This window comes from Mannheimia indoligenes (assembly GCF_036880405.1).
GTDB lineage: Bacteria > Pseudomonadota > Gammaproteobacteria > Enterobacterales > Pasteurellaceae > Mannheimia > Mannheimia indoligenes.
The window spans coordinates 56946-171490 of record NZ_JBAJJM010000001.1 but is presented as its reverse complement, the minus strand read 5'-3'; the positions used below and the strand labels follow the sequence as shown (position 1 = coordinate 171490).

Annotated in this window: 113 protein-coding genes, 8 tRNA genes, 2 other RNA genes and 1 other annotated feature (2 of these 124 cut by a window edge); of the genes, 43 read left to right on the top strand and 80 right to left on the bottom strand. The window is 40.3% G+C overall.

What is annotated here, in order from left to right:
* The 4 genes in view from rsgA to V6W77_RS00905 are tightly spaced (at most 12 nt apart) and all read left to right on the top strand, a layout consistent with a single transcriptional unit that may run on beyond the window.
* Positions 1-954: the 3' portion of a small ribosomal subunit biogenesis GTPase RsgA gene (gene rsgA, locus V6W77_RS00920; RefSeq protein ID WP_334253511.1), read on the top strand. 84 nt of this gene lie to the left of the window's left edge; 954 of the gene's 1038 nt are visible here — the last part of the coding sequence; the start codon falls outside the window, past its left edge; the stop codon is at positions 952-954.
* Positions 954-1553, top strand: a complete 600-nt coding sequence (gene rnhB / locus V6W77_RS00915) for a ribonuclease HII (RefSeq protein WP_334253604.1) — start codon at positions 954-956, stop codon at positions 1551-1553. The genes rsgA and rnhB overlap by 1 nt, the downstream gene beginning before the upstream one ends.
* 12 nt (positions 1554-1565) lie before the next feature.
* A complete protein-coding gene (gene hinT / locus V6W77_RS00910; protein ID WP_025236586.1) occupies positions 1566-1925 on the top strand; it encodes a purine nucleoside phosphoramidase in 360 nt (119 codons plus the stop codon).
* Between the two features lie 4 nt (positions 1926-1929).
* Positions 1930-2301, top strand: a complete 372-nt coding sequence (locus tag V6W77_RS00905; RefSeq protein WP_334253510.1) for a YcfL family putative periplasmic lipoprotein — start codon at positions 1930-1932, stop codon at positions 2299-2301.
* 35 nt (positions 2302-2336) lie between these two features.
* Here the strand turns inward: V6W77_RS00905 and V6W77_RS00900 are convergent, their stop codons facing one another.
* The 5 genes from V6W77_RS00900 to proQ all read right to left on the bottom strand — a co-directional run bounded on the left by V6W77_RS00900 (position 2337) and on the right by proQ (position 7954).
* Complete coding sequence (locus V6W77_RS00900) at positions 2337-2969, bottom strand: MBL fold metallo-hydrolase (protein ID WP_025236588.1); 633 nt, start codon at positions 2967-2969, stop codon at positions 2337-2339.
* Positions 2970-2985: 16 nt separating this feature from the next.
* Positions 2986-3540, bottom strand: coding sequence for a peptidoglycan L,D-endopeptidase MepK (mepK, locus tag V6W77_RS00895; protein WP_283386328.1), 555 nt, complete (start codon positions 3538-3540; stop codon positions 2986-2988).
* Between the two features lie 164 nt (positions 3541-3704).
* Entirely contained in the window at positions 3705-5234 is a 1530-nt protein-coding gene (locus V6W77_RS00890) for a L,D-transpeptidase family protein (RefSeq protein ID WP_487348995.1), read from the bottom strand.
* 93 nt (positions 5235-5327) lie between these two features.
* Entirely contained in the window at positions 5328-7340 is a 2013-nt protein-coding gene (prc, locus tag V6W77_RS00885) for a carboxy terminal-processing peptidase (protein ID WP_334253509.1), read from the bottom strand.
* 74 nt (positions 7341-7414) lie between these two features.
* Positions 7415-7954 carry an RNA chaperone ProQ gene (proQ, locus tag V6W77_RS00880; protein WP_025236592.1) on the bottom strand — a complete coding sequence of 180 codons (540 nt, stop codon included), beginning with the start codon at positions 7952-7954 and terminating at the stop codon, positions 7415-7417.
* Positions 7955-8279: 325 nt separating this feature from the next.
* Between proQ and V6W77_RS00875 the strand changes: the two genes are divergently transcribed.
* Positions 8280-8492, top strand: coding sequence for a cold-shock protein (locus tag V6W77_RS00875; RefSeq protein ID WP_025236593.1), 213 nt, complete (start codon positions 8280-8282; stop codon positions 8490-8492).
* 53 nt (positions 8493-8545) lie between these two features.
* On the opposite strand, the gene V6W77_RS00870 is transcribed toward V6W77_RS00875, so the two are convergent.
* Together V6W77_RS00870 and proC are read right to left on the bottom strand one after the other, a co-directional pair.
* Positions 8546-9703, bottom strand: a complete 1158-nt coding sequence (locus tag V6W77_RS00870; RefSeq protein WP_334253508.1) for a 3-phenylpropionate MFS transporter — start codon at positions 9701-9703, stop codon at positions 8546-8548.
* Positions 9700-10518, bottom strand: a complete 819-nt coding sequence (proC, locus tag V6W77_RS00865; protein ID WP_334253507.1) for a pyrroline-5-carboxylate reductase — start codon at positions 10516-10518, stop codon at positions 9700-9702. The genes V6W77_RS00870 and proC overlap by 4 nt, the downstream gene beginning before the upstream one ends.
* An 87-nt stretch (positions 10519-10605) precedes the next feature.
* Between proC and rdgC the strand changes: the two genes are divergently transcribed.
* Genes rdgC through argE form a run of 4 tightly spaced genes read left to right on the top strand, consistent with a single transcriptional unit; the run spans position 10606 to position 14119 of the window.
* Positions 10606-11514 (top strand): recombination-associated protein RdgC, encoded by a 909-nt coding sequence (rdgC, locus tag V6W77_RS00860; RefSeq protein ID WP_334253506.1) that lies wholly within the window; start codon positions 10606-10608, stop codon positions 11512-11514.
* A 21-nt stretch (positions 11515-11535) separates the two neighbouring features.
* Complete coding sequence (locus V6W77_RS00855; RefSeq protein WP_025236597.1) at positions 11536-12141, top strand: beta-phosphoglucomutase family hydrolase; 606 nt, start codon at positions 11536-11538, stop codon at positions 12139-12141.
* An 11-nt stretch (positions 12142-12152) separates the two neighbouring features.
* The gene (locus V6W77_RS00850; RefSeq protein ID WP_334253505.1) at positions 12153-12950 is read left to right on the top strand and encodes a DUF998 domain-containing protein; all 798 of its coding nucleotides are present in this window, start codon (positions 12153-12155) and stop codon (positions 12948-12950) included.
* A gap of 23 nt (positions 12951-12973) precedes the next feature.
* A complete protein-coding gene (argE, locus tag V6W77_RS00845; protein WP_334253504.1) occupies positions 12974-14119 on the top strand; it encodes an acetylornithine deacetylase in 1146 nt (381 codons plus the stop codon).
* Between the two features lie 77 nt (positions 14120-14196).
* On the opposite strand, the gene V6W77_RS00840 is transcribed toward argE, so the two are convergent.
* The 5 genes from V6W77_RS00840 to V6W77_RS00820 form a co-directional block, all read right to left on the bottom strand.
* Positions 14197-16791 carry an autotransporter outer membrane beta-barrel domain-containing protein gene (locus V6W77_RS00840; RefSeq protein WP_334253503.1) on the bottom strand — a complete coding sequence of 865 codons (2595 nt, stop codon included), beginning with the start codon at positions 16789-16791 and terminating at the stop codon, positions 14197-14199.
* Between the two features lie 99 nt (positions 16792-16890).
* Positions 16891-17481, bottom strand: a complete 591-nt coding sequence (gene dolP / locus V6W77_RS00835) for a division/outer membrane stress-associated lipid-binding lipoprotein (protein WP_334237021.1) — start codon at positions 17479-17481, stop codon at positions 16891-16893.
* Positions 17482-17490: 9 nt separating this feature from the next.
* Positions 17491-18075 carry a D-sedoheptulose-7-phosphate isomerase gene (locus V6W77_RS00830; RefSeq protein ID WP_283386338.1) on the bottom strand — a complete coding sequence of 195 codons (585 nt, stop codon included), beginning with the start codon at positions 18073-18075 and terminating at the stop codon, positions 17491-17493.
* A gap of 6 nt (positions 18076-18081) precedes the next feature.
* The gene (locus tag V6W77_RS00825; RefSeq protein ID WP_334253502.1) at positions 18082-18453 is read right to left on the bottom strand and encodes a YraN family protein; all 372 of its coding nucleotides are present in this window, start codon (positions 18451-18453) and stop codon (positions 18082-18084) included.
* Positions 18428-20149 (bottom strand): penicillin-binding protein activator, encoded by a 1722-nt coding sequence (locus V6W77_RS00820; RefSeq protein ID WP_334253501.1) that lies wholly within the window; start codon positions 20147-20149, stop codon positions 18428-18430. The genes V6W77_RS00825 and V6W77_RS00820 overlap by 26 nt, the downstream gene beginning before the upstream one ends.
* Before the next feature lie 74 nt (positions 20150-20223).
* Here V6W77_RS00820 and rsmI point away from each other — a divergent pair, with 74 nt between their 5' ends.
* On the top strand, positions 20224-21096 hold the full coding sequence (gene rsmI, locus V6W77_RS00815; RefSeq protein WP_025235360.1) for a 16S rRNA (cytidine(1402)-2'-O)-methyltransferase: 873 nt from the start codon (positions 20224-20226) through the stop codon (positions 21094-21096).
* Between the two features lie 63 nt (positions 21097-21159).
* Here rsmI and V6W77_RS00810 read toward each other — a convergent pair whose 3' ends face one another.
* Complete coding sequence (locus tag V6W77_RS00810; protein ID WP_334253500.1) at positions 21160-22569, bottom strand: cytochrome-c peroxidase; 1410 nt, start codon at positions 22567-22569, stop codon at positions 21160-21162.
* 170 nt (positions 22570-22739) lie between these two features.
* Positions 22740-23900 (bottom strand): MFS transporter, encoded by a 1161-nt coding sequence (locus V6W77_RS00805; protein ID WP_334253499.1) that lies wholly within the window; start codon positions 23898-23900, stop codon positions 22740-22742.
* Positions 23901-24107: 207 nt separating this feature from the next.
* Between V6W77_RS00805 and V6W77_RS00800 the strand changes: the two genes are divergently transcribed.
* On the top strand, positions 24108-25049 hold the full coding sequence (locus V6W77_RS00800; protein WP_334253498.1) for a lysozyme inhibitor LprI family protein: 942 nt from the start codon (positions 24108-24110) through the stop codon (positions 25047-25049).
* A 58-nt stretch (positions 25050-25107) separates the two neighbouring features.
* On the opposite strand, the gene putP is transcribed toward V6W77_RS00800, so the two are convergent.
* From putP to V6W77_RS00775, 5 genes are all read right to left on the bottom strand, one after another.
* The gene (putP, locus tag V6W77_RS00795) at positions 25108-26622 is read right to left on the bottom strand and encodes a sodium/proline symporter PutP (protein WP_334253497.1); all 1515 of its coding nucleotides are present in this window, start codon (positions 26620-26622) and stop codon (positions 25108-25110) included.
* 89 nt (positions 26623-26711) lie between these two features.
* The gene (locus V6W77_RS00790) at positions 26712-27500 is read right to left on the bottom strand and encodes an IclR family transcriptional regulator (RefSeq protein WP_138317395.1); all 789 of its coding nucleotides are present in this window, start codon (positions 27498-27500) and stop codon (positions 26712-26714) included.
* Positions 27497-28084, bottom strand: coding sequence for a 5-formyltetrahydrofolate cyclo-ligase (locus V6W77_RS00785; RefSeq protein WP_334253496.1), 588 nt, complete (start codon positions 28082-28084; stop codon positions 27497-27499). The genes V6W77_RS00790 and V6W77_RS00785 overlap by 4 nt, the downstream gene beginning before the upstream one ends.
* A 1-nt stretch (position 28085) precedes the next feature.
* A non-coding RNA gene (ssrS, locus tag V6W77_RS00780) (6S RNA) lies at positions 28086-28280 on the bottom strand.
* 104 nt (positions 28281-28384) lie between these two features.
* Positions 28385-28675 (bottom strand): cell division protein ZapA, encoded by a 291-nt coding sequence (locus tag V6W77_RS00775; RefSeq protein WP_188156822.1) that lies wholly within the window; start codon positions 28673-28675, stop codon positions 28385-28387.
* A gap of 77 nt (positions 28676-28752) precedes the next feature.
* On the opposite strand from V6W77_RS00775, the gene V6W77_RS00770 reads away from it, so the two are divergent.
* From V6W77_RS00770 to V6W77_RS00755, 4 genes are all read left to right on the top strand, one after another.
* A complete protein-coding gene (locus V6W77_RS00770) occupies positions 28753-29310 on the top strand; it encodes a UPF0149 family protein (RefSeq protein WP_334253495.1) in 558 nt (185 codons plus the stop codon).
* Between the two features lie 159 nt (positions 29311-29469).
* Positions 29470-30534, top strand: a complete 1065-nt coding sequence (gene hemE / locus V6W77_RS00765; protein WP_025235353.1) for a uroporphyrinogen decarboxylase — start codon at positions 29470-29472, stop codon at positions 30532-30534.
* A 95-nt stretch (positions 30535-30629) separates the two neighbouring features.
* A complete protein-coding gene (locus V6W77_RS00760) occupies positions 30630-31220 on the top strand; it encodes a YjaG family protein (protein WP_025235352.1) in 591 nt (196 codons plus the stop codon).
* Positions 31221-31336: 116 nt separating this feature from the next.
* The gene (locus tag V6W77_RS00755; protein ID WP_279611707.1) at positions 31337-31627 is read left to right on the top strand and encodes an HU family DNA-binding protein; all 291 of its coding nucleotides are present in this window, start codon (positions 31337-31339) and stop codon (positions 31625-31627) included.
* A gap of 52 nt (positions 31628-31679) precedes the next feature.
* Here the strand turns inward: V6W77_RS00755 and V6W77_RS00750 are convergent, their stop codons facing one another.
* Entirely contained in the window at positions 31680-32531 is an 852-nt protein-coding gene (locus V6W77_RS00750) for a thymidylate synthase (protein WP_025235350.1), read from the bottom strand.
* An 89-nt stretch (positions 32532-32620) separates the two neighbouring features.
* Here V6W77_RS00750 and V6W77_RS00745 point away from each other — a divergent pair, with 89 nt between their 5' ends.
* The 5 genes from V6W77_RS00745 to mltF all read left to right on the top strand — a co-directional run bounded on the left by V6W77_RS00745 (position 32621) and on the right by mltF (position 35335).
* Entirely contained in the window at positions 32621-33169 is a 549-nt protein-coding gene (locus tag V6W77_RS00745) for a hypothetical protein (protein WP_334228804.1), read from the top strand.
* Between the two features lie 208 nt (positions 33170-33377).
* Positions 33378-33472 (top strand) — tRNA-Ser (locus V6W77_RS00740).
* Between the two features lie 13 nt (positions 33473-33485).
* Positions 33486-33562 (top strand) — tRNA-Arg (locus V6W77_RS00735).
* Positions 33563-33627: 65 nt separating this feature from the next.
* A tRNA-Arg gene (locus tag V6W77_RS00730) sits at positions 33628-33704 on the top strand.
* 122 nt (positions 33705-33826) lie between these two features.
* Positions 33827-35335, top strand: a complete 1509-nt coding sequence (mltF, locus tag V6W77_RS00725; RefSeq protein ID WP_334237015.1) for a membrane-bound lytic murein transglycosylase MltF — start codon at positions 33827-33829, stop codon at positions 35333-35335.
* Positions 35336-35466: 131 nt separating this feature from the next.
* Here mltF and V6W77_RS00720 read toward each other — a convergent pair.
* The 4 genes from V6W77_RS00720 to V6W77_RS00705 all read right to left on the bottom strand — a co-directional run bounded on the left by V6W77_RS00720 (position 35467) and on the right by V6W77_RS00705 (position 35920).
* Positions 35467-35542 (bottom strand) — tRNA-Val (locus tag V6W77_RS00720).
* 48 nt (positions 35543-35590) lie between these two features.
* A tRNA-Val gene (locus V6W77_RS00715) sits at positions 35591-35666 on the bottom strand.
* 53 nt (positions 35667-35719) lie between these two features.
* A tRNA-Val gene (locus V6W77_RS00710) sits at positions 35720-35795 on the bottom strand.
* Positions 35796-35844: 49 nt separating this feature from the next.
* A tRNA-Val gene (locus V6W77_RS00705) sits at positions 35845-35920 on the bottom strand.
* A 176-nt stretch (positions 35921-36096) separates the two neighbouring features.
* Here V6W77_RS00705 and gltX point away from each other — a divergent pair.
* Together gltX and V6W77_RS00695 are read left to right on the top strand one after the other, a co-directional pair.
* Complete coding sequence (gene gltX, locus V6W77_RS00700; RefSeq protein WP_334253494.1) at positions 36097-37536, top strand: glutamate--tRNA ligase; 1440 nt, start codon at positions 36097-36099, stop codon at positions 37534-37536.
* A gap of 77 nt (positions 37537-37613) precedes the next feature.
* A tRNA-Ala gene (locus V6W77_RS00695) sits at positions 37614-37689 on the top strand.
* A 58-nt stretch (positions 37690-37747) separates the two neighbouring features.
* Here V6W77_RS00695 and recN read toward each other — a convergent pair.
* The 19 genes from recN to rnr all read right to left on the bottom strand — a co-directional run bounded on the left by recN (position 37748) and on the right by rnr (position 60971).
* On the bottom strand, positions 37748-39427 hold the full coding sequence (gene recN / locus V6W77_RS00690; protein ID WP_334253493.1) for a DNA repair protein RecN: 1680 nt from the start codon (positions 39425-39427) through the stop codon (positions 37748-37750).
* A gap of 176 nt (positions 39428-39603) precedes the next feature.
* Complete coding sequence (lpxC, locus tag V6W77_RS00685; protein WP_025235345.1) at positions 39604-40524, bottom strand: UDP-3-O-acyl-N-acetylglucosamine deacetylase; 921 nt, start codon at positions 40522-40524, stop codon at positions 39604-39606.
* Positions 40525-40554: 30 nt separating this feature from the next.
* Positions 40555-41790, bottom strand: coding sequence for a cell division protein FtsZ (gene ftsZ, locus V6W77_RS00680; RefSeq protein ID WP_025235344.1), 1236 nt, complete (start codon positions 41788-41790; stop codon positions 40555-40557).
* A gap of 30 nt (positions 41791-41820) precedes the next feature.
* Entirely contained in the window at positions 41821-43092 is a 1272-nt protein-coding gene (ftsA, locus tag V6W77_RS00675; protein ID WP_283386358.1) for a cell division protein FtsA, read from the bottom strand.
* A 23-nt stretch (positions 43093-43115) separates the two neighbouring features.
* Positions 43116-43907, bottom strand: coding sequence for a cell division protein FtsQ/DivIB (locus V6W77_RS00670; RefSeq protein WP_334234443.1), 792 nt, complete (start codon positions 43905-43907; stop codon positions 43116-43118).
* Entirely contained in the window at positions 43907-44818 is a 912-nt protein-coding gene (locus V6W77_RS00665; protein WP_283386360.1) for a D-alanine--D-alanine ligase, read from the bottom strand. The genes V6W77_RS00670 and V6W77_RS00665 overlap by 1 nt, the downstream gene beginning before the upstream one ends.
* Before the next feature lie 9 nt (positions 44819-44827).
* Positions 44828-46255, bottom strand: coding sequence for a UDP-N-acetylmuramate--L-alanine ligase (gene murC / locus V6W77_RS00660; RefSeq protein WP_334253492.1), 1428 nt, complete (start codon positions 46253-46255; stop codon positions 44828-44830).
* An 86-nt stretch (positions 46256-46341) separates the two neighbouring features.
* Positions 46342-47397: an undecaprenyldiphospho-muramoylpentapeptide beta-N-acetylglucosaminyltransferase gene (gene murG, locus V6W77_RS00655; protein WP_334253491.1), complete on the bottom strand. Its 1056-nt coding sequence runs from the start codon at positions 47395-47397 to the stop codon at positions 46342-46344.
* 117 nt (positions 47398-47514) lie between these two features.
* Complete coding sequence (gene ftsW / locus V6W77_RS00650; protein WP_025235338.1) at positions 47515-48693, bottom strand: putative lipid II flippase FtsW; 1179 nt, start codon at positions 48691-48693, stop codon at positions 47515-47517.
* The gene (gene murD / locus V6W77_RS00645; RefSeq protein WP_334236387.1) at positions 48693-49994 is read right to left on the bottom strand and encodes a UDP-N-acetylmuramoyl-L-alanine--D-glutamate ligase; all 1302 of its coding nucleotides are present in this window, start codon (positions 49992-49994) and stop codon (positions 48693-48695) included. Before murD ends, ftsW begins: the two co-directional genes overlap by 1 nt.
* Before the next feature lie 58 nt (positions 49995-50052).
* The gene (mraY, locus tag V6W77_RS00640; protein WP_188156840.1) at positions 50053-51135 is read right to left on the bottom strand and encodes a phospho-N-acetylmuramoyl-pentapeptide-transferase; all 1083 of its coding nucleotides are present in this window, start codon (positions 51133-51135) and stop codon (positions 50053-50055) included.
* Between the two features lie 25 nt (positions 51136-51160).
* Positions 51161-52555 carry a UDP-N-acetylmuramoyl-tripeptide--D-alanyl-D-alanine ligase gene (gene murF / locus V6W77_RS00635; protein ID WP_334253490.1) on the bottom strand — a complete coding sequence of 465 codons (1395 nt, stop codon included), beginning with the start codon at positions 52553-52555 and terminating at the stop codon, positions 51161-51163.
* A 261-nt stretch (positions 52556-52816) separates the two neighbouring features.
* Positions 52817-54316 carry a UDP-N-acetylmuramoyl-L-alanyl-D-glutamate--2,6-diaminopimelate ligase gene (gene murE, locus V6W77_RS00630; RefSeq protein WP_334253489.1) on the bottom strand — a complete coding sequence of 500 codons (1500 nt, stop codon included), beginning with the start codon at positions 54314-54316 and terminating at the stop codon, positions 52817-52819.
* An 8-nt stretch (positions 54317-54324) separates the two neighbouring features.
* Positions 54325-56379 (bottom strand): penicillin-binding transpeptidase domain-containing protein, encoded by a 2055-nt coding sequence (locus V6W77_RS00625; RefSeq protein ID WP_334253488.1) that lies wholly within the window; start codon positions 56377-56379, stop codon positions 54325-54327.
* Positions 56380-56382: 3 nt separating this feature from the next.
* Positions 56383-56694, bottom strand: a complete 312-nt coding sequence (gene ftsL / locus V6W77_RS00620; RefSeq protein ID WP_334253487.1) for a cell division protein FtsL — start codon at positions 56692-56694, stop codon at positions 56383-56385.
* A gap of 28 nt (positions 56695-56722) precedes the next feature.
* The gene (gene rsmH, locus V6W77_RS00615) at positions 56723-57661 is read right to left on the bottom strand and encodes a 16S rRNA (cytosine(1402)-N(4))-methyltransferase RsmH (RefSeq protein ID WP_334253486.1); all 939 of its coding nucleotides are present in this window, start codon (positions 57659-57661) and stop codon (positions 56723-56725) included.
* A gap of 15 nt (positions 57662-57676) precedes the next feature.
* Positions 57677-58135 (bottom strand): division/cell wall cluster transcriptional repressor MraZ, encoded by a 459-nt coding sequence (mraZ, locus tag V6W77_RS00610; protein WP_025235330.1) that lies wholly within the window; start codon positions 58133-58135, stop codon positions 57677-57679.
* Between the two features lie 202 nt (positions 58136-58337).
* Positions 58338-58604 carry a hypothetical protein gene (locus tag V6W77_RS00605; RefSeq protein ID WP_334228793.1) on the bottom strand — a complete coding sequence of 89 codons (267 nt, stop codon included), beginning with the start codon at positions 58602-58604 and terminating at the stop codon, positions 58338-58340.
* Positions 58605-58607: 3 nt separating this feature from the next.
* A complete protein-coding gene (gene rnr / locus V6W77_RS00600; RefSeq protein WP_334253485.1) occupies positions 58608-60971 on the bottom strand; it encodes a ribonuclease R in 2364 nt (787 codons plus the stop codon).
* 138 nt (positions 60972-61109) lie between these two features.
* On the opposite strand from rnr, the gene V6W77_RS00595 reads away from it, so the two are divergent.
* Together V6W77_RS00595 and V6W77_RS00590 are read left to right on the top strand one after the other, a co-directional pair.
* A complete protein-coding gene (locus tag V6W77_RS00595; protein ID WP_176671703.1) occupies positions 61110-61430 on the top strand; it encodes a zinc ribbon domain-containing protein YjdM in 321 nt (106 codons plus the stop codon).
* 73 nt (positions 61431-61503) lie between these two features.
* The gene (locus tag V6W77_RS00590; RefSeq protein ID WP_283386372.1) at positions 61504-62127 is read left to right on the top strand and encodes a hypothetical protein; all 624 of its coding nucleotides are present in this window, start codon (positions 61504-61506) and stop codon (positions 62125-62127) included.
* A 43-nt stretch (positions 62128-62170) separates the two neighbouring features.
* Here V6W77_RS00590 and znuA read toward each other — a convergent pair whose 3' ends face one another.
* Positions 62171-63127, bottom strand: coding sequence for a zinc ABC transporter substrate-binding protein ZnuA (gene znuA, locus V6W77_RS00585; protein ID WP_334253484.1), 957 nt, complete (start codon positions 63125-63127; stop codon positions 62171-62173).
* Between the two features lie 132 nt (positions 63128-63259).
* Between znuA and ubiD the strand changes: the two genes are divergently transcribed.
* The 5 genes from ubiD to V6W77_RS00560 all read left to right on the top strand — a co-directional run bounded on the left by ubiD (position 63260) and on the right by V6W77_RS00560 (position 69450).
* On the top strand, positions 63260-64723 hold the full coding sequence (ubiD, locus tag V6W77_RS00580; RefSeq protein WP_334253483.1) for a 4-hydroxy-3-polyprenylbenzoate decarboxylase: 1464 nt from the start codon (positions 63260-63262) through the stop codon (positions 64721-64723).
* A 79-nt stretch (positions 64724-64802) separates the two neighbouring features.
* Positions 64803-64982: a hypothetical protein gene (locus V6W77_RS00575; protein WP_334253482.1), complete on the top strand. Its 180-nt coding sequence runs from the start codon at positions 64803-64805 to the stop codon at positions 64980-64982.
* Positions 64975-65259 carry a type II toxin-antitoxin system RelE/ParE family toxin gene (locus V6W77_RS00570; protein ID WP_334236396.1) on the top strand — a complete coding sequence of 95 codons (285 nt, stop codon included), beginning with the start codon at positions 64975-64977 and terminating at the stop codon, positions 65257-65259. The genes V6W77_RS00575 and V6W77_RS00570 overlap by 8 nt, the downstream gene beginning before the upstream one ends.
* A gap of 394 nt (positions 65260-65653) precedes the next feature.
* Entirely contained in the window at positions 65654-68665 is a 3012-nt protein-coding gene (gene rne, locus V6W77_RS00565) for a ribonuclease E (RefSeq protein WP_334253481.1), read from the top strand.
* A 137-nt stretch (positions 68666-68802) separates the two neighbouring features.
* The gene (locus tag V6W77_RS00560; protein WP_334253480.1) at positions 68803-69450 is read left to right on the top strand and encodes a hypothetical protein; all 648 of its coding nucleotides are present in this window, start codon (positions 68803-68805) and stop codon (positions 69448-69450) included.
* Between the two features lie 92 nt (positions 69451-69542).
* Here the strand turns inward: V6W77_RS00560 and lysM are convergent, their stop codons facing one another.
* Positions 69543-69986, bottom strand: a complete 444-nt coding sequence (gene lysM / locus V6W77_RS00555; protein ID WP_283386378.1) for a peptidoglycan-binding protein LysM — start codon at positions 69984-69986, stop codon at positions 69543-69545.
* A gap of 244 nt (positions 69987-70230) precedes the next feature.
* Here lysM and V6W77_RS00550 point away from each other — a divergent pair, with 244 nt between their 5' ends.
* From V6W77_RS00550 to V6W77_RS00520, 7 genes are all read left to right on the top strand, one after another.
* Complete coding sequence (locus V6W77_RS00550) at positions 70231-70668, top strand: DNA polymerase III subunit chi (RefSeq protein WP_334228787.1); 438 nt, start codon at positions 70231-70233, stop codon at positions 70666-70668.
* Positions 70662-71108, top strand: a complete 447-nt coding sequence (locus tag V6W77_RS00545; RefSeq protein WP_334253479.1) for a GNAT family N-acetyltransferase — start codon at positions 70662-70664, stop codon at positions 71106-71108. The genes V6W77_RS00550 and V6W77_RS00545 overlap by 7 nt, the downstream gene beginning before the upstream one ends.
* 1 nt (position 71109) lies before the next feature.
* Positions 71110-71280, top strand: coding sequence for a hypothetical protein (locus V6W77_RS00540; protein ID WP_167325175.1), 171 nt, complete (start codon positions 71110-71112; stop codon positions 71278-71280).
* Positions 71270-71863: an ATPase gene (locus V6W77_RS00535; protein WP_334253478.1), complete on the top strand. Its 594-nt coding sequence runs from the start codon at positions 71270-71272 to the stop codon at positions 71861-71863. Before V6W77_RS00540 ends, V6W77_RS00535 begins: the two co-directional genes overlap by 11 nt.
* 294 nt (positions 71864-72157) lie before the next feature.
* Positions 72158-73276 (top strand): DUF4268 domain-containing protein, encoded by a 1119-nt coding sequence (locus tag V6W77_RS00530; protein ID WP_334236401.1) that lies wholly within the window; start codon positions 72158-72160, stop codon positions 73274-73276.
* 18 nt (positions 73277-73294) lie between these two features.
* Positions 73295-76159 carry a valine--tRNA ligase gene (locus tag V6W77_RS00525; protein ID WP_334253477.1) on the top strand — a complete coding sequence of 955 codons (2865 nt, stop codon included), beginning with the start codon at positions 73295-73297 and terminating at the stop codon, positions 76157-76159.
* A gap of 92 nt (positions 76160-76251) precedes the next feature.
* Positions 76252-76833, top strand: coding sequence for a hypothetical protein (locus V6W77_RS00520; RefSeq protein WP_334253476.1), 582 nt, complete (start codon positions 76252-76254; stop codon positions 76831-76833).
* Between the two features lie 119 nt (positions 76834-76952).
* Here the strand turns inward: V6W77_RS00520 and V6W77_RS00515 are convergent, their stop codons facing one another.
* The 8 genes from V6W77_RS00515 to nudE all read right to left on the bottom strand — a co-directional run bounded on the left by V6W77_RS00515 (position 76953) and on the right by nudE (position 83997).
* The gene (locus V6W77_RS00515; RefSeq protein WP_025235312.1) at positions 76953-77546 is read right to left on the bottom strand and encodes an SGNH/GDSL hydrolase family protein; all 594 of its coding nucleotides are present in this window, start codon (positions 77544-77546) and stop codon (positions 76953-76955) included.
* Positions 77547-77678: 132 nt separating this feature from the next.
* On the bottom strand, positions 77679-79133 hold the full coding sequence (gene gnd, locus V6W77_RS00510) for a decarboxylating NADP(+)-dependent phosphogluconate dehydrogenase (RefSeq protein WP_334228780.1): 1455 nt from the start codon (positions 79131-79133) through the stop codon (positions 77679-77681).
* A 107-nt stretch (positions 79134-79240) separates the two neighbouring features.
* Entirely contained in the window at positions 79241-79930 is a 690-nt protein-coding gene (locus V6W77_RS00505; RefSeq protein ID WP_334253475.1) for an aspartate/glutamate racemase family protein, read from the bottom strand.
* Positions 79927-80277: an avidin-fold protein gene (locus V6W77_RS00500; protein WP_334253474.1), complete on the bottom strand. Its 351-nt coding sequence runs from the start codon at positions 80275-80277 to the stop codon at positions 79927-79929. The genes V6W77_RS00505 and V6W77_RS00500 overlap by 4 nt, the downstream gene beginning before the upstream one ends.
* A gap of 14 nt (positions 80278-80291) precedes the next feature.
* Positions 80292-80990 carry a 6-phosphogluconolactonase gene (gene pgl, locus V6W77_RS00495; protein WP_334253473.1) on the bottom strand — a complete coding sequence of 233 codons (699 nt, stop codon included), beginning with the start codon at positions 80988-80990 and terminating at the stop codon, positions 80292-80294.
* A 50-nt stretch (positions 80991-81040) separates the two neighbouring features.
* Positions 81041-82528 (bottom strand): glucose-6-phosphate dehydrogenase, encoded by a 1488-nt coding sequence (gene zwf / locus V6W77_RS00490; RefSeq protein WP_334253472.1) that lies wholly within the window; start codon positions 82526-82528, stop codon positions 81041-81043.
* A 73-nt stretch (positions 82529-82601) separates the two neighbouring features.
* Positions 82602-83420 (bottom strand): 3'(2'),5'-bisphosphate nucleotidase CysQ, encoded by an 819-nt coding sequence (cysQ, locus tag V6W77_RS00485; RefSeq protein WP_334253471.1) that lies wholly within the window; start codon positions 83418-83420, stop codon positions 82602-82604.
* A gap of 25 nt (positions 83421-83445) precedes the next feature.
* The gene (nudE, locus tag V6W77_RS00480; RefSeq protein WP_334253470.1) at positions 83446-83997 is read right to left on the bottom strand and encodes an ADP compounds hydrolase NudE; all 552 of its coding nucleotides are present in this window, start codon (positions 83995-83997) and stop codon (positions 83446-83448) included.
* Positions 83998-84085: 88 nt separating this feature from the next.
* Here nudE and hslR point away from each other — a divergent pair, with 88 nt between their 5' ends.
* On the top strand, positions 84086-84502 hold the full coding sequence (hslR, locus tag V6W77_RS00475) for a ribosome-associated heat shock protein Hsp15 (protein WP_334234862.1): 417 nt from the start codon (positions 84086-84088) through the stop codon (positions 84500-84502).
* A 165-nt stretch (positions 84503-84667) separates the two neighbouring features.
* Positions 84668-85561: an Hsp33 family molecular chaperone HslO gene (gene hslO / locus V6W77_RS00470; RefSeq protein WP_334253469.1), complete on the top strand. Its 894-nt coding sequence runs from the start codon at positions 84668-84670 to the stop codon at positions 85559-85561.
* 72 nt (positions 85562-85633) lie between these two features.
* On the opposite strand, the gene hisIE is transcribed toward hslO, so the two are convergent.
* The 11 genes from hisIE to rsmC form a co-directional block, all read right to left on the bottom strand.
* Entirely contained in the window at positions 85634-86281 is a 648-nt protein-coding gene (gene hisIE / locus V6W77_RS00465; protein WP_334253468.1) for a bifunctional phosphoribosyl-AMP cyclohydrolase/phosphoribosyl-ATP diphosphatase HisIE, read from the bottom strand.
* Positions 86274-86918: a hypothetical protein gene (locus V6W77_RS00460; RefSeq protein ID WP_334253467.1), complete on the bottom strand. Its 645-nt coding sequence runs from the start codon at positions 86916-86918 to the stop codon at positions 86274-86276. The genes hisIE and V6W77_RS00460 overlap by 8 nt, the downstream gene beginning before the upstream one ends.
* 21 nt (positions 86919-86939) lie before the next feature.
* Complete coding sequence (hisF, locus tag V6W77_RS00455; RefSeq protein WP_334253466.1) at positions 86940-87719, bottom strand: imidazole glycerol phosphate synthase subunit HisF; 780 nt, start codon at positions 87717-87719, stop codon at positions 86940-86942.
* On the bottom strand, positions 87701-88450 hold the full coding sequence (hisA, locus tag V6W77_RS00450) for a 1-(5-phosphoribosyl)-5-[(5-phosphoribosylamino)methylideneamino]imidazole-4-carboxamide isomerase (RefSeq protein ID WP_334253465.1): 750 nt from the start codon (positions 88448-88450) through the stop codon (positions 87701-87703). Before hisA ends, hisF begins: the two co-directional genes overlap by 19 nt.
* 164 nt (positions 88451-88614) lie before the next feature.
* Positions 88615-89208 carry an imidazole glycerol phosphate synthase subunit HisH gene (hisH, locus tag V6W77_RS00445; protein WP_334253464.1) on the bottom strand — a complete coding sequence of 198 codons (594 nt, stop codon included), beginning with the start codon at positions 89206-89208 and terminating at the stop codon, positions 88615-88617.
* Positions 89209-89217: 9 nt separating this feature from the next.
* Positions 89218-89754 carry a hypothetical protein gene (locus tag V6W77_RS00440; RefSeq protein ID WP_334253463.1) on the bottom strand — a complete coding sequence of 179 codons (537 nt, stop codon included), beginning with the start codon at positions 89752-89754 and terminating at the stop codon, positions 89218-89220.
* Positions 89755-89850: 96 nt separating this feature from the next.
* Entirely contained in the window at positions 89851-90939 is a 1089-nt protein-coding gene (gene hisB / locus V6W77_RS00435; RefSeq protein ID WP_334253462.1) for a bifunctional histidinol-phosphatase/imidazoleglycerol-phosphate dehydratase HisB, read from the bottom strand.
* Between the two features lie 127 nt (positions 90940-91066).
* Positions 91067-91507 carry an IS200/IS605 family transposase gene (gene tnpA / locus V6W77_RS00430; RefSeq protein ID WP_025247172.1) on the bottom strand — a complete coding sequence of 147 codons (441 nt, stop codon included), beginning with the start codon at positions 91505-91507 and terminating at the stop codon, positions 91067-91069.
* A gap of 65 nt (positions 91508-91572) precedes the next feature.
* Positions 91573-92625 carry a histidinol-phosphate transaminase gene (hisC, locus tag V6W77_RS00425; RefSeq protein ID WP_334253461.1) on the bottom strand — a complete coding sequence of 351 codons (1053 nt, stop codon included), beginning with the start codon at positions 92623-92625 and terminating at the stop codon, positions 91573-91575.
* Between the two features lie 12 nt (positions 92626-92637).
* Complete coding sequence (locus V6W77_RS00420; protein ID WP_334253460.1) at positions 92638-93021, bottom strand: hypothetical protein; 384 nt, start codon at positions 93019-93021, stop codon at positions 92638-92640.
* Between the two features lie 22 nt (positions 93022-93043).
* Positions 93044-93166, bottom strand: a sequence feature (His leader region).
* 123 nt (positions 93167-93289) lie between these two features.
* The gene (gene rsmC, locus V6W77_RS00415; protein ID WP_334253459.1) at positions 93290-94276 is read right to left on the bottom strand and encodes a 16S rRNA (guanine(1207)-N(2))-methyltransferase RsmC; all 987 of its coding nucleotides are present in this window, start codon (positions 94274-94276) and stop codon (positions 93290-93292) included.
* 142 nt (positions 94277-94418) lie between these two features.
* On the opposite strand from rsmC, the gene V6W77_RS00410 reads away from it, so the two are divergent.
* Both V6W77_RS00410 and rimI read left to right on the top strand, forming a co-directional pair.
* The gene (locus V6W77_RS00410) at positions 94419-94841 is read left to right on the top strand and encodes a DNA polymerase III subunit psi (protein ID WP_334253458.1); all 423 of its coding nucleotides are present in this window, start codon (positions 94419-94421) and stop codon (positions 94839-94841) included.
* Entirely contained in the window at positions 94834-95271 is a 438-nt protein-coding gene (gene rimI, locus V6W77_RS00405; RefSeq protein ID WP_334253457.1) for a ribosomal protein S18-alanine N-acetyltransferase, read from the top strand. The genes V6W77_RS00410 and rimI overlap by 8 nt, the downstream gene beginning before the upstream one ends.
* Positions 95272-95326: 55 nt before the next feature.
* Here the strand turns inward: rimI and typA are convergent, their stop codons facing one another.
* The 3 genes from typA to V6W77_RS00390 form a co-directional block, all read right to left on the bottom strand.
* Positions 95327-97174, bottom strand: a complete 1848-nt coding sequence (gene typA, locus V6W77_RS00400) for a translational GTPase TypA (protein ID WP_334253456.1) — start codon at positions 97172-97174, stop codon at positions 95327-95329.
* A gap of 165 nt (positions 97175-97339) precedes the next feature.
* Complete coding sequence (locus tag V6W77_RS00395; RefSeq protein WP_334253455.1) at positions 97340-98785, bottom strand: surface lipoprotein assembly modifier; 1446 nt, start codon at positions 98783-98785, stop codon at positions 97340-97342.
* Positions 98786-98851: 66 nt separating this feature from the next.
* Entirely contained in the window at positions 98852-100363 is a 1512-nt protein-coding gene (locus V6W77_RS00390) for a hypothetical protein (protein WP_334253454.1), read from the bottom strand.
* Positions 100364-100378: 15 nt separating this feature from the next.
* Between V6W77_RS00390 and V6W77_RS00385 the strand changes: the two genes are divergently transcribed.
* Entirely contained in the window at positions 100379-100546 is a 168-nt protein-coding gene (locus tag V6W77_RS00385) for a hypothetical protein (RefSeq protein ID WP_334253453.1), read from the top strand.
* 89 nt (positions 100547-100635) lie between these two features.
* On the opposite strand, the gene V6W77_RS00380 is transcribed toward V6W77_RS00385, so the two are convergent.
* Positions 100636-101316: a YggS family pyridoxal phosphate-dependent enzyme gene (locus V6W77_RS00380; protein WP_334253452.1), complete on the bottom strand. Its 681-nt coding sequence runs from the start codon at positions 101314-101316 to the stop codon at positions 100636-100638.
* A gap of 69 nt (positions 101317-101385) precedes the next feature.
* On the opposite strand from V6W77_RS00380, the gene V6W77_RS00375 reads away from it, so the two are divergent.
* Complete coding sequence (locus V6W77_RS00375) at positions 101386-101925, top strand: KdsC family phosphatase (protein WP_334235099.1); 540 nt, start codon at positions 101386-101388, stop codon at positions 101923-101925.
* An 18-nt stretch (positions 101926-101943) separates the two neighbouring features.
* On the opposite strand, the gene V6W77_RS00370 is transcribed toward V6W77_RS00375, so the two are convergent.
* The 3 genes from V6W77_RS00370 to V6W77_RS00360 all read right to left on the bottom strand — a co-directional run bounded on the left by V6W77_RS00370 (position 101944) and on the right by V6W77_RS00360 (position 104860).
* Positions 101944-102273 (bottom strand): DUF3144 domain-containing protein, encoded by a 330-nt coding sequence (locus V6W77_RS00370; protein ID WP_283386411.1) that lies wholly within the window; start codon positions 102271-102273, stop codon positions 101944-101946.
* Between the two features lie 138 nt (positions 102274-102411).
* Complete coding sequence (gene rpoH / locus V6W77_RS00365; protein WP_334253451.1) at positions 102412-103368, bottom strand: RNA polymerase sigma factor RpoH; 957 nt, start codon at positions 103366-103368, stop codon at positions 102412-102414.
* A 154-nt stretch (positions 103369-103522) separates the two neighbouring features.
* Positions 103523-104860, bottom strand: coding sequence for an MFS transporter (locus V6W77_RS00360; RefSeq protein ID WP_334253450.1), 1338 nt, complete (start codon positions 104858-104860; stop codon positions 103523-103525).
* A 159-nt stretch (positions 104861-105019) separates the two neighbouring features.
* Between V6W77_RS00360 and ssrA the strand changes: the two genes are divergently transcribed.
* Positions 105020-105385: a transfer-messenger RNA gene (ssrA, locus tag V6W77_RS00355) on the top strand.
* 194 nt (positions 105386-105579) lie between these two features.
* Here ssrA and cysE read toward each other — a convergent pair.
* From cysE to rpsL, 9 genes are all read right to left on the bottom strand, one after another.
* Positions 105580-106401 (bottom strand): serine O-acetyltransferase, encoded by an 822-nt coding sequence (gene cysE / locus V6W77_RS00350; RefSeq protein ID WP_334253449.1) that lies wholly within the window; start codon positions 106399-106401, stop codon positions 105580-105582.
* 1 nt (position 106402) lies between these two features.
* Entirely contained in the window at positions 106403-107413 is a 1011-nt protein-coding gene (gpsA, locus tag V6W77_RS00345; protein ID WP_025235281.1) for an NAD(P)H-dependent glycerol-3-phosphate dehydrogenase, read from the bottom strand.
* 95 nt (positions 107414-107508) lie between these two features.
* Positions 107509-108012, bottom strand: coding sequence for a protein-export chaperone SecB (gene secB / locus V6W77_RS00340; protein WP_025235280.1), 504 nt, complete (start codon positions 108010-108012; stop codon positions 107509-107511).
* Between the two features lie 21 nt (positions 108013-108033).
* Positions 108034-108486, bottom strand: a complete 453-nt coding sequence (locus V6W77_RS00335) for a rhodanese-like domain-containing protein (RefSeq protein WP_334253448.1) — start codon at positions 108484-108486, stop codon at positions 108034-108036.
* 90 nt (positions 108487-108576) lie between these two features.
* Positions 108577-109875: a trigger factor gene (gene tig / locus V6W77_RS00330; protein WP_334253447.1), complete on the bottom strand. Its 1299-nt coding sequence runs from the start codon at positions 109873-109875 to the stop codon at positions 108577-108579.
* A 275-nt stretch (positions 109876-110150) separates the two neighbouring features.
* Positions 110151-111335, bottom strand: coding sequence for an elongation factor Tu (gene tuf / locus V6W77_RS00325; protein WP_334234190.1), 1185 nt, complete (start codon positions 111333-111335; stop codon positions 110151-110153).
* Positions 111336-111394: 59 nt separating this feature from the next.
* A complete protein-coding gene (gene fusA / locus V6W77_RS00320) occupies positions 111395-113497 on the bottom strand; it encodes an elongation factor G (RefSeq protein WP_025235275.1) in 2103 nt (700 codons plus the stop codon).
* 96 nt (positions 113498-113593) lie between these two features.
* Positions 113594-114064: a 30S ribosomal protein S7 gene (gene rpsG, locus V6W77_RS00315; RefSeq protein WP_025235274.1), complete on the bottom strand. Its 471-nt coding sequence runs from the start codon at positions 114062-114064 to the stop codon at positions 113594-113596.
* Positions 114065-114193: 129 nt separating this feature from the next.
* Positions 114194-114545, bottom strand: the 3' portion of a protein-coding gene (gene rpsL, locus V6W77_RS00310) for a 30S ribosomal protein S12 (protein ID WP_005708967.1). The gene runs 23 nt beyond the window's last position; only the last 352 of its 375 coding nucleotides appear in the window; the start codon falls outside the window, past its right edge; its stop codon occupies positions 114194-114196.

Here is a 114545-nt window from a genome sequence, read left to right as displayed (position 1 = left end):
TGGCAAGATGATATGCTGGGCGAAATGCAACAAGGCATTGTAGTAACTCGTCACGTTAAACACGCTGATGTCGAAACTGAAGCAGGTGAAATTTTCCGTTGTAATATCCGCCGTACATTAAAAAATGTAGTGGTGGGTGATCGTGTTTCTTGGCGTAAAGGCAGTGAACAGCTACAGGGCATAAGTGGCGTGATTGAAGCTGTATTCCCTCGTAAAAATGAGCTTACTCGCCCCGATTATTATGATGGTATTAAAGTAATGGCATCAAATATCGATCAAATCATCATCGTGTCAGCAGTTGTGCCTACGCTTTCACTCAATATTATTGATCGCTATTTAGTCATTTGCGAAACTGCCAATATCCCGGCTCTTATCGTGCTGAACAAAATTGATTTACTTGGTGAAACAGAACGAAAAGCCGTTCAAGAACAATTAAAAATTTACGAAGATATTGGCTATGAAACACTTTGCCTATCCGCCGATACCGGCGAGAATATGCACACTTTGCATCAATATCTTGCAAAAGGGACATCCATTTTCGTTGGTCAATCAGGTGTAGGAAAATCGAGCCTTATTAACCAGCTTCTGCCGGAAGTCAATGCACTCACAGGATCTGTAAGTGATAATTCAGGATTGGGGCAACATACTACTACCGCTTCACGTTTATACCATTTACCACAAGGAGGTCAATTAATTGACTCTCCGGGCATTCGTGAATTTGGATTATGGCATTTAGAGCCGGAACAAATTACGCTTGGTTATCGTGAATTTCAATCAGTGCTAGGTACTTGCAAATTCCGTGATTGCAAACATAAAAACGACCCTGGCTGTGAATTAAAACAAGCGGTCGAAAATGGTAAAATTTCTGCAATTCGGTTTGAAAATTACCACCGCTTAATTGAAAGCCTGTCTGAAACCAAAAGCCAACGCCATTTTAGAAAAGAAGAAGTATAATAATGAGTGAGTTTATCTATCCAAACGCCCAATTGATTGCAGGCGTTGATGAAGTCGGGCGAGGTCCGTTAGTTGGAGCAGTTGTAACCGCAGCAGTGATTTTAGATCCTAATAATCCGATTGAAGGGTTAATGGATTCTAAAAAACTATCGGAAAAGAAACGCTTAGCATTGGCAGAAGAAATCAAAGCAAAAGCTCTGAGCTGGTCGCTTGGTCGAGCTGAACCGGCTGAAATTGATGAATTAAATATTCTCCACGCTACAATGCTTGCAATGCAGCGTGCAGTAGCTGGGTTACATATTCAGCCTGATTTTATCTTAGTTGATGGCAATCGCCCACCACAATTCTCCGTGCCGACACAAGCAGTAGTTAAAGGTGATAGCTTAGTAGCTGAAATCAGTGCCGCATCGATTATTGCCAAAGTAGCTCGTGATCAAGAAATGGAGGAATTAGATAAACAATTTCCGCAATACGGTTTTGCCAAACACAAAGGCTATCCGACTAAGTTACATTTTGAAAAGTTAATTGAATTTGGGGAAACACCTTATCATCGCAAAAGTTTTGCCCCGGTGAAAAAAGTATTAGGCTTAATTGACTAGAAGGAACATTTTATGACTACAGAATACCAAGAAACGATTTTTACCAAAATCATTAACAAAGAAATTCCTGCCAATATTGTCTATCAAGACGAGCTTGTTACGGCATTTCGTGATATTTCTCCACAAGCCCCTACGCACATTCTGATTATTCCGAATAAATTTATTCCAACCGTTAATCACGTTACTGCCGAAGATGAATTAGCATTAGGGCGTTTATTTACCGTTGCAGCCAAAATTGCTAAAGAAGAAGGTATTGCCGAAGATGGCTATCGTTTAATTATGAATTGTAATAAAAACGCAGGGCAAGAAGTGTTCCACATTCATATGCACTTACTTGGTGGAGAGAAATTAGGTCCATTAGTGGCGAAGTAACATTATGCGTTTATCCTATTTTACTTTTGCAATTTTTTCACTTTTTTTGACCGCTTGTGCAAGCAAGCCGGTAAGCTATTTACCAACAGGTTCAAAGCCTATTGTTAATATTGAGGAAAATATTGCACAAAAAGTGGAACTCGATACCAATGGCAAAACCTTTAGTGCCACTAACTTAACAGATTTTCCACTTAATGTGATTTACAAGCTATTTTGGTACGATAAAGATGGTGTAACCCAATCACCAAATGGTATTTCAGAAAGTTCAGGCTGGCAACCGTTATGGCTACAGCCAAAGCAAAAACAGACCGTGGCATTAATTAAACCTACTGAAGAAAGCCATAATTACCGGCTTTATTTGCGAGGTGCAAGATAGTAAAAAAGCAGAGTGAAAACTCTGCTTTTTTATCTCTACGACTTCAAAAACGGATTACTCTGTTTTTCTCGCCCAATAGTGGTATGTGAGCCGTGCCCCGGCACAATGATGAAATCATCATCTAAATCAAACATTTTAGTACGAATAGTTTCTAAAAGCTGATCATAACTTCCCATATACAAATCAGTTCTTCCAATGCTGTCTTGGAATAAAACATCACCACTAAAAGCGATTTTATTCTCAAAATCAAAGAAACCAATATGTCCCGGTGCGTGTCCCGGCAAGTGGCGAATATGGTATTTTAACTCACCTACCTCAACCACATCGCCTTCTTCTAGCCAGTGATCCGGATAAAATCCTTCTACCGCTGGTAAGCCAAATTGTTGGCACATTTCAGGTAAATGTTCAAATAATGGTTTATCTGCTATCTGAGAACCAAACACTTCAACGTTAAAATGATCTCTAACAGCTTTAACAGCCATAATATGATCTAAATGTGCGTGAGTAATCAGCAATTTTTGCACGTTTAAATTTTGAGATTCTACAAATTGAATGATACGGTCTGCATCATCACCGGCATCAATAATAGCTGCATTTTTATTGTTATCCCATATCACAGTACAATTTTGCTGGAATGGGCTAACAGGAATAATTTGCAAATTAAACATAAAATATGACCGCTTGTTAGCCTCTCCAAGTACGAACAGGACCGGTATCAACGTGAACAAAATTACTACGAGGATAGTAACCAACCCCTCCATTGTTCAAACTTTCTGCTGCTTGCCTTACTTTATTTAAAGGCACTCCTGAAACTTGGAAATCTACTGCTTGACCAAGAATATGATAGCTATGATGTGCTACACCACGACTTCTACGACGCATTCTTGCATTAGTTTGTGCCGAGCGATAACCACTTAATACTAGAATTTCTGCATTATGGAAACCTAAACGACGCTGTAATTGGTTAAGTTTAACGAATAATTTTGGATCAATCGCTTTAACTTGATTGATATGACGATCTCGCATCAAATAATTTAATTGACCGAGATCTTTTTTATTTAAACCACCTGCACCAAATTTCGCTGTGTAGGTATCGCCTGTATTAATATTACGAAAACGTAATGCAGCAGGGGCAGGAGTAGAAAGAGCTGCCATTACTTGACCCGGCAGAAGGCTAGCCCCTAAAACAAGTCCGCCGAGTGATAACCACTTACGGCGTTGAACATCAATTTGTTTCATTTTTTCCTCATAGGTTAGCTAATAATTTAAAGAAAATCGCTTCGATAAACGAATTTCTGTAAATCTATAGTGTAATTTTTAATCATAGATTACAATTAGTAATCTAAATTATAAAAAAGTTCCAAGAAGATACCGGATCTTCTTGGAGCTTGTGATGTATTACGTTAAATCAAACTTTTAACTTTTCCCCAACTAATTGAATATTGTGGAATTTTCGCATCAAGGTTGTAAATATCCGGCAAAGTTTGTACCTTTCCACCTTCAACCCAAGCAGTTACATAATATAAATAAACCGGATTATCCGAGCGAATTTGTGCAGAAGTGGTTTTTTTACTACCTAATACTTGGTTCTTTTTATCCACGCTCCAACCTGATTCTTTAAGAAGGATTGTCGCTAAATCATCTGCTTTTTCTACACGCACACAACCTGAACTTAACGCTCTGTCTGTCTTACCAAATAATCCTCTGTTTGGCGTATCGTGTAAATAAATTGCATCTGAACTTGGCATATTAAATTTATAGCGACCTAATGCACTATCATCACCTGCTTGCTGGCGAATACGGTATGGTGTACTTTTTGCATTTAAATACTGCGACCAATTCACGCTACGCGGATTAATTTTATTACCGCTGCCATCTAAAATTTCAAAACTAGCACGATCTGCATAGCCTGGATCACGGGCAAGTTTTGGCACAATATCTTTTGTCATAATACTCGTTGGAACATTCCAAGGCGGATTTACTACAACATTACTTAATTTGCTGTACATTACAGGCGTTTTACGATCAGCTCGTCCAACAATCACTTTAGACTGCAAAGCCAATGCCCCATCACGGAAGTAATATAATTGATAACTTGGAATATTCACAAAAATACCGTTATTGAAACTTGGAATAATACGCAAGCGTTGAGCATTTAGTGCTAATTTATAGAAAGAACCGCCATTATTTACTACTTCTCCCCCCGCTACTTTACCTTTTTTAGATTTTGCTGAAGATGAACCACCTACCATTGCTAATACTCTTTCCGCAGTATCACGATATAAATGATTTCTTGGCACAAGATTAGTTACAAACTGACCTGATGAACCATCTTTTACCGCACTCGTCCATTTAGTAATTTGTTCCAGAGAAGGGGCTTTAGGTGAGTAGCTTCCTAAGTTATATAACCAGTTATTGGCATTTTTAAACACATTTTTGTTGTAATACAAATAATCTAAAAAGCCATCTGTTAATAAAATATCTCTACCTAAACCTTCCGGCTGATTTAAGATTTGTTGTAATGCTTTAGCAGATTTAGACGATACACCACTTGCAGCAAATAAAGCATATTCTTTTAAAAAAGCTTTTTCTGCGGCTTTGTCATTCCACATTGTGGCAAATTCATTGTCTAAATAAACTTTTGTTGTCGCTTGGTTTAGTAATAGGGCATTATTACCAATTTCTTGATTCACTCTCGCTTCTGCCTCTGCAAATTTTCTTGCTTGCTCTTGGCGAATTTGTTCTTGAGCTAACGCGTAATCTGCCTGTTTTACCAATTCTGCGGCACGAGCTTGTTGGGCTGCAAAACTTAACTGCGGTAAAATTGTATCTTGCACAACAGGTGCAGCTGTAGCCTGAGTAACTGTTGCCGTTTCAGCTAAAGCTAAACCTGAAAAAGCCATCATAATAGGTAATAATTTAAAGGTTTTCACCCACTCTTCCTCTTAATATCATTTGCAAATTTTTTCAAAAAATAGACCGCTTAGTAATCTAAGCGGCAATATTTGTGTATATTATAAACACATTTATGGTTTTTTACCAATATTCGACCAATCTACTACCATTTGTACAGTTTCTTTTAAGAAAAAGTCAGGTGCTTCATAATCTTTTGGTAAATCATCAATGCTTTTCAATGCTTTTTTACCTTCTCTTGCGAAACGGGCATTAATATCTTTCAAGCGTTTTACATCATCGGTTTTCTCTTCTTTCAAACGCTCTTCTAAATTTAACGATAAGAATTTACGCTCATCACGCTCTTTACGAATAGCGATATTTTCATTTAATACGATGAACTCCGGATGTTTCGCAATACGCTCTTCGTGTTTCGTTTTTAACTCTGAAACTGCATTGCGTGCATTACCCGCTTCTTGATACGTCGCTGCAGGCACTTTATCCCAAGGCAGAGCGTTGTCTTCAAAACTTTCGCCAGTTTTTTCCGCATTAATGATTTCAGGGAATTTAATATCCGCATCAACCCCTTTCAGCTGAGTACTACCACCATTAATACGATAGAATTTTTGAATTGTATATTGAATAAAACCTAATGGTTCTTTATCTAAATCATACACAAAATTCAATGAACGGCTTTGCTGCACTGTACCTTTACCAAAGGTTTGCTGACCAACAATAATCGCACGGTTATAGTCCTGCATTGCAGCTGCAAAAATCTCGGAAGCCGATGCACTATGGCGATTAATCATTACCATAATTTTACCGTCATAAACGATTTTTGATTCAGGATCTTCGTGTACTTTGATACGGTTAAAGGCATCTTGCACTTGAACTACCGGTCCACCTTTAATAAATAAACCCGTTAATTCAATCACTTCCGTTAATGAACCACCACCGTTCTCACGCAGATCGATGATTAAACCTTCCACATTTTGCTTACTCATATCCGCTAATAATTTACGCACATCTTCAGTTAAGCCAATATAGAAGGTTGGAATTTTAATTACCCCAACACTTTTTCCATCTACTTTCTCAAGAGTTAATTTAGCTGCACTATCTTCAATACGCACTTTATCACGCACAAGTGTGATGATCTTCGTTTTCCCGCCTTTTTCCGGCTCAATCTCTAGGCGAACTTTTGTGCCTTTTTTACCTTTAATCTTATCGACTACATCATCTAAACGCCAACCGATAACATCTTCAATTTCGCCTTTCTCACCTTGACCAACGCCGATAATTTTATCGCCAACCACAAGTTTCTTACTTTTCGCGGCTGGAGCACCCGGCACTAAAGACTTAATACTGGTTACATCATCTTCTTGAGTAAGTGTTGCCCCAATCCCTTCTAATGAAAGGTTCATACTCTCTTGGAAGGCTTTTGCCGCACGAGGCGATAAATAACTGGTATGAGGGTCAATCTCACGAGAAAATGAATTCAAGTAAGTTTGTAAAATATCATCTGCTTTCACTTGAGTTAAACGTTTAATTGCAAAATTATAACGTTTGACTAAAGTTTTCTTAATGTCAGCCCATTTTTTATCTTTCAAATATAAATTGATAATATCGTTTTTGACACGCTGCTCCCAAAGTGTATTCGCTTCTTCCACACTTGTTGGGAATGCCGCTTTTTCACGGTCTATCTCAATTTTATCGCTGCCTTTTAAATCCGGCTCTTTATCCAATAAAGACAATGCGTAGCTATAACGTTCATAACGGCGTTTAGACATCAGCTCATACATTGCAAATGCTGCATCTAATTTACCGGCGTATAAATCATCATCTAATAACATAGCATATTTGCTACGCATTTCATCAATATCCGATTGCAAGAAAGTATTATGCGATGGATCAAGCCAATCAACATAACGGTTAAAAATTTTCAATGCAAACTCATCATTTAGTTGGAATTTATGATAATGAGATTGAGTGAGACGAGCTGTAACACGTTTGGTTGATAAGCTGTGCTGTTCACTTGGTTTTGGAATAACAATGTTATTCTCTTTAATATCAGGTTGAACCGCAAAGACATTGCTAACCAATAAACCTAAAGTTAGTGCAACTATTTTGTTTAATTTTGTTAATTTCATTTTCTTTTCCAATCTACAAGCGGTCATAAAACGATAAAAATTTGCAAAGGGCGTTTATACGCCCACTATACATATTATTTACGACCAAATTTACTTGCTAAAGCTGCTAATTTTTCCTCTGATGCTTTAGGTAAATTATCTGCTACTTTTTTTGCTTTAGAAGCCACACGTTTTTTAGCATTTTCTTCACGTGCTTTTTGCTTAAAGAATTCTTTACGTTGCTCTTTACGTTCTTGTGCTTTACGCTCTGCAACAACTGCTTTGGCTGCTGCTAAGGTTTCTGCTGCGTGAGTTGCTTCTTCTTCTGTTACAAAGCCAACTTCTTCGCCTTGTAAACCGACACGAGCAGCATTCGGTTGGCTTGCAGCTAAATAACGCCAAGAGTTTGTATAGTTACGCAACACTTGACGTAATAAGGTTTTACTTACTTTTTCATCATCTTTTAACGCTTCTGCTAATTCTTGGAAAAGCCCCACTTTTAGCGGTTTAACTTCCCCTTCAACAGTGAAACAAAGCGGGAATTTTTCCGCTAAATACCCAATCACTTCCTTTGTGCTTGGGTTCGTTTTATTGTTAGTCTGTTCTGTTGTTTGCTCTACTTGTTGTTCCGACATAATAAGTTCCGTTAATAAAAAATTCGAGAATTTGCTAAGTTAAAATCTAACTTAATACTATATTTGATTTATAAAGCTTCGTCCATATAAATCGCATATTCGTTTTACAAAAAACAGACTATTTTTTTAGATAAATGTTCACAAAAGCGTAAAAATCATTTGCTTAAAAAATGAATAAATGCTCTAATGGTAAAAGCTGTTCGTGTGTTAATTAGTAGTTGAATCTTTTTAGTTATTTTCCTAAAAGGTAAGTGATTGATAGATGCGTCTGTAATATCCCGTCTAGCTATCTTTTATCACTTTTTATATTTATAAGGAAAATCCTATGTCAGCAGTTACTGGTACAGTAAAATGGTTCAATTCAACTAAAGGTTTTGGTTTCATCACTCCAGACCAAGGCGGAAAAGATGTATTCGTTCACTTCTCTGCAATCGAAGCAAACGGTGGCTACCGTACTTTAGAAGATGGTGCAAAAGTACAATTTGAAATCCAAGATTCAGATCGTGGTGCATCAGCAGTAAACGTGAAAAAAATCTAATTTTTAACGATTTTTAAAAATAAATGCCGACATAATGTCGGCATTTTTTATGCTTATTTCAAAATCTGTACCTCAAATTTTTTCGGTACAATAAACATCGCCGGTACAACAAAAGCAGCCATTAACCAGAAGGTTAAACTTGGTGAATATTGATAGATCATTCCCGCTACAAAGGTAAATACCGCCATAAACGCACAGCTTGCCAAACCGAAATATAAGCCTTGTAACTTCGTAATATTTTCTGCCGATTGCATTGAAATATAGCGAATCATTGCAATATGAGAAGCCCCAAAGGTAACTGAGTGTAACATTTGTGCAAAAATCATTAATGCAATCTCTGTTGTACTCCCCATAATCCCCCAGCGGATAAAAGCAAATACCGCAGATAAAATCATCAAATGACTAATTTTCCACGACTTAAACAACTGTTTAGAGACTAAAAAGAACAAAATCTCCGATACCACCGCTAATCCCCAAAATAAACTGGTGATTTCCGTTGAAATGCCTGCATTTGACCAATGAATGGTGCTATAGGTGTAATAAGTTGCGTGAGACGCTGAAATTAACGATACCGCAATTAACATTCGTAAGGTGGTAGGTTCTTTTAATAAGGCTAAGTAAGTTACATTAGAGCCATTAGTTACCACATTCTTATCTTCAAAACCAACTGTTGGTCTAGCGAATTGCCCAATGCCAAACAAGACTAGAAAGCCAATAATAACCCAAACTACAATATCTTCGCCTAGCTGCCCGATAAAATAGCCACCGCAAAGCGAACCAACCACAAATGCGATTGAGCCAAAAAGTCTGGCTTTACCGTAATCCAAACCGACTTGTCGTTGCCAAATGGAAGCTATACTATCTGCAATCGGCATCGCCCCTGAATTAAACATTTGAAACAGCATTAAGACAGGAAAGACCAACCAAATAGAATCGCCTGAAAATGCCAGCACAACGGCAACTGCAATATTTAGCCACGTTAAGGTTCTTGCGGTTGGAATAAGCTGGTTTACCGCTTTTACTCGCTGCGAAGCCAGCATACTGCCGCCAAAGCGAAACAGGTAGCCTACGGCAGCCAGTAACCCGATAATTTCAGTGGAATAGCCGTGATGCTTTAGCCAAACAGGTAAAAATGGCAGTATTACGCCGTAGGCACAAAAGAAACCGAAATAGTTAAATGCCGCCCATTTAAACGGTGAAACCGCTATCATAATGACTTCTCCATTTCCTCAGCACGGTAAATTGCCGCCCACATTGCTTTATCTACCGTATCGGCAAGATTGGCTTGCTCAAATACCTCAAGGGCTTTAGCTGTTGTACCACCTTTGGATGTTACATTTTCTCGTAAGGTTGAAAGGGGAACTGTTGGATTTGCCTCTACTAATTTTGCCGCTCCAAGTGCAGCAGATTGCACAAGCAATCTTGCATCTTGCTCGCTAAAACCCATTTGCATTGCACTTTGTTGCATTACTTCCATAAAACGGAAAAAATAAGCAGGACTTGAGCCGGTAATGGCAATAATGTGGTTGATTTTGTCCTCAGTTTCCACCCAATAACATTTCCCTACCGCACTCATTAAGTTCTCAGCAAATTCACAAGCGGTCGAATTTACCGATTTTTTTGCAAATAGCCCCGTCATTCCTTCACCAATCAATGAAGGCGTATTCGGCATTGTGCGGATAATACTTTTCGCTGTTGGAAGCAACTCTTCCAAACGTTTCACCGAAATCCCCGCGGCAACAGAAATGACCCATTTATTTGAAAAATCGATGTCCGCAAATTCTGCACAAACCTCTGCCATCACCTGAGGTTTAACCGCTAACACCACCACTTCCGCTTGTTCTACCGCTTCACGATTTGCAAAATGTGTGGAAATTCCGACCGCTTGTAATGCCTCTCTCCGAGCAATATTGCTTTTATTACACGCAATGATTTGAGAAGCGTGATAACCGCTTCTCAATAAACCTTGAATAATGGCGAATGCCATATTGCCCGTGCCGATAAAGGCAAGTTTTTTACTGTTCATTTGCAAATTCTCTACTGTGTTGGGGTTGGCTCTGTTAAAATACCTTATTCTACACCTTAAAAGATTTCTCTAAAAGGACAGGCAAAAATGGTTTTCTTCAAAAATGTGATGATTTATAAATTAACCGGCGAGCTTTCGCTTGATAGCAAAAGCCTTGATGATTTGCAGCAAGAAACAAAATTCACACCTTGCACTCAATTTGATATGAGCAAATTCGGCTGGTCTAGTCCACTAAAAGGGTCTGATTTACTTCATTTTTCACAAGGTAATCAATTTTTGCTGGTTTCACACAAAGAGGATAAATTACTGCCCGCCAATGTAGTCAAAGCCGAAACCGAGCAACGCATTGCAGAATTGGAAGAAAAAGAGGCTCGTAAACTCAAAAAAACCGAAAAGCAGGCAGTGAAAGATCAGGTGGTGTCTAACCTTTTACCTCGAGCCTTTAGCAAGCATCAATTTACCGCTCTTTGGTTAGATTTAGATAATCAATTGGTTTATGTTGATGCTGCTTCAAGTAAGAGAGCAGAAGATACGCTTGCATTACTGCGTAAAACACTCGGCTCATTACCTGTTGTGCCGATTTCATTCACACTACCGCCGGCAGAAGTGATGACAAACTGGATTGCAAAAGGGCATACACCAAGTTGGCTAACTTTATTAGAAGAAGCCGAGCTGAAATCCTTTGATACCGACAGCGTTATCCGCTGCAAACGCCAAGATTTGGAAACAGAGGAAATCGCCCAGCATTTACAAGCGGGCAAATTTATCACAAAACTTGCAATTGAGTGGGAAGCCCATTTCTCTTGTGTTCTCAATGAAGATGCCACGCTTTCTCGCCTTAAATTTGCTGATGAAGTGCGTGAGAAAAACGATGATATTCTAAAAGAAGATGTCGCCCAACGTTTTGATGCCGATTTCTTGCTGATGACGGAAGAATTAAAAACCTTTACCGCTAAAATGATTGAAGAATTTGGTGGACTTAAAGCCAGAATTTAGGACCAAAATTTAGGAAAAGCAATGTTAGATCAAACTATTATTGACCAATACGATGCCCTTATTTTTGATATGGACGGCACATTAATTGACACTATGCCAAGCCACGCCAAAGCGTGGGAAAAAGTAGGCGAGCTGTTGGGTTATCCTTTAACTTCAGAGGCAATGTTTGAACTCAGCGGCTCAACTACCTTTGTGATTGCCCGTGAAACAATGAAGCGAGCCAATATGCCGGAGCATTATTTTGATGAAGTGGTTAAATTAAAACGCCAATTTGGTATGGAATTAATTCCTGAAAATGCAACATTACTGCCCGCTTTCGAGATAGTGAAAGCCAATCTCGGTAAAAAACCAATGGCGATCGGCACAGGTTCGCACCGTGCAATGGTGGAATTATTAGACGAAAAATTTAACCTACGTCAATATGTTTCGGTTATTGTAGATTCTGATGATGTAAGCAACCATAAGCCAGATCCTGAAACATTTTTAAAATGTGCTGAAAAACTGGGTGTGCCTGCTCATCGTTGTTTGATATTTGAAGATGCCGATTTAGGCGTGCAAGCCGCTCTTAGCGGTGGAATGGACGTGTTCGATGTGCGAACCCATACATTAACCCACGCAACTCGTTAATAAAGGTCGTTATGAAAACAGAGTGGATTAAAAATCTCGTACAAAAATTAATCGCAATTTCAAAAGCGGTGGAAAACTATTTTACAAGCGGTTCATTTGGGGTGAAATTTTACCCTTTTCTGATGCACCCTTGCTTTCGCAAAAGCTGTGCATTTCTAGTATCTATCATTGCGATTGTTTCTAGTTTCAGTGGTGTTTTTTACCTACTGGCAGAACATTTCACAATTTTATTCAGTGAAAGATCGCTTACTACCTATTTCCACCACAGCACCTTAGAATTGCTTGTGCCTGTCGGCACAATGATTGATGGCAAAGCAACCCAACTCTCACCGCTTTCTATCGTAATGAGTTCAATGTTTGTGATACAAGCGGTCGTTTTTTTCTTTATTTATGCAATCGGCATTACCCACATTACCCACAATAAACTGCGTGTTATCGGCTTAGTTTTAGCACTCGGTTTTGCAATTGGTTGCTCGTTAATTTCGGGTATTCAACCCACCTCACGCAGCGAATTTGGTATTTACAATCTAGGGGCAAGCATCACTTTTTTAATTGGTAACTTAACTTTGATTATTGCAGGGCTAGATATTTACCACCCAACAATGCGTTTTTTCAAACGTTTTAGCATTACGGCAGGCATTATCGGGGCAGTTTGTATTTTAATTACAATGTTCTTACCGACGATTTTCAGTCCATTAATTGAGCGAGCAGGCATTTACACTATTATGATGTGGGAAATTTTAGCCGGTTTTGCCATTATTAAACGGTTGAGAAAAATTCCGTCATTAACTCGCCCTATAGAAACATAAAATAAGATACAACAGGATAAACTATGAAACACAACATTCCGTTTATTAACCGCTATGCACAACTTATTGAGCTACCCACGATTTCCAGCTTGGTGGCAGAAAATGATTTATCAAACCGTGCATTGATTGAATTACTCGCCACTTGGCTTGCCGATTTTGGCTTCAAAACCGACATTTTAGCCGTTGAAGGCAGCCGTAATAAATACAACTTACTTGCAACCTATGGCGAGGGCGAAGGTGGATTATTACTGGCAGGGCACACCGATACCGTGCCGTTTGATGATGGAAAATGGACGTTTAACCCCTTCAAACTGACCGAAAAAGAGGGGAAATTATACGGCTTAGGCACAGCGGATATGAAAGGCTTTTTTGCTTTTGTAGTGGACGTGGTCAGCCAAATCGACTTATCGCAAATCAAAAAGCCGATCCGCATTTTAGCCACAGCCGATGAAGAAACCACGATGCTTGGGGCAAAAACCTTCGCACAGCACACCCACATTCGCCCGGATTGTGCGATTATCGGTGAGCCAACTTCGCTCAAGCCGATTCGAGCCCATAAAGGACATATGGGGGAATCAGTCAGAATCACAGGTAAAAGCGGGCATTCGAGCGACCCAAGCAAAGGGATTAATGCAATTGAATTGATGCACGAATCTATCGGCTACTTGATGAAAATGCGTGATGACCTGAAAGAGAAATATCATAATTCGCTTTTCCAAGTTACTCACCCGACAATGAACTTCGGTAACATTCGTGGTGGCGATGCGATTAACCGCATTTGTGCTTGCTGTGAATTACAGTTTGATATGCGACCATTACCAAATATGCCGTTAGCCGATTTATACGCAATGGTTGATGAATACTTAAAACCAATGCTTGAACAATATGGCGATTTAATTGAAATCCGCCCGATACACGACGGCATTCCGGGCTATGAATGCGAACACTCCGCCCAAATCGTACAAGTGGTAGAAAAATTATTAGGTGAAAAATGTGATGCGGTAAACTACTGCACCGAAGCCCCATTTATTCAGCAACTCTGCCCTACACTCGTGCTAGGACCAGGCTCAATTGAGCAAGCTCACCAGCCTGATGAATTTTTAGAGATGAAATATATTGAGCCGACGAAAGAGCTATTAACCAAGTTGATTTATCATTTCTGTCGATAAGATGAAAATAGGGGCAAATTGCAATTTGCCCCTACGTTTTTACAAGCGGTCAAATTTCCCTGATTTTTTGCAGATCATTACCACTGATAACGATAATTCGCTAACACACTAAGTGGTTGCTTAAATTTACTACCAGAGGTAACTGAAGCCTCTAAGCCTAAACGGTGGTTATTATTTCCTGCCGTTAAGCCTAATGCGGTTTGTACTCTGCCTTTATTTTCTGCAACGTCAAACTGATATTGATTCACGCGTACTTTTGCATTATTCGCTTTTTCAGCAATCGCATTCACTTCCGCATAAGGTTGTACATTCCAACCATTATTCAATACAAAGCCTTTTGCGACACGTACGCCTGCACGAGCGGTAAAGAGATTTAAACGGCTTTCATCAGCTTTTCCATTAACGGTATGATAAGCAAGTTGAGCTTGTGGTGTAATGCTCCAATCATTACTTAATGCAAAACGTTTGCCGATTTCGCTGGAAAGACTAAACGCATTGTATTTACGTTTCTCATCAACAAATTTAGCAGTTAAACGTTCATATTTGACGATGTTATCCAGATACCAGCCTTGTTCATTTGCAAAAGTTGCGTATAAACCGACCGCTTGTGAACGTAATTTTCCTTTGCCATATTCACCATTAAAATCCACATCAGCACGGCTTGTACCTACAAATCCACCTAAACGCAGATTATCATTAATGGCACGATCTGCCCCAATTTGTAAGCTGTGAGAATCCATCTCAAACCCTGAAGAACGGCTATCTACTGCCACATTTTGGGCTTTAGCTTCACTTCGGGTATTGCTATTTTTTACCCACACATTGCTGAATTTATCAGTTTTTAACTCGCCTAAACGTTGATGAATGCCTTGTAAGTTTTGGTTCAGCAATATACCTTGAGCCTGGCGGAGAGAAACAAGAGCGTTTGTTTTCTCACTTAAGGCTTTCAACACAGGAACTACAACAGGTTGGCTAGGCTGTGTCGGTTGAACAACAACCGGTGGAGTTGGAGCTACAGGTTTTGGCTGAGCAATTGGCTGACTTGGCTCAGTAGGTGCTGGCGTTACAGGCTTAGCCGGAGGCGTAGGCTGAATAGGGTTATTTTTAACAGATTCAGCTTGGCGGTTTGCCAATACCCAATTTGTTCCCTCTTTATTTAAGCGGTAACGATACGCCCCTGCATCAACATAATCACGATCTTTCAAACTAAATTGAGCTTGCCCTGTTTGGGTTTCAACAAGTGTTACTTTACCATTTTCAGCCTGTGGCTCATTCCCGCTGTCTTTAATACCTAAGGTAAAAAGACCGCTATCTTCGCCTTTTACCACAATTTTATCGGATTGTTGGTTAGCAAGATCGGTGTTGAGATCGAAATGACCATTGCCGATTAAGTAATCTGTAATCGTCAAAGTTTGGAATTGGTTGCCTGTTTTTTGCAATGAGGTTGTAGAATTTGCCATTGCAAGCCCATTTAAATGGCTATCGCCATTAACCGTCCATTGGCTATTTTTCATTGTGAGATCAACATTAGTATTAGCTTGCGTATCAATGCGAATATCTAATTCGTTGTCTTCGTTTTCCTCAGAAACATCTTTAATATTTACAATTCTACCTGATATCTTACTGCTCTCAACATTCACGGTAGTAGAATAATCACGAGAAAGTGGCTCTGTATCTTCATTGGTATTTACTGCCACAAATAATTCTCTACCAGTCACATTACTATGATTAATATTCACTACGCTATGAGCAGAAGTATAATCTTCATTTTCTTTATACCAATATGCGTCAGAAAGCATCGCATAATTCGCATTCACATTACTATGATTGATATCTACTTTTCCCGAACTTAATCCAGCAGCTGTTGTTAAAATATCATTAGTTAAATTAATAGTACCTTGATTAAATTCAAGAAAAGCTCCTTCCTCTCCTATATCTAAAGCAGCCTGTAATGCTCCCAAACCTGTAATATTAACATTCTCCAATACTACCTTCGCACTATCTCGCACTAAAACTCCCGATGATTCAGGCGATAATTCAATTTTATGATTTTTAGCTGTTACCGTTGAACTATCATTTGCCCAAATACCGACAGAGTCTCTACTCTTTAATATCACATCTGCAGAAGTTGTTACATTGCTTTCACCAGATACATCAATAGCTACCAGTAGCGTTTTCTCATCTTCTGATTCTCCTGCTTGTAATCTAACGCCTGAATCAATCTTAGCATTCGCATTTCTAATAGATACAACATTAGCATTGTGATGACCACTATTAGCAACGGTTGCTGTCGTGCCTGATGGGATATATAGACTAGCTTTTCTTTTGTACTCTAATTCAGCAAGAGAAAAAACATCTCTATCAGAATTACCAATACCAATTAAAGAATTAGAACCACGAATATCATCATCAAGTGAAGGTTTATTTTGGTAGTGCTGAGGAGTAACCGAAGCCTCTAGATCATCATTGTGCTTACCTAATTTAGTAGAATTAAGATACCAATAATATTCGGTTTTAGTCTTACCATCAGCTGTCGTAATACCAGAATGTAATGTTGAGTAATAACAATCTGAACTTACCGTGCAAGTATGTTTAACTACATCTGCGTAAGCATATTGCCCTGCTAAAGCAAGACTTAATGCACTTAATTTAAATAATGCTGTCTTTTTCATATTGTTTATTCCTATTTTATTAGTAAAACAAGCGGTCAAATTTCCCTAAAAATTTGCAAATCAACGAAATAAGGCGAACACTTAGATTCGCCTTATCAATTAGTGTGCATAGCTAAATACTTTCACAACTTTTGTTACACCACCCACATTGCGAGCAGCTTCGGCAGCAGCATCGGCTTGAGCTTGGCTTACTTTACCCATTAAGAAAACTTCGCTGTTTTCGGTAACCACTTTTACTTCTGTCGCTTTTACTTCGCCATTCACTAATAGTTTAGATTTAACTTGAGTGGTAATCCAGCTATCTTGTGTAATCTGTCCGAAACCGATTTTTTCGCCTTGTCGGATTTCGTTATAAATTTCCGTTACCCCTTCTGCTCCTGCGGCTAAGTTTTTAGCATTTTCCACTACGTCCATACTCGGTGCTTGACCAATTAATAATACCTTACCGTTGTAAGCCACTACATTAATGCGGGCTTCTTGTTTAATTTGTTCGTCTTTATTGATGTTGTAAGCCACTTTTTCTTCTAAAATTTCATCATCAACCTGTGTGCCTGTTGAGCGTGGGTCAGTAGCCACTTTGGTTGCCACTGCTGCTGAAGTTACTACTGCGGTGGTAATACAGCCTTGTAAAGACAGGAAGCCTAAAGTGAATAAACCTGCTTTAAGCAGTTTTTTTGCTAAATACGTCATAATCTCTCCTTACGAGAAAAGTAAATGGTCGATAAGTTCACAGAGTAAATTAGTATAAAAATGATGGCTTTCAATCACTCTCAACTCATTGGTTGAGGGAGCTGAAATTTCAATATCACTTTCATCTAATAATCCGAGTGTGTGGTCATTATTACTGCCTGTTAAAGCAATAATATCTAAATCTAAATGCTGACTTTTAGCCGTATGAATGGCTTGCAATATACACTCTTCATTTCCCACAGGCGAAAAAACAATGAAGAGATCACCCTCTTTTGCAACCGCTTGTAATTGTTTTTTATAAATTGAATCTAGCTCATTATCTTGTGCAAAAACACCGGCTAATATGCCGTTAATTTGTAATTGCACCGCAGAAAAGCTCGGTCTTGCCAGCTCATAGCGATGAATTAAGTGGCTAACCAGCAGAGCCGCATTGCCGTAAGAACGCCCGTGCCCACATACAATCACTTTATCGCCACGCAATAAACACGCCACAATGCGGTTTGCTGCTTCACTCAATTTAGTCGGCAATAATTCTGCTGCAGAAATTTGGGTTTGTATACTTTCGGTAAATCTATCTTGGATTTTATTTAACATCTTAATCTAACCTAAAAAGTTAGGAATCCATAATGGGGATTGGCTTCCATCAAAAGCAACCACATCAAAGCGGCAGTTTGCAGTTTCTAAACTTTGATGTTGTTTGAGTAGCCACATATTCGCCGCATTTTGCCATTTTTGTTGTTTTCGGTAATCAATGCTTTCAACTGCCGAACCATAACGATCACTTTTACGCTGACGGACTTCGACAAAAACAATCGTTTGTCCGTCTTGCATAATCAAATCCAGCTCTCCGCCTTTAAAATGTTGGTTAGCGGCAACAAAACGAAGCCCTTGCTGTTCTAAAAACACTCGGGCTTTTTGTTCATAAAAAGAGCCTTGTTCTCGTTTATTAATAAGCCTGCTGAATAGCCCCATTTTGATATTGCAACCAAGATAAACTACGTTCAATATTACAATTTTGTCCGGCTTTTAATTCGCCGGTTAAACCTGAAATTTTATAGCCCGGAATATGACGGAACTCGTTAAATTTCGTAGCAAGCGACCACGCATCAGCTCCCATTGCATATAAACGCATCATTGAGAAATCACTATTGGCTAAATTTTCTGCTTTTTGGTATTCATTTGAAGTAGTATCTGCCAATAATGGCACTTCACTAAATTTCACACCTTCCATTGCCGTATAGAAATCAATGCCATTATTTGGCGAGTTACTGCGTGATGAAGTATAAATTACCAAGCGTTCTTTTAAGTTAGAACTATCAATACCTTGTTTAATTTCAAGCACTTGCTCTGCACCACCCAATACATACAAACCGGCTTTAGTTATGCCTGCATTTTGAATAGAAGCAACAGAATCAAGCGGTTGATTATAATAACGTACATCAGCATCAGTGCCACTTAGTTGACGCCAACGTTTTGCAAAAGCTTCTGCTGAGCGATTACCAAAATCATCTTGTGGGGCTGCAACGATAGCCACTCGATGACCATCACGGTACATTTTCTCCGCCCCTGCTTGAGCTTCAGACTCCGGTGATAAGCCGTAGTAACAGACTTGAGCAATATTGCGTGCGTTTTCCGTTGCATTTAGTGCTAACACGTTAATATTTTGAATTTCTGGGCTCAATAGCATTTCATCTACCCGAGATTTCAGCAACGGTCCAACAATAATATTTGCCCCTTGTTGTTTTGCTTGGGTAATTAATGAATTTACATCAGATGAGCTTGTATCAAACGTCTGAACTGCTGTTGGATCATCTGCTTTCGCATCATTAAAACCACGCTGAATAATATCGCCTAAAATTTGAGCATCACCACTAAGCGGTAATAATAATGCAACACTATTTAATTGCGTTTGTTGGAAATTATTCACACCTTGTAATTCAGTTGGCATAACCGTAACCGCACTGTGGTTTGGATATTGGTTTTTCCAATTATTAATTGCCTGTGGCATTTGAGCAGGTGTAGTTACATTTTGGTTATAAATATTAATTAATGCTAACCAGCCTGCAAGCTCCATTTCACCGGCTTCAGGCACGGTTCTTTCTAGCATTCCACGATTAGCATCACGCAAAGTTTGCCAAATAATATCGTTATTTTCTTGGCGTTCGCGGTTCATTTTGTAGTAAGCCTTTAACTGCGATCTTGCACGCACAATACCAATTGCATCATTCTGATTTGCCGCAATACGGGCTTGTGTTTGAATATAGCGTAAACGCTGTGCAGGGCTTAATAAAGGCGGTTGAACCGCTTTTAACTGGCTAATCGCCATTTCATTTTTACCTTGTAAAGCCGCAAGTTGTGCAGAAACTAATGCATATTCTAATTTCTGCACGTCATTCATTTCAGCCACTTGAATTTCACTAAAGGTATTTTGTGCTTCATATTCTTTATTTTCATCAATTAATTTACGTACGGCGAGCAGCTGGTATGAAATTTTATCTTCTTTGGCTTTAGTTTGATCGGCTTTATTGATATAGAATTCTGAACTTGAATAAGCCTCATCTTTGATGGATTCGGTGATTGGGTTTACCGATGTACAGGCAGAAATGAATAATGCAATTGCAGTTGGCACGAATGCCTTTTTCATTGTTTGGTTTAAAATAGTTGCCATTGTATTTTCCTCGATAGAATATAATGTGCTAAATTTAATGATGAAATCTTACTTATCAAATGAGCTAAAAGCAAATGAAAAACAGACAAAATTCATCTGAAATCAATCCGGACTACGGAATTTTATATATTGTTGCCACGCCTATCGGCAATTTAGGTGATATTACCCAACGTGCGTTAGATACGCTTGGCTGCGTTGATTTAATTGCCGCTGAAGATACTCGCCACAGTGGCTTATTACTCAGCCACTACGGCATCAAAAAACCGTTTTTTGCCTTACACGACCATAACGAACAACAGAAAGCGGTCGTTTTAGTGGAAAAATTAGCAAAAGGCGAAAACATTGCGTTAATTTCAGATGCCGGTACGCCACTGATTAGCGACCCGGGTTTTCATCTGGTTCGCCACTGCCGCCAAGCAGGCGTGAAAGTTGTTCCTATTCCCGGAGCTTGTGCTGCGATTACCGCCTTATGTGCATCGGGTATTGCATCAGACCGTTTTTGCTTTGAAGGGTTTTTACCTGCTAAAACAAAGGCTCGCTGCGATAAATTAGCGGAATTAGAAAATGAACCTCGCACATTAATTTTTTACGAATCTACCCATCGCATTTTAGACACCTTGGCAGATATGAAGCAGGTCTTCGGCGAAGAGCGTTATGTAGTGATGGCTCGTGAAATTACTAAAACGTGGGAAACCATTCACGGTGAGCAACTCGGCAATTTAATTGAATGGCTAAATGAAGACAGCAACCGCATTAAAGGCGAGATTGTGCTGATTGTTGAAGGAAAACAACAAAATCTTGAGGAAGAATTTTCCAGCCAAGCAATCAAATTGCTTGAACTCCTCTGCCAAGAATTGCCACTGAAAAAAGCGGCAGCGATTGTGGCAGAAACTTTTGGTTATAAGAAAAATGCGTTATATCAGTATGGGTTAGAGCATTTTGATTAAGACACAAGCGGTAATATTTGGTAAAAAATTTGCAAAATATTACCGCTTGTCAGTTTGCAATAATTACTTCATTTTTTCATTAGTGAGTAACTTACCTTCGTATTCCCCGGTTAAAGACTCAAGGAATGAGGCAATTTCGTTTAACTCTGTATCCGTGAAGTTTTTATTGCTTTGATATTTGCCCATAATACGCACCGCTTCTTTTAAGTCTTTTGCACTGGCATCGTGCATATAAGGTGCGGTTAAGGCAACATTACGCAAAGTTGGTACTTTGAAACGGTGCATATCGTGCGGATCTTTAGTATGAGCATAACGACCTTGATCCGCATCAGTCATCGCCGTGCCACGATCTTTAAAGTAATCGCCATACAAGCCCATATATTCAAAGGATTGCCCGCCCATTAAGCTACCGGTGTGGCAAGTATCACATTTTGCATTTTTGAAATGTTCGTAGCCTCGTTTTTGCTCCGCCGTTAAGGCATTTTCATCACCTTTTAAGAACTTATCGAACGCACTATTTGGAGTTAATAAGGTTTTCTCAAATTCACCGATTGCATCAGTGAGATTTGCTTCGGAAATCTGTGGATAAACTTCAAAGAAACGTTTTTTGAACTCTTCATCTTTATCAAATTTCGCTACAATTTCGTCCCAGCTCTTCGATCCCATTTCGACAGGATTGGTTGGTGGACCACTTGCTTGATCAGCAAGCGTTTTCGCACGCCCATCCCAGAATTGCCATTTGTTTAATGCGGCATTAAATACGGTTGGAGCATTAATGCCACCTTTTAGTCCGTGAATCCCTTCCGCTACCGGTAAATTATCTACGCCGGCTTGTGCGAGTAAGTGGCAAGAGTGGCAACTGATAGAACCATCTGCTGATAAACGACCATCTAAGTAAAGATCTTTACCCAATGCCACTTTTTTAGGGTTGGTTGGTAAGCTGTTTGGAATAGGTTGCACAAGGTTTTTCGCATTTACTCCTTCCACTCCTTCTGGTAAGAAATGTGTTTTACGTTGCTCTTCGATCCAATCTAAAATCACTTTCTTTTCTGCATCATCAGGGCGAGATCCCCAGTGAATATGGATATATTTCGCCGCAGGCATTTCATCGTTACGAATAACTTGCTCAAGTTTCGCTAAATCTGCCTCAGATAATTTACTTGGATCTTTCATTCCTTCAATCATCTGATCTAAACGGAAAAAGCGATTTCCGGTTTCAATATCACTCGCAATAATTTGATTTGCAATAGGGAATTTCGCGTAGCCCGGCAGTTCAGCATTCGGTGAATGGCAATATTGACAGCCATTTTTATACATTACACCTAATACCGATTTATGCGATTGCGGTAATTCTGCTGCAGTTGTCGCCATTAATTTTTCTGAATTTGCTTTATCAAAATACGTTGCGTATCCCACTAACCCAAAATATCCGATAGCAGCTAAAGCAAGCCCTGAAAATAGATATTTCTTCATAATAAACCCCTTAATAATCAATAATAGGTACAGGAGATTTTATTATGAGCTAAAACATCCACTAATATTTTGAGTAGGATCAATAGATTTAATTTACTTAAACTATAGTAACAATAGGTAATAGTCGATAAATGTGCAAAAAAATCTCAGGATTCGACCGCTTGTGTTGTTTATTTTACCGTTTTTCGTCGCAAATTGTGGTAGGCATAAACCAGAAGAGTCAGCATTACTAACAGATAAAACGGTAATAATTGAATGGAAATAGCGTTTGCGATCAAACCAAACAGCGGCGGTAGTAAAAGCACACCCACATAAGCACTTGCCATTTGAATACCGATTACTGCCTGAGATTTATCTTCCCCGAAAAATTCAGGTGTGGAATGGATTAAACACGGGAAAATAGGGGCACAACCTAGCCCGATAATAATTAAGCTGACAAGGGTTACATATTTTCCGAAAGGTAAACAAAGCATTGCAATACCGATCAAAATTAAACCAAAACCCAGTTTAATCATTTGATGATTATTTAATTTTAACGTGAGAAAGCCGCTAATGCCTCGCCCAACCGTAATGCCGATAAAAAAGATACTGCCAAAGGCAGCTGCTTGTTCTAAGCCAACCTCTTTTACCATCACAAAATAGCTACTCGCCCAAAGCCCGGCAGTTTGTTCTACACCACAGTAGCCGATAAAGGCTAAAATGCCGTACTTCACACCCGGAATTTTAATGGCTTCTTTTAGGCTGACCGGTTTTGCGGCTTCATTCATTTCCGCAGCGGTTTTCTTGCGAGATTTCCAAAAAGGTAGAGAACAAAATAAGATAACCGTTAGCCCGATTTGTAATAGAGAAATCGTGTAATAGCCACCTTCCCAGCCTCGACCTTGCAAGAGTGCAATACCTAAAATATGCGGACCAATAGATGCTCCTACGCCCCACATACAATGCAGCCAGCTCATATGTCGGCTGGCGTAATGAACTGCCACATAGTTATTCAACGCCGCGTCCACCGCTCCGGCTCCTAAGCCGTAAGGAATTGCCCATAAACACAAAATCCAGAAAGAATCACTTATCGAAAACCCCCACAATGCGAGAGCGGTTAAAGCAACGCTGATTACCATCACTTTGCCTGTGCCGAGATGGTAGGTAAGCTTATCCGACATCAGGCTTGAGGTAATAGTCCCAATCGACATAATCATTGAAACGACACCCGCATAGGAAAGCGGTACACTAAGATCTTGGTGCACTGAAGGCCACGCCGCCCCTAAAATGGCATCAGGCAAGCCAAGACTGATAAAGGAGAGATAAATAATAGCGAGTAGGAAGATTGTCATAAGATTACTGTTCTCAATTGGTCAAATTTTTCTGATTTTTTGCTAATGTTATTTAATAGCTATATCAACTCTTTTTCATTTTAGCACCGACCCAATACAGGAGCTATACACATTACTTATTAGATGCATGCATATAAAACTAGTATATTGTGCAAAAAAAAAAACAATTGTAGAATGGCATTTATTTTCTATAACGAGGACAACCAAATGAAATTTAAATCCCTTCTTTCCTTTCTTCCATTAACTGTCTTTTTAAACGCTTGTGAAGAAAAATCTTCACAAATAGGCTGCTCCAATGAAGTTGCACAGTCTGCATTGATTGAACTGATAAATAAAGAAGCATACAAAGTGCTATCTAATGAAGTAGCCGAGTTTTCAGAACTAACATCTCAGAATAAACGTAGTGCTTTAGACCTATTAAAACTATCCTTTTCAGAAGTTGTTACAACATCTAAAGACAGCAATAGCACTCTGAAAAGCTGTGAGGCAACTATTTCTCTTACTATCCCCTCTGATACTTATATGACTGTTGCTGATATTTTTAGAGAAAATTCAGGAGGAAATTTAGATCGTCATCTAGAGGATATGAATCTACAACAAAAAGCTAATGTATTCTCGAAGCGTGTCGAATATACCGTTCAGCCTACAGATGATGCAAAAACAGTTTTTGTAAAAACCCTTGATAATGACTTATCCTCGGCAATGGGACTTATTTCCGCCTTTGTTGCTGTCAAACCTATTTTAGAACAACAAAAACGAGAAAGGGCGGAAAAACAACGTAAGGAAGAATTAGAACTAAAAAAACAACAAGAAAAAATTGCAAAAGAAACACAGTATAAAGAAGAAATTATTAACCAACCTATAGCAGTACAACAAGTAGAACCTGTACAAAATACAGCTGAACTACCTACAATGAGTTTATCTGAAGCAAGAAGTCTATATTTAGCACAGGATACCGAATTAAATCGTATTTGGAGCACTTTAACGAAAGAGCAGAAAAAATCCCTACTACCAGCTCAAAAACAATGGATTAAGAGTAAAGATGCTATCTGTGGGAAAACATCTATGAAAGGTAGTGATATAGCTATGATTGAAATGTTTAAATGCCAGACTGAAATGACAGAATCTAGAATTAAAGAGCTGTATTAGAAAATACTAACTTAAACAAAAGTGGCTTAATACTACATATATTAAGCCACTTTTTCGATTATTTCACTTCATCTAAATATGCTTTATTTGCACGTTCAAAGGTTTCTTGAACTTCTCTGCTTGGTGCCGGTGTAATTAGTGAAACCACAATAATCATCACGGTTGCCGTAATAAAGCCCGGTATCATTGAATAAAGTTCAGGTAGGACAAAGAGTCCGGTAATATCACCCCAGAAATGCACCACTAATGCACCGGTCAGCATTCCCGCAATTGCCCCGAAGCCGTTCATACGTTTCCAGAAAAGAGAAAGTAGCACCACAGGTCCGAAAGCAGAGCCGAAGCCCGCCCACGCATTTCTGACTAGACCGAATACTTTGCTGTCCGGATCTTGAGCGATATAAATTGCAAGAGCTGCCACCGCAAGTACCATTAAACGGCTTAACCACACTAATTCTTTGTCTGTCGCTTTAGGGCGTAAAATGCCTTTATATAAATCTTCGGTAATCGCACTTGAACAAATCAGTAATTGTGCTGAAAGTGTACTCATTACAGCGGCAAGAATTGCTGACAATAAAATACCGGCAACCCAAGGGTTGAATAGTAATTTTGCTAATTCAATGAAAATTTGTTCCGGGTTTTGGCTCACATTCCTTGCTTGTTCCGGATTACCGAAGAAATAAGCCATACCGAAATAGCCAATGCCAATCGCCCCTACTAAACAAATAACCATCCACGTCATACTAATACGGCGTGCATTTTCAAGCGATTTCACACTTTCCGCTGCCATAAAACGCACCACGATATGTGGCTGACCAAAATAGCCAAGCCCCCACGCCATTAGGCTAATCACGGCTAAAATACTCGTGCCGGTAAAGATATCGTTATAATCTTTTTGTGCCATTTCGCCTGCACGATCGATTAAGGCTTGCATTTCATCAAAACCACCTAAGTTATACATTACAAACAGAGGCGTTAGAATTAAGGCAAAAACCATTAATGAGGCTTGGATGGTATCCGTCCAGCTTACTGCTAAAAAGCCACCAATAAAGGTGTAAAGAATGGTTGCTACTGCCCCATACCAAATTGCTTGGTGGTAAGGTAAACCAAAGAGGTTTTCAAACACTCTCGCACCGGCTACTACGCCTGATGCACAGTAAATTGCAAAAAAGAGTAAAAAAATGACCGCTGATAAAATCTTAATTAATTTTGTTTTATCACCAAAGCGGTTGTGGAAGTATTCGGGTAAGGTTAAAGCATCGCCGCTGTGTTCGGTGTGAGAACGTAATCTGCCTGCTACTAATTTCCAGTTTAGATAAGCACCGATAGTTAAACCGATTGCAATCCAAGCTTCAATTAAACCGCCTGCATAGACTGCACCGGGCAATCCCATCAGCAACCAGCCCGACATATCTGAAGCACCTGCGGATAATGCTGTTACAAAACTGCCTAAACGGCGACCACCTAAAATATAGTCTGAAAGATTATTTGTTACACGATAAGCAATAAATCCAATTGCAATCATACCCAAAATATAAACAACAAACATTATTGTTGTTGGGTCAAAACCAAACATTATGAATGAACCTCAAAATTTTAATTTTATAAAATATAATTTTTAAAGGGTGCAAGATTACCTGAAATAATCAAAATGGCAATACAAAATTATCGCCCACCTAGCTCGGCTGAAATTTTTTCTGCCGTTTCTTGAATAGCAGGCAGTAAATTTTCTTGTCCTAGCTGATTTAAACGAGCCGTTGAAAGCGAGACGGAAACCGCATAATGGACCTTCTGTTGATGATCAAAAATCGGGCAAGCAATACAAGAAACACCCAGCTCATTTTCTTCTGCATCCATCGCAAAACCGAGCTCACGAATGGTTTCCAGCTCTTTTTTCATTCCCTCAATCGTGGTAATAGTATTGATTGTAAGCTGTTGAATCACAGAGGATTTCGCTTGCCAATATTGGGGAATATAATCTTCGGAATCATAGGCTAAGAAAAGTTTACCCATACCAGAACAATATAGTTGCATCTGTTGCCCGATATAAGCTCTAGTCCGCATTAAGCCTGTGGTTGCCTCTAATTTATTAATGAGGATTGCGTGATCTTTCTCTCGCATCGCAAAATTAACCGTCTCGCCTAATTTTAAGTTCAAGGCTTCTAAATGTGGTGCTGCAATGTGTAAGATATTAATTGAGCTTAAAGCTCTTTGCCCAATCGCTAAACATTTAGTGGTTAAACGATAGCTGCCTGCAGTTGGAGCCGGGCGAACATAGCCTTCTTGCTGTAAGCCTTGCAATAAACGATGTACCGTACTTTTATTCAAGCCTGAAAGCTCAGCCAAGTGGGCTAACGGGCAACCATTAGGAAATTTTGCCAATAGTTCCAAAAGTGTTAAGCCACGAATTAAACTTTGGTTTCCTGTAGACTCCTTTTCTTTTTTTTCAATCATCTTGCTCCTCCCAAAATAATATGATTTAACGGTATATCCCAACTTTCAATCGGTAATTGTTCGACCTGCTGGCATTCGTGAGCCAACCCTACACTTATAATATGAGGAGCTTGAGCAAGTGTTCTATCATAAAAACCACCTCCCATTCCTAACCGATTTCCTGCTTTATCACACGCTACTAATGGTGTAAAAATCATCTCTAGTTCTTGTAAGGGAATGATATTTCTAACATCCAGCACAGGCTCTTGAATACCCAAGCGGTTAAATTTTAGAATAGTTTTGCAATTGTAATTTACAAACAATAATTGACCGCTTGTAAAAGGGTGGAGAATGGGCAAATAGATTTTTTTTCCTTGTCCAAGCAAAGTATTCATTAAAAGCAGCGGAGAAATTTCACCGTTAAAAGGTAAATAAAAGGCGATATGTGAGGCTTGGTAAGATTCAATTAAAGAAATTGCTTGTGGAATAAGTGATTGAGCAGCTTGTGCTTGTTGCGATGAGGTTAAACTTAAGCGTTTCGCCCGCATCAATTGCCGTAATTGTTCACGAGAATGGCGACAAAAAGAATGAATAGAATTGTTCATATAAGTACCCGAGATGCCGCTACCAGTAATGGTCCTTGAACCAGTTGGTTCAAGGGAGTCAAACGTAACTGCTTTTAGGCTTCTTACTCTTGAATTTGAGCTCAAGGTAAGCTTGCTCACCGGCGGTAGATGTTCAACTCAAAGTTTCAAATTATCGGCTCAGGGACGTAACTAATAACGCACACCCCAGGCAAGATTTATAGTAACGGAATTTAATAATTTTTCCTAGTCTTTAATCACATAAATTGCAATTTCTCAATGCTCTTAGCTCTATTCCTAATCAATTAGGCTAAAAATCAGCTAATTTGATTGAAATTTTCCGAGAGAATTATCTAGCTGCTCAATGCAAGCGACAAGCACACTTTTATTTTCTGCATTTTGACGCTGTGCCTGCTCTAATTCATAATTTAAATTCAGAGCTACGATAGCTAACACTTTTTCAAGCTGAATAATGCCGGACTGCTCTTTCAATACCGCCACACGTTCTTCCAAACGCTGTGCACAAGCCAGTAAATGCTCTTGCTGCTCAACAGGGCATTGCAAGCGTAGCACCTGACCAAAAATCTGTAATTCGATATTATTTGCCGACATAAATACGAAATCCTCACTTAATCGCTAAATTTTTGCTATATTATGCCATTCTTTAGCAAAATCACAATAATGCAATTATGGCTATGACAAATTCCCAAGAATTTAAACAACTCATCACTCAATTACAAATTGAAGACACCCCGGCAGAGTTTCACGGCTTCTTATGCGGACTGATTGCAGGTGGCATTCAAGATGATTCGTGGAAAACCTTAACCTATCAATTTACCAATGACGGACACGCTTTTTCAGTTGAGCCGTTAAAACAACTAACGGAATTTTACCGACAATTAACCGACAGTTTCTCCCAAGCAAATACCCTATTCAGCCTGTGGCTACCCGAAAATGACGAAGACGGATTTGCTCTTGCTGACGGTATTTCTGAATGGACAAACAACTTCTTACTTGGCTTAGGTGTTGCTCAGCCGACCCTGCAACAAGAAACCGACGAAGTAGGCGAAGCCATTGATGATTTAGATGAAATCGCAAAATTAGGTTACAATGAGGACGATAATAATGTGGAACTCCTTGAAGCTGGCGAAGAAGTGCTGGAATATTTACGAGTGTTAGCTCTATTCTTACATAGCCATTTTGCTTTAGGCGTGCCTAAAACAGAAGAAAAGCCACAATTACATTAATAAATACAAGCGGTTACAAAAAGCATCGCTTTTTGAACGTTGGCTTTGCCAACGGCAGCAAAGCTGTGAACAATCCTTACAAGGATTGTGAATAAATTTCATCTATATTTTGCAAATTTTTCAATAAAAACAACCGCTTCACAATCAAAGGAAAAACCAATGCCTCAACTTAAAAATGATCGCTATTTAAAAGCCCTTTTGCGTGAACCTGTGGATATGACTCCCGTTTGGATGATGCGTCAAGCAGGGCGTTATTTACCTGAATATAAGGCAACTCGTGCGATCGCCGGCGATTTTATGTCGCTCTGCCGTAATGCCGATTTAGCTTGTGAAGTAACCTTACAACCTTTACGCCGCTATGAATTAGATGCTGCTATTCTATTCTCTGATATTCTCACTATTCCGGATGCAATGGGATTAGGGCTAAGTTTCGGTGCTGGCGAAGGTCCGAAATTTGCTCGCCCTGTACAATCACTTGCTGATGTGAATAATCTACCTATTCCTGATCCTGAAGGTGAATTACAATATGTAATGAACGCTGTGCGTACCATTCGCCGTGAATTAAAAGGCGAAGTACCGCTAATCGGCTTCTCCGGCAGCCCTTGGACGTTAGCAACCTATATGGTTGAAGGTGGCTCAAGCAAAGCCTTTACCAAAATCAAAAAAATGCTTTACGCTGAGCCACAAATTCTTCACAAATTACTCGATAAATTAGCCGATAGCGTGATTTTATATTTAAATGCACAAATCAAAGCCGGAGCTCAATCGGTAATGGTGTTTGATACTTGGGGCGGCGTATTGGCACACAACGATTATAAAGAGTTCTCTTTACGCTATATGCACAAAATTGTTGATGGGCTAATCCGTGAAAATGAAGGTCGTAAAGTGCCTGTTACTCTCTTTACCAAAGGTGGCGGCTTATGGTTAGAAGCAATTGCAGAAACAGGCTGTGATGCTATTGGTTTAGACTGGACAGTCGATATTGCCGATGCCCGTAAACGGGTTGGTGATAAAGTGGCACTTCAAGGCAATATGGATCCAAGCGTGCTTTACGCAACACCTGAACGCATTGAACAAGAAGTGAAGAATATTCTTGCCGGTTTCGGTAATGGCAGCGGACACGTCTTTAACTTAGGGCACGGTATCCACTTAGACGTACCGGTCGAAAGCCCTAAAGTATTTGTTGATGCTATTCACAACTACTCGAAGCAGTATCATAAATGATTTAACAAGCGGTCTAAAATCGATCATTTTTTGCAATTTTGCAAAAAAACTGCAATTTTTAACCGCTTGCACTTATTAATTAATAAGGAAACAAAATGCGAAACCCAATTCATAAACGTATGGAACGCTTTGAGCCTTGGCAAAATGTAACCTTTATGGCTTGTTTATGCGAAAGAATGTACCCTAACTATCAACTTTTCTGCGAAGTTACCGAGCAACCGGAAAAAGCGAAAGTGTTCCAAAATATTTTAAATTTAGTTTGGGAATATTTAACCGTAAAAGGGGCAAAAATTAATTTCGACAATCAGTTAGAGAAATTAGAAGAAATCATACCCGACGTAAATGAATATGAATTTTTCGGGGTTTTACCTGCACAGGAAGCCTGTGAAGCCCTTTCTGAATTACTACACAGCATTATTGCCGGGGCAACTTTAGAACAAGCAATCCGTATCAGCCAAATTTCATTAGGCACAGTGGCAAGTTATCTTGAAATGCAACAAGACAAGGAACTCAGCGAGCAAGAGTTGAAAAATTCAGAGGAAATTCAAGAAGAGCTAGATGTGCAATGGCAAATCTATCGCTTGCTCAACGAGTGTGAAAACCGTGATCTTGATCTCATTTTTGATTTAAAAGATGAAATTAGAACAAGTGGCATCAGCAATATCGGGTTAAATATTAACCAATAACATACATATTTACAAAATCTTGCACAATAATACTTTGACAAATCTGAACTTTGAATTAAGCTATGGCAAGGTTTCAATAACTTTTCAGACGTTTTACGTCATTTATTCAAAACACTATCTTAGAGGATAAAACTATGAACAAAACTGAGTTAATCGATGCTATCGCAGCTGGTGCAAACTTAACTAAAAAAGATGCTAAAGCAGCATTAGAAGCAACTCTTGATGCAATCTCTGCAAGCTTAAAAGCAGGCGATCCTGTTCAATTAATCGGCTTCGGTACATTTAAAGTAAATGAGCGTAAAGCACGTACCGGTCGTAATCCAAAAACCGGTGAAGAGATCAAAATTGCAGCTGCTAAAGTACCTGCATTCGTTTCAGGTAAAGCATTAAAAGACTTAGTAAAATAATTCTTTTTAACGATTTGAAAGAAAGCCTAGAATATCTAGGCTTTCTTTTTTATTACACAGAGAATGGATACTGAATAGATGGATGGTACTCATAACCTTCCACTTTAAAATCATCTAAAGTTACCCAAGTTTCTAAATCTTCAAGTGATTTAATCTCAGGATTAATAATTAATTTGGGTGCATTTAACGGCTCACGTTTTAGCTGTACATCACGCATTAGCTCAAGTTGATCTTCATAAATATGAGCATTCACAATTTTATGGAAAGCTTGCCCTGCTTTATGCCCTGTAATTTGAGCCATTAACGCAAGAAAAGTGTAACATTGGATCATATTCCAGTTTAAGCCAAGAGGTACGTCTGCTGAACGCTGAGTGCTGTTAAGATAAAGTGTACCATCCAGCAATGAAAAATGGTGGCTATGCAAACAAGGACGCAAACACCCCATATGAAATGCACCTGGATGATAGAAAGTATAAATTTCGCCCCGATTATCAATACCTTTTTTCAGATCATCAACAATTTGGCGAAGTAAATCCACTGAACCACCATCAGGTTTTGGGAAGTTACGTCCAACAGCCCCATAAACCAAGCCCATATCATCTTCACCTTTACGGTAAGGATTCGCTAACCACGCGGCATTTTCATTCGCATTGGCATCCCAAGATTTAGTTCCCAGATTACGAAAATCAGCAGCATTATCATAGCCTCGAATATAGCCCAAAAGCTCTGCAATTGCCGCTTTCCAATAACTGCGACGAGTGGTAACTAATGGAAATTCTCCTTTCTCAACATCATAGATTAAATCTGCATTAATCACAGTAAGACAGCTCTTACCTGTACGTTCATTCGCTACCCATTTGCCTTCATTTACGATACGATGGCATAAATCTAAATACTGTTTCATATTGACCTCATAAAATTTTTAAGTAATTTTGCCATTTATTCGGTAAAATAGCTAAAACTTTATGACAAACACAATAAGGAGTTATAAATATGAAAAAAACAATTAAATCTATTTTAATGATTACCGCAGTGGCATTTTTAGCCGCTTGCTCATCAAATAAAGGCAGTTGGACACGCTTAAATGAAGCAGAAGTGGATCAAAAATCTTATGCAATTGCTTACGGTGCAACCGCTCAAACCTATAAAGACAGAGTAAACGAAACTTATGACATCAATTCATTTATGAATGGAGTAAATGATTGGTACACTAAAAAAGTAGCCTTGCCAATTGAACAGATTCGTGCAATGACAATAAATAGAATGTTAGATCATAATGTCTATGCTTACTATAGTGGTATACTTTATGCAGCCGATTTACAAGCTAACTTTAACCACTTAGATCCAAATTGCTGGAACTTAGTACAACCAACGAGTATGACACAAGGTATTCACGATGCAATGTTAGATTTGCAAAAAAATAAAGTACGTGGTGATGACTATATTAAAAACGGTGTCGAGCAAATCTTACATCTTTGTGTAAAAACGATTGCCGAAGATGAAAATAAAGAGAAAGCTCAAAGCAAGAAAAAGAAAAAATAATATTTAAGCTACAAGCGGTAAAATTTTTAGAAAATTTTACCGCTTTATTTATAACCGTATGAAATGTTTAATATTTATTCTATAAAACTTAAAAAATCATCGTTTTGCTTATTACATAGGCAAACACGCGAGAATTTAATATTTTCGGGAAAAAGAATTTGACATCTTTTTAAATTCTAGTAATATGTCGCCCACAGACACAGTGAGTGGTGAGATGGCCGAGCAGGCTGAAGGCGCTCCCCTGCTAAGGGAGTATAGGGTTAAAAAGCTCTATCGAGGGTTCGAATCCCTCTCTCACCGCCATTTACTTTATCACGCACCCGTAGCTCAGCTGGATAGAGTACTCGGCTACGAACCGAGCGGTCAGAGGTTCGAATCCTCTCGGGTGCGCCATTTTATTTATTACTCTAAAAATAAAATGGTCGCTGATAAACTAAATTCTCACAATCTTCAAATACGCACCCGTAGCTCAGCTGGATAGAGTACTCGGCTACGAACCGAGCGGTCAGAGGTTCGAATCCTCTCGGGTGCGCCATTTCATTTAAGTTCTTTCTTTTTATCAATTCTACTACTAAATTAATTAAACTATTTCGTTAAGCTATAATTTCGGCTAGACTTAGCTCTTAAGCTCTTAGTTGAATGAATGAGGATTTTAAATTGAAAGGATTAATTGCTCGCCTTTTTATCGCAATAGCTCTCTTACTTTGGGCTTGGGATATGATTTTCCCTTGGCAAAAAATTATTCATTCAGAAGCTAACCACTACACTCAAATTCAGCAGAGTAAAAAGCTAAAAGTGGGAATGATCAACCACCCGATTTCCTATTTTGTCGGTCCTGAAGGCAAAAGTGGGATTGAATATGATTTAGCGACTGCCTTTGCACAATATCTAAACGTTAATCTTGAAGTAAAAAGCTACGATAGCAGCGAAAAATTATTTGACGCCTTAAAAAACAATGATATTGATATTGCTGCGGCAGGATTACTCTATCACCCGGAATTAAATGAAACCTTTCAAATCGGTCCATCTTATTACTCAGCTTCTTGGCAAGTAGTGTATAAAAAAGGGACAACAAGACCATATCGACTTTCAGACTTGCAAGAAAATGTCATTATTCCAACTGGTTCTGCAGTTATTCCAATACTCAATCAGCTAAAGCAAAAGAATCCTCAATTGAAGTGGCAAATTTCAGATAAATTTACCCAAGAAGAGCTATTATTAAAAGTCGCTCAAGGCGAAATTCCACATACTATCGCGATGTCGGTCGATATTTCTTCTGTACAGCATATTAACCCTAATCTCGCGGTAGGCTTCGATTTGACAGATGAAAACCCTGTGTTATGGTATTTAGCAAATAGCTCCTACAGCGAATTACAATCAGCTTTATTGGATTTTATGTCGGATTCTGTAGAGAATGGACTTATTTCACGCATTGAGGAGAAATATTTTAATCATCTGGAAAAATTTGATTATGTTGATATTCAAAGCTATTTGGCAGCAATCAAAGCGGTACTCCCCAAATATGAGCCACTTTTCCGTGAACATAAAGGCGATTTAGAATGGCAAATGTTAGCAGCTATTGCTTATCAAGAGTCTCACTGGGATCCAAATGCTACCTCACCAACAGGTGTACGTGGCATTATGATGCTGACAAAAGATACCGCAGATAGAATGAAAATTTCAGATAGAACAAACCCCGCTCAAAGTATAAAAGCTGGCTCTGAATATTTACATATGTTAATGAGACAGATGCCAGAAACTATTCCACAAGAAGATAAAATTTGGTATAGCTTAGCGGCTTATAATATGGGGTTAGGACATTTGTTAGATCTCCGTAGATTAACCAAACAACTGGGCGGAGATCCTGATAATTGGTTAGATGTGAAGAAAAATCTGCCACTACTTGCTGAAAAACGTTATTATACCAATCTGAAATATGGTTATGCCAGAGGCTATGAAGCATTACAATACGTTGAAAATATCCGCCGTTATTATGGCAGTATCATCAATTATCAGCGAATTGAAGAGCAGAAAAAGCTTGAGCAAGAACAAAAAAATTTATCTGATAATCATATAAAACAGGAGGATAGGACTGATGAGAAAATTGAAGAAAAAGAAAACGTTACCAACGAGGAAGCTACGCCCACGCCAAATCAAACAAATTAAAGATAGAAAAAGGCTCATTGCTTCACGCAGAAAAGCGTTTATGCAAATGCAACAAGAGGTATAATATACTCCCCTTTTGAGTTAAGGCTTGAAAGGGATTTTTTATTTATAAAATTGATTAACAAGAAAAGTGGTGGGCGATACCGGTCTCGAACCAGTGACCCCCTCCTTGTAAGGGAGGTGCTCTCCCAACTGAGCTAATCGCCCTTCAGATACGAATAATCGTAATTTGAAGTTTATGATTTTAGTCTTAAGTGGTGGGCGATACCGGTCTCGAACCAGTGACCCCCTCCTTGTAAGGGAGGTGCTCTCCCAACTGAGCTAATCGCCCACTTGAGACTTAAAATCAAAGGGAATTTGAAAACAGAACACTTAAAGTTGAAGTGGTGGGCGATACCGGTCTCGAACCAGTGACCCCCTCCTTGTAAGGGAGGTGCTCTCCCAACTGAGCTAATCGCCCGTTTCCAAATAACTAGATTGTTACAACAACAGAACACTTAAAGTTGAAGTGGTGGGCGATACCGGTCTCGAACCAGTGACCCCCTCCTTGTAAGGGAGGTGCTCTCCCAACTGAGCTAATCGCCCGTTGTTGTGGAAGTGAATTATAGAGATTTTTGCTCTTTCGTCAAACGCTTTTTACTCTTTTTACCCTGTTTGCTGATTTTTTGCCCCAGAAAATCAATTTTTTACTATTATTCATCCCCAAGAGTAGTAAAATAGACAAGTTTTCCCTTTAAAAATAATGATTAGGCAAATATAAAATGAAAATTGAAACCCTCTTCCCTTTAGATCCAAATGTAAAAGTTCGTACTCGTTTTGCACCAAGTCCAACTGGCTATTTACACGTTGGAGGTGCTCGTACTGCACTTTATTCTTGGCTATATGCAAAACACAACAATGGCGAATTCGTATTACGCATTGAAGATACCGATTTGGAACGCTCAACCCCTGAAGCAACGGCAGCTATTCTGGAAGGAATGGAATGGTTAAACTTAGCTTGGGAACACGGACCTTATTTCCAAACAAAACGCTTTGATCGCTATAATGAAGTTATTGACCAAATGATTGAAGCAGGTACAGCTTATCGCTGCTACTGCTCAAAAGAGCGATTGGATGAATTACGCAATACGCAAGAAACAAATAAAGAGAAGCCTCGCTATGACCGCCACTGTTTAGGCGAACACTCACACGCCAGTGATGCTCCACACGTTGTACGTTTTAAAAATCCGCAAGAAGGTTCAGTAATATTTGATGATGCCGTGCGTGGTCGTATTGAAATCAGCAACAGTGAATTAGATGACTTAATTATCCGCCGTACAGATGGCTCACCAACTTATAATTTCTGTGTGGTTGTTGATGACTGGGATATGGGTATCACTCACGTTGTTCGTGGTGAAGATCATATCAATAACACTCCTCGCCAAATTAATATTTTAAAAGCACTTGGAGCACCTGTACCAACTTATGCTCACGTTTCAATGATCAACGGTGATGACGGTCAGAAGCTATCAAAACGCCACGGTGCAGTGAGTGTAATGCAATATCGTGATGATGGTTATTTGCCCGAAGCATTAATCAACTATTTAGTACGTTTAGGCTGGGGACACGGCGATCAGGAGATTTTCTCTCGTGAAGAGATGATTGAATTATTTGATATTCACTCTGTGAGCAAATCAGCAAGTGCGTTCAATACTGAAAAATTACAATGGTTAAACCATCACTATATCCGCTCTCTTGAGCCAAATTATGTCGCAAAACACCTTGAATGGCATATGAATAATCAAGGTATTGATTTTAGTAATGGACCAGCTCTATCCGAAATCATCCCAGTATTGGGCGAACGTTGTAAAACATTAAAAGAGATTGCTGAAAGTAGCCGCTATTTCTACCAAGAATTTGAAGCTTATGATGAAAAAGCCGCTGCTAAAAACTTCAAGGCTGAAGCGGTTGCACCACTTGCAAAATTATTGGCAAAATTGACCGCTTGTAATGATTGGACAGTTGAAAACATTCACGAGGCAATGAACCAAACAGCTACTGAACTTGAAATTGGTATGGGTAAAGTTGGTATGCCATTCCGTTTAGCAGTAACAGGCTCAGGACAATCTCCTTCTATGGATATTACAGCTAAATTAGTGGGTAAAGAGAAAACCTTAGCTCGCCTTGAAAAAGCAATCAAATTCATTCAAGCGAATAGCTAGTTTTTAATCAATTAGCTTTATCACCAGCTAAAGCCATTGACATATTCAGGCGGAAAGCATATCATTCCGCCTATATCGGGGGTATAGCTCAGTTGGGAGAGCGCTTGCATGGCATGCAAGAGGTCATCGGTTCGATCCCGTTTACCTCCACCAAATTTATTATCGCATCAACAGAAATGTTGATGCGATTTTTCTTTTTATCTATATTAAATCAAACATTACCTGCCAGTTTTAGCATTTCTTCCGCGTTGGCTAATACCGCTTCGGTAATTTTACTTCCGCCTAATAATCGAGCTAAGGCTTGAACACGCTCATTTTTAGATAGCAATGTCATCTGCGTTTCAGTTTGGTTATTTTCAACATATTTTTGAACATTAAAATGCTGATTACCATAACTTGCTACTTGTGGTAAATGGGTAACACATAAAACTTGGCATTTTTTGCCTAATTCACGTAATAATTTACCCACAGTGGTTGCAGCCGAGCCACTAATGCCCACATCAACTTCATCAAAAATAATGGTTGGTGTGGAGAGCTTATTCGCCGTTAATACCTGTACTGCCAAAGAAATACGGGAAAGTTCCCCCCCCGATGCAATTTTAGCTAACGGTTGAGCTTGTTGCCCTAAGTTGCTCCGCAAGTTAAATTCAACGAAATCCGCACCATTTGGCGAGAGTTTCTCAATATTATGCTCTACTTTAATGAAAAATTCGCCATTCTCCATCGCTAAATGCTTAATTTGTTTTGTAACTTGTTGAGACAGCTTATTAGCTGCTTCTGTTCGTTTTTGATAGATTTCTTCTGCTAATACTAAACATTGCTGATGAGCTTGCTTTTCATCTTGAATAAGCTGCTCTTCATTATCTTCAAAATCAAGTAATGCTTGTAATTCGCTCTTCAGTTTTGAATGGTGTCGCCATAATTCATTCGCTTGAATATGGTGCTTGCGAGCAAGAGAAATTGCTTGAGCAATGCGATTATCTAACTCGTGTAATAATTCCGGATCTTGTTCGATTTTACTTGCTAATTGTGTTACTTCAGAACTCGCTTCTTGCACCTGAATAAGAGCTTCATTGAGCATATCCAACACACTTTGATAGTGGCTATCTACTTCCACTAAATTTTCAGCATTGCGTATTGCTTTATAAATCAAATCGTTTGCGTTGATTTCATCATTACTTAGCAGATTCATTATTTCATCTGAAAGCTCAGTTAGCTCTTCGGAAGAAGAAAGAACATTATATTTTTCTTCCATTTCTTCAAATTCATTTTCTTTAACCGCAAAGTCATCTAATTCTTCAACTTGATATTGCAATAGTTGCTTACGAGCTTCATTTTCTTGGCATTGCTGCTGAAAGTTTTTTACCTGCTTATTAAGCCCTTTCCAAGCACCATATTGTTTTGCCATTTTAATTAATAAAGGCTGTACAGCAGCATAGTTATCGACAATCTCAAGCTGATATTCCTGTTTTAATAATAGCTGAGGAGCGTGCTGACCATTTAAATGAATAAGGTATTGCCCAAGCTCCCGTAGTTGTGAAACAGGTAACGCTCGATTATTAACAAATGCTTTTGAACGCCCATCAACATTAATCATACGGCGTAAAATACATTCTTGAGGATTATCTTCATCAAGCAGTTCGTGTTCTTCTAGCCATAAATAAGCCGGGCTATTTTTTTGCATCAAAAAAGTTGCAGTAATATCAGCTTTATCTGCCCCATTACGGATCATTCCACTTTCTGAACGGTAGCCTAAGCATAATCCTAACGCATCGATAGCAATAGATTTACCCGCCCCTGTTTCACCGGTAATCACTGACATTCCCTCATTTAGTTCAAGAACAAGATGGCGGACAATAGCAAAATTATTGATAGTAAGTTGAGTTAGCATACTATACCTTACACAAATTAACTGTATAGGCATATAGTACAACTGTTTTTTTGAACAGTAAAGAGAAATGAATAAAAAAACTGTAAATTTACACAGTTACAAGCGGTCGTTTTTTAGCAAAAATTTGTAAAAGAAAAAGACGAACATTATGTTCGTCTTTTAACCGTTCATCTAAATTAGATAAAAATTTCTTGCTGAACTTGATAACCCTGTGGGATTTGTTGCTTATCTTCAAAGGTTACAAATTCCCAAGCATTTTCATTTGCAAGCACTGCACGCAGTAATTTGTTATTCAAGCCGTGCCCTGATTTATAAGCGGTAAGCTCACCAAGAATATTGTAGCCACACATATATAAATCACCGATTGAATCTAACATTTTATGACGTACAAGCTCATCTTTAAAGCGTAAGCCGTTTTCATTGAGAATTCGGTAATCATCTAACACAATTGCGTTATCTAAGCTACCACCTAATGCTAGACCAATGGACTGAAGGTATTCAACATCTTTCATAAAGGTGAATGTTCTTGCACGACTTAATTGTTGAATGAAATTCTGAGCTGAAAAATCCATTGAATAGCTACATACATTCTTCGAGATTAGTGGGTGCTTAAAGTCAATCGTGAAATTAAGTTTAAATCCTTTATCATAAGGTTTTAATTCTGCCCATTTATCACCTTCTTCAACGCGAACGGTTTCTTTAATGCGAATAAATTTTTTCGGTGCATCTTGCTCTTCAATACCAGCATCTAATAATAAATAGATGAATGGGCTTGAACTACCGTCCATAATTGGAATTTCAGGAGCATCTATCTCAACAATGACATTGTCTAAGCCTAATGCTGACATCGCCGCATTCAAATGCTCTACGGTTGAAATACGCACGCCATCATCATTTACCATACAAGTACATAATTGTGTATCACGAATAGAGTCTGCACTTGCAGGGAAATAAACTGCAGGCTCTAAATCAGTACGGGCATAAATAACACCTGTATTAGCCGGTGCAGGGCGTAACGTTAAAGTTACTTTTTTACCGCTGTGCAAGCCAATACCTGTTACTTTTGCTGCTTGTTTTAATGTTCTTTGTTTAATCATAGTTTGTCCTTACTTTCCAAATTTTGGAAGTTATTGACTATTTCTCATAAAACCCGGAATTGAACTTGGGTTAAAAATCTGTGTTGAGTCTACCGATTGTGGCTTTGGTGCTACAGGTTGTTGAACTTGTTGCTGACCAAATTGGTTAGGCTGATTATAACCTGATGGCTGTGTAAATCCCGGCTGTGGTGCTACTTGTGGTTGTTGAGGCTGAGCCGCTTGTTGTTGATGCATTTGATGTGCATATACAGGTGGTGCTTTTGGCATATGTAATGCTTCTTCCGGCTGACCAATACCTGTTGCTACAAGAGTTACGCTCACTTTACCATCCATTTCAGGGTAGTAGTTACAACCAAATACAATTGCAGCATCTTCAGACGCAAAGCCATAAATTAAATCCATCATAGCATAAACTTCTTCTAATAAGAAATCTGTTCCTGCACTGATGTTAATCAACATACCACTTGCACCTGAAATATCTACATTTTCAAGTAATGGGCTTGAAATAGCATCATTCATTGCTTTTTCTGCACGACCTTCGCCGACTTCGCCTTCAGCAAAGCCGGTACCGATCATCGCGTGCCCTTTGCCAGACATAACAGTGCGTACATCAGCAAAATCCACGTTAATATCGGCACCGGTAGAACCACCCGAACTGGTAATCATATTAGTGATACCTAGTACACAGTTGCTTAATACATCATTTGCTGCTGCAAATGCATCTACGGCTGTTGTTTGTTTACCTAAACCACGTAATTTATCATTAGGGATGATAATTAGAGAATCAACATATTGAGAAAGTTCCTTAATACCTTGATCGGCAAAACGCATACGGCGAGGACCTTCAAAGCGGAAAGGTTTAGTTACAACCCCAACAGTCAAAGAGCCTTGCTCTTTTGCAATTTGAGCAACAACCGGTGCAGCACCTGTACCTGTACCACCACCCATACCAACTGCGATAAAGGTCATATTTGCACCTTTTAATGCATTAGCGATCGCTTCACGGTCTTCTTCAGCTGCTTGTTTACCGACCATAGGGTCAGCTCCTGCACCTAAACCTTTAGTTGTAGCTGCACCAATTTGAATGGTTTGGCGTGTTGTTCTTTTTCTTAATACTTGAGCATCTGTATTTACATCAAAGAATTCAACACCTTTAATATCATCGGCAGAACGCGACATTCTGTCTACAGCGTTACCGCCACCGCCGCCAACACCCACTACCTTAATGATAGCGTCTTGCGTTTGTTCAATAATAGGTTCAAACATTTTTATCTCCCTGCGTGTTATATAACACTATTAAAATTTTGATTTGAAGAAATCGATAATTTTCTTGGTACCACGACCAATTGGTGCAAAGATATCTTCATTAGAATCTGTACTTGTACTCTGTTCAGTATAATTATAATGGCTATACTGCAAAAGCCCTAGTGCTGTTGCATATTGCGGTTTATTCACATAATCGGTTAAACCTGTAATATTGAGTGGATAACCAACACGCACTTGTGAACCAAAAATAGACTTAGCACATTCTACAATATCTTCAATTTGCGAACCACCGCCTGTAATTACCACACCGGCAATTAATTCTTGTTTTATCCCTTTTTGGAATAATTCATTGCGTAGTTGTGTGAGTTCATCTTCAACTACTTTTAATAAATCGTTGTAACATTGTGATGTTACCGTTGCAACTTGAGCACGAGTGAAAGTTCTTGCCATACGTCCACCCAATCCTGCAACCTCAATTTTTTTATCTGCATTATGGGTTGGAGGCGAAATTGCACTTCCATAAGTTACCTTAAGGCTTTCGGCTTCTGGGCGAGAAGTAGTAAATACACGGGCTAAATAATCAGTAATATTATTACCTGCAAATGGAATAACTTTACTGTATCTTAACGCTCCATCAGTATAAACCAATACATCCATCGTACCGCCACCAATATCAATTAAGCAAACACCCAACTCTTTTTCATCTTCTGTTAAGACTGAATAGCTTGATGCAAGTCCTGAAAATACCACTTGATCGACTTTTAATTTTGCGTGTTCAACTGCATTTTTTAAATTTTTAAGCCACGCTTGATGACAAGCAATTAGATGAGCCTGAACCTGTAAACGCATACCTGATAACCCGATTGGGTTTTTAGTTGCAGGCAATCTATCTACGTGATATTCCTGTGGAATCATATGTAATGTTTCCAAACCATCTTGTAATTTAATTGCTTTTGCCATATCAACGGCACTTTCAATATTATCTTGAGTAACAACACCGCCTGATAATGTTGATGAGCCAGCTTCATTTAAGCCAACAATATGTTGTCCTGAAATCGCAAGGGTTACGCCCATAATTTGACAATCTGCAATAGATTCTGCTTGTTCAATCGCTCGTTGAATGGAATTAACGGCAGCATCAAGATCGATTACACCACCACGATCAACGCCTTTAGAAGGGCAAACGCCTGCTCCCATTACATTAATCACACCATCAGGTAATACTTCGCCAACAACGGCAACCACCTTTGATGTGCCAATATCGAGACCTACGATAATTTTTGATTCTGCTGCTTTCGTCATATTATTTTATATTCACTAAACGTTTAATTTTTTATAGGGCTAAATCCAACTGCCGCACCGTGCGGATAACGCAAATCAACATAAGCTAATCGATTACCCTCAGGAATATTGATTTCAGGGAAAATCGTTACAAAACGATCAATTTTAGAAGTCCATTCTCCCCTACCTAGTCGCAATTCTACTTGATTAGATAGTTCAATCGTCCAAGACCCCCTATTATCCACCGACACAGAGATCAAATCTAATTTACGGGCATTTAAATCAGCTCGAATCTTATTCCAAGCCTCTAATACATTTTTACCCTGTGAATCTGGTCCATACAATAAAGGCAAACCGTTTTTATCTAATCTATCTTTCGGTAAACTAAATACTACACCCTGTTCCGAAACAAAATTAACATCGTTCCATACCGCAACAGGTTTATGCTCTAACAATGTAATACTTAAACGATCAGGATAAAGTTTACGAACGACTACATCTTTGACCCAAGGGATAGATAAAAGTTTATCTTTGACCTCTTGAATATCTTGCCCGAAATATCCTTTTAGAGCAGGTTCTCCAGATAAAGTTTCACGAATATCCGCATTTGTTGTAAATTGTGTTTTATGGGTCAATGCATAGGCTCGAATAGGGGCTTTATCCCAACTTTCAAGTATGTTTTGCCAGTTACTATATACACCAAATAGAAATAGTGTACATAATAACACAATTAATGGTTTAATGAATACTAACCATTTACGAGAAGAAACCGAAGTTTTTGGATTAATAACATTAAAACGCACATTTGTGCTGTTTTTCTTGCGGAAAATCCCCATTAAGCACTTAACTCCAATACACGCTCAACTAATGCTTCAAATGAAATCCCCACCGTTGCTGCTGATTTAGGGAAAATACTATGGCTTGTCATTCCCGGGTTAGTATTTACCTCTACCAAACGGAAATTGCCTTTTGCATCTTCCATCACATCAATACGACTCCAACCTCGACAACCGACCACATCATAAGCAGCTTTTACTAATTGAGCCACTTCAGCTTGGCGTTCATCGTTCAAAGCTGGTACAACATATTGCGTATTATCTGACACATATTTGGCGTGGTAGTCATAAAATTCACCGTCAGGGATCACTTGAACCGCAGGCAGAACTTGACCATCTAACACCGGTACAGAGTATTCATTACCGGCTAAAAATTCTTCTACTAATACAATAGAATCAAATTTTAACGCCTCTTGAATGGCTGGCTCTAACTCTTCTCTGGTTTTTACTTTAAAAACACCTACACTTGAACCTTCACAAGAAGGCTTTACGAATACAGGTAAACCTAATTTTGCAATAATTTGATCAAAATCGACCGCTTGTCCACGCTGAACCACAACCATATCTGCCGTAGGTAAACCTACTGCATTCCATAATAATTTGGTGCGGAATTTATCTAAGGTTACCGCTGATGCCATCACGCCACAACCTGTATAAGGAATTCCCATTTGCTCCAATGCCCCTTGTAGGACGCCATTTTCGCCAATGCCACCGTGTAAAATATTAAATACACGCTGAATGCCTTTTTCTTTTAATTTTTCAATTGGGAATTCTTTGGTATCAATACCTTCAACGTCATAACCTAAACTTCTCAATGCTTCTGTTACTGCTGCACCTGAATTAAGAGAAACCTCACGCTCTTGCGAAACACCACCAAATAACACTGCAATTTTTTCGTTTTTAATGCTCATTTTAAATCCTTATGCTTTCCAACTTTCTGCTAAACCACGCGAGATACGGCTTACACTACCTGCACCCTGTGCTAAGATTAAATCACCGTCTTGAATAATTTGATCTAATACTTCACCGAGTTGTTCGGTATCTGACACTAAAATCGGATCAACTTTACCCAAATTACGGATTGAACGAGCTAGGGCTTTACTGTCTGCTCCAACAATTGGCGATTCACCAGCTGCATAAACATCTAATAAAATCAACGCATCAACTTTAGAAAGCACTTGAACAAACTCATCGAATAAATCACGAGTACGAGAATAACGGTGAGGCTGGAATACCATCACTACACGTTTACCCTCCCAACCTTGACGAGCCGCTTGAATGGTTACATCTACTTCTGTTGGGTGATGACCGTAATCATCAACTAACATAATTTTACCGTTAGGACGAATAAATGAGCCGAGCTGATCAAAACGACGACCTGCACCTTGGAAATCTGCAAGAGCTGCTAAAATTGCTTCATTTCCAATGCCTTCTTCTTTAGCCACAGCAAGTGCTGCTGTTGCATTTAATGCATTATGTGTACCCGGCACGTTAAGCAATACATCAATACGTTCGCCACTTGGGCAAACAACCGTATAATGCCCCTGAAAACCTGTTTGTTGGTAATCTTCAATACGATAATCTGCTTTTTCACTAAAACCATAAGTAATCACTTGACGACCAACACGAGGAGCAATTTCCATTACAGTTGCATCATCTGCACACATCACAGCTAAACCGTAGAATGGCAAGTTACGCAGAAAACGCACATAAGTATCTTTCATTTTTTCAAAATCGCCACCGTAGGTGTCCATATGATCCGGTTCGATATTGGTTACCACCGATACCATTGGTTGCAAGTGTAAGAAAGAAGCATCGCTTTCATCAGCCTCAGCAATTAAATAACGGCTTGCCCCTAGATGTGCATTTTTGCCGGCTGATTTCACCAAACCACCATTTACAAAGGTCGGGTCTAATTTTGCCTCTGTATAAATCATTGAAATCATTGCCGTTGTGGTCGTTTTACCGTGTGTGCCGGCAATCGCAATGCCGTGTCTAAAACGCATAATTTCTGCTAACATTTCCGCACGGCGAATAACAGGAATTCTAGCTTCACGTGCCGCAATAATTTCCGGGTTAGTTTCATCAATGGCGGTTGAAACTACCACCACGCTTGCACCTGAAATATTTTCTGCTTGATGCCCGATAAACACTTTTGCCCCTGCTGTCGATAAACGTTGTGTTACCACTCCGTCAGCAATATCCGAACCTGAAATTTGGTAACCTTCATTAAGCAATACTTCTGCAATTCCGCTCATACCGGCACCACCAATCCCGATGAAGTGGATCTGGTTTACACGACGCATTTCTGGCACTAACTTTTTAACTTTATCCTGGAAATTTTTCATTTCTAATCCTACTATTTACTTTGTAAGCGGTTAAATTTTTCGAAAATTTTGCAAAAAACTGTAAAAATTTGACCGCTTGCATCCAACTAATTTGCTTCTTGAATAATCACCTCTGCCACACGCTGTGCCGCAGTTGGCGTTGCTTTTGCTCTGGCTCGCATTGCCATATTTAATAATTTTTGGCGATCGGCAATAAGTGGCTGTAAGGCATTTAACAATGATTGAGGATTAAAATCTACCTGCTCAATAATCACTGCTGCCCCAGCCTCCGCTAAGTAATTTGCATTCAAAAATTGTTGCCTATCTTTATGCTGGAACGGCACAAAAATAGCTGGCAAACCGACCGCGGCAATTTCACAAACAGTTAAAGCCCCCGAGCGGCAAATAACTAAATCCGCCCATTCATAGGCTGCCTTCATATCATCAATAAATTCTGAAGCGATGCCATTACTCGTTTGTTGATAAACGTCCTCAATACCGGCTAAATTATCCTTACCCACTTGGTGGCTAATAAACACATTATTACCCAACACTTTTGCTACTTCCGGCACAGTTTGGTTGATCACTCTTGCCCCTTGACTACCGCCCATCACTAAAATATTAATGGGATAGCCTCGCTCCTTAAAACGCTCGTTTGGTAAAGGTAAAGCGGATAAATCTTCACGCACCGGATTACCTACCACTTCCGCATCATTAAACGCCGTTGGAAAAGCTTGTAATACCTTACGGGCAATTTTTGAAAGCCATACATTAGTTAAACCCGCTACCGCATTTTGCTCGTGTAAAATTACCGGTACACCGCATAATTTTGCTGCGATACCGCCTGGTCCGGAAACATAGCCTCCCATACCTAATACAGCATCCGGTTGATAGTCTTTAATGATTTTTCGAGCTTGCATCACAGCTTTAAAGATCGCAAAAGGGGCTTTTAATAATGTCCCAAGCCCTTTGCCACGCAAGCCGGAAATTTCGATAAAATCAATATCTATGCCGTGTTTTGGCACAAGAGTGGCTTCCATTCTATCTTTCGTGCCGAGCCAGCGGATTTGCCAGCCTTGTTTTTGTAGCTCTCTCGCTACCGCAATTGCAGGAAAAACGTGTCCGCCGGTACCGCCTGCCATCACTAATAATTTTTTAGCCATTTTTAACTCTTTTTAATAGGAAAACGTATTATTCTACTTGATTTATCTCTTTTTAAGTAAATACAAGCGGTTAAAATTCTTTATTTATTTGCAATTTTTAAATCAGAATAGCTTGTACTACACACTTTTGATTTTAGCGTGCCCAATTCGCTCAGCTCTGTTTTCGTGATCGATTCTCAGCAATACTGCAATCGCAATCGACATAATCACCAAACTTGATCCACCATAGCTCACTAAGGGGAAGGTTAAACCTTTGGTTGGTAGTAACCCCGATGCTACACCTAAATTTACAAAACCTTGCAAGAAAATCCAAATCGCAATACCAAATGCCATATAGCCTTTAAAGCGTTCTTCTAAAATTAAAGACTCTTTGCTAATTTTTAAGGCTCGAACCGTTAATAATATCAATAAAAGAACAATACAAAGAATGCCGAAAAAGCCAAATTCTTCACCCACAACTGCCATAACAAAGTCGGTATGAGCTTCCGGTAAATATTCTAATTTTTGGACTGAATTTCCTAAACCTTGCCCCCAGAATTTACCTTGCCCGAATGCCATTTGTGAATTAGAGAGCTGGAAACCATCTCCATACGCATCGGCAAATGGATCCATAAAAGAAGTAACACGTTTTAGACGATATTCAGAAGTCAAAATCAGTACCGCAAATAAGACTGTTCCTACCACGCCTAAAAACATAAATTGCATAATTTTTGCCCCTACAATAAACAACATTGAAAATGTGAGCACAAATAATACAAAGGTACTTCCCAAGTCGGGTTGTAAAATTAAGAGGAAACCGAATACAAATAAAATTACCGCCGGTCGCCAAAAGCTGGCTTTTTCCTTACGGATTTCATCATATTTACGCACATAAAAGCTGGCAAAATAGCAAATTACTGCTAATTTTGCTAATTCCGCAGGCTGGAAGTTAAGAATACCCAACGGAATCCAACGCACTGCACCATTAATCGATCTACCGAAAATTAATACTGCAATCAAAAAACTAATGGCAATAAAAAATAATGCGACATTATATTTTTCCCATTTTTCGACAGGAATTTGTACAAAAATATAGCAAAAAATAATTGAGGCAATAATATACAAACCATCACGAATGGCAAAATAGAATGGATCGTCATTAAGCCTTGTACTGACAGGGATAGAAGCGGACGTAACCATCACAAATCCAATAACCAGTAACCCTAAAAATAACCAAATTAGAGTTCTGTCATAAAGCGAATTAGAAGGGGTTAGTCTGACCCATTTATCCCATTCTGTTTTAAATTTTTCTAACATTATGCTTCTTGTCCTTGTGCCAACGAAACAAACACATCGCCACGTTGTTCAAAGTTTTTAAACTGATCTAAACTCGCACAAGCAGGAGAAAGTAAAACCATATCGCCTTTTTTGAGTTGTGGGCGAATAGCAGTAATCGCTTCTTGCATTGTTTCTACCAATACACTTTGTTCGCTTAATTTTGCTAATTCGTTGCCATCTTGCCCGAAGCAGTAACAAACAATATTTGGCTTATTAATTAACGGCTTAAGTTCAGAGAAATCAGCTGCTTTGCCATCACCACCGAGTAATAAATAGAGTGTACCGGCTACGCTCAGCCCATTTAGTGCAGCAATGGTACTGCCCACATTAGTTGCTTTGGAATCATTGACCCAACGTACGCCATCATTGGTGGCAACAGCTTGAAAGCGATGAGGCAATCCTCCATAAGTTTGTAATGCTTTGACGATACCCTCACGAGGAACATTGGCAGCTTCTGCCAATGCCATTGCAGCGAGTGCATTCATCTCATTATGACGACCGCTAATTAACATTTGGTTGGTGTTAATAATGGCAGTATCTCCTGCATAAAGTACACCATTACGCATTGTGTATTCTGCATTCTGTTCTGCAAAACGGATTAAATTTTTGACCGCTTGTTCAGGGTAAGTTTGAGCGTCTTCACCATTTACGACAATGTTTTCGGCATTTTCATAAATACGCAATTTGGCATTACGGTAATCCGCAATTGCATCATAGCGATCCATATGGTCTTCGCTGATGTTTAAAATCGTTGCTGCTTTCGCTTTCAGTGAATAAGTGGTTTCAAGTTGGAAGCTGGAAAGTTCTAGCACAAAAAGATCATAATCTTCGTCTAATAGACTTAACACCGGCACACCAATATTGCCCCCCATTCCAACCTTCAAGCCTGCTTGTTTAACCATTTCAGCAGTTAAAGTTGTTACTGTGCTTTTACCGTTCGATCCTGTAATGGCAATAATCGGGGCTTTCGCTTCACGACAAAATAGTTCTACATCACCCACTACTTCAACACCGGCTTGGATCGCTTGCTGAATTTCAAGCGTTGCTAATGCCAAACCTGGACTAATGACGATTAAATCTGACTTGAGCAACCACTCACTGTTTAATCCACCGGTGTGTAAAGGAATCGTTTTATCGAGTTTATCGGCACCTGCCGGATTAGCTCGAGTGTCAATTACTTGGATATTCGCTTTCTTTTTCTTAAAGAAATCAACACAAGATAATCCTGTTGTACCTAATCCGATAACAGTTACTGTTTTGCCTTGATATTGGTTTTGCATAATTTTTTCTCTAAATCTAAAAAACAGCATAAGGTGCGTAAAAAACGCACCTTATCAATTAACGTAATTTCAGGGTAACTAAGCCTATTAATACTAACATTAGTGTGATAATCCAGAAGCGGACAATCACTCGTGGCTCTGGCCAGCCTTTTAATTCAAAGTGATGATGAATAGGTGCCATTCGGAAAATTCGTTTTTGGCGTAATTTATAAGAACCGACCTGTAAAATAACCGAGAGGGCTTCAACTACAAATACACCGCCCATCACAACTAATAGCAATTCTTGACGAACTAATACCGCGATAATGCCTAATGCTCCACCTAATGAAAGTGAGCCTACATCACCCATAAATACTTGAGCCGGATAGGTGTTATACCACAAGAAGCCTAAACCTGCTCCAACAATTGCCGTACATAAAATAACTAATTCCGATGTGTTTGGAATAAATGGAATGTGTAAATATTGTGCAAAATTGAAGTTACCTGTTGCCCAAGCAATCAATGCAAAAGCAGAAGCAACCAGAATGATCGGCACTATCGCCAAGCCGTCTAAACCGTCTGTTAAGTTTACAGCATTACTTGTACCGACAATCACAAAGTAAGCAAGGATAATGTAAAACACGCCTAATTGTGGCATCACATCTTTAAAGAACGGTACAACTAATTGAGTAGCTGCTGTATCTTTTCCGACCGCATACATACCAAAAACCGCCACTAAAGCGATTGCGGATAACCAGAAATATTTCCAACGGGCAATTAAGCCGTCTGTGTTTTTACGGGATATCTTGCGATAATCATCAACAAAACCAACCACTCCGTAGCCAAATAATACAAATAAGGTAAACCAAACATAAGAGTTGCGAAGATCCGCCCAAAGTAACGTACTCACACCAATAGCCGCTAAAATCATAATACCGCCCATTGTTGGCGTACCACGTTTTTTAAAGTGGCTTTCCGGACCCTCATTACGCACTTCTTGACCAAATTTTAAGATCTGTAAACGTCTAATGACCTTTGGTCCGATCCAAAGCCCAATCCCCATTGCTGTTAATAACGCCATAATGGCACGGAAGGTGATATAAGAGACCACGTTAAATGCGGTATTATATTGCACCAGTAGTTCTGCAAGCCAAACTAACATTGCTTAGTCCTTAAAAATAATAAAATTAAAAATTGATATTAAATTGTTTACAAAGCTCGGAAATCACAGTTTCCATCTTTTGGCTACGAGAGCCTTTTGCAAGTAATACAAGCGGTTGTTTTTGTTCGATTTTTTGCAAAATAATCGGTGTTAAAAATTCAACCATTTGCTGCTTATCGGTAAAGTGATGTTGTGAATTTTGGCTAATAACCGCACTCTCTTTACCAAAACTCAAAATCAAATCCAGCTCCGCTTGTTGAGCAAAATCTGCCACTTCTTGATGACATTTACCACTTTCCTCACCTAATTCTGCCATATCGCCTACCGCAAAAATTCGGTATGCAGGGTAATTTTGTAGCACTGAAATTGCCGACTTCATTGAATCCACATTGGCATTGTAAGTATCATCAATAAATAAACAGTTATCATTAATTTGTACGGGATACAAACGCCCTTTTACCATTGAACGTTGCTCAAGTCCGGCTTTAACTGCCTCTAAGGTTGCTCCAACCGACATTGCAAGCGAGGTTGCCGCTAACGCGTTACTCACATTATGGTTGCCTAAATAAGGAAGCTCAATTTCAATTTCGCCTTGTGGTGTATGAAGCATAAAACGTGAGCCATTTAGCAATAATTCCACATCATCTGCCCAGTAATCCGCGTATGAATCCGAATCTGAGCCGATATAAGAGAAAGATTGAATTTCGTTTGAACCAATTTCCTTCTGCCATTGTGGATAATAGAAAGCCAAATTGATAATGGCTTTTCCACCTTCTTTCAAACCACGATAAATTTCACCTTTTGCCTGTGCCACACCTTCAAGTGAACCAAAACCTTCTAAGTGAGCAGCGGCTACATTATTCACTAAGCACGCATCAGGTTTGGTAATTTCAGTCGTATAAGCAATTTCACCAATATGATTTGCTCCCAGTTCAATTACCGCATATTTATGCTGTTCGGTTAATCGGAGCAATGTCATTGGTACGCCTAAATCATTGTTTAAATTACCACAAGTGTATAAAACTTCCTCTTCACAAGCGGTCATTTTTTGTAGAATTTTTGCAGTCATCTCTTTCACTGTCGTTTTACCGGAAGAGCCTGTCATCGCCACCGTTTTCGGATTCAGTTTTGCTTTTAACCACTTCGCCAATTCACCCAATGCAAGGCGAGTATCTACCACCACAATTTGTGGTACGTTAATTTCACACTCACGCTCAACGACAACCGCAACGCAGCCTTGAGCAACAGCATTTTCGAGGTAGTGATGGGCATCAAAATTTTCGCCTTTTAATGCAAAAAATAAACCATTTTCGACCGCTTGTCGGGTGTCTGTGCTGGTTGTTTCTACCGCAGTTTCGCCGTTGCCGATAAGGCGAGCGTTTAGGATTTCAGCGATTTGTTGGGTTGTTAGTTTTATCATTTTGTTTTTCTTTAATAATTAGCTACGAGTGTTAATTAATCCTGCCACAAACGCTTGCGTTTGAACGTTGCTTTAGCAACGGCACTCAGTGTGAGCGAAGCGAATAAATCTCCCCTAGCCCCTCGTAGCTCAAAGAGGGGGACTAGATCTCCACAAATTTGAAGTTCATTTTTCTACATAAAATTACAAATAGCCAGATGAACTCAAAATACGCTCTGCACGATCACCCGTCTTTAGAAAAGAGGGGAGGGGGATATTTGATTAAGATACTAAATACTTCCTAGAAACTTCCTGATCTGAAAAATGCAACTTCTCCGTCCCAATAATCTGATAATCCTCGTGCCCTTTGCCGGCAATTAAAATCACATCGATAGATTTTGCTTGCTCAATGGCAGTTTTAATCGCTTGCTCACGGTTGTGGATCACTTGTACCGCAGATTGGTTTTCAAAACCTTTGAAGATATCCGCCATAATTTTTTGGTTATCTTCGGTTCTAGGGTTATCATCGGTTGCGATCACGTTATCTGCTAATTGCTCGGCAATTTTTGCCATTAATGGGCGTTTGCCCGTATCACGGTCTCCGCCGCAGCCGAAAATGCACCAGAGTTCACCTTCACAATGTAGACGAGCTGCTTGTAGTGCTTTTTCTAATGCATCAGGTGTATGGGCGTAGTCCACAATCACCATTGGTTTATTTGGGCTTGTGATACATTCCATTCTGCCAGCCACACCAACTAATTGCGGAGCTGTTTTGATGAGTGTTTGAATATCAAAACCTAATGCAAGCAAGCCAGCAAAAGCAGTTAAAATATTACTTACGTTGAAAGCCCCGATTAAACTACTGCGTAATTCACCATTTCCCCAGCTTGATTCAAATTTAATGGTTGCACCTTGTAGCGTAAATTTCACGGCAGTCGCTTTTATAAATTTATGGTTAGTGCTGAAATCCGGGCGAGTACTTACTGCCACTGCATTGGGTAACTTGCTAAGCCATTCAGAACCAATATCATCATCGGCGTTAATTACTTGAGCTTTCGTATTAAGTTCACTAAACAAGCGGAATTTCGCTTCTGCATATTCTTCCATTGTGTTGTGGTAATCAAGATGATCGCGGCTTAAGTTAGTGAATATCGCTAAATCAAACTCCAAAGCTTCTGCTCTAAATTGAGCTAAACCGTGAGAGCTGACTTCCATCGCACAAAAATCTGCACCCAGTTTCACAAAATCAGCAAGGTTACGTTGAATTTCAATGGCTGAGCCGGTAGTGTTTACTGCTTCTTGTACCTTGCCATATAAGCCGTTACCGATTGTTCCCATTACCGCTGATTTTCCGCCTAACAAGTTATGCCATTGAGCCAACAGTTGAGCGGTTGTCGTTTTGCCGTTTGTGCCGGTAATGCCTGCTAACACTAATTTTTGTGATGGATTATCGTAAAACGCTCCTGCGATAGCAGACAGCAATTTTGATAATTGAGGCACAGAAATGACTTTACAACAAGCGGTACGATCTAAGTTAAATTTTGCAAATTGTGGGGAAAGCTCAACTTCAATTTGATCTTCTTCCGCTTCAGCTAAAATAATTTTAGCCCCTTTCTCGATAGCGTTTGGGATAAATTTTCTACCATCAACTTGATGACCTTTAAGAGCAATAAATAAGTCGCCTTGTTGAACTTGGCGGCTGTCTAACGTCATTTGCTTTAGCTCGGTGAGTTCTTCAACCCAAGCATCAAGCTCTGTGAGAAAAGGAAGTAAACGTTTCATAGCTGACCTTAATTGATACTACGTTCTAATTTGATTTCACGCACGGCACTTTGTGTGTCTGACGTTAAATTATCCGGCTTAATATTACGTTGTTTTAGCGTATAGCCCATAATACGAGAGAATAGTGGGGCTGATACAAAACCACCATAATAGTTACCTGCTTTCGGCTCATTAATGAGTACTACTAAAGCAAAACGAGGATCGCTTGCCGGGGCAAGACCTGCGGTATAGGCGATATATTTCTCCACATATTTACCGTTTTCTAACTTACGAGCCGTACCTGTTTTGATTGCAACACGGTAGCCATCAACCGCAGCACGGTGTCCACCTTCGCCTTTTGCAGCAACGCTTTCCATCATCTGCACTACTTCACGGGTGGTTTTTTCTGGTAGAACTCGCTCGCCAATAACAGGGGGATCTACTTTGGTAATAGAAAGTGGGCGATAAATCCCGAAGCTGCCTAAGGTTGCATAAGCTCGAGCAAGCTGAAGTGGCGTAACATTCAAACCGTAACCATAAGAAAGTGTTGCTCGTTCAATATCTGCCCAGCGTTTACGATCTCCGTTTGTACCTCGTTGTTCGCCTAAACCTAAACCTGTATCTTTACCAAAACCCACTTTAGTGTAAGTATCCACTAACGCATTAGCAGGCATTCTTAAGGCTAATTTACTTACGCCAATGTTACTGGATTTTTGTAAAATACCTGTGATAGTCAAGCTATCTCTAGGGGCAACGTCTTTAATGGTATGTCCATTTATTACAATAGGTCTTGTACCGATAACTTCATCTTTATAAGTTACTTTATTATGTAAGGCGGTTAATACAGTAAAAGGTTTTACTGTTGAACCCGGCTCAAAAGTATCGGTAATCGCACGGTTACGCATAAGCTCTGGTTTAAAGCTATCACGTTTGTTTGGATTAAATGACGGTGCATTTGCCATTGCCAATACTTCGCCTGTTTGAACATCAACTAATACTGCTGTGCCTGATTCTGCATTATTTTCCTGCACCGCTTTTTTGATTTCACGGTACACCATAGATTGCAACTCTTCATCGATACTGAGCATTACATCTTGCGGATCGTATTGTTTTTCCGAACGAATATTCTCAACAATATTGCCTTTAGCATCTTTACGGATTATTTGTTTACCGTTTTTACCAATCAGCAAAGAGTTAAAACTACGTTCTAAGCCTTCCGAGCCATTCATATCGTCTTTATCGGTAAAGCCAATAAGTTGCGAAGCTTCTTCTGATAATGGATAAAAACGGCGAGATTCACCTTTAATCACTAACGCATCAATATCAAGTTCTTTCGCATACTCACTAATCGCTTCTGATTGATGGCGAGACAAATAGACAAAACGTTGGCGATTTTTGCTGTAAAGCTCGTCCATTATGTCATTATAAGACCGCCCGATTTCTTTGCTTAGTGCTTGGAATTTCCGGCGTTCTAGTTCCCAGTGTTCCTGATCTAAACGAACGAAAACAGAACTTGGATTATTTCTCACTTTCTCTATTAACGCGTTGTAATCTAAGCCTGTAACTTGTGCAAGTTGTGTCCAATAACCTTCACTTTTGGTGTTTAAAATAGAGCGAGGGTCAAAATCTACTTTCTCTTTTGAGATATTCTTTTTCTCAATAAATTTATTCACACTGGCTTCAATCTTACTTTTTGACGTTTCCATTTCAATCGCCAACGCTCGCCAGCTTTCGTTGGAACGTCTTAGCTTAGTATCGAAATATTCTCTTGGATCAAGTGTTAAAGAATACATTGGAACACTAATGGAAAGGAAACGCCCATTGCGATCTAAAATCCTCCCACGCGTGAATTGCAATTCTTTAGTACGAAGCGAGCGGTTATTTGCTTCTTTAATTAATCGTTCAGAATCAATAAGTTGAATATAAGCAGCTTGAGCTAAGAGCCCTACTACCATTACCACCATTAACAGTGCCACCACCCAGAAGCGTTTCGGTAAAAAACTAGGTAATTTTTTACCTTCTACTTTTGTTGGCTCTGCAATTGGGGCTTTTTGTTTAGGTTTTACTTTAACTGACTTGACCATTTTCTATTCAACTAAAATTATTTCTTGTTCTTTTTTAATTGGCTGTAAACCGAAAGATTCTGCAGCGGCATCAACTCTCGCTCTTCCACTACGGCTATTTTCTTCCAATAACAAATTGGTATATTGGCTCTCCAGCTTCTGATTAGCGGAAATTAATTGCCCTTGTTCACTAACAGACAAACGGGTTTGGTGCGTTACCCAAATTGTTGCAACCGCTGAAATAACCACTCCAATTAGCAGTAAAATCGCAACTTTGTTATGACTAAAAATATCGTCAATAATAATTTGGTGTAACGGATAGCGTTCGTTAGACATTTTCATTCCTTTCATTTACTTAACGTTACTAGCGTTTTTCTGCAATTCGGAGCACCGCACTACGTGAGCGAGCGTTTGCTTCAATCTCTGCTTCACTTGGCATAATCGCTTTTCCAATGGTTTTAAGTGGAATATTTTTATTCAATTCAGCTTCCAAAATAGGCAAACCTCGAGGTACGTCCATACCTTTGCTATGTTTACGCATAAACTGCTTGACCATTCTGTCTTCAAGTGAGTGGAAGCTAATAATAGACAAACGCCCTTCTGGAGCTAATACGGTTAATGCGGAATTGAGAGCTTTTTCCAGTTCATCTAATTCGCTGTTAATAAAAATTCTAATTGCTTGGAAAGAACGAGTTGCCGGGTGTTTATGCTTATCTTTAAACGGCACGGCATCGCTAATAATTTGGGCGAGTTGCAACGTGCGAGAAATTTTCTCACTTGCAGATTTATTGTAAGAAACGACCGCTTGTGCAATGCGTTTGGCAAAGCGTTCTTCGCCAAACTCTTTAAGCACCCAAGCTAAATCTTCAACAGATACTTGAGCTAACCACTCTGAGGCTGATAATCCTTTGGTGGTATCCATACGCATATCAAGTGGTCCATCACGCATAAAGCTGAAGCCTCTTTCAGCTTCATCAAGTTGTGGAGAAGAAACGCCCAAATCAAGTAAAATGCCGTCAATTTTGCCAACCAATCCCATTCGTTCACAAATTTCAGGAATGACAGAAAAAGCAGTGTGTTCAATCTGAAAACGTGGATCGTTAATGGTTTGAGCTTCTGCGATCGCTCGAGGATCACGATCTGTTGCAATCAAGCGTCCATTTTCGCCTAATTTGGATAAAATTAAGCGAGAATGTCCACCACGCCCAAAAGTACCATCAATATAGATACCGTTAGGCTTAATTGCTAAGCCATCAACGGCTTCGTGCAATAATACTGTAATATGTTTCGGTGTTTCGCTCATTTTTCTTTCCAATTACTATAGCGATAAATTTTTTAAGGCATCGCAATCCAACATTTCTGCTGAACCACCAAATGCAAGATCTTCAGCAATTTGGGCTTGCCATTGTTTATCTTGCCAGATTTCAAATTTGTTTAATTGCCCAACCAACATAATCTGTTGATCTAATTGAGCGTGTTGGCGAAGTGTAGGGCTAAGTAAAATACGACCTGCCGAGTCCATTTCACATTCGGTTGCAAAGCCTTGCATTACACGCTGAATACGGCGTTGAACGGGGTCAAAATTTGATAATGCCAGTAATTTCTGCTCAACAATTTCCCATTCGTGCAAAGGGTAAAGTAGCAAACAAGGCTGACGAATATCGACTGTGCAAACTAAAATTCCGTGATGTTTTTCGAGAAGTTCTGCACGGTAGCGGGTCGGAATAGCGATCCGCCCTTTACTATCAATACTGATTGAACTTGCACCACGAAACATTTTGATTCTTCGCCTTAGTTAAATAATGTTAAATTTAAGAAAAAGATCCACAATCCACCACTTTTTCCCACTTAATTGGGGGATTTTATCTATTCGTGATACATCTATCAAGGAGTTTTCATTTATTTACAAAATAAAAAGACCTATCTGAAAAGATAGGTCTTTCAATATTTGCAAATGTTTGCTCAAATTTAACCGCTTGTTAGCGTTTTAACACGGATTGCACTAACGATACCAAACCATAAACAGCCCAATAAAACAGAATAGCCCCGAAAAACAAGGTTGTGGTGTGAGGTAGCCAGTAATAAATACCCAGCACTTCTGCGGTACGGCATTCTAAACGTTGGTAATCATTGAGTTTAGTCAAATCATTACAATCAAAGGGAATATAGCTAAAAATGAAGTAGCTGATTATTGCGATAACAACTGCAAACAAAATGCTACACAAAATCTGTTTTTTATAATCCATTTTCTATTTCTTCTTTGACTTACTAGCGGTCGTTTTTGTCCGTTTTTTTGCAGATTTTACCGGTTTTTTCTCTGTGGTTTTCTTCGCTTTTTTTACGGTTTTTGGTTCTTTGAAAACAGGTTTCGCTGCGGCTTTTGCCTTTTTTCTCGCCGTTTTACCTGTCGTTTTATGTTCAGTTAGCAACTCAAAGTCAATTTTCTTTTCATCTAAATTCACGTTGATCACTTTTACTCGAACAGTATCACCTAAGCGATAAATGATGCCACTTTCGCCCACCAAACGTTGTCTGTCTGCATCATAATGGTAGTAGTCATTATCTAAGGTTGAAATATGAACCAAACCATCAATAAATAGCTCATTAAGTTTCACAAATAAGCCAAATCCTGTTACGCTTGAAATTACACCATCAAACTCTTCGCCGATATGATCCTGCATAAACTCACATTTCAGCCAATCTGCCACATCACGGGTCGCTTCATCTGCTCGGCGTTCGGTAGCAGAACATTTATCTCCAAATGCGTCCATATCATCTAACTTGTAGTGATAACCACCGCCATCAGTATAATGACGTGTATTGCCCTTGCCTTTTTCGATTAAATATTTAATCGCACGGTGCAATAACAAATCAGGATAACGGCGAATTGGCGAGGTAAAGTGAGCATATTCGGTTAATGCTAAGCCAAAATGTCCGATGTTATCCGCCGCATAAACGGCTTGTTTAAGAGAACGAAGTAACATTGTTTGAATAAGCTCTTTATCGGCACGTTCGGCAATTTGGTTTAATAATACGCCGTAATCTTTAGGTTGCGGATCAAGTCCAACGTCCCACGTTAAGCCGCATTCACGCACAAAGGATTTAAAACTCAATAATTTTTCTTCACTTGGTTTATCGTGGATACGATAAAGTGCGGGTTCATTTGCTTTTTCTACAAAACGAGCCGCCGCGATGTTTGCTAAAATCATACACTCTTCAATTAATTTGTGTGCATCATTGCGGATAAGCGGCTCAATGCGTTCAATTCGCCCTTGTGGATTGAAAATAAATTGATTTTCAATGGTTTCAAACTCAATTGCCCCTCGCTTTTGACGAGCTTTCATTAAAGTTTGGAACATCGCATAAAGCTCTTCAATATGTGGCACTAATGGTGCATAACGCTCACGCAAAATTTCATCGCCTTCTAACATTTTCCAAACTTTGGTATAGGTCAGGCGAGCGTGTGAATTCATTACTGCTTCATAGAATTTGTAATCGACCAATTCCCCTTTGTTGGAAACCGACATTTCCGCCACTAAACAGAGACGATCAACCTGTGGATTTAATGAACACAAGCCATTTGAAAGAACTTCGGGTAGCATTGGAATCACTCGATTCGGGAAATAAACCGAGTTACCTCGATTAAGTGCTTCCAAATCTAACGCCGTTTTCGGGCGGACATAATAGCTCACATCAGCAATAGCTACCCACAAACGCCAACCGTTACCCTCTTTTTTGGCAAAGACCGCATCGTCAAAATCACGAGCATCTTCGCCATCAATAGTAATGAGCGGTAAATCACGTAAATCAATACGCCCCTGCTTCGCTTCTTCCGGCACTTCTTCGCTAGTAAATTGACGAATTTGCTTTTCTACCCCTTCTGACCAAACGTGTGGAATATCGTGATTGCGTAATGCAATTTCGATTTCCATACCCGGTGCTAAATTATCGCCTAAAATCTCCGTAATAAAACCCACCGGGCGGTTAAAACCGGCTTTGCGTTCTTGCAATTCCACCACAACAACCTGTCCCATTCTTGCTCCCATACGATGCTCATCAGGGATTAGAATATCTTGATTGATACGGCTATCGTCAGGCACAACGAAACCGATACCACTTTCCAGGAAGAATCGCCCAACAATCTGCTTTTTACGGGCTTCCAGCACACGCACGATACGCACTTCTTTACGACCTCTTCTATCTGTGCCGTTCGGCTGTGCCAGTACAAAATCACCGTGCATTACTTTTACCATTTGAGCATTAGGAATAAACCAATCCTCATTTTTCGTCGTGAGTTTTTCGTGCCCTTCTACTTGTAGAAAACCATAGCCATCACGATGACCAATCACTGTCCCTTTCAATAAATCCATCTTTTCAGGCAAGGCATAACGTTTACCTTTAGTAAACACTAACTCGCCGTCATTTTCCATTGCCCGTAAACGGCGGCGAACACCCTCCATTCGTTCTTCATCATAAATGTGAAATGCTTCGAGCAACTCATCACGACTCATCGGTGCGTTATGTTCACGAATAGTATTTAAAATAAACTCTCGGCTCGGCACAGGATTTTCATATTTTTCTAATTCTTGTTGATAATTTGGATCGACTATCATAGTTGCCTCCTTTTGCTTTAATCTGCTCTTATTCTAACTGACTTTTCTTTACAATTGTTAAAAATTGTTCATTTATCTTTTTATTGCTTTTTATTATATAATGCCATTTTTAACATAAACCAATGAGAAGAAAATATTATGACATACCCTGTATGCCCTGAATGCAAAGGCGAAAATACTTATCATGATTCTATTCAATTTGTTTGCCCTGATTGTGCCTACGAATGGAATGGTGAAGAGACCACTCAAGACGAAGATGTCTTAATTGTAAAAGACAGTAATGGTAATTTATTATCGGATGGTGATGATGTACTATTAATCAAAGATTTGAAATTAAAAGGATCATCAGAAGTCTTGAAAAAAGGCACTAAATTCAAAGGGATTCGTTTAGCAAAAGGCGATCACAATGTAGATTGTGGCAAAATTATGCTGAAATCTGAATTTTTGAAAAAAGCCTAATGGGTAAATTTTACTGACTACAAGCGGTCAAATTTTTACTCAATTTTGCAAATTAAATTACTAGAGGAATATTATGTCTATTAAGAAACTTCTGTTGGCACTGCCTTTGATTTCATTGTTAGCATTTAATGTACAAGCGGCGGAGCCAACAAAATCAATGAATACAAAGAACACAACAACTCAAAAAGCAAATACTACAAATACTAAAAAAACGGAAGCAAACAAAAAAAATTCTACAGCCAATACAAAAAAATTGGCTAATGATAAATCTCAAGCCAATACAAGTAAAAAAGCAACATCTAAAACTCCGCAAGTGCAAGGGCTTGATTCGTTTAATAAAAATGTAACTATCAATCTAATGCAGCGAATCAATGCTGTACAAGATAACCAACCTGTTGCAATATTCGTTTATGAAGTAACAAATAAAGGTAGAAGCAAGATTAAAGGTTTACACTGGGCTTCTGCATTTACGGTAAATGAGCAAATTTTCTTTCTTCAAGAAAATATCACACCAGTATTTGAACAAGCATTAGAGCCGAAGCAAAAAGAAACCGTTACGCTTACCTTATTATTAGATAAAATACCTGAAAGCGTTAGACCGCTATTCGCTTCACTTGAAACCCCAATTGGTCATATTACTGTTGCCAAGCAGATTGATTTTACTAATGGTAAGAAAATTATCGTGAAAGAAGAATAAAACAAACCCCATTTAATTCACTTAAATGGGGTTATTTTTTATCTTACTTTGATAAACATTGGCTAAATTCGTTAGCTAGTGCCTGTAAAAACTCAGGATAAGCAGTTGCACTGAGTTGAACTTTCGCACCTAGTGGGTCTAATTGCCCTACATTTACGTTCGTTTCTTTAGCTAAAGTCTCAATTACTTTCGGGGTAAATTGTGGCTCAGCAAATAAACATTGTGCTTTGTTTTTAGCAATATTTTTCTTGATTGCGGCAAGTGTTTTCGCACCCGGTGCAACCGTTGGGTTAATGGTAAATGAACCTAATGAATTTAAACCATACTCTCTTTCAAAATAACCGTAAGCATCGTGGAAAGTGTAATAGCCTTTGGCTTTCACCAGCTCTAATTGCTTCGCAATTTCTGCTTTTTTAGCGGTTAAATTTGCTTTGAATTTTGCAAGATTTTCTGCAATTTTGGCTTTTTGTTCCGGTAATTGTTCACTTAAGCGTGCAGCAATTTGTTCCGCCGCTAACTCACTCGCTTCACTTGATAACCAAATATGCCAGTCTTCATCGTGGCTATGACCGTGATGATCATCGTGCTTGTGGCTATGCCCTTTATGTTCGTGTTTATGATCGTGTGAATGCTTGTGATCGTGGTCGTGAGCATCTTCTTTTTTATCGCTCGCTTTTTCCACCAACTCTTCAATCGCTTCGACATTCTCAAGGGTTAATACCTTCTCTTTCGGCAGTTTTTCGATGCTTTTTTCGAGGAAACTTTCTAAACCATCGCCCACCCAAACCACTAATTGAGCAGATTGTAACTGCGATACATCTGACGGTTTCAAGCTGTAATCGTGCGGAGAAGCGGTTACCGGTAATAATACTTTGGTTTCAGTAACGCCATCAGTAATCGCATTGGCGATAAAGCCCAACGGTTTGATGCTGGTTAATACATCCGCTTGAGCAACTCCCGCCCCTAAAACTGCTAAGCCAATCAATGTTTTCTTAAACATAAAATCTCCTTTTATAAATTTGAAATCAACGTATTCTAGCAAAACCAAATAAAATTTCTATAAATTTTTTATGGGTATTTTTCATCCGCATTTTTCTATATACTTGCAAAAAACTTCAAAAATATGACCGCTATGAAATATAAAAATTTACGAGAATTTCTTGATTTACTTGAAGCACAAGGTGAGTTAGTTCGTATTAAACAAGAAATCGACCCTTATTTAGAAATGACGGAAATTGCCGATAGAACCTTAAGAAAAGGTGGACCGGCATTGTTGTTTGAAAACCCTAAGGGTAGCCAAATTCCTGTACTATGCAATTTATTCGGCACACCAAAACGAGTGGCGATGGGAATGGGGCAAGAAGATACCAAAGCCCTGCGTGAACTAGGTAAACTGCTCGCCTTTTTAAAAGAGCCTGAGCCGCCAAAAGGTTTCAAGGATTTAATCGGGCAGCTGCCGCAATGGAAGCAAATTCTCAATATGCCGCCGAAAGTGTTAAGTCGAGCAGAATGCCAGCAAGTGGTTATTTCGGGCGATGAGGTCGATCTCACTAAGTTGCCTATTATGCACTGCTGGAAAGGCGATATAGCCCCACTCGTTACTTGGGGGCTGACGATTACGCAAGGTCCGTACAAAAAACGCCAAAATCTAGGGATTTATCGCCAACAATTAATCGGCAAAAACAAGCTCATTATGCGTTGGCTCTCGCATCGTGGCGGGGCGTTAGATTTCCAAGAGTGGAAAGCCGAAAACCCCGATAAACCATTCCCTGTTTCAGTTGCCATTGGGGCAGATCCGGCAACGATTTTAGCCGCCGTTACGCCAATTCCCGATACACTCTCGGAATACGCATTCGCCGGGCTTTTACGTGGTAATAAAACGGAAGTGGTAAAATCGATTTCAAATGATTTAGAAGTGCCGGCAAGTGCAGAAATTGTACTTGAAGGCTACATTGATTTAGAGGAAACCGCATTAGAAGGTCCTTACGGCGACCACACGGGTTACTACAACGAACAAGAATACTTCCCCGTGTTTACCGTTACCCATATCACAATGCGAAAAGATGCGATTTATCATAGTACCTACACAGGCAGACCACCTGATGAGCCGGCGGTGTTAGGCGAAGCGTTAAATGAAGTCTTTATTCCAATTTTACAGAAGCAATTCCCTGAAATTGTCGATTTCTATCTGCCACCGGAAGGCTGCTCCTATCGTTTAGCAGTCGTTACGATGAAAAAGCAATACGCAGGGCACGCTAAACGGGTAATGATGGGCGTTTGGTCATTCTTACGCCAATTTATGTACACCAAATTTGTAATTGTGTGTGATGATGATGTGAACGCTCGAGATTGGAAAGATGTGATTTGGGCGATCACCACCCGTTGCGATCCGGCACGAGATACTACATTAATTGAAAACACCCCGATTGATTATCTTGATTTTGCCTCGCCAATTGCCGGCTTAGGCTCAAAAATGGGGATTGATGCTACCAACAAATGGGCTGGCGAAACCACCCGTGAATGGGGAACACCTATCGAAAAAGATGAAAGTGTGGTAAAACGTGTTGATGAGATTTGGGAACAACTCGGCATCTAACTAACAAGCGACTAATTTGACAAACTAGAATGAAAGGCGGACAATGTTCTAAAATTGTCCGTTTTAATAGGAGCAAGTTATGTTAAAAGAAAAAGGATATGATGAGTTTTTAGCTGAAAAAATCCGTATTGGTAGGGAACAAGCTCGAGCAGGACAGGGAGTTCCGCTTGAAGTCGCTAAACAGCGTGCCAAAGAGAAGCTAGAACGTAAAATTAGAGAGATGGAATTAAGCCGAAACAGAGATGTGATTTATGGCTAATCTTATTTTAACCACACAAGCTGAAAATGATATTGATGAAATCATTGATAATGTGGTTGAATTTACAGGCTATGAGCAAAGTGGTATTAAGCTCCACACTGATATCTTTAAGAAATTAAAGTTGCTTGAATTTATGCCTACAATTGGCATTACTCGTAATGACGGCACACGAGAAACTTTTGTACGAAATTATCGAATAGTGTATGAGATTGTTGAAGAAGATATTTTTATTATTACAATTATTCACACTCGCCGACTTTACCCTCGCCCTTCTTAATAACCCACAAGCGGTTAAATTTGCAAAAAAATTTGTAAATTTAACCGCTTGTGTTTTTTATATTCAACAACAAAATTCAATAAAATTAATTCGCAACAACGGCTACAATTACCTTGCTTTTAAAAGGGGTAAAATGCGATAATACCTTGTTATTTTTGCCTGTAAAAAGCAACGGAAAATTTGCAAAAATTTGGCAAAAAATAACCGCTTGCAAAAATCTTCAGCAAGCCATAAGTGATTGATTTTGCAGTTTCTTTGAGACAAGAAAAAGTAAACATAAGACAACTATCAACACTTTTATTAGGAATTAAGACAGTCGTGAGATAGACATAAAAACATTCCTGAATAATGGGGCAAACAGCCCGTGTAAAATGAACAATAATGAGAAAACACAATGAAAAGAATGTTAATCAATGCAACTCAAAAAGAAGAGTTGCGTGTTGCCCTTGTTGATGGGCAGCGTTTATTCGACCTAGATATTGAAAGTCCGGGGCACGAACAGAAAAAATCTAATATCTACAAGGGTAAAATTACCCGTGTTGAACCAAGCCTTGAAGCAGCATTCGTTGATTACGGTGCAGAACGCCACGGTTTCCTACCTTTAAAAGAAATTTCCCGTGAATACTTCCCGTCAGACTATGTGTTTAACGGTCGTCCAAATATCAAAGATATTATCCAAGAAGGACAAGAAGTTATCGTTCAAGTCAGCAAAGAAGAACGTGGTAATAAAGGTGCAGCCTTAACCACTTTCATTTCTCTTGCGGGTAGTTACTTAGTTTTAATGCCAAACAATCCGCGTGCAGGCGGTATTTCCCGCCGTATTGAAGGCGATGAGCGTTTAGAGTTAAAAGAGGCTTTAGACTGCTTAGATGTACCTGAAGATGTCGGTTTGATTGTACGTACTGCCGGTGTGGGAAAATCACCTGAAGAGTTGCAGTGGGACTTAAAAGTGCTATTGCACCATTGGGACGCCATTAAAAAAGCGGCAGAGTCTCGCCCTGCACCTTTCCTAATCCATCAGGAAAGTGATGTGATTGTACGTGCCATTCGTGATTACTTACGTCGTGATATTGGTGAAATATTAATCGACAACAAAAAAGTATTCGAAAAGGCGAAAAATCACATTCGTTTGGTTCGCCCTGATTTCATCAACCGTGTGCGTTTATACGAAGGCGAAGTACCGTTATTTAGCCATTATCAAATTGAATCGCAAATTGAATCTGCATTCCAACGTGAAGTACGTTTACCGTCAGGCGGCTCAATTGTTATTGATGTAACAGAAGCCTTAACAGCGATTGATATTAACTCATCACGTTCAACTCGCGGTGGCGATATTGAAGAAACTGCCCTTAACACTAACTTAGAAGCGGCAGATGAAATTGCTCGCCAATTACGTTTACGTGATTTGGGCGGTTTAATTGTGATCGACTTTATCGATATGACCCCGGTTCGTCATCAACGTGAAGTGGAAAACCGCATTCGTGAAGCAACACGTCAAGACCGTGCAAGAATTCAGTTTGCTCGCATCTCTCGTTTCGGTTTGTTAGAAATGAGCCGCCAGCGTTTAAGTCCATCATTAAGTGAAGCTTCATCGCATATCTGTCCTCGTTGTCAAGGCACAGGTAAAGTGCGTGATAATGAGTCTATTGCCCTTTCAATCTTACGTTTATTAGAAGAAGAGGCGATTAAAGAAAACACGGCTCAAGTTCACACCATTGTGCCGGTGCAGATTGCAACTTATTTATTAAACGAAAAACGTAAAGCAATTTCAAGCATTGAAAAACGCCACGAGGTTCAAATTGTGGTTGTACCGTCTGAAAGTATGGAAACCCCACATTTCAGCGTGTATCGCCTGCGTGAAAATGAAGTAACACCAACCTTGAGCTACGATTTGACCAAACATTACGAGGCACGTAGCGAGGAAGAACCACACCATCATTCACATAACCATAATGATGATGCCTTAGTAACTCGCAATGAGCCTGTGATTACCGTTGAATCTGTATTACAAAGCACCGAGCTAAACCTTCAACCTGCACCAACACCGGTTGAACCGGCGAAACCATCTCTATTCAGCCGTTTAATGGCAACGATTAAAGGCTGGTTTGCAGCAGAAGAAAAAGTGGAAGAAAAACCGAAACCGAAATCTCGCAATCAACGTGATCGTCGCCAACGTCGTGAACGCCCGAACCGCAATACAAAAGCGGAAAATCAAGAGCGTAAACAACAGCAAAATCAAGTAGCGTCTCAAGAAGAAAAAGCTACTCGTACTGAGAAAAAACAACGTCGTGCGGTGGTTGAAGAAGTAGCTGGCGTAACTGATGCACAGGAAAGTCGCAATAATCAACGAGAAAACCAAGTAGAACGCCGCCAACGTCGTGAATTACGCAAAAAAGTGCGTGTTGAGGCAGTAGAAGCTGTAAGTGAAAATTTAGTACCATCAACAGTCGAAACTCTTGCGGTTAAACTAGATGATGTTGAAAATGTGCAAAAAAATGATGACAAACACTTGTGTTTGAACGTTGGCTTAGCCAACGGCTCCGAAGGAGCGAGCGTAGCGAGTAATATTCAACCGCTTGTAGCAGTAGAAGCTATTGCTGAAAACAACTCTGAAAGCCGTGATAACAACCGCCAACGCCGTTTGCCTCGCCATTTACGTGTAGGTAATCAGCGTCGTCGTGAGAATCAGCGTGGTAATGCAACTTCTGCAATGCCATTGAGCTCAGCAGTTGCTTCGCCTGAACTTGCCAGCGGTAAAGTTTGGGTACAATTTGCAACTCCGGCAAAAGCGGAAGAAAAAGTACAATTCTTATCGGTTGATCAAATGCTTGAACAGCAAGAAATCCAACCTGTTGAAGCAGAGAAAAAAGCAGCTGATAAGAAAACACTTTCTGTTAGCCCGTTAGGTGGATTTGTTGCTCAGCCGACTAATCGTGATTTAGTCAAAGAAAAACAAGAGGAACACGCTAAGCCTAAAGCAGAAAAAGGATTAGAACCGGAAATTCAAAAATCAGAAGTAAAAGAACATATTGCTCCATTTGGCAGTGTGGTTACTCAACCTTCTGAGCGTGATTTGGTAAAAGAGAAGAATGAGCGTGTTGGTAAATTTCAATCAAAAGCGACTTCTGCTCCAGCCATTGAAACAGTATCTCAACAAGTTATTGAAGTGCCTGTTTCAAGCTATGAAAGCAACTATAGTTTTAACGGTCGCTTAGGCACATTCTCCCGTGCTGAACATACCAAAGCGGAAATGACTGTTGCTGCACCACCAACAGAAAGCTTAGACTCTTTTGCTATTAATCAGTGGCAAAATTCTAAATATTATTTCTACGGTAAGGGTTTCGGTGGTTACACTAGTGCGGTAAGCCAAGTGCAATCTGCACCTCGCTCAACCAATATTGAGTAAAAAACTCTAAACTAGAATGCCTATTGATTAAAAATTAATAGGCATTTTTTATAATATGAACTTTTTATGATTTAATCAGCCTAAGCAAATACATTGCAAAATGTATTTGTTTATTTTTTTAATTTAAGGAACTCGGAATGAAAAAAACAATTTTATCTTTATTAGTGTTAGGTACAACAATGACGCTTGCAGCGTGTGATCAAGCAAAAGAAGCAACTCAAGCAACAGTAAACAAAGCTACTGAAGTGAAAGAAGCAGTTGTTGAAAAAGCAACAGAAGTTAAAGAGGCAACGAAAGATGCTATGCAAGCAACAGCAAATAAAGCGGAAGAAGCTAAAAATTCTGTTGTTGAGAAAGCAGCAGAAGTTAAAGCAGTAACTGAAGCTAAAACTGACGAAGTAAAAGAAGCAGCCAAAGAAGCTGTACAAGCAACGGCAGACAAAGCCGAAGCCGCTAAAAATGCGGTAGTTGAGAAAGCAGCTGAAGCAAAAGTAACTGCTGAAGCAAAGATGGAAGAATTAAAAGAAGCTACTAAAGATGCTGCACAAACCGTTTCAGATAAAACAGAAGCCACAAAAAATGCAGTAGTTGAAAAAGCAGAGGAGGCTAAAGTCGCAACAGAAGCTAAAGCTACAGAGTTAAAAGCAGCAGCTAAAGAAGCCGCACAAGCAACATCAGATAAAGCAGAAGCAGCTAAAAACGCTGTAGTTGAAAAAGCAGCAGAGTTAAAAGAAGTAACTGAAATGAAAGCTGAAGAAGTGAAACAAGCGGTAGAAAGTAAATAACAATTACTCAAAAGCTCTGCAAATGCAGAGCTTTTTTATCAACTACTCTTATATAAAAAGAGCTAAACTTTCACAAGTTTAGCTCTTCTTAATTATAAACCTTTTGGAATTCGGATTTTTTGACCTGGGAAGATTTTATTTTCGTCTTTAATCACTTCTTTATTCGCTTCCACAATCGCTTTATATTTTGCACCGTTGCCGTATGCTTTCGTTGCGATTTCCCATAAAGTATCGCCTTTTTGGATAACGTAAAACTCATCATCGCCGGCTAACTGTTCTTCTCTTGCAAGTTGTAAGGCATCAATATTCACGTTAGTAATACCGGCTACGTTACCTGCCATCAACACCGCTTTCTCAACAGCGGCTGCACTTGAAGCAATACCGGAAATTTTCGCTACACCATTTTCAACGGTTACATTCACATTTTCAACGCCCGGATTATCTTGGCTCAAATGTTCAGTAACGGCTTTTGAAGCATCTTCTTCTTTGTTAAATAATTTACGACCAATGTCGCCTACGAAATCAAATAAGCCCATAGTAAGTTCCTCATAATAAGACTGGGGTTTCATTTTACACAATTTCCACCGTTGGAAATAGTGCATTCCAGCTATTAGAACAAGTAAAAGTGAATTAGTTCAACCTCAAACCTCCTGAAAAACGCCACAAGCGGTGCTTTTTCGCATATTTTTTGCAAAAAATGCCGCTTAGATTTTATATTTGCCTGATTTTCAGCTAAAATCTACCGTTTAAGTACATCAATATATTGTTTAGGAATATGCTGTGAAACAAGTGCAATTTTATCTTCTAAGCCAAACCGATTCAGCCGATATTTCAGCCGCTGAAGCTCAGGCTTGTGAACTTGCCGCTCAAGCGTGGCGATTAGGTAAACGAGTGCTTATTGCCTGTGAAACAGAACAACAAGCCTTCAATATTGATGAAGCACTTTGGGCAAGAGATCCTGATTCTTTCGTACCACATAATTTATCGGGCGAAATTACTACTTACCCAACGCCGATTGAAATTTCGTGGAAAGGTAAACGCAACGCACAACATCGGGATTTACTAATTTCATTACAAACAGAATTACCCGATTTTATTAACAGTTTCAATCATATTATTGACTTTGTGCCGGTGGAAGAAACTGCCAAAGCACAAGCACGCGAACGCTATAAACAATATCGCCAATTAGGTTGGCAGCTGGAAACCGTGCAATGCTAAACACAATAAATTGGCAAGCCAAGACTTTTGGGCAACTTTCCACCCAAGAGCTATTTGAAATCTACAAACTCCGCACCGCCGTGTTTGTGGTTGAGCAAAATTGCCCTTACCAAGAAGTGGACGACAAAGACCTACAAGCGGTGCATTTCTTTGCAAAAAATGCAAAAAATCTGACCGCTTACTGCCGTCTAATTCCAAGTGATGATAGCGTACATATCGGCAGAGTGTTAGTGGTAAAAGAGGCTCGTGGTTCAGGCTTGGCAAGGGAATTAATACAAAAAGCACTGGATTATTGCTGTGAGCATTTCCCCACGCAACCTATCCACGCCCAAGCCCAAAGTTATTTGCAAGGGTTTTATGAAAGTTTTGGGTTCAAAGCGGTGTCGGGCGTGTATTTGGAAGATGGGATACCGCATTTGGATATGGTTTGGGAGGAATAAAATGACAAGCCGTGAAGAATTACTCAAAAAACAACGTGAGCTGGATATTCTTTTTACTGCGTGGTTTGAAGAAAAGAAAAAGCACGAAGTGCTAACTTACCGCCGAGAAAATGGGGATTTGATTCAACATTATCCAGACGGCACAGAGAAAGTGATCAAATATGCTCAATAGCCTAGCGATTTTTTACTGTGGCACAAACGGAGCCGGTAAATCTACTTTGCGATCTTTCAATCAAGATAAAGTCGAAATTGTGATTGATTCCGATAACATTGCAATGCAGATTAACCCGACTAATCCAAGACTAGCCGATATTGAAGCAGGCAGAAAAGCAATCGAGCTATTTCAGTTTGCGGTAAAAAATCAAATTGCATTCTCAATGGAATCAACGCTTTCGGGAAAATCTATTCTAAAACGAATGGAAAATGCTAAGGTTGGAAATTTCAGAACTCGACTAAATTATATCGGTGTTGATGACCCTGATATTAACATTGAACGGGTAAAAGCAAGAGTCAAAGCCGGCGGACATTTTATTAACGAAGAAACCATTAGAAAACGTTACCACATCAGCCGTGAAAATTTAATTGATGCAATTTTTATCAATGATGAAACGCTGGTTTATGATAACTCAAAAACAAAGCCAAATTTGATTTTCCAAATTGCGGATAAGAAAGTAATAAAAATTTCAGACAAAATACCGAATTGGTGTAATCTGCTTTGTGATGAATTGGTGAAATTAGGGTTTGAAATTACCTAGCACGAGCCGAGCTAGGCTAGATAATCCCAGCTCCTTCGGAGCTGAAATTTAGAAAAGAATAAAGAGCCACAGCGTGGCTCGGCTATACTTAACCCCACACGGCTCGTGTGGGGTGACAAGCGGTTAAATTTAAGAAAAATTTTGCAAAAAACTTCTCAAAACAGATCGCTTGTAAAATACCAACGATAGCGCCCGTCTCTGACGGGTGCTTAAATAAATAGGCACTCGTCAGAGACGAGCGCCATCGGGGTCACAAGTGATTATATTTAAATAAACTTCTTCTATTAAAACAATATGTACATTCTAAATCAAACTCAAAAAGAATTAGAGAAAATCCCACAAACATCATTCTCAGAACATAATTTAAAGGAAAGATACGATTTACAAGAGTGGATTGATAAATCGCCTCAAATATTAGGAGAAGATTTACTTATAATCCAAAAAGAATTTAGTGGATTCGATAAAACTAAGGAACGCTTAGACTTATTAGCCATTGATAAATCTGGAAATTTAGTTCTAATTGAGAATAAATTGGATGATAGTGGTAAAGATGTGGTCTGGCAAGCGATAAAGTATGCCTCCTATGTTGCTAATTTAAGTAAGAATAAAATAATTAATATTTATCAAGAATATTTAAATAAAAAAGAACAAGGAACTGATGCCACTGATGAAATTAGTCGGTTCTTAGATAAAGATTTTGAACAAATAGATCTCAATATTGGTTATAGACAGAGAGTTATTTTAGTATCTAAAGAATTTCAACCAGAAGTTACAAGTACGGTACTATGGCTTAGAGGAAATGGTATAGATATACAATGTATAAAGGTTATTCCATATAGGCTAGGAGATAAAATATTAGTAGATGTAGATAAAATTATCCCTCTTCCTGAAACTGGTGAGTATCTCATAGGATTAAGAGATAAAGAAATTGAAGAAAGGAAAATTAGCAAAAACAGGCTAGAAAATGAAAATCTCCAATCAGAATATTGGGTAGAGCTTCTAGCATATTGTAAATCTAAAAATTTCCAATTATTTAAAAATAGAAATTTTTCCTCTAGTTCTTGGATCGGTACAAGTAGCGGTGTAATTTCAAATCTGAGATATAATTTTATTTTACTAAAGAACTCAATTCGAGTTGAATTATATATAAATGATCAAGATAAAGAGACTAACAAAAAGTTATTTGATGCTCTATATGCATTTCACACAGAAATAAATTCAAATTTTGGAACTCCTCTAAATTGGGAAAGGTTAGATGATAGAAAAGCCTCTAGAGTATCATTTGGTACACAATTTGATAGAGATAATAAAGATGAGTGGGATATTGCTATAAGATGGCATTATGAAAATATGAAAAAATTTGAAGAATCGCTTAGACCATTTATTCAAAAAATTTCATCTGAATATATTTGATTTAAAAGAGAAAAACCAATGACAAAACAATTCACAATGGAAGACCGTTTTAACCCTTCCGCCGTAGAGCAAGCACTCTACCAACACTGGGAATCGCAAGGCTATTTCAAACCGAGCGAAGATATTAATGCACCAAGCTACTGTATCGCCATTCCGCCGCCGAATGTGACGGGCTCGTTGCATATGGGGCACGCGTTCCAACAGACGTTGATGGATACCTTAATCCGTTTCAACCGTATGGAGGGCAACAACACCCTTTGGCAGGCGGGGACTGACCACGCAGGGATCGCGACCCAAATGGTGGTGGAGCGTAAAATCGCAGCCGAAGAAGGCAAAACCCGCCACGATTATGGTCGTGAGGCGTTTATCAACAAAATCTGGGATTGGAAAGCCTATTCGGGCGGTACAATCAGCCAGCAAATGCGTCGCTTGGGCAACTCGATTGACTGGGATCGTGAGCGTTTTACGATGGACGAGGGCTTGTCTAATGCGGTGAAAGAGGTATTCGTTCGCTTACACGAAGAAGGCTTGATTTACCGTGGAAAACGCTTGGTAAACTGGGATCCGAAACTGCACACTGCCATTTCTGACCTTGAAGTGGAAAACAAAGAGAGCAAAGGCTCGCTCTGGCACTTCCGTTATCCGCTTGCGAACGGTGCGAAAACGGCTGATGGTTTGGATTATTTAGTGGTGGCAACCACCCGCCCTGAAACAATGTTGGGCGATACGGCGGTTGCGGTTCACCCGGAAGATGAGCGTTATCAATCGCTAATTGGTAAAACCGTCATTCTACCGCTTGCCAACCGTGAAATTCCAATTATTGCCGATGAATATGTGGATCGTGAGTTCGGTACGGGCGTGGTGAAAATTACCCCTGCACACGATTTCAACGACTACGAAGTGGGCAAACGTCACGGCTTGCCGATGGTGAATGTGATGACGCTCAATGCCGATATTCGTGCGGAAGCGGAAATCATCGGCACAGATGGCAAACCGCTTGCAGGCTATGCCGCCCCAATTCCAGCTGACTATCAAGGCTTAGAGCGTTTTGTGGCTCGTAAGAAAATCGTGGCAGATTTTGAAGCGTTGGGCTTATTAGATCAAATCAAACCACACGACTTAAAAGTGCCTTATGGCGACCGTGGCGGCGTGCCGATTGAGCCAATGCTAACCGACCAATGGTACGTTTCTGTTAAGCCTTTGGCGGAAGTGGCGACCAAAGCGGTGGAAGACGGTGAAATCCAATTCGTGCCGAAACAGTACGAAAATCTCTACTTCTCTTGGATGCGTGATATTCAAGACTGGTGTATCTCTCGCCAACTTTGGTGGGGACACCGCATTCCTGCGTGGTATGACGAGCAAGGCAACGTGTATGTTGCACGAGATGAAGCGGAAGTGCGGTCAAAATACAGCTTAAATTCAGACGTGGTGTTAAAACAAGACGAAGACGTGCTAGATACTTGGTTCTCATCAGGCTTATGGACGTTCTCAACGTTAGGCTGGCCGGAACAGACCAAAGAACTGAAAATGTTCCACCCGACCGATGTGTTAATCACGGGTTTTGACATCATCTTCTTCTGGGTGGCTCGTATGATTATGTTCACGATGCACTTCATTAAAGATGAAAACGGCAAACCGCAAGTGCCGTTCAAAACCGTGTATGTGACGGGCTTAATCCGTGACGAGCAAGGGCAAAAAATGTCCAAATCGAAAGGTAACGTGCTTGACCCGATTGATATGATTGACGGTATCAGCCTTGATGATTTACTCGAAAAACGCACCGGCAATATGATGCAGCCACAACTGGCTGAGAAAATCGCCAAAGCAACCCGCAAAGAGTTCAGCGAAGGCATTGTGGCACACGGTACGGACGCCCTGCGTTTCACGCTCACCGCCTTGGCAAGCAACGGTCGAGACATCAACTGGGATATGAAACGCCTAGAAGGCTATCGCAACTTCTGCAACAAACTGTGGAATGCAAGCCGTTATGTGCTAACTAACGACAAACTGGATTTAAGTGAAGGTGATGTAGAATTTAGCCTAGCGGATCGTTGGATTGAAAGCCAATTCAACCGCACGGTGGAAACCTTCCGCACAGCATTAAGCCAATACCGTTTCGACTTAGTGGCGAATGCGATCTACGAATTCACTTGGGATCAGTTCTGCGACTGGTACTTGGAGCTGACCAAACCGATCTTCTTCAAAGGCACAGATGCACAACGCCGTGGAGCAAGTCGCACACTGGTGAATGTGTTGGAAAAATTACTGCGTTTAATCCACCCGGTAATGCCATTCATCACCGAAGAGATCTGGCAAAAAGTGAAAGGCTTTGTGGGAATTGAAGCGGATACCATTATGTTGCAAAAATTCCCGCAATTTGACCCAGCTGCCGTGGACGAACAAGCCGAAAACCAAATCAACTTTATTAAAGAAGTGATTGTGGCGGTGCGTAACATTCGTGCGGAAAGCAACATCGCCCCAAGCAAAGGCTTAGACTTAATCGCCCGTAACTTCTCAACGGACGAAGTGGCAATCTTAAACGCTAACGAAGTATTGCTCAAATCAATGGCGAAACTTGATAGCGTGAAAGTGCTGGAAAATGGCGAAAACGCACCGCTATCTGTGGCGAAATTGGTGGCAAATGGCGAGATCTTGATCCCAATGGCAGGCTTTATCAATAAAGAAGCTGAGTTATCTCGTTTAACCAAAGAGATGGACAAACTCAAAGGAGAAGTGGCTCGCATCGAAGGCAAACTCTCCAACGAAGCTTTCGTTGCCAAAGCTCCGGAGCAAGTTATCGCCAAAGAGCGTGAAAAAATGCAAGAGTATCTGAGTGGATTAGAGAAATTGCAGGTGCAATATCAAGAGATTGAAGCACTGTAATTGATTAACAAGCGGTGGATTTTGTAAAATTTTGCAAAAATCTGACCGCTTGTTTATTTTTAAAGTATTTATTTAACTAAAGGGCTCACACTATGTGTAAAAAATTATTTCTCTTTCCTATTATTCTTTTATCTTTATTAACAGGCTGTACAAATAGTATATCAACATTTTCAGCCCCTGATCTTAATGAAAAAGGCATAGTGCTTTTATCAGTAACAGATAGAGGGCTTTTTGCATCTACCGGTGTTATATTTTCTGTTGAAGCTAATCAAACGAAAGAGCGATTAGTCGTTAAGGATTTCCCTATTGCTCTTCCTACCCAAGCGAAAGTGAAAAAATTCTTTGGAGCATTCGCATTACCAGAAGGTAATTATAAATTCACCTCTTATCGTTTTATTCAAACCGCAGGTACACCAATTAAAGAACCAAACGAGCCATTAACTTTTACAGTGAAAAAAGGTGAGATCGTTTATATCGGTAATTTTGATGTTACTCGTTTCTTGGAAAGTGGGATCTTTCGTGATAAATACGATGAAGATATTACAACATTTAAATCAGAATATTCTTGGCTAAATGGATTAAATATCAAAAAAGAGCTTATTCAACCTGTTTGGTGGTCTTCGGAAGAAGGTAAGAAAATAAGAGAGAAAATGGAAAAATCTCAGAATAAGTAATTATGAAATGTAAGAATATCTCTGTAGATCAGATAAATTAAAATACTATAATTGAACACAAGCGGTCAGGATTTTGTAAAATTTTGCAAAAATCTGACCGCTTGATCTTTCAGTAAAAACTATAAATTAGCTTCCAAAATCGCTTTTAAGCGATCATACCCCGCCTGAGTAAAATGCAAGCCATCGTGGCATAAATTAAGATCGAGCTTGCCTTCTTCATTTTCAAAATGCGTCCAGGTTTTCACATAAGTGAGATAAGATGGGCAGTTTGCCTCAAAATAGGCATTCATTTCTTTAATTGGCGGATTATCGGTAGTAGCGATGTTATTGACCGGGGTCGCCTCCAACAAGAAATAACGGGAATCCGGCGAAATAGCTTTTAGGCTTGCCACAATTTCCTCAATCCAATCCAATACTTGTTTTGGGGAATAGTCAGGCTCTTTCACGATGTCGTTCACACCTAAGAAAATAAAAACGTTCTTGCCTACATATTGAATACGATTTGGCTTAATAATCACATCTAAATATTGACGGGTGCTAGTGCCGGATAAACCTAAATTCGCCACACTTTGCCCTGCCAAACTTGGCGTACCTTGTTCCATATCACCCCACATATCGAACAGTGAATGACCGATAAGGCTGATATCCGCCTGTTTTTTAAACTCCGCTTCTTTGGTTTGATAGCGGTTAAAAATATCTTGATCTGTTAGCATAGGTTCTCCTTATATAGTAATGAAATATCGCTCCATTATTATACACCTTTGGAAATATTTACTCCAAGAACTATTGACGAAAATTTGATATAAAAAAGCCACTTAAATGTATTAAGTGGCTTGGAAAATTAATTACACATCATAAGTGGTTGAGGCAGTATTACCGCCACGACCTGTCCAGTTAGTGTGGAAGAACTCACCGCGTGGTTTGTCGGTACGCTCGTAAGTGTGAGCCCCGAAGTAATCACGTTGTGCTTGTAATAAATTAGCCGGTAAACGCTCCGAAGTATAGCCATCTAAGAACGTAATTGCTGACGACATACAAGGCACTGGTAAACCAATCTCAATTGATTTCGCCACCACTTTACGCCAATCGGCTAAGCAGTTTTCTAAAATCTCTTTAAAGTATGGGTCTGAACCTAAGAACACTAAGTATGGGTTTGCTTCATACGCATCACGAATGTTGCCTAAGAAGCGGCTGCGGATAATACAACCCTCACGCCATAAAAGTGCGGTTGCACCATAGTTGATGTTCCAGCCAAAGTTTTCAGACGCTTCACGAATCAACATAAAGCCTTGTGCATAAGAGATGATTTTTGAAGCTAATAATGCACGGCGAACTGCCTCCACCCACACTTTTTTATCACCTTCAACTTTACCGATTTCTTTGTTGAACAGTCTTGATGCCGCAACACGTTGATCTTTAAATGCAGACACACAACGAGCAAATACCGATTCAGTAATTAGTGTTAATGGAATACCGAAATCTAAAGCATTGATACCCGTCCATTTACCTGTACCTTTCTGCCCTGCGGTATCAAGAATTTTCTCAACTAATGGCTCACCATCTTCATCTTTATAAGCAAGAATTTCAGTCGTAATATCGACCAAATAGCTATCCAATTCGGTATTTTGCCACTCTTTGAAGATTTCGTGCATTTCATCGTAGCTTAAGCCTAAGCCATCTTTTAAGAATTGGTAAGCCTCGCAGATTAACTGCATATCGCCATATTCGATCCCGTTGTGAACCATTTTCACGAAATGACCTGCACCATCACGCCCCACCCAATCACAACAAGGCTCACCTTGTTCGGTTTTTGCAGAAATGGCTTGGAAAATTGGTTTTACATATTGCCACGCAGATTCATCACCGCCCGGCATAATTGATGGTCCGTGTCTTGCACCTTCTTCACCACCTGAAACGCCCGAACCGATAAAACGAATGCCTTTTTCTGCTAATGACTGCACTCGGCGGTTAGTATCCGGATAGTTTGAGTTACCACCATCAATAATGATGTCGCCTTCTTCTAAATGCGGCACTAACGCATCAATAAATTGATCCACCACATCACCCGCACGTACCATTAACATTACACGGCGTGGTTTTTCCAATTTAGCGGCTAAATCTTCTAAAGAGTAAGCCCCAATGATATTGGTGTCTTTTGCAGGACCTGCTAAAAACTCATCAACTTTTGACGTGGTGCGGTTATACGCCACCACTTTAAAGCCGTGATCATTCATATTTAAAATTAAGTTTTGCCCCATTACCGCTAAACCGATAACGCCGATATCGCCTTTTACTGACATTGTTTGCTCCTGTTGTTTTTTAATTCGGTAAGCGGTCGGATTTTATGAAGATTTTGCAAAAAATTTTATAAATTTGACCGCTTGTAAATATTAAATCTATTGTTTAGTTAGCCTAAAACAAACTCCACCGCCATTTGGCTATGCAATGCTGCGGTATCAAAAAACGGTAATTCACTGTCTGATTGCTGAATTAACAAACCGATTTCAGTACAGCCTAAAATTACGCCTTCAGCCCCTAGTACCGCTAAATCTTTAATCGTTTTGAGATAAAAATCTTTTGAGTTTTGCTCGATTTTACCCAAGCATAATTCATCAAAAATAATCCGATGAATCTCTTTCTGCGTGCTTTCGTCAGGCACAATAGGCGTAATACCACGCTCAAGTAAACCATCACGATAAAAATTATCGCTCATTGTAAACTGTGTGCCAAGTAGAGCGACTTTGCTCAATCCTTTTGCTTGAATGCTATCTGCAACGCAATCTAAAATATTCAAAAACGGAACAGAAATATTATCGGTAATCTGATTTGCTACTTTGTGCATCGTATTGGTGGCGAGCAAAATACCCTCTGCCCCAGCTTGTTCTAATAAACTTGCTTGCTCTGCCAAAATTTCGCCTGCACGTTGCCAGTTTCCCTGTTTTTGGTGTTGAACAATTTCTTCAAAATTCACACTTGAGATAAAAATTTTTGCACTGGAATTTCCACCCAATGCTTGATTTACTGCACGGTTAATATTCAAATAATAAGATACCGTGCTTTCTGCACTCATTCCGCCTAAAATTCCGAGTGTTTTCATAAGGTTTCTTCGCTATTTATCTCTATAATTTGTGATTGCCCTGTTTCCAATGTGTCGAGCCATTGCCAATGCTCACGCCCAACTAATTTTCCATTATCTACCGAAAATGTAGTTACACAACGCCCAAGACGATTTTCCAATCTCTGATTTAAATGTTGGTAGCTAAACTCAATTTGACAATCTGAAATCCATTTACCAATTAAAAATCCTTTTAAAATCTCACCGCCTTGATATTCCGCCCAGATCATTTTATCTTGTTGAAAATAATAAAAACGTGTTTGATTACTCACTTCACCACTTTCACTATTTTGCACGGCAGAAAAGATTTTGTTATTAAGGTTAAACATCACTAAAACTTCCGCTAAAGATATTTCGCCGCATCACTATCCAAAACCCACTCCGTTACGCCATTTTTTGCTTTAATTTTGGCCGCTGGGTAAGGTAGGTTTTCTGCAGGTGTGGTTTGGATTTCTTTTAAAATTTCTGCTTTTGAAGCCCCTGTTACTAAATAAGTAATGCGTTTTGCTTTTTCAATTAGTGATGCCGTTTTAGAAATGCGGATTTGCCCCGTTTCGGGATGCTTGGCAATGACTGCGACATTTTGATCGTCAAAATCGGTTTGGTGTGGGAAAAGTGAAGCGGTGTGTCCGTCTGTTCCCATTCCTAAAATAATCCAGTCAAATTCAAGGTTTGGCACGCAAGCGGTTAATTCTTGTGAAAATCTTGCAAGTTCTTGTTCGACATTTTCCTCGCCACGAATACGGTGGATATTTTCTGCCGGAATATTGATATGGTCGAACAGTAATTTTTGTACTTCGCCGTAGTTACTTTCCGGATCGGTTGGGGAAACCATACGATCATCCCCCCACCAAAAATGGAGATTTTGCCACTGAATTTCGGTGTTAAATGGGACTTGTGCCAACGTTTTAAATAATAATTTTGGCGTTGAACCACCAGAAAGTGAAATATGCACCGGGCGGTTTTGTTCGCTATAGGTTTTAAATTCTGCTGCGATTTGCTCTACTGCTGCTTGGGCGGTTGGGAAAATAACTTTATTCATAATTTGCCTTGTTATAACACCCCTCGTTTAGAAAAGAGGGGAACTGAAATTTACACTTTTTTCTTTAAAGTACCGGACGGTTTTCGCCATACTTTACCGTGTTTAGCAATTAATTTATCTGCTTGAGTTGGTCCCCAAGTACCTGATTCATATTCATAAACACGTCCACGATTCGCTTTGTAATCCAAAATCGGTTGCACGAATTTCCAACAAGCGTGTACCGCATCGGTACGGGCGAATAAGGTCGCATCGCCTTTTAACGCATCCAATAATAAACGCTCATAGGCAGTGAGTAAGCTGGAAGAGGAACTTAAATCCGAATAGCGAAAATCCATTGAAACCTCTTTCGCCTCAAAGCCGGCACCCGGTTTTTTCAAGCCGAAACGCATTGAAATGCCTTCGTCCGGCTGAACACGGATAATCAATTTATTTTCCGGTGCATTTTGGCTGAATACAGGGTGTGGCGTAGTTTTAAAGTGGATCACAATTTCCGTTACACGGGTTGGCAAGCGTTTACCGGTACGCACATAGAAAGGCACGCCCGCCCAACGCCAGTTGTCGATTTCACATTTTACTGCCATAAAGGTTTCGGTGTTGGAATCTGCCGGTACGCCTTTTTCTTCTAGGTAGCCGACCACTTCCTCGCCATCCACCGTGCCTCTAGCGTATTGTCCTAAAATCACATCGTTCTTCACGTCTTCTTCTGACAACGGGTGCAAGCAGTGCAACACTTTCGCTACTTCATCACGCATTGAGTTAGCGTTGATAATTGCCGGCGGCTCCATTGCCACCATTGCTAATACTTGCAATAAGTGGTTTTGGAACATATCACGCATTGCACCGGAATCATCATAGTAACCGCCTCGATCTTCTACGCCGATAGATTCCGCTCCTGTGATTTCCACATAATCAATAAAATTGCGGTTCCAAAGCGGTTCAAATAAGCCGTTAGAGAAACGTAACACCAATAAGTTTTGAACGGTTTCTTTGCCTAAATAGTGGTCGATACGGTAGATTTGATGCTCTTCAAAACATTTGTGGATTTGAACGTCTAATTTTTTAGCGGTTTCAATGTCATAGCCGAACGGTTTTTCTACGATGATACGTTTCCAGCCGAACTCTTCGGTGGTTAAGCCGTGAGCGGCTAAACATTCAGGGATCACGCCATATAAACTTGGCGGTGTAGAAAGGTAGTAAAGGGTGTTGCCACCGGTTTGATATTTATCGTGTAATTCATCAAGACGTGGTAATAATTTAATATAATCGACCGCATCAGAAGTGTTGATTGCTTGATAATAAAGATGTTCGCAAAATTCATCTAGTTTTGGACCGCTTGCTTTCTCAAATTTGACTAACGCATCACGCATTTTTTGGCGGAAAGATTCATCACTTAATTCAGAACGGGCAACACCTAATACCGAGAAATGTTCGCCGAGTCTGCCGATTTTATATAAATTGTAAAGGGCGGGAATTAATTTACGAAAAGTTAAATCACCTGAGGCACCAAAAATGACGATACAACTATTTTCAGCATTCATCTTTTATTTATCCTGTATTTGTTAAAATATTGTTTATTGCAAGATTATCATAAAAATTGTTAATGGGAATACCCTATTTGAATAAAAATATTTTATCCCAATTTAGTAAGCTGTTTTTTACCATCACAAAGTAAGGGTTAATAAAAGTTTCACGCTGATTATAGGTTAATGGAGCAAAATTAAAATCGAAAACAGATCCGCCCACTTCATTGAGTAACACTTCTGCAACTGCGGTATCCCACTCGCCTGTATCGCCAAAACGGATGTAACAATCTGCCTGACCTTCCGCCACTAAACCTGCTTTTAAACTGCTTGAACCATATTGCAAGAACTGAGCCTCACGTCCTCCCATTGCTTGCAATACTTTATCTGCGTGGATTTGGCTACCAACGGCAATCACTAACGGTTTTTCAGCTTGTTGTTCTGCCTTTACAAGCGGTCGAATTTTGTCCTGTTCTTGCAAAAATGCACCACTTGCTTCCATCGCAAAATAGAGTTTATCTACGATTGGTGCATAAATTACGCCTAAAACGGGCTGATTTTTCTCGCCTCTTTTCTGTACTAAACCAATCACTATCGAAAACTGATCGGTACGATTAATAAACTGTTGAGTGCCGTCTAACGGGTCAATAATCCAATATTCTTGCCATTGATTACGTTCAGACAAAGGGATATTACAGCTCTCCTCCGACAAAACAGGCACATCAGGCGTAAGTTGTTGTAAACGAGTAGTTAAAAATTGGCTGACAAATAAATCCGCCTCTGTAACAGGCGTATCATCTGCCTTAATTTTAACCTCTACCGAACGTGCATAAAATTGCTTTAAATGCTCGCCAGCTTCTTTCGCAAGAGCGATAATATTATCTAGTAATTGTTGATTTAATATTTGCATACTTTACCTCCTCAAGATCTATTTTTTATTTATTTTTCTCTTTCAAATAGTCTCTTAACATAAATAAGGCGGATAAATTCCGTGATTCTGCAAAACTCGGTTCTGCCAATAACTCATCTATTTTATCCAGCGGATAACGCACAATTTCCAACGGTTCAGGCTCGTCTCCCTCTAATTTGGAAGGGTAAAGATCTTCCGCCACAAAAACGTGCATTAAACCATACATATGGCTTGGCGAACTATAAAGCGAACGCAGAAAATCTAACTTTTTCGCCCCGAAACCAATTTCTTCCTGTAATTCTCGATTGGCACTTTCAATCGGCTCTTCGCCGGCATCAACAATGCCTTTAGGGAAACTTAACTCATAACGCTCAGAACCAACGGCATACTCTTTAATCATAATCAGTTCATTATACAGAATAGGCATTACCAGCACCGCAGAACGGCGTTGTGGCGTTAGGCGTTCGTAAACTCGCTCTTCACCGTTGGAAAACCGCAAATCGACCGATTGCACCTCAAAAATGCGAGTTTTAGCAAGAGTTTCAATCTTTAGAATGTCAGGAAGCTGTTTTTTCATTTTATATTACCTTTTTAGAGTTATTTTAGTTGAAAAAACACATTTTCGCTCTAATATTTCAACTATTCTTTTGATTTTAAGGCAGAAAATGAAAAATAAACACGAAAAAGCAGACAATGATAACGAAGTCCGCCTAGATAAGTGGCTTTGGGCAGCTCGTTTCTACAAAACCCGCACTATCGCCAAAGCGATGATTGAAGGCGGCAAAGTGCATTATAACGGGCAACGGGCGAAAGTCAGTAAAGTGGTGGAAGTAGGAGCGATTATCAAACTTCGTCAAGGCAATGAAGAAAAAGAAGTGGAAGTGCTTGCCTTAAGCGACCAACGCCGAGGCGCACCGGAAGCACAACTACTCTATCAAGAAACGGAAAAAAGTGTGAAACACCGTGAGGCAATGGCATTCGCTCGCAAAGCCAATGCCCTTTCAATGCCACACCCAGATCGCCGACCAAACAAAAAAGAACGGCGAGATTTAATCAAATTCAAAGAACAAGAATTCAGTTAAGCCCTTGTAATTAGCAAAATAATCCTTATATTGGATACCCAAAATAGGGGCGAAATATTTTTCGCCCCCATCTTATTTTATTTTTGGGCGAATATTGACTCGCCCCTACAAAGGTCAATTTGCAACTTTTTAGCTAGAATCGACCGCTTGCAACGAGGAATCACAATGAGTTATACCAAAGACAACGACAAACTTTACCGCTACCTATTCAAAGAGCGTGCGGTGCGTGGCGAATGGGTGCGTTTAAACGACACTTTCACCGAAACCCTCAACACTCACCAATACCCGAAAGCAGTGCAAAATTTATTGGGAGAGATGTTAGTTGCCACCAGCCTTTTAACCGCCACTATGAAATTTAACGGCACAATCACCGTGCAAATTCAAGGCGATGGCGCATTAAAATTAGCGGTGGTAAACGGCAACGACCAGCAACAATTACGAGCATTGGCACGAGTTCAAGCAGACATTGCCGATAACGCCACACTTTCTGAAATGATCGGCAACGGCGTATTGGTAATCTCTATTATCCCAACTGATGGCGAACGCTATCAAGGCGTGATTACCCTCGATAAACCGACTATTCGTGAATGTTTAGAAGATTACTTCGAGCGTTCAGAGCAGCTAAAAACGCACCTGATTATCCGCAACGGCGAATATGAAGGCAAAGCAGTGGCAGGCGGAATGTTACTGCAAATTATGCCGGACGGCACAGGCTCTCGTGATGATTTCGAACATTTAGCCACACTCACCGAAACGGTAAAAGACGAAGAATTATTCGGCTTAGAGGCAGAAGAATTGCTCTACCGCCTCTACCACGAAGAGCAAGTGGAAGTGTACCCACCACAAGATACCGAATTCAAATGTGGCTGCTCAAGAGAACGCTCTGGCTCGGCATTATTGCTCGTGCCGGCAGAAGAAATTGAAGAAATGTTAGCCGAAAAACAAGGCGTAATTGATATGCAATGTGAATGCTGCGGCACGCAATATTTCTTCGACAAAGCTGCGATTGAAAGCTTTAGAGAAGAGGCAGAAAAATTAAGTGCGTTAGGTTTAAACTAATTCACAGAATCACAAGCGGTCAAATTTCTCTAAAATTTTGCAAGTTCTTATAGGAATTTGACCGCTTGTATTTTATTTATTCGAACCTTCAGGGTGCAAACCAATCCCCTTATGGCGTTCTTTCAATTTTGCATTCACATCCGCCCAAGAGAGATCCGCATTATGTAATAACACGGTTACGTGATACGCCAGATCCGCCACTTCGGATACCAACTCTTCCCGATCATTTTTCATTGCCGCAATCACAGATTCCACCGCTTCTTCACCCACTTTTTGGGCAATTTTTGGCGTACCTTTGGCGTAGAGTTTTGAGGTGTAAGAACTTTCTGGATCAGCATTTTTACGCTCAGCGATCATTCGTTCTAATTTAGAGAAGAAGATCCAATCCGGTTGTTCTTGTTCAAATTGATGAAAACAGCTCTCCGCCCCCGTGTGACAGGTTTCGCCGATAGGGTTGGCGAGAATGAGCAAGGTGTCGTTATCGCAATCCAAGCTCATATCCACCACGTTTAAAAAATTGCCAGACGTTTCGCCTTTTGTCCATAAGCGTTGTTTGGTGCGAGAGTAAAAGGTTACTCGTTTTTCGTTGAGTGTTTTTTCTAATGCCTCTTGGTTCATATAGCCAAGCATTAACACTTCGCAAGTTTGGGCGTTTTGGATGATAACGGGGAGAAGGTTATCGACTTTTTGCCAGTTGATTTGTTGTATAAAATTATCCATTTTTATCTCCGACCCAAATATCGCAAATTTTCTCAATATGATATATTTTTCCGTCTATATTTACTGTTTTATGTTCGGTTTTTAAAAAACGCTCAAATCTCTTTTTTACTTCTTCATAATCTTGAAGAGAAACATAATCTTGTTCATCTCCTACATAACTTTCTTCATCTAATAAATTAATATTAACAACGTGTTTCCAATTATATTTATTCAGAATTTTATTCGATTGCTCACTAAATTTATGCTTAGGAAATACTATATCCTCTCCTTCTGCAAAAACATTGTTATACCAATCAATTTTATCATTAACAGCGCAAACAAGCTGACTTTCACGAAAATGAGGAAATATAATCCAAATTTTTAGATAATATTCTAAATTCAATTTGTCTAGCTCTTCTTTCCAGAGATCATAAATATCCGAAAAAGCTTCAATTATCATCTCTCTAAATTGATGATTAGGTTCAGGATAATCAGAATTTGTTAAAGATAAGCGGCTCCAAGGATCAACCCTAAATTTTAGATATAGACAATCTTCTGATAATAGGCTTTCTTTATCAAAAAACAGGTTTTTCTCCCTCCAATCTTTAATCGCCTTTAAACGCCTATTTATTCCTCTTATTTTTTTATATTTTGCCATTTTCTAATACCTTCTCAGAAATTAATCAACCTTACGGATCTCAATCCCTTCCGCCGCCAAATACGCCTTTAGCTCGCCAATATTGATAATCTGCTTATGAAACACACTCGCCGCCAACGCCCCATCGACTTGTGCGTCAATAAAGGCATCACGAAAATGCACCATTTCGCCTGCACCGCCTGAGGCGATGAGCGGAACTTGGCAGACTTCACGCACTTTTTTGAGCTGTACCAAGTCGTAGCCGTTTCTTACGCCATCTTGGTTCATCATATTGAGCACGATTTCGCCTGCACCTCGTTTTTGGACTTCTTGCACCCAGTCGATGAGTTGCCAGTTGGTTTGGCGGGTGCGTTTTTCATCGCCAGTGTATTGATTGACCCAGTATTTGCCAGTTTCTTTCTCAAACCAACTGTCAATGCCAACCACAATCGCCTGCACGCCAAAACGGTCGGCAAGTCGGCTGATCAAATCAGGATCGGCAAGGGCAGGTGAGTTGATAGAGATTTTATCTGCTCCAAAAGCAAAAATCTGCTCCGCATCGGCAATGGTCTTAATCCCGCCCGCCACGCAGAATGGAATATCAATCACCTGAGCCACTCGCTCCACCCAGCTTTTATCCACCGTGCGACCGTCTGATGATGCGGTGATGTCATAAAATACCAGCTCGTCCGCTCCCTCGATGGCATAACGCTGAGCCAGTGGCACAATGTCGCCGATGATTTCGTGATTGCGAAATTGTACGCCTTTGACGACTTGTCCGTCACGCACATCCAAACAAGGAATTATCCGTTTTGCCAACATTCGATTGCCTCCGCTACATTAAATTTGCCTTCTAACAAAGCTCGCCCCACAATCACGCCCGCCACACCCGTGCCTTTTAGGGCGGCAATATCGGCAATCGAGCCGATACCGCCCGAGGATTGGAACTTAATTTCTGGGTATTTGGCACAGATTTCACGGTAAAGCTCGACATTTGAGCCTGATAGCGTGCCGTCTTTTGAAATATCAGTACACAGCACATGCTGTAAGCCGACAGTTTGATAGTCTTCGATTAGCTCTTCAAGCGATACGCCGCTTGCCTCTTGCCAACCGCTAATCGCAATGATTTTATTGCCGTTGTCGTCAATATTGACATCTAATGCTAGGACAAACTTGTCCGCACCGTATTTGGCAAACCAACCTTTGACCATTTCACGCTCTTTGACGGCTGTCGAGCCGATTACCACACGACTTGCACCAACAGCAAGCAAATCTTCCACATCTTGCTCGGTGCGGATACCGCCACCGATTTGGATCGGGCAGTCGATTGCCGAGATGATTTTGCCGATTAGGGCGGTTTGGCGTTCGGCAGGATTTTTCGCCCCGGTTAAATCCACCAAATGTAACTGTTTTGCCCCCTGTGCCACATAGTCGGCAAACTGGGCGATGGGATCGTCCGTGTAGGTGGTCTGTTTGGCATAATCGCCTTGGTGCAATCGCACCACTTGCCCGTTAATCAGATCTAGGGCGGGGATAATTTGAGAGTGTTTCATGTTCTTTTCCTGTTTGCCCCATACGAGCCGTATGGGGCTAGATAATCCAAGCCGCTCTGCGGCTTTCTATTTATTATAAGCCCCAGCGGGGCTTCGTTTATTCAGCCTAGCACGGCTCGTGCTAGGTATAACAAGCGGTCAAATTCTTCCAAAAACTTGCAAAATTAGACCTTCTCCACAAAATTCCGTAGCAACTTCGCTCCAGCCACTCCTGAACGCTCAGGGTGGAACTGTACGCCGTAGAAGTTTTTATTGTCAATCGCCGCCGAAAACGGCACGCCATAATCACAAGTGGCTATGGTGTGTGCGTTTGGACGGACGGCATAGCTATGCACAAAATAGAAATGACTGCCTTGCTCAATGCCGTGGAATAATGGGTGATCGGCTTGGTACTGCACCTTGTTCCAGCCCATATGTGGCAACGGCAAGCCAGTGTTTGGCAACAGCTCGGTTTTACCGCCCATTAAGCCCAAAGTCGCTACATCGCCTTCGCTAGAAAATTCGGTCATCAGCTGCATTCCCAAACAGATGCCGAGCATCGGCTGAGTGGCGTTTTGGATTGTTTCAATCAGCTGGCGATCGTGCAGATTTTTCATCGCCGCAATTGCCGTTCCCACACCGGGAAGCAGCAGTTTATCGGCGGATTGGATTTTGCTGAGATCACGGGAGATCTCAGCCTGAATGCCAAGACGGTCAAAAGCAAATTTGACCGAAGACAGGTTGGCACAGCCTGTGTCGATGATGGTTAGGTTGGTCATTTCTGATCTCTATTTAAACTTCTCTAAAACTTTTCTAGCAACAGGATCCTTAGCTACTTTTAATAGTTCTAATTGCAATTCTGTTTGTACTGCGGGATCCATTGGTAATTTAGATAAAATCATTTTTTCTAATAGAATTGTCAATGGTTCTCCAATAGCTTTTCTAAAATTAAATCCCAATAATTGTAAAATTGTAAGAGTTTCTTTTGAAATTAAAGGAGATAATATTCTTACCATTTCATCAACATTACCACCAGTAACTTTTGCTAATTCTTGCAATTTGGGAATAAATTGCTGAGTAATATATTCGATCTCATTATCAGTAATTTTTTGAGCCATTAACTCTTGCTGAAATGCTTGTGAAATCTGTAAAAGTTCATTCCTATCAGCGATCAACTCTTGAATAATTTCCTCTAACTCATTTATTGTTTCTTTATCATCTTTTTTTGCTTTTACAGCTCTAATTTTTGTAAAAATGCTTGATGCTGTATTTTTTACCAATGCCTCAGATAATTTTATTCCTAAATCAATTAGTTGTTGTTCCATATTTTATTTTCCTTATTTCACAAGCGGTCAAAATTCTTAAAAACTTTGCAAAATCGACCGCAATTTCGGGCGGGTTAAAACCCGCCCCTACGGTGATTATAAAACCCCTTTCGAGCTCGGCAACTCATTCCCTTCAATACGAATACACTGTCTAAGCGTTCTGCCGAATACTTTAAACAGGCTTTCAATTTTGTGGTGGTCGTTGTCGCCTTTTGCCTTGATGTGCAGGGTGGCGAGTAGCGTGAAAGCGATGGATTGGAAGAAGTGTTCAGTCAGCTCGGTGCTGAAATCGCCCACTTTGTCACGTTTAAAATCGGCTTTAAATTTGATAAACGGTCTGCCTGACAAATCCATCGTACATTCGGCTTTACATTCGTCCATCGGCAGCACGAAGCCGAAACGGGCAATACCACGTTTGTCGCCGATGGCTTGTTTTAACGCCGTGCCGAGGGCGAGAGCGGTGTCTTCGACCGTGTGGTGTTCGTCAATCCACAAATCGCCTTTGGTGGTGATGTTCATTCGGAAACCGCCGTGGGTGGCAATTTGGTCGAGCATATGGTCGAAAAAGCCCACGCCGGTGCTGATTTCGTTCGCCCCTGTTTCGTCCAACCACACTTGCACTTTGATGTCGGTCTCTTTGGTTTTACGCACGACTTCGGCATAACGTGGCGTGCGGTCGCCAATGTTGGTGACAGACTCGCCCAGCAGTTTTTCGGTGATCAAATCCCAGTTCAGCTTTTCAGGGTGATATTGAAGCGCTTTGATGCCAAGGTTTTCCGCCAGTTGCACGTCGGTAGCACGGTCGCCGATCACAAAGCTGTTGGCAGGGTCGAACAGTTGGCGGTCAATGTATTTTTGCAGCAGTTTGGTGTGCGGTTTACGGCAGTCGCAGCCGTCTTCAGGCTTGTGCGGACAAATCAAAACCTCATCAAATTCAATGCCTTGTGAGTTGAACACCGCCATCATCGCATTGTGCGGTTTGTCGAAATCTTCCTGTGGAAAGGACGATGTTCCTAAGCCGTCTTGGTTCGACACCATCACAAAACGGTATTTGCCTTTGAGTTTGAGCAAGGCAGGAATGACGTTCGGCTCAAATTTGAGTTTTTCTAAGCTATCGATTTGAAAGTCGGTTTTTGGCTCGTCAATGAGTGTACCGTCACGGTCGATGAAAAGGGTTGGTTGCATTGGGTTTCTCCTGTATTCATATTTCAGTCGCGGAGCGACTGGGTTCTAGCCTAGGACGGCTCGTCCTAGGCACCCCGTACGAGCCGGGATTCTTAATCCGAGCTACTCCGTAGCTCTCTTTCATTGCTTACAAATCTCGTTCTAAGTATTCATCAAAATCCACAATCAAGGCTTTCATTTCATCAATAAAACCAACGTGTTTATGATGCTCCTTCTGATTTTTGATGTAATTCATAATTTTCGCTTTTTCGTGTTCGCTGTAAGTCAAAGCACAATAGCCCTTCGCCCACGCATAGAAGTCAGGAAAAAGATCACTGTGCTGTTCCAGCCATTTATGACTGGCATTTTTAAGCTGTTTCACAAAATCCGACACCGCAAAGCTAGGGTGAATTTCCACCAGCAAATGCAGATGATCAGGCATTCCATTAATACGATGGAGCGTACATTTTTGTTGCTGACAAAACGCCCAAATGTATTGGTATAGCTCTTTTTCGTTTTGCTCTTTAATGGCAGGAATGCTTTGCAACGTACGAAAAACAATGTGGTATAGCAATTTTGTGTAACTCATAAAACCTCATCATACAGTCGCAGAGCGACTGGGGTTATCTAGCCTAGGACGGCTCGTCCTAGGTATTACAATTTACAAATTGCCTCAATCACTCTTTGATTTTCTTCGGCAGTCCCCACCGTAATCCGAATGCAGTTTTGTAAGCCCAACGCCTTGTGTTGATCCCGCAAAATAATACCCTGCTCCCAAAGGGCTTTAAACACTTTCTGCCCGTCTTGGCATTTGAATAGCAGATAGTTTGCCTCGCTCTCAAAGACTTGCTCGACAAGCGGTAAATTTTCGAGATTTTTTTGCAATTCGGCACGCAAAGTAATCACTTCCGCCACTCGCGCACGCATTTGCTCAATGCCTTGTGGGGAAAGGGCTTGGGCGGCGATGTCGGAAACAGGCACAGGCAGCGGATAGGGAGCAATCACTTTTTGTAGCACACCTATCAATTCCGCATTGGCAAGCGTAAAACCACAACGCAAGCCCGCTAAGGCAAAGGCTTTGGAGAGTGTGCGGATAATTGCAAGGTGCGGAAAGTTTTTCAGCTCATTAATCAAACTCGCTTCAGGGCAGAATTCGATATAGGCTTCATCCACCACCACAATCGCTTTGCCTTCGGTCATTTGCAAAAGTTCGAGCAAATCCGACCGCTTGATCAGGTTGCCTGTCGGGTTGTTTGGGCTGCACACAAACACCACTTTCACGCCGTCTAAATTAGCTTGGATTTGCGGTAAATCGAGCTGGAAATCGGCGGTCAGCGGCACGGTTTTGGTTGCAATGCCGCAAGTGTCGGCACTCACGGCATACATTCCGTAGGTCGGCGGGCAGTAAAGAATACTGTCGCTCGGCTCACAAAAGGCACGAATAATCAGCTCAATGCTCTCATCGCCACCACGGGAAACCAGCACGTTTTCGGGCGAAACGCCTGCGTAACGAGCGTAGCCCTCAATTACCGCTTGCGGTTGTGGTTCAGGATAGCGGTTAAAAGTGCGGTCGGTTAAATCAAAGTTCGGCGACACCGCATATTCATTGGCATTCAGCCACACATCGCCACTGCCACCCAAGCGGCGAGCGGATTGGTAAGGCATGAGGGCTTGAATGTTTTTTCGGGAAAGTTGTGAGATTGTCATTTTATGTTCCTATTAAAGACCACTATCTAAAAATAAGCGTGAATTTTCTTCATATGTATTAGTGTCAAAATAATAAATTAGATTGGGGGGATACCAATGTCCTACAACTAATATATGCTCATCCCCATGCATTGTATAAAAAATAAAATCTCCTTTTCCTATTAAATGTGGAGAATTAAACATCTCATGAGATTTAACAATAAGATCTGATACACAATTCTCTTCTTTGGGATAACTTCCATTTTTCTTTCTGTAATCATTTATACAAGAAATTAAGAAGTCGGCTCGTTTTCGAAATTCTGGCTGATATATAATTGATTTTATATGCATAACTCCGAAAAAATAAATCAAAGGGAATGAAATTAAACAGATTATTGTTATAAGACATTTTCTCATTATTCCCCCTAAATTCCAGCTATAAAAAAATCTCTCGAAAGTGGTCTTCCGAGAGATTATTTATTGACTGCTACACTTGCTCGGAAGATTTATCTTCCGCACACACCAAATGCCCGAAAGATATCAGGTTAAATGGTGGTGATGATGTGAAGTGCAGTTAAAATTCATTGTGTTTCTCCAAAACAGTTAAAATGAATTTACGCTAAAACATTCTAAATAGCAAGTGTTTTTTATACGGATTTTGCATTTTTTCCGCTCATCTGATTTGTTAGGCTCTTGCCGAATACACCTTAAATTTGGTGGATTTAGCTAACACCTCGTGTTTGCCGAAGGCTTTATCAAGCAAATCAGGGTAAGGCAAAAAGGCATTCGCGACAATGCGTAATTCGCCGCCTTTAGTGAGATGATTTTTGGCTTGGAAAATCAGCTCTTCCACCGCACGGTAAGCTGTATCAACCCCATCGTGGAAAGGGGGGTTCGACACAATAAAATCAAAGCGGTCTGAAATATGCGAGAACACATCGCTTGCCAACACGTCCCCATCCAGCTGATTTTCCGCCAAAGTGCGGCGGCTGGATTCAATTGCCATTGCGTGAATATCGCTCATTGTGAGTTTGATTTTCGGGAATTGCTGTTTCAACGTTGCCCCGATTACCCCTGCCCCACAACCTAAATCGAGCAATTTGCCTTTTAAACGGTCTTCTTTGCTGAAGGTGGAAAGCAATAATTTCGTACCGTTATCCAACTCTGCTGAGCTAAACACAGCAGGTAAGGCGAAGATGTTGAGCGATTCCAAGCGGTAAGATTTCCAGAATTTTTTGCAATCAAAATTTGGCACGGTTTGTAGCTCAAAATGATACAAACCACAACGGCGGGCGGAATCAATTTTGGCAATATTGCCGAACGGCTCGAGTTGTTTTTCCACCGAACGAACGCCAGCACGGTTTTCGCCGATAATCAACATCTCTTGCCCGACTTGGCATTGCGAGAGCCATTGAATTAACTGGAATTGGCACTCTTGTTTGTTCTTCGTCCAGTAAAATACCGCTAAGTCTGCTTTGAGATCACACTCCAAGCCAAATTGCACATTGGAGCGGTGGCGGGCGTAATCAAAATAGCTACTGAATACCGCTACATTTTTCGCCGTTTTTAGCTGTTGGGCGAAATCATCTCGCACATCGCCAAATAATAATACCGATTTATGTTCAAATAACGCCAAGTGGCGTTCAAGCACTTCGCTTTCTAATGAGAGCATTTTTTCTCGCCTTTTCTAAAAAATTTGCGTTGAATATACCGAATTTAGGCGGATAAATCTTGCAAAACCTGCTGAATTTTGCAAAAAATTTCCTGATTTGGCTGAGTTTTGGTACTATGCCGTAAATTTTATGAGGTTTAAGATGAATAGGCGTGATTTGCTGTTAAATGAAATGGGTATTTCGCAATGGGTTTTAACCAAACCGCAGGTGCTGAAAGGCGATGCCCAAATTCGCTTAAATGATAATGTGAAATTGATTGTGGTATGTGAGGAAGACTACCAAACCAGCCGTCTGTTTTCAGATATTCTGCTAGCGTTAGGGCTACAAAAATCCCACTATCAATGGCTGAATGCAGAGCAATCTCAACGGTTGGTGTTTACCCATTCGCCGATTATTTGGCTGATTCAAGCAGAAGAACAAGCGGTTAAAATGGCAAAAAAATTTGCAAATTCGACCGCTTGGCAAAATCATTCGTGGCAAGAACTTACAAATTCTACGCATAAACGCCAACTTTGGCAGCAAATAGATGCCTATTCTAATCATTTAAGGGAAGATCGTGATTGAAGAAATTCAACAAGCTGATTTTGAGCGATTATTTGAAATTGAGCAAAAAGCCCATTTAGTGCCGTGGAGTAAAGGTACACTGCTGAATAATCAAGGCGAAAAATATCTGAATTTAAAGCTGATGGAAAACGGAGAAATTGTCGCTTTTGCCATCAGCCAACTGGTGCTGGACGAGGCAACGCTGTTTAATATCGCCGTTGATCCTAATTTTCAAGGAAAAGGCTTTGGCAAGCGGTTACTTTCCGAATTAATTTTGCAACTGCAAAAACGAGGTGTCGCTACCCTTTGGCTTGAGGTAAGGGAATCCAACATTACGGCACAAAAACTGTATGATTCACTCGGTTTTAACGAAGTTACCGTGCGGAAAAATTACTACCCTACACCCGAAGGCGGAAAAGAAAATGCGGTGGTTATGGCGTTGTATTTATAACGAAAGTCAAAAACTTCAAAAACAAAAGAGCGACCTAAGTCGCTCTTTTTCGTTCTTATTGAGTGCTGGTACTGGTTGTTGTACGACTTGCACGTTTACGGTCGTTTTCCGTTAATAAACGTTTACGGATACGGATGGATTGTGGCGTTACTTCCACTAACTCATCGTCATCAATAAACTCTAATGCTTGCTCTAAAGTGAAACGTACCGGTGTAGTTAATACAATCGCATCGTCTTTACCTGACGCACGAACGTTGGTTAATTTCTTACCTTGTAAACAGTTTACGGTTAAGTCGTTTGAACGGCTGTGAATACCGATAATTTGACCTTCGTACACATCCACACCGTGGTCAATCATTAATTTACCACGCTCTTGTAAGCCGAATAATGCATAAGCAAGGGCTTTACCTGTCGCGTTAGAAATTAACACGCCGTTTTTACGCTGACCGATTTCACCCGGTTTTACATCATCGTAGTGGCTGAATGTTGAGTAAAGTAAACCTGTACCTGAAGTCATCGTCATAAATTCATTACGGAAACCGATTAAGCCACGGCTTGGGATCACATACTCTAAACGGGTACGACCTTTACCGTCCGGGATCATATCACGCACTTCGCCTTTACGCATACCAAGTGCTTCCATTACTGAACCTTGGTGTTGTTCTTCGATGTCGATGGTTACTTGCTCAAATGGCTCTTGTTTTTTACCGTTTTCTTCTTTGTAGATTACTTTCGGGCGAGATACCGCTAATTCGTAACCTTCACGACGCATATTTTCGATTAATACCGATAAGTGTAACTCGCCACGACCTGACACACGGAATTCGTCCGGGTTCGGGGTTTCTTCCACACGTAATGCCACGTTGTGGACTAATTCTTTGGTTAAACGCTCAAGAATTTGGCGAGATGTTACAAATTTACCTTCTTGACCACAGAATGGCGAGGTGTTTACGCAGAAGAACATTGTTACTGTTGGCTCATCAACAGATAATGCAGGTAAAGCCTCCACCGCATTAATATCACAAATCGTATCCGAAATATTTAATTCGCCTAAACCTGTGATGGCGATAATATCGCCTGCAAAAGCTTCTGTTGCTTCAAAACGTTGTAAACCTAAGTGTCCTAACACTTGACCGATACGACCTTGACGGGTTTTGCCCTCGCTATCTACCACCGTTACCGCTTGGTTTGGTTTAACCGAACCACGTTTGATACGACCGATACCGATAACACCCACATAGTTGTTGTAGTCTAATTGCGAAATCTGCATTTGGAACGGTGCGTCTAATTCCACTTGTGGCGGCTGAACGTGCTTAACAATCGCTTCATAAAGCGGGGTCATATCCGCTGCGAGATCTTCGTGTTCTAAGCCGGCAACACCGTTTAAGGCTGATGCGTAGATAATTGGGAAATCTAACTGCTCATCGCTTGCACCTAAGTTTACGAATAAGTCAAACACTTGATCCACCACCCAATCAGGACGAGCGCCCGGACGGTCAACTTTGTTGATTACCACGATTGGTTTTAAACCGTGAGCGAATGCTTTTTGGGTTACGAAACGGGTTTGCGGCATTGGACCATCAAAAGCATCTACCACTAATAACACAGAATCCACCATTGAAAGTACACGCTCTACTTCGCCACCGAAGTCGGCATGCCCCGGAGTATCTACGATGTTGATGTGATAACCGTTCCAGTTAATCGCTGTATTTTTGGCAAGAATGGTAATGCCACGCTCTTTTTCAAGATCGTTTGAGTCCATTACACGCTCATCTACATCGCCACGGATGGCTTCAAAAGTGCCTGATTGTTGTAACAGTTTATCAACTAAGGTGGTTTTACCGTGGTCAACGTGAGCAATAATTGCGATGTTACGCAATTTATTAATATCTACATTTTGCATTTGAATATCTTTAAGTTAAGTGAAAATAAAAACTCCCGCCCATCAAAACTGGCGAGAGTCTAGAAATTGGAGGTCGAATTATACAGACTTTTTCCGAATTTGGCTACAAAACAAGCGGTGGAATTTGCAAAGTTTTTTGCGAATTTGACCGCTTGCTAGTTTAACCTAAAACGTTTTCTCAAAAATCAGATTCGCATTTTTGCGGCTGTAAGAATACATCGTCGGCAAATTGCTGTCGTTTTTACGCCAGCTCAGTTGCAATTTTGGGGTTATACCCCACAAATGCCAATCCCGTTTCCAAACAGTTAATGCAGCGGAATAGATTTTATCTTGTCTAACTTTACCTAGATCTAAAATCCCGCCCAATTTGGCTTGGTCTTTATATTGGCGTTGAGAAATGCCGAAACTCAAACGGCTGGAAATCCCGCCCAGTTCCCACTCCTGCCCCCAACTTAGACGTACGCCTTTGGTGTCGGCACTGTACTGCTTAACCCACGCTTTTTCTCGGTTGAAATCTGCCCCTAAGGTAAAAAATTGGGTAGGATTACGCACCCAAACCAGCGTAGCAGACGCCAATTTGCTGTTGCCGTTTTGGGCGGTGCTGTCGAAATAGCGTTGTTTGCCGTGTTCCAGTGCCGTCACAATCTGCCAATGGCTATTGAGCCATTTGGAAAACTCGGCGCGCACACCATTGCTCCACTGATAACTTTCATTACCATACCAACGCTTTTCGTAGAAAGGTAAAATACTCAAGGTGGCAGAAGGCGTTTTATAGCGATAGCCTAAATAGGTGCGGTTGTTCCAATCATCGTAATCGTGATTATCCCAATAACTTTTACCGTAAAAATCGTTATCAAAGGCGAGATAGTGTCTGCCTCCTAGATTAAAATCTTTGCCGAAATTCACGCTATAAGCAATACCGTGAGCGGTTTCAGGCAGCATATTGTCGTTTTTCACATAGCCGGTATTTTCAATGTTTCGGGCGTTCGACACATTATTCACATTGCTATCCCGCACATAATGGCTACTAGCACTAAAATTCCACTCGCTACTTTTTTGAATACTTTCAAGGTAATCATCTGCCATTTGCTGCACTTCGGCAGGCATATTCGGGTCGGTTTTCACCTTATTGAACTGGTCTTCCGCAGCAGAAAGCTGTTTATCGTAAAAGAGCGAAGTCGCCAGCTCAAAACGCACGGGGTTTAGCTCCGGTTGTTTCGCCAAAATCGCACGATACTGCTCCACCGCTTTATGATGTTCACCGGTTAAGGCAAAAATTTTGCCCTGTGCGAACTGAATTAAAATCGGGTCAGTTTGTGGAAAGGTTTGGTACACCGCCAGTAGCTTGCCAATAATCTCCGGATGACGGGCATAGATCGCTTGGCTCAATAGTTGTTGGGTAAGTGTTGGATTGGCTTTTAACTCAGCTTCCGATAATTCAATCGGTTGATTTTCTTGATTACGAATCACCACCACCGGTGCCGGTGCGACAGGCTGGGCGACTTTTAATGTCGGCTCAATCGTGGTGCGTTCGGTTATCGGCTGATTAAAGGTTTCCGCCCAACCCAATGTTGGGAAAAGGGTTAAAAGTAAAATAATTGGCTGTTTCATTGGCGTTAGTTTGGTAGTTAAAAAGCCATTGCCGAGGCAATGGCTTTTAAAGGAAATTAGAGATAATTATTTAGGTTGTTTTTCGGCTGCGAAGACAGCTTTGTAGTAAAATACATCTCCGCTTTTTGCTGACGAACTATCATTTGTATAAGAAATTCCACCTACTATTTCATCTGCCTGTTTACCTGCAACATAACCATTTAAAAGAATATCTCTCTTATTGATAGATACCGAATTAAAGACTTTAATAGCAGGGTTACCAAATATAGGTTTTATTGTCTGCATTCGATTTTTGGTAAATTCCACTTTACCCAATGCTTTACTGTCTAAAGTAGCTGAAGTATAGTTTTCCTCTGCTCTCGGACCAAAATTAGCATTAATTGTAACTGTACCATCTATTGCTGGAGTTTTATCAAAAATATAGAGGTCATTTCCTGTTTGCTTATCTTTAAAATGTCTTGCCACGTGTGCAAGAACCTCACCTTTGTAGGTTGCAGCACCTTTTACCGAGTCATTATATTTAATTTTAGTGGTTTTATTACCATCAATTACTTCGTATTCACCAATCTGATGTCTATTAGAGTAACTACCCACTGAAACAGGCTGCTCATATACAGCAAATAAATGAGATTCATAATTATTATATACAGCACCATAAGTAGCATATGGCGTATTTTTGAATATATAGTTTACTTTTTCAGGGTAAGTTCGCTCCACAATTTCATTTTCAGCATTTAATTTTGAAATTTCACTACCATTAATACCCGCTGATCTAATCTCACCTTTATGCCAACCTAATACCTGAGGGTTAGCTTTATCTTCAATCGCTAATTTATAAAAATCTAATTTATATCCCGTATTACTACTATTATTAATAGGAGTAGTTTCTTTAGTTCCATTATAATCAGCTACATAATATCCACCGCTGTCTCTACCAGAATCCGTATTGTAGGATGAAGCTGCGTAACCTTCTACACGAGTAGGTTCAACAATGTTGGCATTACTGTTTTTACCACGCCATTCATTAGCTACTTTTTCTGCCTCTTGCTTCGCTTTTAAAGCAGCAGCTTCTTTTGCTTTTTTCTCAGCCTCTAAACGAGCTTTCTCTGCTTCTTTTGCTTTCTTTTCTGCTTCCAAACGTGCTTTTTCTGCCGCTGCCTTAGCTTTTGCATCAGCTGCTTCTTTTGCTTTTTTCTCAGCTTCTAAGCGAGCTTTCTCTGCTTCTTGAGCTTTTTTCTGTGCCTCTAAGCGAGCCTTTTCCGCTGCGTCTTTTGCCTTTTTCTCAGCTTCTAAGCGAGCTTTTTCTGCTGCTTCTTTTGCTTTTCGTTCAGCTTCTAAACGGGCTTTCTCCGCTTCTTGAGCTTTTTTCTGAGCCTCTAAGCGCGCTTTTTCCGCTGCGTCTTTTGCCTTTTTCTCAGCTTCTAAGCGAGCCTTTTCTGCAGCTTCTTTTGCCTTGTCAACTTGTGTATTGACCGGTTTTGATGCCGATGCTGATTCATTCTTACCACTGCTACCACAAGCTGCCACACCCAAGCTAACTAAAATTGCTAACGCTGTTGTTTTTAATGCCGGTTTCATATAGGACCTCTATATATGTTAAAAAAAGAATTAATAACTTGTGTAAAAACACATCAATATTGTACAAAAAAAAAACAACTGTCGAGCAATATTCAACCAGCAAGATTTAGGCGGTTAAAAAACAAACAAGCGATGAAATTTGCAAAAATTTCTACAAATTCCACCGCTTGTCAAAAAGATTAAGTAGGGACGCACTGCGTGTGTCCAAAAACAATCTCAATGTTACGGACGCACGCAGTGCGTCCCTACGTTACATTTCTATTTTAATTAGGCTAATAATCCCTCGCCCCAAAAATCGCCGTGCCGATTCGTACCATTGTCGAACCACACTCAATCGCAGCCGCCATATCGTCCGACATGCCCATTGAAAGGGTGTCGATGCCATCAAATTCCGTTTGCAAGCGGTTAAAAAGTTGCTGCATTTTGCGAAGGGCGATTTTTTGTTGCTCCGGCTCGCTTTCCGGCTTAGGAATCGCCATTAAGCCACGCAGTTTCAAATTCGGTAATTGCAAAATCGCTTGGGCAAGTGGCAACATTTCCTCCGGCTGAATGCCCGATTTGGAATTTTCATCGCTGATGTTAATTTGAATCAGCACATTCAGCGGAGCTTTATCCGCTGGGCGTTGCTCGTTTAAACGTTCGGCAATTTTGAACCTGTCCACTGTTTGAATCCAATCAAAATGCGTTGCCACTAACTTGGTTTTATTCGATTGCAACGGTCCGATAAAATGCCATTCCAGCTCAGGGCGATTTGCAAAAAATTCAATTTTTTCGACCGCTTCCTGCACATAATTTTCGCCAAAGGCAATCTGACCTGCCTCAATCGCCTCTTGAATGGCTGATACAGGCTTGGTTTTTGACACCGCCAATAATCGGACATTTTCTCGTTGATATTCGCTTGAAATTTGCTGAATTTTTTGATGAATTTGCATTAAATTCGCTGAAATCGACATTTCCGTTCCTTTGTAAACTAAAAGCAAAACGCTATAATGGCAAAATCATACCATATTTGAGGCAAAAAAATGTTAGACCTAACCAAGATTAAATTCGTAATTACCGATGTTGATGGCGTTTTAACCGATGGCGGAATGTACTACACAGACCAAGGCGAGGTGATGAAACGCTTCCACGTTCACGATGGCTTAGGGGTAAAAATGTTGCAAAGTTGCGGCATTAAAGTGGCGGTGCTATCAGGTGGCGATACCGCACTACTTCGTAAACGCCTAGAGGTGTTGAAAATTGATTTAGCCTTACTCGGCAAAATGGAAAAACGTTCTGCCTGTTTTGAGCTGATGGAAAAAGCGGGCGTTACGCCGGAACAAACCGCCTACATCGGGGATGATACCTTAGATTTACCCGCTTTTGAGGTCTGTGGATTAGCCATCGCCCCTCGTAACGCCCACGATTATATCAAAGCCCAAGCCGATTGGGTGTTAGAAAAAGCCGGTGGCGAGGGGGCATTCCGTGAAGTTGCCGATAAAATATTGGAGGCTCAAGGCTTTGACGAGATTTTTAAAACCGCTGACGGTTTTTTGAAAATTGCAGAGAAAATGGCACAGTAGTCAAAAAAACAAAGGCGGTTAATCCGCCTTTTTCCCTTCAATATAACGCTCGAAATGGTGGATGTATTCGTCTAAATTGGCGGTCAGCATTTCTTTGTATTGTTCAACAAAATAATTAATCACCTCTTCTCTGGAATCGGCAAGTTGTTGCTTGTATTCTGCTTTGCTGGCGGCGACATAGGCGTTAAATCTAGCACAGGCAAACAGCATTGCATTGCTCACTTGAGTTGGGGCGATGTTTTGTAAATGAGCGTTGGCGATGTTGATAAAGCCGTCCGCACGTTGGTAAAAAGTTGGGTCAATTTGTTTATCGGTAATATTAATCATCATATCCTCGTGTTTCATCATAAAATTTGGTTCGGGTAAATAAATACAAGCGGTGAGATTTGCGTAAAATTTTGCATAAACGCTTGCGTTTGAACGTCGGCTCTGCCGACGGCACGAAGTGCGAGCGTAGCGAGTAAAAAAATCGCCGCTTGTAGGCTGTTAATCGTCTAATGAAATGGCATCTTTAATTTTTTTCAATGCTGCATTTTCCAACTGACGAACACGTTCTGCCGAAATGGCGTATTTGTCGGCAAGATCTTGTAAGGTTGCTTTGTTATCATCTAACCAACGGGTTTTGATAATATCTTGGCTGCGTTCGTCCAGCGTGGCTAAGGCATAAGCAAGCTGTGCGGTGGCTTGTCCGCTGTGTTGCTCGTCTTCCAAATCATCGGCAAAATTGGAGCTGCTGTCCTCAATATACATTGAAGGTGCGTAAGTATCTTCATCATCTTCGCCGGCTGGTAAATCAAAACCGAGATCTTGCCCGGTCATACGAGATTCCATTTCTCGCACTTCTTCCACCGTAACGCCCAAATCATCAGCAACTTTTTTGATCTCTTCTTCGTTAAACCACGCCAAGCGATTTTTATTTTTTCGCAGATTAAAGAACAATTTACGTTGCGCTTTGGTGGTGGCGACTTTCACAATTCGCCAATTTTTCAGCACATATTCGTGGATTTCCGCCTTTACCCAATGCACCGCAAAGGACACCAAACGCACACCGACATTCGGGTCAAAACGCTTTACCGCTTTCATCAAGCCGATATTGCCCTCTTGGATTAAATCCGCCAACGGCAAGCCATAGCCGAGGTAGCCACGCGCGATGTGGATCACAAAACGCATATGCGAGAGAATAAGCTGTTTTGCCGCCTCAACGTCTTCATCGTAATAATAACGCTCGGCAAGCTCTTTTTCTTGCTCGGCGGTGAGAATCGGATATTGATTCGCCATTCGGATATAACTATCCAAATTGCCTTGCGGCACAGGCATAGAGGCAGACACCAACGCAGGGTGCATCGCCTCTACCGTTGATGTGTCATTATCTTCGATGATCTCAACCTCATCGGGCTCGATAATTTCCGCATCTTCAATATCAATCTCATCAAATTTTTTCATTCTATCTCTCTTAAACGCTAAGCAATCGGCACATTATAGCAGTGTTCGGGTTATCTGCTAGAAATTTATAATGCAGTTAGACGTAAATAAAAAAGCGGAGTTCCCCTTTTATAATAAAGAGAAACTCCACTTTTCAGTTAATGAAAACAATCAATTAGGCTTGAACGGTTTTTTCTTCGTGTTTCGCTAGCACTAAATAGCCTACCGCTGAGAATGCCGATAATGCGGCAATAATCGCATAAGACCAGAACCAACCGAAACTGTCTGCGATAATCGGCATAATCCAGTTCGCTCCCATATTACCGAGTAAATAAGCGGTTACGCCCACAAAGCCGATAGCCGTTCCTGCAACATTGAGTGGCACAAAGTTGATGGTCAATATATTCACAATCAGCTGAGGACCATAAATTAATGCCCCTAAGATACCGCAAATTACCAATAATAGGGCATAGTTAGGCGAGCCTGTTGCCGTTACTAATTCATAAGCGAACACCACGCCTACCATAATAAACAAGCCGATTGCCCCCATTTTCGCCATTTTATTTGGGTATTTTACCGCCAGCCACGCAAACACCAACGAGCCAGGAATCGCAACCCACTCTAAAACAGAAATAGCTACATGAGATTCCGCATCGCCCATTTTCGCTACTTCGTGTAAGTAAATCGGCATCCAGTCTTCAATTCCGAAACGCACGAAATAAAGTGCCACATTTACCGCTGCCACTAACAATAATGCCGGATTGAGGAACACATATTTCCAAATTAATTGCCAATAAGTGAGATTATGTTTTTCTTCCTCTGAAGCTACATTAGATTCTCCCGCCTCACCATACATAGTGCGTAACGAATCCAAACCTTCCGCTTCAGGGTTATCGCCACCATATTTCCAACAGAAAACCGCAAAGAGCAGTACCAATACCGCCGGCACTAAGAAGGCTAACAGAATATTCCCCGTAGAAGGCACAATAAAACCCATTGTCGTCATCATCGCAATCATCATGGGTAGTAAAGCAGAACCCATATTTTGCGAAATATTCCAACCGGCAATTGCTGCACCACGCGTTTTGTTCGGATAATAATTAGCAATCATATTTTGTGATGCCGGAGCCAACGCCCCTTGCACAACGCCACACAGCACTAACAATACGGCTAAGGTCATAATGGAAGTATGATGAAAACCGATAATCAAACAGATTGCCGCACTGGTAGCTAAACAAATAGAAAATAATTTCCGTAAATCCACTTTATCGCCTAATGCCCCCATATAGAATTTTGCCAATCCGTAAGAAATAGTTAAGCAAGATAATAGCATTGCAATATCGGCTTTATCCCAACCGTTAGTCACCATAATGGATTTGGACATTAATTTAAAATTATTACGCACTAAATAAGCACAGACATAACCTAAAAATGCCACAATAAAAATCAATTTTTGACGTTTTAAAAACGTCGCAAATTTTTCCGGCTCACGTTGAGCATACGCTAAAGTCATAATAGACTCCTTTTCCTTAAGTGAATATTAAAAAACTAGGCACATACTATGCCGAATATGCCAAAAAACAAGAGATCTAGATCTCATTTCCGATATATTTTTCTATTTGCAAAACTTTTTGCAAATCTGACCGCTTTCCGCTAGAATTACCTAACTTTTGGGGCTGATTTTGGATTCGACGGGATTGGCGAAGCCCAAGGTGCACGTCGAGGTGCGGTAGGCCTCGTAAACAAACCGCAAAAAAATAGTCGCAAACGACGAACAATACGCTTTAGCAGCTTAATAACCTGCGTTTAGCCTTATCTCCTCAGCTTCCGCTCGTAAGACGAGGGTTCAGATAAGTCATCCCAAACGAGATCGTGTGGACGCCGCCGCTTTAGGATCGAAACACTAAATTCAATAAAGCTAGTTTATTCATTGCGTGTCTGTCCGCTGTGGATAAGCGAAATTAAAGACTAGACTAAACGTGTAGTACTGAAGGTAGAGAAATTTCGGACGGGGGTTCAAATCCCCCCAGCTCCACCAAATCATAAACCTATAGCGTTCTATAGAGACCTAAAAAGCCTTGAAAATCAATACTTCAAGGCTTTTTTATTGTCCTATGCGTACCTATACGATATAATCAAATCCGAAGATTTTAGGAGTACAAATAAAATTTGAATTAACCAAAACCCTTATTTATCAAGGCTTGATGACACTCAATTCAGATGACCCCAGCGCTAAATTCCATCACCGTAGCCAGTAACACTGTTGTCATCTTCAAAATATTGGTTCATATCAAATGCCGGTTTTTGTTCTGAGGATTTACCGATAATGCGTGCCGGTACTCCTGCCGCGGTAGCGTGTTCCGGAACAGGTTGTAGTACCACTGAATTTGCCCCGATTTTGGAATAGCGTCCGATTTCAATATTGCCGAGAATTTTCGCCCCCGCACCAATCATCACCCCCTCTCGGATTTTCGGGTGGCGGTCGCCGTTTTCTTTGCCTGTTCCGCCTAGTGTTACGCCTTGTAGAATAGAGACATCATTTTCAATCACTGAAGTTTCGCCCACCACAATGCCTGTTGCGTGGTCAAACATAATGCCGCAGCCTACTTTGGCGGCTGGGTGAATATCTACATCAAAAGCAACTGAAATTTCGTTTTGTAAATAAACAGCAAGAGCCTTTCTGCCTTGATTCCATAGATAATGAGTTACTCGGTAGCTTTGTAGTGCGTGAAAGCCTTTTAGATAAAGCAGTGGAGTACTCCATTTATCTACCGCAGGGTCTCGTGTGCGAACCGCATTAATATCGCAGGCAGCACTTGCAATAATTTGAGGCTCTGCACGGTAAGCTTCTTCTATAATCTCTTTTAGTGCAATGGCTGGCATAATCGGATTTTCTAGCTTATTGGCTAGAATATAGCTTAACGCATCGCCTAAATTATGATGCTTTAAGATGGTTGCGTGGAAAAAACTCGCCAGCATTGGTTCACTGTTGGCAAGCTCTTTTGCTTCTTCTCTGATAGATTGCCAAATCTGATTAATTTCATATTGCTGCATATTATTCTCCCTTTCTCTCACGCCCTAATAATGTTTTAACTACATCTAGAGCATTTTTTCCCTCAAATAACATTTGGTAAATCTGCTCCACTATCGGCATTTCAACACCTTGTTTTTGAGCGAGCAAGTAGGCTTCTTTCGTATTGTAAAAACCTTCTACGACTTGCCCGATTTCTTGAATAGCAATTTCAGGCGATTTCCCTTGCCCCAAAGCTAAGCCAAAACGACGATTACGGGATTGGTTATCGGTGCAGGTTAGCACCAAATCTCCTAAACCTGCCATTCCGGTGAAGGTTTTTGGATCAGCCCCGAGTGATACTCCCAAACGGCTAATTTCAGCAAGCCCACGAGTAATTAAGGCAGTGCGTGCATTTGCCCCAAAGCCCATTCCATCTGAAATACCAGCACCAATCGCAATCACATTTTTAATTGCTCCGCCTAGTTGCACGCCGACAATATCATTATTGAGGTAAACACGAAAAGCCTTTGAACAGTGAATACGTTGTTGCATTTCATCAGCAAATACAGGATCGGTAGAGGCAAGTGAAATAGCGGTTGGTAAACCTGCAGCAAGTTCTTTTGCAAAAGTTGGACCAGAAAGCACCGCTAGTGGGTAAGAGTCTCCCAAAATTTCTTGCGTTACTGTTTGCAATAACCGCCCAGTATCTCGCTCAAGCCCTTTAGTTGCCCACATAATACGATGATCTTTAGATAAAAGAGGCTTAATCTGTACTAAGACATCAGAGAATACGTGGCTCGGCACAACAATGAGTAAATCTTTAACATTTTGCAATGCTGTTGATAAATCTGAAACCACTTCCAACGCCTCAGGAAAAACAATATCCGGCAAAAAATCTTGATTCATTCGAGCCTTTGCAAGCTCTGCCATTTTTGCCGGATTATGCCCCCATAAATAGGTTTTATGACCATTGCGAGAAAGGGCAATTGCTAGTGCCGTACCGTAAGAGCCTGCTCCTAATACGGCGATTGGTGCGGAATAAACTTCTCTCATATATCTTCTCAAATCATTTGCAAAAAAATCATTAAAAACAACCGCTTGTAGATAAAAAAATAGGTATGCAGTGCATACCTATTTCTCTGAAATGCTTAGTTAGCTAATGGCTGCTCTGCACTTTCTTCTTGTTCTTGACGCTGGAGGTAGTCCATAAATAACGCATCAAAATTTACCGGAGAAAGATTTAACGCAGGGAATGTACCGCGATTTACCAGGCTTGAAATTAACTCACGTGCATAAGGGTAAAGTACATTCGGACATTGCGATGCTAAGCAGTGAGCAAGCTGAATACCTTCTAAGCCTTTAATGGTAAACACACCGGCTTGTTTTACCTCACAAATAAATGCCACATCACCACTATCTTCTAACGTAGTTTGAACTGTGATATGTAATGTTACTTCGTATAAATCTTCGCCAATCTCTTTGGTTTCAGTATCAAGTTCAAAACCTAATTGTGGTTTCCACTCTTGATGGAAAATAGTCGGCAAATTAGGGGCTTCAAATGAAACATCTTTCACATAAATACGTTGAATTTGAAGCTCGAAAGGAGTTTGAGCAGCTTCTTCTGTTGAAGAGACTTGATTTTCTTCTGACATAAAATTTCCTTAATAAATAGATTATTTATGTTTCTTAACTGTTGGTAGGCTTGCTGCACGCCAGCCTGCAATACCTTCTTTCAATACATAAAGCTTGCTAAAACCTTGTTTAGCAATAGCATCAGCAACACCGCCTGAAGTAAAACCATTAATATCGACTAAAATTACAGGGCGATCTTTATATTTGTCAATTTGATTCGTTTTGCCTGCTTTTAATTCTGAAGGTAAAACGTGAATACTATCAATAATATGACCTGCTCGAAACTCTTCGTCCGAACGTAAATCAATCACCGCAGCGTCTTCTTTATTAATAAGCTGAGTGGCTTGTGCGTTATCCACAATAGTATATTTACGGGTTGCGTTTTTATAAAAACTGAAAATTACTGCAACAAATAAAGCTACCCACGCAAACACCATAATAGTATGGTTTGCGAAAAATTGCTGTAACTGCTGAGCAAAAGTAAGCTGTTCCATAATTTAATTTCCTTAAAATTGAAAAATAAGCGGCTTTTTTGACCGCTTGTAAAAGCAATAAAAGGTGGACATAAGCCCACCTTAAGGAAATTATTGAGCTTGTTGCGACATTACTTCGTCAAATGACATTGCTTTTTCAGTTACTTTCGCTTTCGCTAATACTGCATCAACAGCTTGCTCTTCTAACACAACATTACGAATATTTTCCGTTAATTGACGGTTTTTCGCATAGTGAGCAACTACTTCTGCCGGTTGTTCGTAAGCTGATGCGATATCTGCAATCATATCTTCAACACGTTTTTCATCTACTTTCAATTCGTTAGATGCGATTACTGAAGAAAGTAATAAACCTACTTGAACACGACGTTTCGCTTCTGCTTCAAACAACTCAGCCGGTAACTGTGCTGCCATTTCCGGTTTACCACCGAAACGTTGAACTGCTTGTTGGCGTAACACGTTCACTTCTTCTTCAACTGCAGCAGCAGGCACTTCAACATCGTTTTGTGCGATTAAGCCATTGATTACTTGTGTTTTAACGCGTGAAGTTACTGCATTTTTCAGCTCACGTTGCATATTTTTCTTGATTTCTGCACGTAATTCTTCAACTGATTTTGCATTACCGAATTTTTTCACAAACTCTTCCGTTAATTCAGGCAATACCATTTCTTCTACTTTTTTCAAGGTAATTGTAAATTTTGCTGCTTTACCTTTTAAGTTTTCAGCGTGGTATTCTTCCGGGAAAGTTACATCAATATCAAATTGCTCACCTGCTTTGCGACCGACGATACCATCTTCAAAGCCTGGGATCATACGACCTTGCCCCATAAATAATACGAAGTCAGATGCTTTACCACCTTCAAACTCTTCGCCATCTACAGAACCAACGAAATCAATAGTTACACGTGATTCAGCTTTTGCTGCTTCTTGGCTTTCTGTCCAAGTTGCTTGTTGTTTACGTAACACATCCACCATTTTGTCTAAATCAGCATCAGCGATTTCAACAACCGGTTTTTCTACTTCAATGTTTTCGAAACCTTTTAATTCTACTTCCGGGAATACTTCAAAAGTTGCAGTGAAGCTGAAATCTTGACCAGGTTGGTAGTTGTTTGGTGTGAAAGTCGGGCGACCGGCTAAATTAATTTTTTCTGCAATTACTGCTTCAAAAAATGCACGTTGCATTTCATCAGATAATACATCTTGACGAGCTGCGATACCGAAACGTTGTTCGATGATTGAATGAGGTACTTTACCTTTACGGAAACCATCTACGCGTGCGTTTTTCGCATAGCCTTTTAATTGTTCTTTGTATGCTGCTTCGATTTTGTCAGCTGGTACGTTAATAGTTACACGGCGTTGTAAGCCTTCTAATGTTTCAATTGAAAATGACATTCTTAAACCTCGGTTTAGGGATATAAAAGATATACAAATAGACGGCTATTGTAGCGATCTATCGAGAAGCTGTCGAGAAGAAAGTCATTGAGAGGTAGAGAAAATAGAACTGTTTCTGCAAAAAAATCAGAAAATTTAACCGTTTGTAAATGTTACTTTCTACAAGCGGTCTTTTTTCCTCTACATTTTGCAAATCGCACAACATAACATAAAACGAAAAGGCAGACTTTTCAGCCTGCCTTTTCTGCATTTGTATGCTCAAATAATCAATTTAATTATTTGATGATTTTCGCTACAACGCCCGCACCTACTGTACGACCACCTTCACGGATAGCGAAGCGTAAACCTTCATCCATCGCGATTGGGTGAATTAAGCTTACTACCATTTTGATGTTATCGCCAGGCATTACCATCTCAACACCTTCCGGTAATTCGATAGTACCTGTTACGTCCGTTGTACGGAAGTAGAACTGTGGACGGTAACCTTTGAAGAATGGAGTATGACGACCACCTTCTTCTTTTGATAATACGTAAACTTCTGATTCGAAGTCTGTGTGTGGCGTGATTGAACCCGGTTTCGCTAATACTTGACCACGTTCGATTTCTTCACGTTTAGTACCACGTAATAATGCACCAACGTTCTCACCCGCACGACCTTCGTCTAATAATTTACGGAACATCTCAACACCAGTTACTGTTGTTTTCGTTGTATCTTTGATACCTACGATTTCAACTTCATCACCAGTACGGATGATACCACGCTCAACACGACCTGTTACTACTGTACCACGACCAGAAATTGAGAATACGTCTTCGATTGGTAATAAGAATGGCTTATCAATCGCACGCTCCGGCTCTGGGATATAAGTATCTAAGTGGTTTGCTAACTCAAGGATTTTTTCTTCCCATTCAGCAACGCCGTTTAATGCTTGTAATGCTGAACCACGTACGATTGGAGTGTCATCGCCCGGGAAGTCGTATTGAGAAAGAAGTTCACGAACTTCCATTTCAACTAATTCTAATAACTCTTCGTCATCAACCATATCGCATTTGTTTAAGAATACGATAATGTATGGAACACCTACTTGGCGACCTAATAAGATGTGCTCACGAGTTTGTGGCATTGGACCGTCTGTTGCTGCTACTACTAAGATAGCACCGTCCATTTGTGCCGCACCGGTAATCATATTTTTAACATAGTCCGCGTGTCCCGGGCAGTCAACGTGTGCGTAGTGACGAGTTGCTGTATCGTATTCAACGTGTGAAGTGTTGATGGTGATACCACGAGCTTTTTCTTCCGGTGCGTTATCGATTTGGTCGAATGCACGAGCTGCACCACCGAAGTGTTTTGATAATACAGTTGTAATTGCTGCTGTTAAAGTTGTTTTACCATGGTCAACGTGGCCGATTGTACCCACGTTCACGTGCGGTTTTGTACGTTCAAATTTTTCTTTAGACACTTTAATATCTTCCTAAAAAATGAGCCACAGCCCTATTGCTATGGCTCAGGTTAAACAAATTATTTTCTACGAGCTTCAATAATAGCGTCAGCAACGTTTTTCGGTGCTTCAGCATATTTTAAAGGTTCCATTGAGTATGATGCACGACCTTGAGTTTGTGAACGTAAGTCTGTTGCATAACCAAACATCTCTGAAAGTGGAACTTCAGCATTGATTTTAACAACGAACTCGTTCGCTTCTTGACCGTTAACCATAGCACGACGGCGACTTAAGTCTCCGATTACATCACCCACGTAGTCTGGTGGAGTTTCCACTTCAACTTTCATAATTGGCTCAAGTAATACCGGGCTTGCTTTTGCAAACGCAGCTTTAAATGCTAATGATGCAGCAAGTTTAAACGCTAACTCAGATGAGTCAACATCGTGGTATGAACCGAAGTGTAAACGCACACCTAAATCAACTACCGGGTAACCCGCTAATGGACCAGATTTAAGTTGCTCTTGGATACCTTTATCAACTGCTGGAATGTATTCACCAGGGATTACACCACCTTTGATTTCGTTCACAAATTCGTAACCCGGACCTTCCGCATCTAATGGGTATAAGTCGATTACAACGTGACCATATTGACCACGACCACCAGATTGTTTTGCGTGTTTACCTTCCACATCGTTAACACGAGTGCGGATAGTTTCACGGTAAGATACTTGTGGTTTACCAATGTTCGCTTCCACTTTGAATTCACGTTTCATACGATCAACGATGATGTCTAAGTGTAACTCACCCATACCAGAGATGATAGTCTCACCAGATTCTTCATCAGTATGAACACGGAATGAAGGGTCTTCTTGTGCTAAACGACCTAACGCTAAGCCCATTTTCTCTTGGTCAGCTTTAGTTTTTGGTTCTACCGCAACAGAGATTACCGGCTCTGGGAATTCCATACGCTCAAGGATGATTGGTGCATCGATTGCACATAATGTATCACCAGTACCAACATCTTTTAAGCCGATTGCAGCTGCGATATCGCCCGCACGAACTTCTTTGATTTCTTCACGTTTGTTTGCGTGCATCTGTACGATACGACCAAAACGTTCACGTTTTTGTTTTACTGAGTTGTAAACAGTATCACCAGAGTTAATTACACCTGAGTAAACACGGAAGAAGGTTAAGTTACCCACGAATGGGTCAGTTGCAATTTTGAATGCTAATGAAGCAAATGGCTCATCATCGCTTGCGTGACGTTCACCTTCAGTTTCATCTTCATTGATACCTTTAATTGCAGGAATATCAGTTGGTGCCGGTAAGTAATCAATTACCGCATCAAGCATTGCTTGAACACCTTTGTTTTTGAATGCAGAACCACAGCATACAGGGATTACTTCACCTGCTAATACGCGTTGACGTAATGCTGCTTTGATTTCTTCTTCGGTTAATTCTTCACCAGAGAAGAATTTTTCCATTAACTCTTCAGATGCTTCAGCTGCAGCTTCAACTAACATTGCACGACGCTCTTCACAAGCATCTAACATATCTGCTGGAATATCTTCATAAGTAAATGTCATACCTTGATCAGCTTCATTCCAGTTGATTGCTTTCATTTTAATTAAATCAACAACACCTTTGAAGTTTTCTTCAGCACCGATTGGAAGTTGTAATGCGATTGAGTTACCACCTAAACGAGTTTTGATTTGATCAACAACACGTAGGAAGTTAGCACCGGTACGGTCCATTTTGTTTACGAACGCAATACGTGGAACTTGGTATTTATTTGCTTGACGCCATACAGTTTCAGATTGTGGTTGAACACCACCTACTGCACAATAAACCATTACCGCACCATCAAGAACACGCATTGAGCGTTCTACTTCGATAGTAAAGTCAACGTGTCCCGGAGTATCGATAACGTTGATACGGTGTTGTGGATACTGTTTAGACATACCTGACCAGAATGCAGTTGTTGCAGCAGAAGTAATAGTAATACCACGCTCTTGTTCCTGTTCCATCCAGTCCATTGTTGCAGCACCATCGTGAACTTCACCTAACTTGTGGCTAACACCTGTATAGAAAAGGATACGTTCAGAAGTCGTTGTTTTACCCGCGTCGATGTGTGCACTGATACCAATGTTACGGTATCTTTCAATAGGGGTTTGACGAGCCATTTATTTCTTACCTTTTGGGTTTAAATTGAAATTCTTAATAAGGGTAAGGCTTCATCGCAGATTTGGATGAAGCCTTGAAAAAGTTTGCTTAAACGATTACCAACGGAAGTGAGCAAACGCTTTGTTAGCTTCAGCCATACGGTGAACGTCTTCACGTTTTTTCACTGCTGAGCCTTTGTTGTCTGCCGCATCTGATAATTCGTTAGCTAAACGTAATGCCATTGATTTGTCACCACGTTTGCGAGCTGCTTCTACAATCCAACGCATAGCTAAAGCGTTACGACGAGTTGGGCGAACTTCTACAGGTACTTGGTAAGTAGAACCACCCACACGGCGAGATTTAACCTCAACAGTTGGACGTACGTTGTCTAATGCGATTTCGAATGCTTCTAACGCTTCTTTACCAGAACGTTGTGCTAAAGCTTCTAATGCACCGTAAACGATTTTTTCTGCAGTAGATTTTTTACCATCTACCATTAAAACGTTAATAAATTTTGCAAGTAATTCTGAACCGAACTTCGGATCTGGAAGAATTTTGCGTGGTTCAATACTACGACGACGTGGCATTGGAAATTTCTCCGTATATTAAATCTTCAGGATATCCAAAACTCATCTAATGTGCCTAAGGCATATTGACTGGAGTTTATGGTTTAAATATTAAAATTTAGACGTTTGGCCTTACTCAACGGAGAACCATTAAGATTTAGGACGTTTAACGCCGTATTTAGAACGACCTTGTTTACGATCTTTAACGCCTGCACAGTCTAATGCACCGCGTACAGTGTGGTAACGCACGCCCGGTAAGTCTTTAACACGACCGCCACGGATTAATACAACGCTGTGTTCTTGAAGGTTATGACCTTCACCACCGATGTATGAAGTTACTTCAAAGCCATTTGTTAAACGAATACGACATACTTTACGTAATGCTGAGTTCGGTTTTTTAGGTGTAGTAGTGTATACACGAGTACACACGCCACGTTTCTGCGGGCAAGCCTCTAATGCAGGAACGTTGCTTTTTACAACCTTTTTCACACGCGGTTTGCGT

What these genes read in the sequence shown, in the direction of transcription:
- V6W77_RS00810 (WP_334253500.1), bottom strand. Translation starts at nt 22,569, where the DNA reads ATGAAGAAATATCTATTTTCAGGGCTTGCTTTAGCTGCTATCGGATAT.
- nudE (WP_334253470.1), bottom strand. Translation starts at nt 83,997, where the DNA reads ATGAAAAAACAGCTTCCTGACATTCTAAAGATTGAAACTCTTGCTAAA.
- V6W77_RS00745 (WP_334228804.1), top strand. Translation starts at nt 32,621, where the DNA reads ATGAAAAAAACAATTAAATCTATTTTAATGATTACCGCAGTGGCATTT.
- gltX (WP_334253494.1), top strand. Translation starts at nt 36,097, where the DNA reads ATGAAAATTGAAACCCTCTTCCCTTTAGATCCAAATGTAAAAGTTCGT.
- V6W77_RS00505 (WP_334253475.1), bottom strand. Translation starts at nt 79,930, where the DNA reads ATGAAAACACTCGGAATTTTAGGCGGAATGAGTGCAGAAAGCACGGTA.
- hisH (WP_334253464.1), bottom strand. Translation starts at nt 89,208, where the DNA reads ATGACCAACCTAACCATCATCGACACAGGCTGTGCCAACCTGTCTTCG.
- typA (WP_334253456.1), bottom strand. Translation starts at nt 97,174, where the DNA reads ATGCAAAATGTAGATATTAATAAATTGCGTAACATCGCAATTATTGCT.
- V6W77_RS00605 (WP_334228793.1), bottom strand. Translation starts at nt 58,604, where the DNA reads ATGGATTATAAAAAACAGATTTTGTGTAGCATTTTGTTTGCAGTTGTT.
- V6W77_RS00560 (WP_334253480.1), top strand. Translation starts at nt 68,803, where the DNA reads ATGAAAAAAACAATTTTATCTTTATTAGTGTTAGGTACAACAATGACG.
- hisIE (WP_334253468.1), bottom strand. Translation starts at nt 86,281, where the DNA reads ATGGATAATTTTATACAACAAATCAACTGGCAAAAAGTCGATAACCTT.
- recN (WP_334253493.1), bottom strand. Translation starts at nt 39,427, where the DNA reads ATGCTAACTCAACTTACTATCAATAATTTTGCTATTGTCCGCCATCTT.
- rpoH (WP_334253451.1), bottom strand. Translation starts at nt 103,368, where the DNA reads ATGAAAAAATTTGATGAGATTGATATTGAAGATGCGGAAATTATCGAG.
- V6W77_RS00525 (WP_334253477.1), top strand. Translation starts at nt 73,295, where the DNA reads ATGACAAAACAATTCACAATGGAAGACCGTTTTAACCCTTCCGCCGTA.
- hslO (WP_334253469.1), top strand. Translation starts at nt 84,668, where the DNA reads ATGAGTTATACCAAAGACAACGACAAACTTTACCGCTACCTATTCAAA.
- tig (WP_334253447.1), bottom strand. Translation starts at nt 109,875, where the DNA reads ATGTCATTTTCAATTGAAACATTAGAAGGCTTACAACGCCGTGTAACT.
- ftsA (WP_283386358.1), bottom strand. Translation starts at nt 43,092, where the DNA reads ATGACGAAAGCAGCAGAATCAAAAATTATCGTAGGTCTCGATATTGGC.
- znuA (WP_334253484.1), bottom strand. Translation starts at nt 63,127, where the DNA reads ATGTTTAAGAAAACATTGATTGGCTTAGCAGTTTTAGGGGCGGGAGTT.
- V6W77_RS00800 (WP_334253498.1), top strand. Translation starts at nt 24,108, where the DNA reads ATGAAATTTAAATCCCTTCTTTCCTTTCTTCCATTAACTGTCTTTTTA.
- hisA (WP_334253465.1), bottom strand. Translation starts at nt 88,450, where the DNA reads ATGAAACACTCTCAAATTATCCCCGCCCTAGATCTGATTAACGGGCAA.
- V6W77_RS00820 (WP_334253501.1), bottom strand. Translation starts at nt 20,149, where the DNA reads ATGGCAACTATTTTAAACCAAACAATGAAAAAGGCATTCGTGCCAACT.
- V6W77_RS00775 (WP_188156822.1), bottom strand. Translation starts at nt 28,675, where the DNA reads ATGTCGGCAAATAATATCGAATTACAGATTTTTGGTCAGGTGCTACGC.
- lpxC (WP_025235345.1), bottom strand. Translation starts at nt 40,524, where the DNA reads ATGATTAAACAAAGAACATTAAAACAAGCAGCAAAAGTAACAGGTATT.
- V6W77_RS00460 (WP_334253467.1), bottom strand. Translation starts at nt 86,918, where the DNA reads ATGGCAAAATATAAAAAAATAAGAGGAATAAATAGGCGTTTAAAGGCG.
- V6W77_RS00870 (WP_334253508.1), bottom strand. Translation starts at nt 9,703, where the DNA reads ATGATAGCGGTTTCACCGTTTAAATGGGCGGCATTTAACTATTTCGGT.
- ftsZ (WP_025235344.1), bottom strand. Translation starts at nt 41,790, where the DNA reads ATGTTTGAACCTATTATTGAACAAACGCAAGACGCTATCATTAAGGTA.
- V6W77_RS00380 (WP_334253452.1), bottom strand. Translation starts at nt 101,316, where the DNA reads ATGTCGATTTCAGCGAATTTAATGCAAATTCATCAAAAAATTCAGCAA.
- rsmI (WP_025235360.1), top strand. Translation starts at nt 20,224, where the DNA reads ATGAAAAACAGACAAAATTCATCTGAAATCAATCCGGACTACGGAATT.
- V6W77_RS00570 (WP_334236396.1), top strand. Translation starts at nt 64,975, where the DNA reads ATGGCTAATCTTATTTTAACCACACAAGCTGAAAATGATATTGATGAA.
- proQ (WP_025236592.1), bottom strand. Translation starts at nt 7,954, where the DNA reads ATGTCGGAACAACAAGTAGAGCAAACAACAGAACAGACTAACAATAAA.
- lysM (WP_283386378.1), bottom strand. Translation starts at nt 69,986, where the DNA reads ATGGGCTTATTTGATTTCGTAGGCGACATTGGTCGTAAATTATTTAAC.
- gpsA (WP_025235281.1), bottom strand. Translation starts at nt 107,413, where the DNA reads ATGAGAGAAGTTTATTCCGCACCAATCGCCGTATTAGGAGCAGGCTCT.
- hisF (WP_334253466.1), bottom strand. Translation starts at nt 87,719, where the DNA reads ATGTTGGCAAAACGGATAATTCCTTGTTTGGATGTGCGTGACGGACAA.
- hisB (WP_334253462.1), bottom strand. Translation starts at nt 90,939, where the DNA reads ATGCAACCAACCCTTTTCATCGACCGTGACGGTACACTCATTGACGAG.
- V6W77_RS00385 (WP_334253453.1), top strand. Translation starts at nt 100,379, where the DNA reads ATGTTAAAAAAAGAATTAATAACTTGTGTAAAAACACATCAATATTGT.
- argE (WP_334253504.1), top strand. Translation starts at nt 12,974, where the DNA reads ATGAAACACAACATTCCGTTTATTAACCGCTATGCACAACTTATTGAG.
- V6W77_RS00625 (WP_334253488.1), bottom strand. Translation starts at nt 56,379, where the DNA reads ATGGTCAAGTCAGTTAAAGTAAAACCTAAACAAAAAGCCCCAATTGCA.
- V6W77_RS00850 (WP_334253505.1), top strand. Translation starts at nt 12,153, where the DNA reads ATGAAAACAGAGTGGATTAAAAATCTCGTACAAAAATTAATCGCAATT.
- mraY (WP_188156840.1), bottom strand. Translation starts at nt 51,135, where the DNA reads ATGTTAGTTTGGCTTGCAGAACTACTGGTGCAATATAATACCGCATTT.
- murC (WP_334253492.1), bottom strand. Translation starts at nt 46,255, where the DNA reads ATGAAAAATTTCCAGGATAAAGTTAAAAAGTTAGTGCCAGAAATGCGT.
- hisC (WP_334253461.1), bottom strand. Translation starts at nt 92,625, where the DNA reads ATGACAATCTCACAACTTTCCCGAAAAAACATTCAAGCCCTCATGCCT.
- V6W77_RS00805 (WP_334253499.1), bottom strand. Translation starts at nt 23,900, where the DNA reads ATGACAATCTTCCTACTCGCTATTATTTATCTCTCCTTTATCAGTCTT.
- V6W77_RS00520 (WP_334253476.1), top strand. Translation starts at nt 76,252, where the DNA reads ATGTGTAAAAAATTATTTCTCTTTCCTATTATTCTTTTATCTTTATTA.
- hslR (WP_334234862.1), top strand. Translation starts at nt 84,086, where the DNA reads ATGAAAAATAAACACGAAAAAGCAGACAATGATAACGAAGTCCGCCTA.
- secB (WP_025235280.1), bottom strand. Translation starts at nt 108,012, where the DNA reads ATGTCAGAAGAAAATCAAGTCTCTTCAACAGAAGAAGCTGCTCAAACT.
- V6W77_RS00840 (WP_334253503.1), bottom strand. Translation starts at nt 16,791, where the DNA reads ATGAAAAAGACAGCATTATTTAAATTAAGTGCATTAAGTCTTGCTTTA.
- V6W77_RS00545 (WP_334253479.1), top strand. Translation starts at nt 70,662, where the DNA reads ATGCTAAACACAATAAATTGGCAAGCCAAGACTTTTGGGCAACTTTCC.
- V6W77_RS00830 (WP_283386338.1), bottom strand. Translation starts at nt 18,075, where the DNA reads ATGTTAAATAAAATCCAAGATAGATTTACCGAAAGTATACAAACCCAA.
- tnpA (WP_025247172.1), bottom strand. Translation starts at nt 91,507, where the DNA reads ATGAGTTACACAAAATTGCTATACCACATTGTTTTTCGTACGTTGCAA.
- V6W77_RS00590 (WP_283386372.1), top strand. Translation starts at nt 61,504, where the DNA reads ATGTCTATTAAGAAACTTCTGTTGGCACTGCCTTTGATTTCATTGTTA.
- putP (WP_334253497.1), bottom strand. Translation starts at nt 26,622, where the DNA reads ATGTTTGGTTTTGACCCAACAACAATAATGTTTGTTGTTTATATTTTG.
- V6W77_RS00770 (WP_334253495.1), top strand. Translation starts at nt 28,753, where the DNA reads ATGGCTATGACAAATTCCCAAGAATTTAAACAACTCATCACTCAATTA.
- murG (WP_334253491.1), bottom strand. Translation starts at nt 47,397, where the DNA reads ATGGCTAAAAAATTATTAGTGATGGCAGGCGGTACCGGCGGACACGTT.
- hinT (WP_025236586.1), top strand. Translation starts at nt 1,566, where the DNA reads ATGACTACAGAATACCAAGAAACGATTTTTACCAAAATCATTAACAAA.
- V6W77_RS00665 (WP_283386360.1), bottom strand. Translation starts at nt 44,818, where the DNA reads ATGAGCATTAAAAACGAAAAAATTGCAGTGTTATTTGGTGGTGTTTCG.
- murD (WP_334236387.1), bottom strand. Translation starts at nt 49,994, where the DNA reads ATGCAAAACCAATATCAAGGCAAAACAGTAACTGTTATCGGATTAGGT.
- V6W77_RS00390 (WP_334253454.1), bottom strand. Translation starts at nt 100,363, where the DNA reads ATGAAACCGGCATTAAAAACAACAGCGTTAGCAATTTTAGTTAGCTTG.
- V6W77_RS00515 (WP_025235312.1), bottom strand. Translation starts at nt 77,546, where the DNA reads ATGCTAACAGATCAAGATATTTTTAACCGCTATCAAACCAAAGAAGCG.
- V6W77_RS00575 (WP_334253482.1), top strand. Translation starts at nt 64,803, where the DNA reads ATGTTAAAAGAAAAAGGATATGATGAGTTTTTAGCTGAAAAAATCCGT.
- V6W77_RS00375 (WP_334235099.1), top strand. Translation starts at nt 101,386, where the DNA reads ATGTTAGACCTAACCAAGATTAAATTCGTAATTACCGATGTTGATGGC.
- fusA (WP_025235275.1), bottom strand. Translation starts at nt 113,497, where the DNA reads ATGGCTCGTCAAACCCCTATTGAAAGATACCGTAACATTGGTATCAGT.
- rsmH (WP_334253486.1), bottom strand. Translation starts at nt 57,661, where the DNA reads ATGAGCGAAACACCGAAACATATTACAGTATTATTGCACGAAGCCGTT.
- V6W77_RS00360 (WP_334253450.1), bottom strand. Translation starts at nt 104,860, where the DNA reads ATGACTTTAGCGTATGCTCAACGTGAGCCGGAAAAATTTGCGACGTTT.
- V6W77_RS00905 (WP_334253510.1), top strand. Translation starts at nt 1,930, where the DNA reads ATGCGTTTATCCTATTTTACTTTTGCAATTTTTTCACTTTTTTTGACC.
- V6W77_RS00875 (WP_025236593.1), top strand. Translation starts at nt 8,280, where the DNA reads ATGTCAGCAGTTACTGGTACAGTAAAATGGTTCAATTCAACTAAAGGT.
- cysE (WP_334253449.1), bottom strand. Translation starts at nt 106,401, where the DNA reads ATGCAGCAATATGAAATTAATCAGATTTGGCAATCTATCAGAGAAGAA.
- zwf (WP_334253472.1), bottom strand. Translation starts at nt 82,528, where the DNA reads ATGAATGCTGAAAATAGTTGTATCGTCATTTTTGGTGCCTCAGGTGAT.
- mraZ (WP_025235330.1), bottom strand. Translation starts at nt 58,135, where the DNA reads ATGTTTCGTGGTGCAAGTTCAATCAGTATTGATAGTAAAGGGCGGATC.
- V6W77_RS00790 (WP_138317395.1), bottom strand. Translation starts at nt 27,500, where the DNA reads ATGATTGAAAAAAAAGAAAAGGAGTCTACAGGAAACCAAAGTTTAATT.
- dolP (WP_334237021.1), bottom strand. Translation starts at nt 17,481, where the DNA reads ATGACGTATTTAGCAAAAAAACTGCTTAAAGCAGGTTTATTCACTTTA.
- V6W77_RS00670 (WP_334234443.1), bottom strand. Translation starts at nt 43,907, where the DNA reads ATGGGGATTTTCCGCAAGAAAAACAGCACAAATGTGCGTTTTAATGTT.
- murF (WP_334253490.1), bottom strand. Translation starts at nt 52,555, where the DNA reads ATGATAAAACTAACAACCCAACAAATCGCTGAAATCCTAAACGCTCGC.
- ftsL (WP_334253487.1), bottom strand. Translation starts at nt 56,694, where the DNA reads ATGTCTAACGAACGCTATCCGTTACACCAAATTATTATTGACGATATT.
- V6W77_RS00395 (WP_334253455.1), bottom strand. Translation starts at nt 98,785, where the DNA reads ATGAAACAGCCAATTATTTTACTTTTAACCCTTTTCCCAACATTGGGT.
- V6W77_RS00855 (WP_025236597.1), top strand. Translation starts at nt 11,536, where the DNA reads ATGTTAGATCAAACTATTATTGACCAATACGATGCCCTTATTTTTGAT.
- V6W77_RS00370 (WP_283386411.1), bottom strand. Translation starts at nt 102,273, where the DNA reads ATGATGAAACACGAGGATATGATGATTAATATTACCGATAAACAAATT.
- V6W77_RS00440 (WP_334253463.1), bottom strand. Translation starts at nt 89,754, where the DNA reads ATGGAACAACAACTAATTGATTTAGGAATAAAATTATCTGAGGCATTG.
- V6W77_RS00750 (WP_025235350.1), bottom strand. Translation starts at nt 32,531, where the DNA reads ATGAAACAGTATTTAGATTTATGCCATCGTATCGTAAATGAAGGCAAA.
- rdgC (WP_334253506.1), top strand. Translation starts at nt 10,606, where the DNA reads ATGGTTTTCTTCAAAAATGTGATGATTTATAAATTAACCGGCGAGCTT.
- V6W77_RS00900 (WP_025236588.1), bottom strand. Translation starts at nt 2,969, where the DNA reads ATGTTTAATTTGCAAATTATTCCTGTTAGCCCATTCCAGCAAAATTGT.
- cysQ (WP_334253471.1), bottom strand. Translation starts at nt 83,420, where the DNA reads ATGCAAATATTAAATCAACAATTACTAGATAATATTATCGCTCTTGCG.
- V6W77_RS00595 (WP_176671703.1), top strand. Translation starts at nt 61,110, where the DNA reads ATGACATACCCTGTATGCCCTGAATGCAAAGGCGAAAATACTTATCAT.
- V6W77_RS00540 (WP_167325175.1), top strand. Translation starts at nt 71,110, where the DNA reads ATGACAAGCCGTGAAGAATTACTCAAAAAACAACGTGAGCTGGATATT.
- murE (WP_334253489.1), bottom strand. Translation starts at nt 54,316, where the DNA reads ATGAAACGTTTACTTCCTTTTCTCACAGAGCTTGATGCTTGGGTTGAA.
- V6W77_RS00825 (WP_334253502.1), bottom strand. Translation starts at nt 18,453, where the DNA reads ATGGGGCTATTCAGCAGGCTTATTAATAAACGAGAACAAGGCTCTTTT.
- prc (WP_334253509.1), bottom strand. Translation starts at nt 7,340, where the DNA reads ATGAAATTAACAAAATTAAACAAAATAGTTGCACTAACTTTAGGTTTA.
- V6W77_RS00760 (WP_025235352.1), top strand. Translation starts at nt 30,630, where the DNA reads ATGCGAAACCCAATTCATAAACGTATGGAACGCTTTGAGCCTTGGCAA.
- proC (WP_334253507.1), bottom strand. Translation starts at nt 10,518, where the DNA reads ATGAACAGTAAAAAACTTGCCTTTATCGGCACGGGCAATATGGCATTC.
- V6W77_RS00500 (WP_334253474.1), bottom strand. Translation starts at nt 80,277, where the DNA reads ATGTTTAACCTTAATAACAAAATCTTTTCTGCCGTGCAAAATAGTGAA.
- V6W77_RS00785 (WP_334253496.1), bottom strand. Translation starts at nt 28,084, where the DNA reads ATGAACAATTCTATTCATTCTTTTTGTCGCCATTCTCGTGAACAATTA.
- V6W77_RS00410 (WP_334253458.1), top strand. Translation starts at nt 94,419, where the DNA reads ATGAATAGGCGTGATTTGCTGTTAAATGAAATGGGTATTTCGCAATGG.
- rsmC (WP_334253459.1), bottom strand. Translation starts at nt 94,276, where the DNA reads ATGCTCTCATTAGAAAGCGAAGTGCTTGAACGCCACTTGGCGTTATTT.
- rne (WP_334253481.1), top strand. Translation starts at nt 65,654, where the DNA reads ATGAAAAGAATGTTAATCAATGCAACTCAAAAAGAAGAGTTGCGTGTT.
- mepK (WP_283386328.1), bottom strand. Translation starts at nt 3,540, where the DNA reads ATGAAACAAATTGATGTTCAACGCCGTAAGTGGTTATCACTCGGCGGA.
- ubiD (WP_334253483.1), top strand. Translation starts at nt 63,260, where the DNA reads ATGAAATATAAAAATTTACGAGAATTTCTTGATTTACTTGAAGCACAA.
- rnr (WP_334253485.1), bottom strand. Translation starts at nt 60,971, where the DNA reads ATGATAGTCGATCCAAATTATCAACAAGAATTAGAAAAATATGAAAAT.
- pgl (WP_334253473.1), bottom strand. Translation starts at nt 80,990, where the DNA reads ATGAATAAAGTTATTTTCCCAACCGCCCAAGCAGCAGTAGAGCAAATC.
- V6W77_RS00420 (WP_334253460.1), bottom strand. Translation starts at nt 93,021, where the DNA reads ATGAGAAAATGTCTTATAACAATAATCTGTTTAATTTCATTCCCTTTG.
- V6W77_RS00530 (WP_334236401.1), top strand. Translation starts at nt 72,158, where the DNA reads ATGTACATTCTAAATCAAACTCAAAAAGAATTAGAGAAAATCCCACAA.
- ftsW (WP_025235338.1), bottom strand. Translation starts at nt 48,693, where the DNA reads ATGTTAGAAAAATTTAAAACAGAATGGGATAAATGGGTCAGACTAACC.
- hemE (WP_025235353.1), top strand. Translation starts at nt 29,470, where the DNA reads ATGCCTCAACTTAAAAATGATCGCTATTTAAAAGCCCTTTTGCGTGAA.
- rpsG (WP_025235274.1), bottom strand. Translation starts at nt 114,064, where the DNA reads ATGCCACGTCGTCGTAGTATTGAACCACGCAAAATTCTTCCAGATCCG.
- gnd (WP_334228780.1), bottom strand. Translation starts at nt 79,133, where the DNA reads ATGTCAGTAAAAGGCGATATCGGCGTTATCGGTTTAGCGGTAATGGGG.
- V6W77_RS00335 (WP_334253448.1), bottom strand. Translation starts at nt 108,486, where the DNA reads ATGGAACAGCTTACTTTTGCTCAGCAGTTACAGCAATTTTTCGCAAAC.
- V6W77_RS00535 (WP_334253478.1), top strand. Translation starts at nt 71,270, where the DNA reads ATGCTCAATAGCCTAGCGATTTTTTACTGTGGCACAAACGGAGCCGGT.